The sequence below is a fragment of the Myroides albus genome (assembly GCF_009711045.1).
GTDB lineage: Bacteria > Bacteroidota > Bacteroidia > Flavobacteriales > Flavobacteriaceae > Flavobacterium > Flavobacterium album_A.
Genome location: NZ_WMJX01000013.1, coordinates 1 through 93970, shown reverse-complemented (window position 1 = coordinate 93970; position 93970 = coordinate 1). Strand labels below are relative to the sequence as shown.

The 93970-nt window shown below is 34.7% G+C and carries 79 protein-coding genes, 6 tRNA genes and 1 pseudogene; 23 read left to right on the top strand and 63 right to left on the bottom strand.

The features are described from left to right. Nucleotides 1-369 precede the first annotated feature (369 nt). Together GJV76_RS08200 and GJV76_RS08195 are read left to right on the top strand one after the other, a co-directional pair. Nucleotides 370-442: transfer RNA gene (locus GJV76_RS08200), tRNA-Met, on the top strand. 169 nt (nucleotides 443-611) lie between these two features. Beyond that, nucleotides 612-684: transfer RNA gene (locus tag GJV76_RS08195), tRNA-Met, on the top strand. Nucleotides 685-800: 116 nt separating this feature from the next. On the opposite strand, the gene abc-f is transcribed toward GJV76_RS08195, so the two are convergent. The 8 genes from abc-f to topA form a co-directional block, all read right to left on the bottom strand. Continuing rightward, the gene (gene abc-f, locus GJV76_RS08190) at nucleotides 801-2726 is read right to left on the bottom strand and encodes a ribosomal protection-like ABC-F family protein (protein ID WP_155092139.1); all 1926 of its coding nucleotides are present in this window, start codon (nucleotides 2724-2726) and stop codon (nucleotides 801-803) included. 6 nt (nucleotides 2727-2732) lie between these two features. Further along, nucleotides 2733-3788 (bottom strand): NAD(P)/FAD-dependent oxidoreductase, encoded by a 1056-nt coding sequence (locus tag GJV76_RS08185; RefSeq protein WP_155092138.1) that lies wholly within the window; start codon nucleotides 3786-3788, stop codon nucleotides 2733-2735. A 93-nt stretch (nucleotides 3789-3881) separates the two neighbouring features. Continuing rightward, on the bottom strand, nucleotides 3882-4769 hold the full coding sequence (gene porN, locus GJV76_RS08180; RefSeq protein ID WP_155092137.1) for a type IX secretion system ring subunit PorN/GldN: 888 nt from the start codon (nucleotides 4767-4769) through the stop codon (nucleotides 3882-3884). 38 nt (nucleotides 4770-4807) lie between these two features. Further along, a complete protein-coding gene (gene porM / locus GJV76_RS08175) occupies nucleotides 4808-6361 on the bottom strand; it encodes a type IX secretion system motor protein PorM/GldM (protein ID WP_155092136.1) in 1554 nt (517 codons plus the stop codon). A gap of 26 nt (nucleotides 6362-6387) precedes the next feature. Further along, nucleotides 6388-7047, bottom strand: a complete 660-nt coding sequence (gene porL / locus GJV76_RS08170) for a type IX secretion system motor protein PorL/GldL (protein WP_155092135.1) — start codon at nucleotides 7045-7047, stop codon at nucleotides 6388-6390. A 37-nt stretch (nucleotides 7048-7084) separates the two neighbouring features. Further along, on the bottom strand, nucleotides 7085-8488 hold the full coding sequence (gene porK / locus GJV76_RS08165; protein ID WP_155092134.1) for a T9SS ring complex lipoprotein PorK/GldK: 1404 nt from the start codon (nucleotides 8486-8488) through the stop codon (nucleotides 7085-7087). Between the two features lie 125 nt (nucleotides 8489-8613). Then, on the bottom strand, nucleotides 8614-9762 hold the full coding sequence (locus GJV76_RS08160) for a formimidoylglutamase (protein ID WP_155092133.1): 1149 nt from the start codon (nucleotides 9760-9762) through the stop codon (nucleotides 8614-8616). A gap of 3 nt (nucleotides 9763-9765) precedes the next feature. After that, on the bottom strand, nucleotides 9766-12291 hold the full coding sequence (gene topA / locus GJV76_RS08155; protein WP_155092132.1) for a type I DNA topoisomerase: 2526 nt from the start codon (nucleotides 12289-12291) through the stop codon (nucleotides 9766-9768). 1332 nt (nucleotides 12292-13623) lie between these two features. Here topA and miaB point away from each other — a divergent pair. The 7 genes from miaB to groL all read left to right on the top strand — a co-directional run bounded on the left by miaB (nucleotide 13624) and on the right by groL (nucleotide 20285). Then, complete coding sequence (miaB, locus tag GJV76_RS08150) at nucleotides 13624-15072, top strand: tRNA (N6-isopentenyl adenosine(37)-C2)-methylthiotransferase MiaB (protein WP_155092131.1); 1449 nt, start codon at nucleotides 13624-13626, stop codon at nucleotides 15070-15072. 35 nt (nucleotides 15073-15107) lie between these two features. Then, nucleotides 15108-16400 carry a sigma-54 interaction domain-containing protein gene (locus GJV76_RS08145; RefSeq protein ID WP_155092130.1) on the top strand — a complete coding sequence of 431 codons (1293 nt, stop codon included), beginning with the start codon at nucleotides 15108-15110 and terminating at the stop codon, nucleotides 16398-16400. A 3-nt stretch (nucleotides 16401-16403) separates the two neighbouring features. After that, a complete protein-coding gene (locus tag GJV76_RS08140; RefSeq protein ID WP_155092129.1) occupies nucleotides 16404-16907 on the top strand; it encodes an LptE family protein in 504 nt (167 codons plus the stop codon). A gap of 11 nt (nucleotides 16908-16918) precedes the next feature. Beyond that, nucleotides 16919-17836 carry a tetratricopeptide repeat protein gene (locus tag GJV76_RS08135; protein WP_155092128.1) on the top strand — a complete coding sequence of 306 codons (918 nt, stop codon included), beginning with the start codon at nucleotides 16919-16921 and terminating at the stop codon, nucleotides 17834-17836. Between the two features lies 1 nt (nucleotide 17837). Beyond that, nucleotides 17838-18197 (top strand): preprotein translocase subunit SecG, encoded by a 360-nt coding sequence (gene secG, locus GJV76_RS08130; protein WP_155092127.1) that lies wholly within the window; start codon nucleotides 17838-17840, stop codon nucleotides 18195-18197. A 146-nt stretch (nucleotides 18198-18343) separates the two neighbouring features. Continuing rightward, complete coding sequence (locus GJV76_RS08125; RefSeq protein ID WP_155092126.1) at nucleotides 18344-18619, top strand: co-chaperone GroES; 276 nt, start codon at nucleotides 18344-18346, stop codon at nucleotides 18617-18619. A gap of 37 nt (nucleotides 18620-18656) precedes the next feature. After that, on the top strand, nucleotides 18657-20285 hold the full coding sequence (gene groL, locus GJV76_RS08120; protein WP_155092125.1) for a chaperonin GroEL: 1629 nt from the start codon (nucleotides 18657-18659) through the stop codon (nucleotides 20283-20285). Between the two features lie 112 nt (nucleotides 20286-20397). Here the strand turns inward: groL and rpe are convergent, their stop codons facing one another. The 3 genes from rpe to GJV76_RS08105 form a co-directional block, all read right to left on the bottom strand. Next, on the bottom strand, nucleotides 20398-21060 hold the full coding sequence (gene rpe / locus GJV76_RS08115) for a ribulose-phosphate 3-epimerase (RefSeq protein ID WP_155092124.1): 663 nt from the start codon (nucleotides 21058-21060) through the stop codon (nucleotides 20398-20400). Between the two features lie 91 nt (nucleotides 21061-21151). Next, nucleotides 21152-21853: a lipoyl(octanoyl) transferase LipB gene (gene lipB / locus GJV76_RS08110; RefSeq protein WP_155092123.1), complete on the bottom strand. Its 702-nt coding sequence runs from the start codon at nucleotides 21851-21853 to the stop codon at nucleotides 21152-21154. 10 nt (nucleotides 21854-21863) lie between these two features. Further along, a complete protein-coding gene (locus tag GJV76_RS08105) occupies nucleotides 21864-22028 on the bottom strand; it encodes a YqaE/Pmp3 family membrane protein (protein WP_155092122.1) in 165 nt (54 codons plus the stop codon). A 187-nt stretch (nucleotides 22029-22215) separates the two neighbouring features. On the opposite strand from GJV76_RS08105, the gene lysS reads away from it, so the two are divergent. Then, nucleotides 22216-23916 (top strand): lysine--tRNA ligase, encoded by a 1701-nt coding sequence (gene lysS, locus GJV76_RS08100; protein WP_155092121.1) that lies wholly within the window; start codon nucleotides 22216-22218, stop codon nucleotides 23914-23916. Nucleotides 23917-23960: 44 nt separating this feature from the next. Here the strand turns inward: lysS and GJV76_RS08095 are convergent, their stop codons facing one another. From GJV76_RS08095 to mraZ, 27 genes are all read right to left on the bottom strand, one after another. After that, nucleotides 23961-25004: a cytochrome-c peroxidase gene (locus GJV76_RS08095; protein WP_155092120.1), complete on the bottom strand. Its 1044-nt coding sequence runs from the start codon at nucleotides 25002-25004 to the stop codon at nucleotides 23961-23963. Between the two features lie 61 nt (nucleotides 25005-25065). Next, complete coding sequence (locus tag GJV76_RS08090; protein WP_155092119.1) at nucleotides 25066-25869, bottom strand: MbnP family protein; 804 nt, start codon at nucleotides 25867-25869, stop codon at nucleotides 25066-25068. A gap of 83 nt (nucleotides 25870-25952) precedes the next feature. After that, a complete protein-coding gene (locus GJV76_RS08085) occupies nucleotides 25953-26312 on the bottom strand; it encodes a hypothetical protein (protein WP_155092118.1) in 360 nt (119 codons plus the stop codon). Between the two features lie 94 nt (nucleotides 26313-26406). Next, nucleotides 26407-27273 carry an AraC family transcriptional regulator gene (locus tag GJV76_RS08080; protein WP_155092117.1) on the bottom strand — a complete coding sequence of 289 codons (867 nt, stop codon included), beginning with the start codon at nucleotides 27271-27273 and terminating at the stop codon, nucleotides 26407-26409. Between the two features lie 54 nt (nucleotides 27274-27327). After that, on the bottom strand, nucleotides 27328-27696 hold the full coding sequence (locus tag GJV76_RS08075) for a hypothetical protein (RefSeq protein ID WP_155092116.1): 369 nt from the start codon (nucleotides 27694-27696) through the stop codon (nucleotides 27328-27330). A 94-nt stretch (nucleotides 27697-27790) separates the two neighbouring features. Next, entirely contained in the window at nucleotides 27791-28654 is an 864-nt protein-coding gene (locus GJV76_RS08070; protein ID WP_155092115.1) for a sigma-70 family RNA polymerase sigma factor, read from the bottom strand. 168 nt (nucleotides 28655-28822) lie between these two features. After that, complete coding sequence (locus tag GJV76_RS08065) at nucleotides 28823-30208, bottom strand: NAD(P)-binding domain-containing protein (RefSeq protein ID WP_155092114.1); 1386 nt, start codon at nucleotides 30206-30208, stop codon at nucleotides 28823-28825. A gap of 488 nt (nucleotides 30209-30696) precedes the next feature. Further along, nucleotides 30697-32859, bottom strand: a complete 2163-nt coding sequence (locus GJV76_RS08060) for a polyribonucleotide nucleotidyltransferase (protein WP_155092113.1) — start codon at nucleotides 32857-32859, stop codon at nucleotides 30697-30699. Between the two features lie 173 nt (nucleotides 32860-33032). After that, nucleotides 33033-33302: a 30S ribosomal protein S15 gene (rpsO, locus tag GJV76_RS08055; RefSeq protein WP_155092112.1), complete on the bottom strand. Its 270-nt coding sequence runs from the start codon at nucleotides 33300-33302 to the stop codon at nucleotides 33033-33035. A 145-nt stretch (nucleotides 33303-33447) separates the two neighbouring features. Next, nucleotides 33448-33909 (bottom strand): GAF domain-containing protein, encoded by a 462-nt coding sequence (locus tag GJV76_RS08050; RefSeq protein WP_155092111.1) that lies wholly within the window; start codon nucleotides 33907-33909, stop codon nucleotides 33448-33450. Between the two features lie 1114 nt (nucleotides 33910-35023). Beyond that, nucleotides 35024-35443: a CBS domain-containing protein gene (locus GJV76_RS08045; protein ID WP_155092110.1), complete on the bottom strand. Its 420-nt coding sequence runs from the start codon at nucleotides 35441-35443 to the stop codon at nucleotides 35024-35026. A gap of 473 nt (nucleotides 35444-35916) precedes the next feature. Next, a complete protein-coding gene (locus tag GJV76_RS08040) occupies nucleotides 35917-36627 on the bottom strand; it encodes a hypothetical protein (protein WP_155092109.1) in 711 nt (236 codons plus the stop codon). 257 nt (nucleotides 36628-36884) lie between these two features. After that, nucleotides 36885-36958: transfer RNA gene (locus tag GJV76_RS08035), tRNA-Arg, on the bottom strand. Nucleotides 36959-36973: 15 nt separating this feature from the next. Further along, nucleotides 36974-37426: a GatB/YqeY domain-containing protein gene (locus GJV76_RS08030; RefSeq protein ID WP_155092108.1), complete on the bottom strand. Its 453-nt coding sequence runs from the start codon at nucleotides 37424-37426 to the stop codon at nucleotides 36974-36976. Nucleotides 37427-37525: 99 nt separating this feature from the next. Continuing rightward, the gene (gene ftsZ / locus GJV76_RS08025) at nucleotides 37526-39640 is read right to left on the bottom strand and encodes a cell division protein FtsZ (protein ID WP_155092107.1); all 2115 of its coding nucleotides are present in this window, start codon (nucleotides 39638-39640) and stop codon (nucleotides 37526-37528) included. 13 nt (nucleotides 39641-39653) lie between these two features. Further along, a complete protein-coding gene (gene ftsA / locus GJV76_RS08020; RefSeq protein WP_155092106.1) occupies nucleotides 39654-41096 on the bottom strand; it encodes a cell division protein FtsA in 1443 nt (480 codons plus the stop codon). A gap of 9 nt (nucleotides 41097-41105) precedes the next feature. Continuing rightward, nucleotides 41106-41843, bottom strand: coding sequence for a cell division protein FtsQ/DivIB (locus tag GJV76_RS08015; protein WP_160339658.1), 738 nt, complete (start codon nucleotides 41841-41843; stop codon nucleotides 41106-41108). A 12-nt stretch (nucleotides 41844-41855) separates the two neighbouring features. Then, the gene (murC, locus tag GJV76_RS08010) at nucleotides 41856-43202 is read right to left on the bottom strand and encodes a UDP-N-acetylmuramate--L-alanine ligase (RefSeq protein WP_155092105.1); all 1347 of its coding nucleotides are present in this window, start codon (nucleotides 43200-43202) and stop codon (nucleotides 41856-41858) included. Then, complete coding sequence (gene murG / locus GJV76_RS08005; protein WP_155092104.1) at nucleotides 43202-44290, bottom strand: undecaprenyldiphospho-muramoylpentapeptide beta-N-acetylglucosaminyltransferase; 1089 nt, start codon at nucleotides 44288-44290, stop codon at nucleotides 43202-43204. Before murG ends, murC begins: the two co-directional genes overlap by 1 nt. An 8-nt stretch (nucleotides 44291-44298) precedes the next feature. Further along, entirely contained in the window at nucleotides 44299-45546 is a 1248-nt protein-coding gene (locus tag GJV76_RS08000) for an FtsW/RodA/SpoVE family cell cycle protein (protein WP_155092103.1), read from the bottom strand. 16 nt (nucleotides 45547-45562) lie between these two features. Beyond that, the gene (gene murD, locus GJV76_RS07995; RefSeq protein ID WP_155092102.1) at nucleotides 45563-46897 is read right to left on the bottom strand and encodes a UDP-N-acetylmuramoyl-L-alanine--D-glutamate ligase; all 1335 of its coding nucleotides are present in this window, start codon (nucleotides 46895-46897) and stop codon (nucleotides 45563-45565) included. A 1-nt stretch (nucleotide 46898) separates the two neighbouring features. Next, a complete protein-coding gene (gene mraY, locus GJV76_RS07990; RefSeq protein WP_155092101.1) occupies nucleotides 46899-48110 on the bottom strand; it encodes a phospho-N-acetylmuramoyl-pentapeptide-transferase in 1212 nt (403 codons plus the stop codon). 15 nt (nucleotides 48111-48125) lie between these two features. After that, complete coding sequence (locus GJV76_RS07985; protein WP_160339659.1) at nucleotides 48126-49580, bottom strand: UDP-N-acetylmuramoyl-L-alanyl-D-glutamate--2,6-diaminopimelate ligase; 1455 nt, start codon at nucleotides 49578-49580, stop codon at nucleotides 48126-48128. Then, nucleotides 49580-51580 carry a penicillin-binding protein gene (locus GJV76_RS07980; protein WP_155092100.1) on the bottom strand — a complete coding sequence of 667 codons (2001 nt, stop codon included), beginning with the start codon at nucleotides 51578-51580 and terminating at the stop codon, nucleotides 49580-49582. The genes GJV76_RS07985 and GJV76_RS07980 overlap by 1 nt, the downstream gene beginning before the upstream one ends. Beyond that, complete coding sequence (locus GJV76_RS07975) at nucleotides 51571-51930, bottom strand: FtsL-like putative cell division protein (protein WP_155092099.1); 360 nt, start codon at nucleotides 51928-51930, stop codon at nucleotides 51571-51573. The genes GJV76_RS07980 and GJV76_RS07975 overlap by 10 nt, the downstream gene beginning before the upstream one ends. Beyond that, complete coding sequence (rsmH, locus tag GJV76_RS07970) at nucleotides 51927-52838, bottom strand: 16S rRNA (cytosine(1402)-N(4))-methyltransferase RsmH (RefSeq protein WP_155092098.1); 912 nt, start codon at nucleotides 52836-52838, stop codon at nucleotides 51927-51929. Before rsmH ends, GJV76_RS07975 begins: the two co-directional genes overlap by 4 nt. Continuing rightward, nucleotides 52831-53292 (bottom strand): division/cell wall cluster transcriptional repressor MraZ, encoded by a 462-nt coding sequence (gene mraZ / locus GJV76_RS07965; protein WP_155092097.1) that lies wholly within the window; start codon nucleotides 53290-53292, stop codon nucleotides 52831-52833. The genes rsmH and mraZ overlap by 8 nt, the downstream gene beginning before the upstream one ends. Before the next feature lie 339 nt (nucleotides 53293-53631). Here mraZ and GJV76_RS07960 point away from each other — a divergent pair, with 339 nt between their 5' ends. Both GJV76_RS07960 and yihA read left to right on the top strand, forming a co-directional pair. After that, nucleotides 53632-54396, top strand: coding sequence for an alpha/beta fold hydrolase (locus GJV76_RS07960; protein ID WP_155092096.1), 765 nt, complete (start codon nucleotides 53632-53634; stop codon nucleotides 54394-54396). 3 nt (nucleotides 54397-54399) lie between these two features. Continuing rightward, nucleotides 54400-55020, top strand: coding sequence for a ribosome biogenesis GTP-binding protein YihA/YsxC (gene yihA, locus GJV76_RS07955; RefSeq protein ID WP_155092095.1), 621 nt, complete (start codon nucleotides 54400-54402; stop codon nucleotides 55018-55020). Between the two features lie 45 nt (nucleotides 55021-55065). Here yihA and GJV76_RS07950 read toward each other — a convergent pair whose 3' ends face one another. The 6 genes from GJV76_RS07950 to tyrS form a co-directional block, all read right to left on the bottom strand. Next, nucleotides 55066-55593 carry a hypothetical protein gene (locus GJV76_RS07950; protein ID WP_155092094.1) on the bottom strand — a complete coding sequence of 176 codons (528 nt, stop codon included), beginning with the start codon at nucleotides 55591-55593 and terminating at the stop codon, nucleotides 55066-55068. 448 nt (nucleotides 55594-56041) lie between these two features. Next, nucleotides 56042-56557 carry a ClbS/DfsB family four-helix bundle protein gene (locus tag GJV76_RS07945; RefSeq protein ID WP_155092093.1) on the bottom strand — a complete coding sequence of 172 codons (516 nt, stop codon included), beginning with the start codon at nucleotides 56555-56557 and terminating at the stop codon, nucleotides 56042-56044. Between the two features lie 60 nt (nucleotides 56558-56617). Further along, on the bottom strand, nucleotides 56618-57280 hold the full coding sequence (locus tag GJV76_RS07940) for a response regulator transcription factor (RefSeq protein WP_230381514.1): 663 nt from the start codon (nucleotides 57278-57280) through the stop codon (nucleotides 56618-56620). A gap of 304 nt (nucleotides 57281-57584) precedes the next feature. Next, nucleotides 57585-59123 (bottom strand): RagB/SusD family nutrient uptake outer membrane protein, encoded by a 1539-nt coding sequence (locus tag GJV76_RS07935; protein WP_155092091.1) that lies wholly within the window; start codon nucleotides 59121-59123, stop codon nucleotides 57585-57587. A gap of 11 nt (nucleotides 59124-59134) precedes the next feature. Beyond that, entirely contained in the window at nucleotides 59135-62233 is a 3099-nt protein-coding gene (locus GJV76_RS07930) for a SusC/RagA family TonB-linked outer membrane protein (protein WP_155092090.1), read from the bottom strand. 465 nt (nucleotides 62234-62698) lie between these two features. After that, nucleotides 62699-63991, bottom strand: a complete 1293-nt coding sequence (tyrS, locus tag GJV76_RS07925; RefSeq protein WP_155092089.1) for a tyrosine--tRNA ligase — start codon at nucleotides 63989-63991, stop codon at nucleotides 62699-62701. 184 nt (nucleotides 63992-64175) lie between these two features. Here tyrS and GJV76_RS07920 point away from each other — a divergent pair, with 184 nt between their 5' ends. Then, entirely contained in the window at nucleotides 64176-65180 is a 1005-nt protein-coding gene (locus GJV76_RS07920; protein WP_155092088.1) for an NAD-dependent epimerase/dehydratase family protein, read from the top strand. A gap of 32 nt (nucleotides 65181-65212) precedes the next feature. Here the strand turns inward: GJV76_RS07920 and GJV76_RS07915 are convergent, their stop codons facing one another. The 3 genes from GJV76_RS07915 to GJV76_RS07905 are packed head-to-tail and all read right to left on the bottom strand — an operon-like array spanning nucleotide 65213 to nucleotide 67879. Then, nucleotides 65213-65806, bottom strand: a complete 594-nt coding sequence (locus tag GJV76_RS07915) for a DUF4296 domain-containing protein (RefSeq protein WP_155092087.1) — start codon at nucleotides 65804-65806, stop codon at nucleotides 65213-65215. Nucleotides 65807-65819: 13 nt separating this feature from the next. Then, nucleotides 65820-67157 carry a dihydroorotase gene (locus GJV76_RS07910; RefSeq protein WP_155092086.1) on the bottom strand — a complete coding sequence of 446 codons (1338 nt, stop codon included), beginning with the start codon at nucleotides 67155-67157 and terminating at the stop codon, nucleotides 65820-65822. After that, a complete protein-coding gene (locus tag GJV76_RS07905) occupies nucleotides 67157-67879 on the bottom strand; it encodes a polyprenol monophosphomannose synthase (protein WP_155092085.1) in 723 nt (240 codons plus the stop codon). Before GJV76_RS07905 ends, GJV76_RS07910 begins: the two co-directional genes overlap by 1 nt. Before the next feature lie 105 nt (nucleotides 67880-67984). Here GJV76_RS07905 and GJV76_RS07900 point away from each other — a divergent pair, with 105 nt between their 5' ends. Further along, nucleotides 67985-68650, top strand: coding sequence for a DUF4271 domain-containing protein (locus GJV76_RS07900; protein ID WP_155092084.1), 666 nt, complete (start codon nucleotides 67985-67987; stop codon nucleotides 68648-68650). Nucleotides 68651-68671: 21 nt separating this feature from the next. Then, complete coding sequence (locus GJV76_RS07895) at nucleotides 68672-69415, top strand: uroporphyrinogen-III synthase (protein WP_155092083.1); 744 nt, start codon at nucleotides 68672-68674, stop codon at nucleotides 69413-69415. Between the two features lie 106 nt (nucleotides 69416-69521). Here the strand turns inward: GJV76_RS07895 and pckA are convergent, their stop codons facing one another. Both pckA and GJV76_RS07885 read right to left on the bottom strand, forming a co-directional pair. Then, entirely contained in the window at nucleotides 69522-71135 is a 1614-nt protein-coding gene (gene pckA / locus GJV76_RS07890) for a phosphoenolpyruvate carboxykinase (ATP) (protein ID WP_155092141.1), read from the bottom strand. Between the two features lie 72 nt (nucleotides 71136-71207). Continuing rightward, the gene (locus GJV76_RS07885; RefSeq protein ID WP_155092082.1) at nucleotides 71208-71603 is read right to left on the bottom strand and encodes a DUF423 domain-containing protein; all 396 of its coding nucleotides are present in this window, start codon (nucleotides 71601-71603) and stop codon (nucleotides 71208-71210) included. Nucleotides 71604-71722: 119 nt separating this feature from the next. Here GJV76_RS07885 and GJV76_RS07880 point away from each other — a divergent pair, with 119 nt between their 5' ends. Further along, entirely contained in the window at nucleotides 71723-73066 is a 1344-nt protein-coding gene (locus GJV76_RS07880; protein ID WP_155092081.1) for a saccharopine dehydrogenase family protein, read from the top strand. A gap of 30 nt (nucleotides 73067-73096) precedes the next feature. Here the strand turns inward: GJV76_RS07880 and GJV76_RS07875 are convergent, their stop codons facing one another. From GJV76_RS07875 to GJV76_RS07860, 4 genes are all read right to left on the bottom strand, one after another. Next, nucleotides 73097-74788 carry an ABC transporter ATP-binding protein gene (locus tag GJV76_RS07875; protein ID WP_155092080.1) on the bottom strand — a complete coding sequence of 564 codons (1692 nt, stop codon included), beginning with the start codon at nucleotides 74786-74788 and terminating at the stop codon, nucleotides 73097-73099. 116 nt (nucleotides 74789-74904) lie between these two features. Continuing rightward, on the bottom strand, nucleotides 74905-75360 hold the full coding sequence (locus GJV76_RS07870) for an OsmC family protein (protein WP_155092079.1): 456 nt from the start codon (nucleotides 75358-75360) through the stop codon (nucleotides 74905-74907). Nucleotides 75361-75830: 470 nt separating this feature from the next. Then, complete coding sequence (locus tag GJV76_RS07865; protein WP_230381513.1) at nucleotides 75831-76553, bottom strand: 3'-5' exonuclease; 723 nt, start codon at nucleotides 76551-76553, stop codon at nucleotides 75831-75833. Between the two features lie 4 nt (nucleotides 76554-76557). Further along, the gene (locus GJV76_RS07860; protein ID WP_155092078.1) at nucleotides 76558-77709 is read right to left on the bottom strand and encodes a serine hydrolase domain-containing protein; all 1152 of its coding nucleotides are present in this window, start codon (nucleotides 77707-77709) and stop codon (nucleotides 76558-76560) included. 279 nt (nucleotides 77710-77988) lie between these two features. Between GJV76_RS07860 and GJV76_RS07855 the strand changes: the two genes are divergently transcribed. Further along, nucleotides 77989-78630: an O-methyltransferase gene (locus GJV76_RS07855; protein ID WP_155092077.1), complete on the top strand. Its 642-nt coding sequence runs from the start codon at nucleotides 77989-77991 to the stop codon at nucleotides 78628-78630. A 41-nt stretch (nucleotides 78631-78671) separates the two neighbouring features. On the opposite strand, the gene GJV76_RS07850 is transcribed toward GJV76_RS07855, so the two are convergent. The 3 genes from GJV76_RS07850 to GJV76_RS07840 form a co-directional block, all read right to left on the bottom strand. Then, on the bottom strand, nucleotides 78672-79241 hold the full coding sequence (locus GJV76_RS07850; RefSeq protein ID WP_155092076.1) for a phosphatase PAP2 family protein: 570 nt from the start codon (nucleotides 79239-79241) through the stop codon (nucleotides 78672-78674). Further along, nucleotides 79241-79579 (bottom strand): Sec-independent protein translocase subunit TatA/TatB, encoded by a 339-nt coding sequence (locus GJV76_RS07845; protein ID WP_155092075.1) that lies wholly within the window; start codon nucleotides 79577-79579, stop codon nucleotides 79241-79243. Before GJV76_RS07845 ends, GJV76_RS07850 begins: the two co-directional genes overlap by 1 nt. Before the next feature lie 97 nt (nucleotides 79580-79676). Then, on the bottom strand, nucleotides 79677-80420 hold the full coding sequence (locus tag GJV76_RS07840; RefSeq protein WP_155092074.1) for a hypothetical protein: 744 nt from the start codon (nucleotides 80418-80420) through the stop codon (nucleotides 79677-79679). A 192-nt stretch (nucleotides 80421-80612) separates the two neighbouring features. On the opposite strand from GJV76_RS07840, the gene pepE reads away from it, so the two are divergent. Continuing rightward, nucleotides 80613-81320: a dipeptidase PepE gene (pepE, locus tag GJV76_RS07835; RefSeq protein WP_155092073.1), complete on the top strand. Its 708-nt coding sequence runs from the start codon at nucleotides 80613-80615 to the stop codon at nucleotides 81318-81320. A 366-nt stretch (nucleotides 81321-81686) separates the two neighbouring features. On the opposite strand, the gene GJV76_RS07830 is transcribed toward pepE, so the two are convergent. The 6 genes from GJV76_RS07830 to GJV76_RS07805 form a co-directional block, all read right to left on the bottom strand. Further along, nucleotides 81687-81763 (bottom strand) — tRNA-Asp (locus tag GJV76_RS07830). A 206-nt stretch (nucleotides 81764-81969) separates the two neighbouring features. Continuing rightward, nucleotides 81970-82046, bottom strand: a tRNA-Asp gene (locus GJV76_RS07825). 141 nt (nucleotides 82047-82187) lie between these two features. Next, nucleotides 82188-82261, bottom strand: a tRNA-Asp gene (locus GJV76_RS07820). A 1066-nt stretch (nucleotides 82262-83327) separates the two neighbouring features. Continuing rightward, entirely contained in the window at nucleotides 83328-83645 is a 318-nt protein-coding gene (trxA, locus tag GJV76_RS07815) for a thioredoxin (RefSeq protein ID WP_155092072.1), read from the bottom strand. A 96-nt stretch (nucleotides 83646-83741) separates the two neighbouring features. Continuing rightward, a complete protein-coding gene (gene dnaE / locus GJV76_RS07810) occupies nucleotides 83742-88271 on the bottom strand; it encodes a DNA polymerase III subunit alpha (RefSeq protein WP_155092071.1) in 4530 nt (1509 codons plus the stop codon). A gap of 113 nt (nucleotides 88272-88384) precedes the next feature. Further along, nucleotides 88385-89038 (bottom strand): hypothetical protein, encoded by a 654-nt coding sequence (locus tag GJV76_RS07805; protein WP_155092070.1) that lies wholly within the window; start codon nucleotides 89036-89038, stop codon nucleotides 88385-88387. A gap of 258 nt (nucleotides 89039-89296) precedes the next feature. Between GJV76_RS07805 and GJV76_RS07800 the strand changes: the two genes are divergently transcribed. From GJV76_RS07800 to GJV76_RS07785, 4 genes are all read left to right on the top strand, one after another. Beyond that, nucleotides 89297-89821 (top strand): 30S ribosomal protein S16, encoded by a 525-nt coding sequence (locus GJV76_RS07800; RefSeq protein ID WP_155092069.1) that lies wholly within the window; start codon nucleotides 89297-89299, stop codon nucleotides 89819-89821. A gap of 12 nt (nucleotides 89822-89833) precedes the next feature. After that, on the top strand, nucleotides 89834-90364 hold the full coding sequence (rimM, locus tag GJV76_RS07795) for a ribosome maturation factor RimM (protein WP_006257597.1): 531 nt from the start codon (nucleotides 89834-89836) through the stop codon (nucleotides 90362-90364). Between the two features lie 102 nt (nucleotides 90365-90466). Then, the gene (locus GJV76_RS07790; RefSeq protein WP_155092068.1) at nucleotides 90467-91606 is read left to right on the top strand and encodes a PDDEXK-like family protein; all 1140 of its coding nucleotides are present in this window, start codon (nucleotides 90467-90469) and stop codon (nucleotides 91604-91606) included. A gap of 53 nt (nucleotides 91607-91659) precedes the next feature. Continuing rightward, on the top strand, nucleotides 91660-92193 hold the full coding sequence (locus tag GJV76_RS07785) for a P-loop NTPase family protein (RefSeq protein ID WP_166520738.1): 534 nt from the start codon (nucleotides 91660-91662) through the stop codon (nucleotides 92191-92193). Between the two features lie 285 nt (nucleotides 92194-92478). Here GJV76_RS07785 and GJV76_RS07780 read toward each other — a convergent pair whose 3' ends face one another. Continuing rightward, nucleotides 92479-93696 carry a hypothetical protein gene (locus GJV76_RS07780; RefSeq protein ID WP_155092066.1) on the bottom strand — a complete coding sequence of 406 codons (1218 nt, stop codon included), beginning with the start codon at nucleotides 93694-93696 and terminating at the stop codon, nucleotides 92479-92481. 62 nt (nucleotides 93697-93758) lie between these two features. Between GJV76_RS07780 and GJV76_RS07775 the strand changes: the two are divergent. After that, nucleotides 93759-93970, top strand: a pseudogene (locus GJV76_RS07775) (IS982 family transposase); the annotation flags it as partial.

Sequence of the window (93970 nt, the reverse complement as noted above, 5' to 3'; positions counted from 1 at the left end):
CCGAAGGTCACAGGTTCGAGTCCTGTTCCCGCTACTAAGGCCCTTATTACCGCTTCCATTTGGTTTTAGGGGTTTTTCTTTTTTATAAACTTTCACTTTTCCATTTTACTGGATTAAAAACTTAACAGTTCATTTCCCTTATCTTACAAATAATATTAAGCTTATTACTTAAGCAGGGAAAGTTATTTGGCAAAGTTAGCCTACACTCATTTTTCCAGTGAATAATCCTATAGCGATCACATTTACAACAGTCGCCTATTTTAGTAGAATAACAGTAAAATCCCCCTCCCCCTTTTCACACTAATTAAGCTTTTTAATAAAAAACATTTGTAAAGTCCAAATAATCGTATTACATTTGCACCACAATATCGCGGGATAGAGCAGTAGGCAGCTCGTCGGGCTCATAACCCGAAGGTCACAGGTTCGAGTCCTGTTCCCGCTACTAATAAAAAGCCACTTCAAATGAAGTGGCTTTTCTTATTTTATCCAAATTAGCAACTTACCTACTCTCCTTTATAGCAGCTGTTCAAAGGATTACAAATTATAAACTACATTAAGATTGACTTTATTTGTCAATTGATAAAAAACGCATTACATTTGCACCACAATATCGCGGGATAGAGCAGTAGGCAGCTCGTCGGGCTCATAACCCGAAGGTCACAGGTTCGAGTCCTGTTCCCGCTACTAAGCTTTTAAACCACTTATTACATCAAGTGGTTTTTTGTTTATAACCATATAACTTTATTACGCCTACTTAATTAAAAAAGGGTTTACTTTAAAAAGTAAACCCTTTTTTAGCTTTATGACAATAATTCTTCTTGAATGCTTTCCCATTCTTCCATTAAGTCATCTATTTTCTTCTTTTTAGCTTCATAATCCTTAAAGAATGTAGCATCATTCATCATCTTTTCGTAATCAACTGCTAAACGCTCATCGTCTTTAGCTATTCTCTTTTCAAGATCACTTATTTCACTTTCTATTTTACTCAGCCTATTCTGAAGGCTCTTCTGTTTCTTTTGATCTTCGTAAGATAAAGATTGACTCTTTTGCTCCTCTTTCTTTACTGTCTTATCTACAACATTTGCAACCTCTGTCTTCTTTTCAATTTCACGCATACTCTGAGCATTGCGTTCTTCTAAGAAATAATTAATATCTCCTAAGTACTCTTTAATCTTTTGGTCTTTAAACTCATAAACAAGCTCTGTAAGACCTTGTAAGAAATCACGATCGTGGGAAACCAATACTAAAGTTCCTTTAAAGTTTCTCAAAGCCTCTTTCAATACATTTTTAGATTTAATATCTAAGTGATTGGTAGGCTCATCCATAAGCAATACATTGATTGGAGATAACAACATTTTACACAAGGCCAATCTATTTCGCTCACCTCCAGAAAGCACTTTTACTTTCTTCTCCACATCATCTCCTCTAAACAAGAATGCCCCAAGCATATCGCGCACTTTCACACGATTACCATCACTTGCAGCATCTAACATCGTATCGAGTATCGTTTTTTCACCATCCAAATAATCGGCTTGATTCTGAGCGAAATAACCAATCTGTACATTGTGACCTAACTTAATCGTACCTTCATACTCAAACTCCTTTAAAACAGCCTTAATTAAAGTCGATTTACCTTGACCGTTCTGTCCGACAAATGCAATTTTAGTTCCTCTTTCAACTAAGAGATTAATATCTTTAAAAATAACTTTATCGCCAAAGCGCTTAGTTACACCGTCAATCTCTAAAACAACTTTACCAGGATCTATACTCACAGGGAAAGAAATATTCATCACCGCGTTGTCATCTTCATCTACTTCGATACGCTCTACTTTATCCAATCGCTTAATTAGGGATTGTGCCATCGAAGCCTTGGTAGCCTTGTAGCGAAATTTCTCTATTAATTTCTCCGTCTCTTCAATTTTTTTAGCTTGGTTTTTTTGCGCAGCTAATTGTATTTCACGTAGCTCTTCACGCAATACAAGGTACTCTGAATAAGGCTTATTAAAATCGTAAATCTTCCCTAACGAAATCTCTATTGTGCGATTAGTCACATTATCTAAAAACATTTTATCGTGGGAAATGATAACAACAGCTCCCGGATAAGTTCTCAAAAATTGCTCTAACCAGATGATACTTTCAATATCTAAGTGGTTAGTAGGCTCATCCAGTAGCAAGACGTCGTTATTCTGAAGCAATAACTTTGCTAACTCAATTCGCATGCGCCATCCTCCTGAAAAGGTATCAGTCAGATTGTTAAATTCCTCACGTTTAAAACCTAAACCTTGTAATACACGTTCAGTGTTTCCTACATAATTATACCCCCCGATTATTTCAAATCGATGAGTTAAATCACTCAATTTCTCGATTAACTCACCATAACTCTCAGATTCATAATCTGTGCGTTCTGTTAATGCTGTATTAACTTTCTCTAATTCACTTTCGACAAACTTAATTTCCTCGAATGCTTGATAAGCCTCCTCCAAAACTGTGCGACCTGGAATAAAGTCAATATCTTGTCTAAGAAACCCAATCTTTAAATCTTTATCAGTTGCAATACTACCCGTATCCGGTTCAATATCTCCTGACAGGAGCTTCAACATTGTTGATTTACCAGCTCCATTTTTTCCAACTAAACCAACCCTATCACCTGCGCCAATCTTAAATGTAACGCTTTCAAATAAATACTCTCCTGAAAAAGAAACAGAAAGATTATGAATATTCAACATATATAATTAATTCTTTATTTTAAATTTTTTATACCTATGAATGGATAAATGCTCATCTAAAGGTTCACCATTCTCTATATTATTAAACAATTTACTAGCTACAAAAGGGCCTAACAATACTCCACGAGTACCCAATCCGTTTAAGACATGTATTCTATCTGACTCCAAACTTCTCCCCAACAAAGGTCTTCTGTCTTTCACTGTAGGACGAACACCAGCCGTGTGAAGAACAATCTCAAAATCAAGATCGATAATATCCTTCAAGCCTTGTATAAGTTCTTCTTTAGCCTCCTGTGTGGGATCATCCGACTTATCCTCCCAATTATAAGTTGCTCCTACTTTATAAATATCATTACCAATTGGAATGATAAATACATTAGCCTTCAACATAAAGTCAATCTTGAGGTCAGGAATCTTCACCAACATTAATTCTCCTTTTGTACCATCCAAAGGTAACTCTTTAAAGAAGGGATTATTCAACAATCCATAACCTTCAGCAAAAACAATATGACGTGCTTGAATACCTTTATAAGTCACGCATTCACTTGAATAAGTTAGCTGATCAAAGTCAAAACTCTCCTTGAGGTAACAATCCTTTTCATGTAGATAGTTGCGATAATTTGTAATCAAATCGTGTGTTTCCAAGTACCCCGTATATTTCACTTCTCCATAACCAAAGGGAGCTTCCACCCCATTGATATCCATCCTTGACAACTTAGGAGCCAAATACCTTTCAAGATTAGGCTTGTCCGCAGCGTGAAACCAATTATTTTGTTCTTCAACAGATAACAGACGTCTAAACAAAGGCATAGGATACAAAAACTGAATTCCTAATTTCTTCTCTAACCCCTGATAAAAGGGCAAAGCTATATCCAATTGTTCATCTATCTTCCACACTTCCGTAAAGCGTTTGAGTACAACAGGATTATACATTCCTCCAGCAATCCATGATGAGGAACGCCCTTCGTTATCAATCACTTTAAAGCTTTTTCCTTCACTAATTAATTTCTCAGTGAAACAGATACCGGCCAACCCTGTACCTACAACAATATAATCAACCATAATACACGCATACTATTAAAACAAAAGCTCTTATCTAATTTAATTAGATAAGAGCTTAGTAAATTAGTTACTACAAATTTAGTAATTCCTAGTTTAATATTTCCACATATCGTCTTCCAGGTTGCGAATTAACTCTTTAATTCTTTCACCTTCAAACAATTTTTGTAAATCATTACCTTGTATGTACTCATCTATACGACGACCACCATATTGGTTATCTGCTTTATAAATAGTAGCACTAAATCTTCTTGAATTCAATAAGTGATCAAAGTTAATCGGATTCATTGGATTCTTAGGATTGAACGCATAGCTTTGGTATAAGACATCTCTTGCATCTGCAAAGAAAATCCAAAACAACTCTACGAAGTTCTCATTTTCGCTACCTTTTGTATAAATATCTACAACAACAGGAGCGATTCCCAATAAACGATATCTCAATTGTCCTTCATTGCGATCAAAATACCACATACCTAAGATATGATAAGCACTCACGTCAGAAGATCTCAATTCTGTACGATCAATATACTCATCTGGCACAGCTTCTCCAGCATTAAGGTACTCAATACCTACGTCAGTTGTATCAACCTTAACAAATGAAGCTTCGATATCTTTTAAAGTACGTTGTACTTTAAAATCACTACTATCATATACTTCAGTAATAGCACCAGACTTAACACCATCTAACAACACTTGGAATAATGACTTATGCTCACTATCTTCTGTATCATCAATAGGGAAATAATATGACTCATTTGCTTTTTCAGACAAGGAGATTTTCTCCCATACCTTAATACCAAATAATACATCTTTATCATTAACCTGTCCATAAGGAATAGGCCCATCTGATTTAACTAAAATATCTAACAAAGACTTTTGCCCGATTTCACTAGCAGATTTAGCATTCAATAAGTTCGATTGCGCAAAAGATCCTATTGAAAACAGAGAAAACACTACAAATAGTGATAAATTTTTCCAATTCATATTTTTCTAAATTTTCTTTCTTTAAAATTAAGAAGTAATTATTTAATTTCAAAAGTACACGGTGCCGTTTTTTTCAACTGATAGTCACCACCACCTTGTAATTTTGCTTTAATATCAGAGATAACTACAACATCTCCTATACGAGCTCTGCGTATAGCTGCTTTAGCTCTATCGTTCATCTTGTTTCCAGGTACAACAATACTTGGTTGTCCAGGAATTTGAACCACAAAGCTACTAACTGTTAGATTCACGTCGAAATCAAAATCTTCTAATTTCGCACCGATACTCACCCTTTCCAGGTTTTCTTTTGATCCAATAGCAGCAAACTCACCACGAACAGTACCACGAGGAGAAGGAATATCTTTAATTCTAAATACCTTAGAATCTTTAGCTCCTTTTCCGTCGTCAAATGTACCCGTTACACTAATAGTAACCTCTCTACCTCCTTGAGGTCTTAAAACGTATTTACCATTTCCAACCTTACTTAAACCAGGAGCACTTGCATTTACCTTACTATCAGGAATACCTGCAAATGAAATAGAAATCGGGTTATCAACTCCTCTATAAACAACGTTCATCTTATCAGCTGATATCGTTGCACTATTTGGTCTACTAACTACTACGTATGATCCTTTAAAATCAACTGGTACTTCTTCTCCTTCTTCAATGAATACAAATTTACCAGAGAAATTGTGTTCTCCTACGCTATTAGCAGGTAAGTTCAATTTAACCTGACCATTTTGAAGCGATTTATTCAAGTCTATTTCTTTGCCATTGACAAATACTTTCTTTGGGATTGTATTGTCATAGCGCCCTAAGGCAACAGTACTTGAATAGTTATCACCTACGTAATAAACAGATTTATCAGGAATAATCAATGCTGAATAATTCTTCATAGAAGCAGCTTCGATCAATTTATTTCCTAACAACAAATTATACATATCCTGCTCCATAACGCGGGCGTCATTTTGCATAGCGGATAATTTAGTCAAAGATGCCACAGCAGGAAACCCAAGGAAGTTGTAGTTTAAGTATGGTTTTTTCACACCACTACGATCCTTCACATCGTTCAAGTCAAAGTTCTTGTTAAACTTTTCCTTTACATTTTTGTATGCTACATCTTCACCTAAAAGTGTATTAATCTTATTCTTATAATCTTCAATATCTGCAATAAATGCCTTTCCTTCATCAGACAATTTATCTCCTTTAAACCAAAGATTATCAATAACATCACTCTTATCCATCATTTCAAAAGGAAGACTTCCATCAGCCTCTCTATATTTCTCAACGATAAGCTCTTTTGTCGCGCCAATTTTTACAACAAAAGCATCAGTAATGTCTTTAATTTGTTTTGCCTTATTATAAGGCTCTCGGAACTTTGCAGCATCATCCTCTGCTTTTTGTTCCAATTGTTTAAGAGATACAAGCTCATTATTTGTTGCCAAAGCAGTAGTTGTCTCCTCAAACTTCTCGTTCACCATACCAAAAGCTGATAAAACCTCACGTGACATTTGAAGTGCCATCATAGCGATGAACACTAAATACATCAGGTTAATCATCTTTTGTCTCGGTGTCAATTTCTGTTTTGCCATTATCTATAATATTTTTTAATTATAAATTAATTAGCATTTCTTCCTGCTCCCATAGCTGAAAGCATTCCACCATAAACATTGTTTAAAGAAGCTAAATTCTGCGTTAAAGCCTGCATCTGTTCTTGTAATCTTACATTATTCTCAGCTACAGATTTATTAATTTCAGCATTAGAAGTTGCACTTTCTAATTGTACTTTATACATTTGATTCAACGACTCCAATTGAGCAGCAGCGATCGTCATTTCTTGAGCGTATTTTTGCGAAGAAGCAACAGTATCAACAGCTGGAGCAATATTTTTAGATGCAGCTTCAAAGTTGCGAATACTATTTCCTAAGCTATTCATTAACTCACCGTCAATCTTAGCATCTTTTAGCATTTCATCCAATTTCTTTGAAAGCGATACCTCAACATTCTCCACTACAGGAGTCTCCTTACCTTTTTTCAGTTGACGAGCTTCCCCGTCTTTTAACTCTGGATAAACTTTACTCCAATCTAATTCCTCATCAACAGGTTCGAATGCAGAAATAGCAAAAATAATTGCTTCTACAACCATACCGAAAATCAACATGTTATTACCATTAAGAGGACCTACCTCCATGTGAGTGATCTTAAATAAAGCTCCTAAGATAACGATTGAAGCTCCCATTCCATAACAGAAGTTCATTACTTTTTTTGACATTGCCATAGTCTAATAATTCTTTATAAATTTTCTTTCCAATTTTTTAACGAGCCATTTTTGCAGCATTAGTTCTTGACATAGAACCTGAAACTGACTGCACAGTTCTAAACCCAATGTAGCTTCTTGATGAATCTGCATACTCTGAATCACGAGTTGCTACTTGTAAGAAATAAGCAGGATCTCTCCATGAACCACCTCTTACAACTTTTAAAGGATTATCAGTTTGTCTATTTCTCGGTTTCATAGAAGACATAAAATCATAAGCAGAAACCTCATAAGGTGAACTAGTCCATTCGGCAACGTTACCAGCCATATTGTATAAGTTATATCCATTTGGAGGATATGATCTTACATCTGCTGTATATAAAGCGCCATCAGCCGCATAGTCAAAACGAGTTGGTTTAAAGTTTGCCATAAAGCAACCTCTTTCATCTGTTGCATAAGGTCCTCCCCAAGGATACATAGCTCCTTCAAGACCACCACGAGCAGCATATTCCCATTCACTTTCCATTGGTAAACGGAACTCGTGAACTTCTTGTGTTTGATTATTTGTACGTAAAAAAGTATTCTTATACATTGTTCTCCAAGCAGCAAAAGCTTTTGCTTGATACCAGCTTACACCAACTACAGGATACTCTCCAAAAGCCTCATGCCAAAAGTAATCGTTGTGCATTGGCTCATTATAAGAATACTGGAATTCTTTAATCCAACGTGTAGTATCAGGATAGATTAAAAGTGTCTCCGTTTTCAAGTGTCTTTTGCGTTTACTACGTGGATCTGTACCTTGATCTCTTGTTGCACCTTCCACGTCAACGTAAGTATACTTAAATTTCAACTTAGACACATCGAATGTAGTCATTCCATTATATGTTTCAGAAGCAGGGATATAAAGAGAATCCATTACCTCTACATAATACTCATCTGGAAATTTACTATTATTCGTAACCACTGGCACTTTTTTATTCAAACGACGACCAGAGTAAATATCATCACTCATTTCCATACTATAGTAATTATCATACATATAGCGTTGGTATGGTGTCATTTTATCTAAATTTTCTTCTGAATCTAAAAAAGCATAAGCCCCTATTCCACCAGCATCTTTATTCATCCCCATATCATCAGCCATGATAGCTAATTTAGTACGAGTAATTGAATCTTTTACCCATTCAACGAATTTTCGGTACTGGTTATTACTTACCTCTGTCTCGTCCATATAAAACGATCCAATCGTAACAGTTTTTGTAGGAGCATCTTGTGCACCTAAGAAGTCTTCATTAGCCTGTCCCATTGTAAAAGTTCCTCCTGGAACTAATGACATGCCATGCGGTTTTGTGTTACGCCATCTTTTACCTTCTACACCTCCCATTAACTCACCTCGATCTCCACCTGCTCCACAACTGAACATCAAAGCCGCCAAAACTCCTAACGTAATTATCTTCTTCATATAATTTTAGGTTTATATATACAATTTTTCTTTACTACTATTTAAAGTTAATTTTTTCTTATTTCTTTCAATAAACAAAGCTAAAGATTAATTTACATTAATTCTTCTCAAAAAAAACTTTTTTTTTACAACATACTCCTTTTTAGAGCTTTCCACCATCTTTCTGGTATTTCTTGCTTAGTTGCCATCAAATATTCTTCTTCGTTACACGGCATTAAAGAAATTCCTTTGCTATTCTCAAATTCTACAATGCCATTTTCTACCCACCAGCGACCAGAAATGTCACTTTTATAGAAAATCAAATCCTCGTAGCCTTCAATAGGAACTATAAATTTCAAATAATTTGCGCGTCTTTCAAAAGGATACTCTCCTGTGCGATAATTATATCCCTCTATAAAATACCAAATGATTTGTGCTATTAATAACGCTTCATTCTTTGTATTATTATAATTGAATATTCCAAAAGTTGAAACTCTATCACTCAACCCTGCGTATCGACCTAATGCACATATCTCTTTACCATCAAAGCCATTTGGGTTAAAAGTGATGTGATTACCCGAATCACCCGATTTGACAACCCCCATATCAATGCTTACTATATCGGCATCTCTCAGCACTGGCTCTGCTATTTTTAAATTTGCAGAAACCTCACCTACGCGATAAGCTTCAAAATATAAGCTATCTATTAAATCTAATTCTTCTTGTGAATTATAAAACGTTTGATAACCTAAGTTTGCATAGTTAAACAAATTCACAGGTTCCTCTAAAATAATACGAGAAAGAAAACTTTCAACTGATAAATTAGCTCCTTTTGCTACATCTAACTTAGAGTCGATTGTCACGATATTTACCAACTTATTCAAATCATCGTATGCGCGATACATTCCGTAAGTCAAGTCTTGAGACCCACCTATAACAATTGGCAATACATTATTCTTAATCAAATCACTTACGATAGATTTGACAACGAAATGAGTATCTTCTATTGTATCACCAGGTAATATATCTCCAAAATCAATAATTCGAAGACCCCAGTTACCAGGATATAATGCATAGAGTGCTTTTCTAATTTTAGAAACATCAACAACAGTTAAATCTTCTTGACCAGCTCCTCTATTATCGCCAATACCAATTATAGCAATTTGATACTTGTCATAATCAAAAAACTCTTTTTCGCGATAGTATGTGACTTTCTTACCTAATGTCTGACTAGGCAATCCATCGATGTAATCAACCACATCATCACTTAAAGGCACTAACAACTCGTACATCATAAATTACTTTTTTGTTTTCTTTGTAGTCGTAGTTTTCTTAGTTGCTGTCTTTTTTGTTGTCGCTTTCTTAGCTGCTGTTTTCTTTGCTGGAGCTTTTGCCTCAATCATAGCTTTCACTTGATCCAAAGTTAAAGCAGCTGCATCAACATCCTTCGACAATTCTATTTTCGTTTTCCCTTGCAAGATAACAGATCTCCCCCATCTTGCTTTTTCAACGCGAATCCCTTCAGCAGACCAATCGTGAATAACTTTATCCTTCTCTTTTTGAATTTTATCTTCAATTAATTCAATAATATCAGCTTGAGATAAATTGTCAAAATTATATTTTTTATTCACATTGATAAAAATGCCATTCCACTTTAAGTATGGGCCAAATCTACCAACGCCTTTTTGAACATCCATTCCTTGAAAAGTAGCAATAGGTGCATCTGCTTCCTCTTTCTCTTTTATTAGCTCAACCGCTCTTTCAAACGACACATCTAATGGTTCTTCTCCTTTTGGCAAAGAGATAAAAACTTTACCTACGCGAACATAAGGTCCAAAGCGGCCGTTATTTACCTCTACTTCTTCTCCTTTATATTCTCCTAACTGTTTAGGTAATAAAAACAATGTCAATGCTTCTTCCAAGCTAATAGTACCAATATTCTGGTCAGGTCCTAAACTTGCAAATTGTTTATTCTCGTCTTCAGCATCACCAATTTGAGCCATCGGTCCAAATTTACCCAGACGAACCAATACAGGCTTACCTGTTTTAGGATCCTCTCCTAAAATACGCTCTCCAGATTCTCTTTCAGCGTTTTCTTCAACATTCTTAACTGTAGGGTGAAAATGATCGTAAAACTCCTTCATCATTTTAGCCCAATCTGCATTTCCAGCAGCAATCTCATCGAAATTCTCCTCAACTCTCGCTGTGAAGTTATAGTCTAAGATTGTTTGAAAATTCTTAACTAAGAAATCATTTACAATAATTCCAATATCTGTAGGTACTAACTTACCTTTATCCGATCCTGTTTTCTCAACTAAATTCTTTGTGCGAACGCCATCATTCCCCAATTCCAACAATTTATACTCGCGTTCTTTTCCTTCAGCACTTCCTTTCTCAACATAATTACGAGCTATAATAGTTGATATCGTTGGTGCATAAGTTGACGGTCTACCAATCCCTAACTCCTCTAATTTCTTTACTAATGAAGCTTCTGTATATCTTGCTGCAGGTTTACTGAATCGCTGAGTTGCCACTAAAGTCTTTCTCATCAACTCCTCTCCTACTTTCAACGCTGGCAAAATTCCTTCTACTTCTTCATCTTCCTCATCGTGTCCTTCCAAATATACCTTTAAGAAACCGTCAAAAAGTAAAACCTCACCAGTAGCTGCAAATTGATCTTGAAATTTATTCGAAGCTATGCGAACATTTGTTCTTTCAAGTTTAGCATCACTCATTTGAGAAGCAAGCGTACGCTTCCATATCAAATCATATAAACGAGCTTGATCTCTATCTACAGGTGCATTGTGCAAGGCCATATTTGTAGGGCGAATAGCTTCGTGAGCTTCTTGTGCTCCTTTACTCTTTGTTGTATATGTTCGCGGTTTAGAATACTGAGCACCATACGATTTAGAAATTTCATCTGCCGCAGCTTTCATAGCTTCTTGCGAAAGATTCACACTATCCGTTCTCATATAAGTAATCAATCCACTTTCGTATAATCGCTGAGCTAAAGTCATCGTTTGACTTACCGAAAAATACAGCTTACGCGCTGCCTCTTGCTGTAAGGTAGAGGTAGTAAATGGTGCAGCAGGAGACTTCTTAGCTGGCTTAGTTTCTAAGTCGCTAATTTGATATCTACTGCCAATATTTAGTTCTAAAAACTGTTTAGCTTCTTGTTCTGTAGCAAAGTTCTTTGCCAACTTCGCTTTTACAGTCTTACCTTCAGCGGTAGCAAATTCAGCTACTACATGATAAGACGATGCAATATTAAACTCGTTGATTTCTTTTTCGCGTTCCACAATTAGTCGAACAGCTACAGATTGAACACGTCCAGCAGATAACCCTCCTTTTACTTTTTTCCATAGTACAGGAGAAAGTTCATATCCTACCAAACGGTCTAAAATACGGCGAGCTTGTTGAGCATTTACAAGGTTATAGTCAATTTGTCTAGGGTTCTCAATCGCTTTTACAATGGCAGATTTAGTAATCTCGTGAAAAACAATTCGCTTTGTTTTATCAGCATCCAATTTTAATTCTTCAGCTAAATGCCATGCTATAGCTTCTCCCTCACGGTCCTCATCGGAAGCTAACCAAACTGTCTCAGCTTTCTTTGACAAATCTTTTAACTTCTTAACAACTGCTTTTTTATCACTCGATACTTCATATGAAGGTTTAAACCCATTATTGACATCTACGCCAATTTCCTTAGAAGGTAAATCCGCAATATGTCCATAACTAGATTCTACTTGATAATCTTTCCCTAAAAATTTTTCTATAGTTTTTGCCTTAGCTGGTGACTCAACAATCACTAAATTTTTTGCCATACTTCATTATTTTGTGAAGCAAAAATATATGATTTTTTTGAATATATCCGTGCCACTACTTATTAATGCATCTTTTAACTAATATGCCAGCATACAATAATTGCATTAATCATCAAATTATTCGTAAAATAAACCAACATTACAGCAATAAACCGATATATTGATTTTTTTTACAAACAAAATCAGAAAATTACACAATTTAATAACAATTCTCTACCTTTTTCAATTCTCACCTCTATCTATACTTTTAAATCTCCTGATATCTCAAAACATTCTTAAAACTTGACGTACCATGAAAAATGGTCAATAGTATATATACGATACTCTAAAAATACTTAATAAGAGATAAGGTATAACAATAGTCAGAGAAGAATCCCAAACCTATCTAAATCAAATACAGCAAACAAACTCATTTCGTCAACTGGTCAATATGCTCCAAAACTTTCTTACCAAACATTTAGATAACTACAACACCCCTATACTAATGTGAATTTGATTTAATAAAAGAAAAACAGTATAACTTTTAAGCTATTTATTTACGGGTATCTATTTACTCTAAAAGAGTTACTCTATCCAATCTAATGACGAAATCACCAAAATTGACGAGCACGTTTACGAACCTTAAAAAACAGATTCGCTTGATTTAATAGAGGGGTTTTCTTGCACTTTCTTGGGGAATCCTTGCACTTTTCTTGGGGTTTTCTAGCCCAGAGAGGGGTTTTCTCGAAGAAAGGTGCAAGAAACCCCCAAGCAATGCCCTCTCATCTCCGTACAAAACGATAGGTAGATTATCAACAGATAAAAGGAAGTAACAAACAGATAGTTTAGATCAAATTCAAGTTATCTTATACAATTGATACTCGTTTATAAGTACATCGCTTGTTTCATATTTGAAAATAAAAACAAGAAAAGATCGCTGCCCAACTTACCAAAAACAACAAACTACACTCAACCAAAAGGTAGATAGAAATTTCGCCAATTACCTTCTAAAACTACCGTTAATACATACTCACGCAAATTCACTCAACACTTCTTCAACTATCTTCCAAGATTACTCAACCTAAGTAGCTGTTTCTTGAATAAATACTGAATCAGTATTGAAGACACCTTGAATATATAATCACCGGAACAACCACTTTACCAAAACAGCCTAAAACGCTTTATGGTCATCTCTCCAATCAAGCATTGCAGTATCACTTTCTCAATTACTACTAACCCTCCGCATCTAAAGGCATCCTAAAAAAGACAGAAACAAACTACTGCTGTCAACTTGTCAGTTGCACAAAAAAAAGTATCTTTGCCCAAAATGTAGAACACCCTTTGAACAATCTTATGGAAAAGGTAATTGACGAAAATAAACAAGGAACAAGCTTACAATTAGAGCAAAAACAAGACAACAGTAAAAAACTTTTTATTGAAAGTTACGGATGTCAAATGAACTTCTCTGACAGTGAAATTGTTGCTTCGATCCTATCAAATGAAGGATATAACACCACAAACAATTTAGAAGAAGCTGACTTAGTATTAGTAAACACCTGCTCTATCCGCGATAAAGCAGAACAAACAGTACGCAAGCGCTTAGACCAATACAATCAAATCAAAAGAAAGAATCCTGGTATGAAAGTAGGAGTATTAGGATGTATGGCGGAGCGTTTAAAAAGTAAATTCTTAGAAGAAGAGAAAATTGTAGACATGGTTGTAGGACCAGATGCTTACAAAGATTTACCTAATTTATTAAAAGACGTAGACGAAGGTAGAGATGCTATTAATGTGATTTTATCGAAAGATGAAACTTACGGAGATATTGCACCTGTACGTTTACAAAGTAATGGAGTAACTGCTTTTGTTTCAATCACAAGAGGATGCGACAATATGTGTACTTTCTGTGTAGTACCATTTACAAGAGGAAGAGAGCGAAGCCGTGACCCACAAAGTATTATAGAAGAAATACAAGACTTATACGAAAGAGGTTTTAAAGAGGTAACCCTATTAGGACAAAACGTAGACAGTTACCTTTGGTATGGAGGAGGACTTAAGAAAGACTATGAAAAAGCTACTGAAATGCAAAAAGCAACAGCAGTAGACTTTGCACAACTTTTAGACACATGTGCTACCACATTTCCAAAAATGCGCTTCCGTTTTTCTACTTCAAACCCACAGGACATGCACATTGAAGTGATAGAGACTATCGCTAAGCACGAAAATATATGTAAATACATTCACTTACCTGTTCAATCGGGAAGTACGCGTATTTTAGAAGCGATGAACCGTCAACATACAAGAGAGGAATACATGGCACTTGTAGATAAAATCTATGAGTTAATTCCCGACATTTCACTTTCTCAAGATATGATTACAGGTTTCCCTACAGAAACAGATGAAGACCACAAAGACACTTTATCACTTATGGAATATGTACGATATGACTTTGGATTTATGTTTGCCTATTCTGAAAGACCTGGAACATTAGCTGCTCGAAAATTAGAAGATGATGTACCAGAAGAAGTTAAAAAACAACGATTGACAGATATAATTACGCTACAAAACAAAATCAGCTTAGAACGCACTCAGCGCTTTGTTGGAACTACAGTAGAAGTATTAATTGAGAAAACATCTAAGCGTTCAGAAGATGAATGGTCTGGGCGTAATTCACAAAATACAACAACTGTATTCCCTAAAGAGAATTACAAAGTGGGAGACTTCGTATTAGTAGAGATTACAGATTGTACTTCTGCAACTTTAATTGGAAAAGCTGTAGGGTACTCTCCAATGCAAGCATAGTTATATCAACAAAAAGATAAAGAAGTAAAAAACCTATGGAAAATGTTCAAGCAATTAAACAACGCTTTGAGATTATTGGTAATGATCCTAAACTGAATAGAGCTATTCAAAAAGCAATTCAGGTGGCTCCTACTGATATTTCCGTACTTATTACAGGAGAAAGTGGTGTAGGTAAAGAGAGTATGCCTAAAATCATACACTCGCTATCTCACCGAAAACACGGAAAATACATTGCAGTCAACTGCGGAGCTATTCCAGAAGGAACAATAGACAGTGAACTATTTGGACACGAAAAAGGGGCTTTTACGGGTGCAGTAGGTACCCGTGAAGGATACTTTGAAGAAGCTGATGGAGGTACTATTTTCTTAGACGAGGTTGGAGAACTTCCCTTGACTACACAAGTACGTCTATTACGTGTTTTAGAAAACGGAGAATTCATTAAGGTAGGTTCATCTAAAGTACAAAAAACAGATATTCGAATCATTGCTGCTACAAACGTGAATATGATCGAAGCGATTGAAAAAGGAAAATTTAGAGAAGACTTATATTATCGTCTAAGTACCGTTGAAATAACTTTACCTCCCCTTCGCGAAAGAGGAGAGGATATTCATTTGCTTTTTAGAAAATTTGCTTCAGATTTTGCTCACAAATACAAAATGCCGCCTATCAAATTAGAAGCGGATGCAGCAAATTATTTAGTGCGTTACCGCTGGGATGGTAACATCCGACAGCTGCGCAACGTAGCAGAGCAGATTTCCGTGTTAGAGACAAATAGAAACATATCATTAGCTGTACTGCAATCTTATTTGCCTAATCACGATAGACAAGTCCCTTCAATTGTTAATGGCAAAAAGGCAGAATCAGATTTCAGCAATGAAAGAGAGATTCTGTACAAAGTATTATTTGACATGAAAAGCGATTTGACTGACCTTAAAAAGCTTACCTTAGAATTGTTGAAGCACGACAGCAGTCAAGTGCAAGAAACAAATCAGGGGTTAATTCAACGCATCTATGGCAGTAAACCAAGTGAACCCGCAGAAGCATCGTTCCAGAAAAACATTACAGAACTTAGTCTTCTTCCTGCAAGCGATCACAGTAATCACACACCTAATTTTCACCATGCTACAATAGCAGATGACGAAGATGACGACAATGATTATTTACTCGCAGAAACAATCGAAGAGGAACCGCTAAACTTAGAGGAACAAGAAGTTGAACTAATTCGAAAAGCCTTGGAAAAGAACAAAGGTAAACGTAAAGCTGCCGCTGATGAACTCGGTATTTCAGAAAGAACACTCTACAGAAAAATTAAACAATACAATCTATAATCTATGAAAATAAAGAATTTAATCCTTATTTTACTTCCAGTACTATTTTTTAGTAGTTGTAAATATTATAACTTTACAGGAACAGGTAAGATAGATGCTGACTCCTTTCAAGTAAATTTCTTTCAAAACAATGCAGACTTAGTAGAGCCTGGTATTGAACGTACATTTACTATGGCTTTGCAAGATTTAATACAAAATCAAACGAGTTTAAGCCTTACCAATGAAGGAGGAGATTTAATCTACGAAGGAGAGATCGTTGATTACCGCATTAGTCCGACAACGGCTACTGCTGACCAACGCGCAGCACAAAACAGATTGTACATTGCTATAAATGTTCGATTTATCAATAAAAACACACCTGAAGATGATTTTGAAAAGAGATTTTCTTTCTACTACGACTATGATGCTAATGTGCAACTGGCTGGTGCAAGTTTGACAGAAGCATTAGACGTAATATACGAGAGAATCACACAAGATGTATTCAATGAGTCTTTAGCTAAATGGTAAACACAAGGAATTTGAATAAAGAAAAAATAAATATTGCCTTAATAAATTCAACTCTTATTGAAGCAGATGATTTACAATCATTTGAAGAAGTATTAGAGGAATATCCCTATTTTCAATCTATTCGAACTTTGCACCTAAAGTGTTTATACCAAAACAAAAGTGAAAGATATAATACAAATCTGAAAAAGACGGCTGCTCATACGCTTGATCGAGATATCTTATTTGAATTCATAACTTCCGATAGTTTCATTAATTATCCCATCTCAATTGAGAATGATGCGATTGAAAAAGAAAGTGACATCACTCTACCTATACCAGAAGAAGAGAATATAGAGTCACAGAACACTTCAGTTGCTGTAGAAAAAGACGCTATTTTATCTACAGAAACCGAACAAAAAACAGGTGATGATAACGAAGATCTTTCACCTTCTGAAACGCAGACTACGGATCTTCCAATAGAAGTAGAGAAAGCAGGACAAACCAAAGTAGAACAACTCGAGGATAAATTAGAAATAGGGAAACCTTTAACAATTACCGAAAACGAAAAATATTCGTACGAAGAGTGGTTAAAAATATCTTCATTTCCTCCTATTGACAGAGAAAAAGAATCTATTTTAACGGAAAATGAAAAAAAATTAGAAGAAGAACGAAGAAAAAAATTAACGCTTATAGATCGATTTATTGAAACAAATCCTAAAATTGTTCCAACCAAAAAAGCGACGATAAGCCCCGCAAACATTGAGACCAGCGTACAAGAGAACACGAGTTTAATGACAGAAACTTTAGCAAAAATTTATCTTGAACAAAAAAAATATCAAAAAGCAATACAAGCTTATGAGATTTTAATTTTGAAATATCCAGAAAAAAGTAGTTTCTTTGCAGACCAAATATTAGATATAAAAGCGTTACAACAACATAATAGTTTATAACATGAACACATCATTTACAATATTCCTAGTACTGATAGCAATCGTATGTTTCCTACTTATTGTAGTAATTATGGTACAAAATCCAAAAGGAGGAGGATTAGACTCATCATTTGGAGGTTCGACTGTGGCAGGAGGTGTAAAAAATACAAACGATTTCCTTGATAGAAGTACATGGTTCTTAGGAGCTACATTAATTGTTTTAATTTTAATGTCAAGTTTAAGTACAGGAGGAGGAGTTTCTGGAGATTCTAAATTATTAGATCAAAACGCTACTATTCCAACAAGTACAAATGTTACTATTCCTACGGAAAACAATACACCTGCAGAACAAGCTCCTGCAAGTGACAATACACAAGAATAATTAGTATTACCTCATTATAATTCAAATGCCGGCTGTCAAGCTGGCATTTTTTTTTGTCCTTTACTGACAAAATATGATTTGGCACACTTTATGTCTAATCTATAAGCATTATAAATAAAATTCAATTTCATAAACTATATTAAATTATGGCATTAAATATTAAACCACTTGCAGACAGAGTTCTTATTGAACCACTACCAGCAGAAACTAAAACTGCTTCAGGTATTTTCATTCCAGACAATGCAAAAGAAAAACCACAAAGAGGTACAGTAGTAGCGGCAGGAAACGGCACTAAAGATCACGAAATGACTGTAAAAGTAGGTGACATTGTACTGTATGGTAAATATGCTGGAACAGAGCTAAAATTTGAAGGTAAAGATTACCTAATTATGCGTGAAGACGACATACTTGCAATTGTTTAAAACAAATTGAATCATTAACAACTAAATCAGATCAAAAATGGCAAAAGATATTAAATTCGACATCGAAGCGCGCGAAGGTTTAAAACGTGGAGTGGATGCATTAGCAAATGCTGTAAAAGTAACATTAGGTCCAAAAGGTAGAAACGTAATTATCGGTAAATCATTTGGAGCTCCAGTAGTAACTAAAGATGGTGTTTCTGTAGCTAAAGAAGTAGAGCTTGAGAACACACTTGAAAATATGGGAGCGCAAATGGTAAAAGAAGTTGCTTCTAAAACGAATGATTTAGCTGGTGACGGAACTACTACTGCAACAGTATTAGCACAAGCAATCGTTAAAGAAGGACTTAAAAACGTTGCAGCTGGTGCAAATCCAATGGACTTGAAACGCGGTATTGACAAAGCGGTTGAAATTATCGTAGAAGAGCTAAGAAAACAAGCACAAGAAGTTGGTGGGTCAATGGACAAAATCAAACAAGTAGCTTCTATCTCAGCAAATAACGACGATTTCATTGGTGAATTAATAGCTCAAGCTTTTGAAAAAGTTGGAAAAGAAGGTGTTATCACAGTTGAAGAAGCAAAAGGTACTGAGACTTATGTAGATGTAGTGGAAGGAATGCAATTTGACAGAGGTTATCTTTCTCCATACTTTGTAACTAATTCAGAAAAAATGGAAGTAGAGCTTGACTCTCCTTACATTCTATTATACGACAAAAAAGTTTCTTCTTTAAAAGAGCTTTTACCAATATTAGAACCAATAGCTCAATCAGGAAAACCACTTTTAATCATTGCTGAAGACGTTGACGGAGAAGCTCTATCAACATTAGTAGTGAACAAATTAAGAGGTGCCTTGAAAATTGCAGCTGTAAAAGCTCCAGGGTTTGGAGATAGAAGAAAAGCAATGTTAGAAGATATTGCAATCTTAACAGGTGGTGTTGTAATTTCAGAAGAGCAAGGATACACATTAGAGAATACTACTTTAGAAATGCTTGGTACTTGTAAACGCGTAAGCATTGATAAAGATAACACTACTATTGTTAGTGGAAGTGGTGATACTGAAATGATTAAAAACAGAGTAAACCAGATAAAAGCTCAAATGGAAGTTACTACTTCTGATTATGACAAAGAAAAATTACAAGAGCGCTTAGCTAAGTTAGCTGGTGGTGTTGCTGTTCTTTTTGTTGGAGCTGCTTCTGAAGTTGAAATGAAAGAGAAGAAAGATCGCGTAGATGATGCTTTACACGCAACAAGAGCTGCAGTGGAAGAAGGAATCGTTGCTGGTGGAGGTGTTGCTTTATTAAGAGCGAAAGATGCATTAGCAAACATTAAAGTAGAAAATGCTGATGAAGAAACTGGAATCGCTATCGTAGCTAAAGCAATCGAGTCTCCATTGAGAACAATTGTTGAAAATGCTGGATTAGAAGGTTCTGTTGTTGTTGCTAAAGTATTAGAGGCTAAAGAAAACTTCGGATACAACGCTAAGACAAATGAATATGTAGATATGTTACAAGCTGGTGTAATCGATCCTAAAAAAGTAACAAGAGTTGCATTGGAAAATGCTGCTTCTGTTTCAGGAATGATCTTAATCACTGAGTGTGCTTTAGTTGATATAAAAGACGAGAGCGGTGCAGGAATGCCTATGGGAGGCGGAATGCCAGGTATGATGTAATACATTCATTGTATATAAAACTAAAAAGCGGTTTAGAATTAATTCTAAACCGCTTTTTTTATCATTAACAGTCGCCATTGAGCAGTCAACATGCGACTATTCTTCAATACCTTTAGAAGGTTGTTATTTCTTTCAATTCAGCGATAGTTGATTTCGGATCTTGTGATTTAAAAACAAAACTACCTGCTACTAACGCAGCTGCTCCAGCCTCTACTAAGGCTTTAGCATTCTTACTCGTAACTCCTCCGTCAATTTCAATAATAGTATTAGCCCCTTTATCCTGAATCAACGCTTGTAATTTACGCACTTTAGCATAGGTATTCTCTATAAAGCTCTGACCTCCAAATCCAGGATTAACACTCATGATTAATACCAAGTCCAAATCTTGAATAATATCCTCTAACACACTTACAGGAGTATGTGGATTAAGTGCTACACCCGCTTTCATTCCCTCCGCTTTGATTGCTTGAACTGTACGGTGAAGATGTGTACATGCCTCGTAGTGCACTGTCAAAATATCAGCTCCTAAGTCTTTAAATGTCTTGATATATCGATCAGGATCGACAATCATTAAGTGAACATCTAATACCTTCTTGGCATGTTTACCAATAGCCTCTAAGACAGGCATACCAAAAGAAATATTAGGAACAAAAACTCCGTCCATAATATCGATGTGAAACCAATCTGCTTGGCTTTCATTAATCATTTCAACATCGCGTTGTAAATTTCCAAAGTCTGCAGCAAGTACAGATGGAGCAATAACTGTATTTTTCATATTCTTGTGTTGTTTCAACAAAGATAAAACTATTAACTCTAAACAAAAAAAGCCTTAGTGCATACTGCAAAAAGACTTCTATTATTGTCGATTATTTTATAAATTGAACTTCAAATAATTCTGTGAAATACTTGAGAATCTTACTGCGAACCTCATCCTCATCGACACGCTCTACCCCCAACTCTACATTGAGTGATGTTACACCTTTTCCGCGTATTCCACATGGGATAATATTGTCAAAATAACCCAAATCCGAATTGACATTCAGTGCAAAACCGTGCATAGTTACCCATCTAGAAGCTCTTACTCCCATTGCGCAAATCTTGCGGGCAAATGGCGTACCTGCATCTAACCATACTCCTGTTTCACCTTCACTTCTACCTGATTCAATACCGTAATCTTTCAAGACTAATATCATTGTTTCTTCCAGTAAACGCAAATATTTATGTATGTCTGTAAAAAAATTCTCTAAGTCTAATATTGGATATCCTACAATCTGTCCAGGTCCATGGTAAGTAATATCACCACCTCTATTGATTTTATAAAAAGTCGCACCTTTTTCTTTCAACTGTTGATCGTTCAAAAGCATATTGTGCACATCTCCACTTTTACCAAGTGTATAAACGTGGGGATGCTCTACGAAAACAAAATAATTCTCTGTTGCATCATTTTTGTTCTCACGTCTATTCGCAACTTTTACATCTAAAATAGACTGAAATAATTGTTCTTGATAATCCCATGTTTCTTTATAATCTTTTTCTCCAAGATCAATTAATTTTATTTGTTTATTCATTACGTTCTAATTATCGATTATATTTTGGGTTATTCAATATTACAAGAGCACCAATAATTCCGGGAATCCAAGCTGCTAAAGTCAATAAAAAAACAATTACAATAGACCCACAACCTTTATCTAAAACTGCTAAAGGTGGGAATATAATAGCTAAAATAACTCTCCAAATACTCATACTCAATATTTTTATCTTACAAATTTCGTCATTTTTAAACAAAGAAAATAATCTTTTATCTCTTACTAAGATATGAATTCGAAAAATACCAAACAATAATGACAATATTGCTTCATTTGAGAGAATAGTAATTGCCGCATTTTCAAAGAATAGCTATATTTGCCTTTTAAATTAATTCACAATTATTATGCAACTTTCAGAACAAGAAATCATCAGAAGAGAAAAGCTGAGCAAACTACATGAGCTTGGCGTGAATCCTTATCCTGCAAACCTATTCCCTGTTGATCATACATCGAAACAGGTGAAGAACGATTTTCAAGAAGGTAAGAAGGTAATTGTGGCAGGAAGATTAATGTCTTCAAGAATTCAAGGAAAAGCTTCATTCGCTACTATACAAGATAGCGAAGGTAAAATACAGTTATACATCAACAGAGACGAATTATGTCCTGGAGAAGATAAAACACTATATAACGAAATCTATAAAAAATTAATTGATTTAGGTGATATCGTTGGTATAGAAGGAGAGTTATTCACTACGCAAGTAGGCGAAAAAACAGTACGCGTAAAAGGTTTGCATTTACTAAGCAAATCACTACGACCATTACCTCTACCAAAAACCGATGCAGAAGGCCACACATTTGATGCCTTTACAGATCCTGAGTTGCGCTATAGAATGCGTTATGTAGATTTAGTAGTAAACCCTCAAATTAAAGAGACGTTCATCAAGCGTACAAAACTGTTTAACGCGATGCGTAATTTCTTTAATGAAGCTGGTTATATGGAAGTTGAAACTCCTGTTCTTCAGTCTATCCCTGGAGGTGCGGCTGCTCGTCCATTTATGACTCATCACAATGCTTTAGACATTCCACTATACTTGAGAATTGCCAATGAACTATACTTAAAGCGATTAATCGTTGGTGGATTTGACGGGGTATATGAGTTCGCTAAAAACTTCCGTAATGAAGGAATGGATAGAACACATAACCCTGAATTTACAGTTATGGAAATCTATGTAGCTTACAAAGACTACAATTGGATGATGGACTTTACAGAGCGTTTATTAGAACATTGTGCAACAGCAGTTAATGGGACACCAGTAGCTAAGTTTGGAGAACACGAAATTAACTTCAAAGCTCCTTACAAACGCATCACTATGGCAGATTCTATTAAAGAATTTACAGGTTTTGACATCACAGGAAAGACAGAGGATGAAATTCGCCAAGCTGCTTTAGGCATGGGAATCCCTGTAGATGAAACAATGGGTAAAGGAAAACTTATCGATGAGATTTTCGGTGAGAAATGTGAAGGTAATTATATTCAACCGACATTCATTACAGACTATCCAAAAGAAATGTCTCCATTGACAAAAGCACATAGAGATAATCCAGAACTTACAGAGCGCTTTGAATTAATGGTTTGTGGTAAAGAAATTGCAAATGCTTATTCAGAGTTAAATGACCCAATCGATCAAAGAGAGCGTTTTGAAGCACAAATGGCTTTAGCTGATCGCGGAGATGACGAGGCTATGTTCATTGATCAGGACTTCTTACGTGCTCTTGAATTTGGTATGCCTCCAACTTCTGGAATGGGAATTGGTATGGACCGTTTAATTATGTTCTTAACCAATAATCCTTCTATTCAAGAGGTATTATTCTTCCCACAAATGAGACCAGAAAAAACAGCTCCTGCAGTAGAGCTAACTGATGAAGAAAAAATCATTATTCAAATTTTAGAGAATAACGATAATAAAGTGGAGTTGGGTGCTTTAAAAGAGCAAGCTGCACTAAGTGGAAAGAAATGGGATAAAGCAATGAAAAGTCTTTCTTCACATGCCTTGACAAAAGTAGAAACAGAAAACGACATTAAATACGTTGTTTATACAAATTAATATAAATAGAAAAAGGAACTCAATGAGTTCCTTTTTTTTATTATTTACAATTGAGGATTAGCGATAAACTGATGATCTGTCAAAGTCTTTAAAAATCGAATAATGGCATGCTGTTCATCACTGGATAATTCAATACCTATACGACCATCTTTTCTCTTTAAAAGAGGATCCAAAGTTTCGCTATCCACTATTCCATTAGTATAAAACGCTAAAACCTCCTCTAATGTATTAAAACGCCCATCGTGCATATATGGCGCTGTCAACTCAACATTTCGCAAACTACTTACCTTAAAGGCAAATTTGTCTTCATCAAAACCAGTAACCTCATATCTTCCCAAATCATTTAATTTCTCATTAACCTGTAAACCGTTGTTTCTAAAACTTTGATCAGTAAACAAATCTGTACTGTGACAAGCTGCACACTTCTGCTGAAACAACTGCAGTCCTGTTTTCTCAATCTGACTCAATGTACCTCCCTTTTCTCCTCGAACATATCGGTCATATCTCGAATTACTTGAAATCATCACTGCCATATATTGTGCCAATGCTTTCAACATACTGGTAGAAGTGATTTCTCTATCATTAAAAGCTTTTTCAAACAAACTCCTATACATCGGCTCACTTCTCAATTTCTCCACAATTGAAGGAAGATTCTCACGCATTTCAACTTCATTGTGAATAGGAACAATAGGCACCATTTCCAAGTTATTTGACGCCCCATCATAGAAATACTCTGTCATAAAAGCCATATTCTGAATAGCTGGAGCATTGCGCTTGCCTACCAGACTATCTATACCAATACTAAAGGCTTTTCCATAATCAGAGAAAGCAAACTCTTTTATATGACAACTGGCACATGAAATAGTATTATCTGCTGATAACCTCACATCGTGAAACAAGACTTTACCCAGTTCTATTCGAGATTTCTTTAACCCGTTATTGACATACTGGTAACTAAGAGAAGGAAAGTTACTGGGAATAATGAGTTCATAGGCATCGTCAATATCATCAGAATAACGCTCAGATTGATCTTTAGAACAACTTAATAGCAATAAACATAAACTGATAAATACACACTCTTTAAACATGGTACAAACAATGTTTAGACAAAAAGGAAAGGTGCTGCCTTTCCTTTTTGAAACTATAATTCTATTCTTTATCAATCACAATACTTCGTATGTTAAACATCGTCTGAGCATTCTGCATAATCTTTGGCGCACGTACAGCATCAATCATAATATATGGCGATTCCTTCAACGCGATTTTGTGTGTACTGTCTAATAACTTAGATACTTCAAGATCTACATGAACAGTGGATTTATGCTTTGCACTTACAACAAAATGTTGAGGACTTTTTAATAGAACTTCTTTATAATTATCTAACTTGGAACCATGGCTACCAATGTGTAATTGAAATCCTTCCTCGTCTTGACCTCCAGTTTTAAATAAACCTTGGCAATTGATAAATTTATATCCTGTAATCCATCCCCAGATTAAATCATGTTCTTTACACAAATCCCAAAACTCTTGTTGGTCTTCCATTCCTCTCAAGTACTTCTCTTGATCCACACCTACACCAAACTTAACTTTACTATACCTTCCCGCTGGTACATTGTTAAGCGTAATTTTGAAATCCTTCGTTTTCGAATCTACAAAGAAATAACTGTCATCCTTCTTGTAAGTGAACTCTGCTCCTTTTTCATCTATTAAAACAAAGTTGCTAACTATATACTTCAGGAAAGTGATATTCAATGACTCTCCAATAGAGTTCTCTTTGTAATACTGATCATAAACTATATCCTCACCAAACATCTGATGATTAAACACAAAGGAAACTGAATTTGTTCCTTCAAGCACTTCTTCAGGAACTTCAACAACTGCGTTGTCATCACTCGAACATGACGTGAAAACAAAAGCTATAACAGCAAATAATAATATATATACTTTTTTCATTTCTAATTTTATATTAATTAATTATGGGCAATACAAGGGCCTTCCGATTAAATCGGACAACCAAAACACACGATTATAAAAGATTAGAAAATGGGTGGATCTAAAAGAGAGGATACTTGTAAATAGTTGTAATTATTGACATAACTATCCAAAGCCTCACTCCTCCATACTAAGGCTAATTCGAATGACAAATACCTGAAAGTGCCACTAACCAAGTAATCATATAAGGTATTGTATTTATCAAATACCAACTTGCCTGATTTGTCAAAAGACTTTGATAATTCATTTGACAAGTGACATTTACCATTACACTCTAATTCTGGTTTAGATACATTCTCACATAGAACTTTAGATACATACTCGTAATTAACCCAATATTCCACCAACGGTGCAACAGGGCGAAATAAAACAATAAATACTATTATGATATATATCTTTTTCACAAGACAAATTTAAAACAATGATTAAAGGCTAAACAAGAACATAGATTGAGTTTTATCTACTTTTCACTATTTACAAAATAGAACAACCGAAAAACTAAACAACAAGTCGACGGTATTCTTCAGGAGTCTTACCTTCCTGCTTCTTAAAAAATGTCACAAAGTAAGAAGTACTATCGAACTGTAATTCATTGCCAATCTCCTTTATTGTAAAAGACGTAAAGCGCAAAAGTCGCTTTGCTTCCACTATGATACGTTGACGAACAATCTGCCCCGCTGTTAATCCTCTTTCTTGTTTACACAGCTTATTCAGATAGTTCGGTGTAACACATAATTTATCAGCGTAAAAAGAAGGAGTTTTCGCCTCCTTATAAAATTGATCGACAAGGGCTACAAACTCACCTACTTTATCATTCAGTGGCTTAACTAAAGACTCACTCATAGGAACAGGGTGCTCTGTCAAATTTTGAAAGTCAAACAATAAAATATTTAAATAAGAACGCAAAACAACTTCCCTATTTTGATTGACTGATTGATACTCACCTACCATTAACTGAACCATCAAAAGCAGTTTACTCAATTGGTCATATGGCAATTTAGCATAAGGAAGCACCTCAGGTTGAAAAAAATTAAATAATCGCAGATTATTCTCGTGATAACGCTGACTAAAAAAAGACTCTTCAAAGGCAATAACATAGCCTGAACAATCTTCGAAATGTAGCTGAGCGTAATCACCAGGTTTGATAATAATAACAGTTTGATCTTGATCCGTCAAATTATACTCATTTACAGTAACTGCGTACTTTCCCTTGGTCACAATGATAATCATATAGAACTGCCCAACAAAACACTGGCTCAATAAAGGAAAATCATACACAATACTATCCGTATCACCCATAAATAGTGACGAATTACCATGTGTAAAATAAGAGATGGAACAAGATCTTATGCTTTGATTTAACATAAGATTTGAAGTATTAATTAATAATTTTATCAGCTCTAAATGAGCCTAAATTCACTAATTAATGAGAGGGGGTCTGAAAAAAAAGTCAACAAAAGTCTTTAAACTAAAAACAGTATAACTTTCTATTTTATCTTTCAATGTAGATGCAAAATTGTGAAACTCAATCTCTACCACATCAGAAAGATAATAGATAAATGAAAAAGATAAGTTACTGAGTTTTTTTGCCATATCGTTATTTTGATCCTCGGCAACCTTGGCCATTTCCTGCATCAAATAACACTTACCATTACATTCTAATTCAGGTTTTTCTTTATTAATACACAATACTGTCGAGATATACTCATAGTCGATTGCATAGTCCAAAAGAGGAACTACAGGTCGAAATAAGACAACTGTTATTATGATTAATAAAAAATTCTTCATACCACACAAATATACACAACAATCGCTGGATAACAAAAATAAAAAAAGCGCTACACTTAAAGTGTAGCGCTTTTTGAATATATAAGTATAAGTCTTATCCCAAATACGTTTTTAAAATCTTACTTCTTGAAGTATGTTTTAATCTGCGAATTGCTTTTTCTTTAATTTGTCTGACACGCTCTCTTGTCAAATCAAAAGTTTCTCCAATCTCCTCAAGAGTCATAGGGTGTTGATCTCCTAAACCAAAATACAGACGTACTACATCAGCTTCTCTTGGAGTTAAAGTTTCAAGCGCTCTCTCAATTTCAGTTCTTAGAGATTCGTGAATTAACTCTCTATCAGGGTTTGGTGATTCACCAGAACGCAATACATCATATAAGTTTGAATCTTCACCTTCAACTAATGGAGCATCCATTGAAAGATGACGTCCAGAGTTCTTCATACTCTCTTTCACGTCATTGACAGTCATATCAAGCTCAATAGCAATTTCCTCAGCAGATGGTGGTCTTTCATTTGATTGCTCAAGTAAAGCGTACATCTTGTTGATTTTATTGATTGACCCAATCTTGTTCAATGGTAGTCTTACAATTCTCGATTGTTCTGCTAAAGCAGAAAGAATTGATTGACGAATCCACCATACAGCATAAGAAATAAACTTAAACCCACGAGTCTCATCAAAACGTTGAGCAGCTTTTATCAATCCAAGGTTTCCTTCATTAATTAAATCGGGAAGTGTTAAACCTTGATTCTGATATTGCTTAGCAACAGATACAACGAAACGTAAATTTGCTTTAGTCAATTTCTCAAGTGCGCGTTGATCACCAGCTTTAATTCGCTGAGCCAATTCCACCTCTTCATCAGCCGTAATTAGGTCTACTTTACCAATTTCTTGCAAGTATTTATCCAACGATGCCGTCTCTCTGTTGGTTACCTGCTTGGTAATTTTAAGTTGTCTCATATTATTTCTATCCTTTATTTCTATTTAATGTAACATTCATTATACGTAAGTAATCATCAAAAAGTTACAACAACATACTTCTTCGACTCACTTTTAACAATACTTTACAAAAAAGCACCTAAAAGGTACAACAAACCCTTTAGGTGCTTTAAACACTTATTATGCCAATTAATAATAGTTTTCTCTACTTAATTCACACTCGTCGGCTTCAACTTCATCCAAATAGCGCTCAAGACTATCATCTAACTCTTTCATCCACGGTGTATGGTGCTCCTCTGCAGTGACACCCGTCATAACAGAAGTATATACCTTATCTCTGTAATTTAATATATTCGTTTCTTTATCACGTAGCCAACTCTTAAACATTTCAGCTACTTTATCTAAATCAAATGTAGGATAATCAGTCAGAGAAATTAATTCTTTAATATAATCCGTTTGAAAATCTACATGTTCTTCACCTGTAACTGTAGCTCTTTCTGCCTTTACCCATTTATCAATATCCATACTTCGTTCCTCTTTTGTAGGCAATGCAATTCGTCCGAGCATATAATCTCTCGCAAACCAAGCCTGGGTATCAAACATATTGAATGTATAGTACTGGTCTTGCATCCCCAAAAACAACAGTCTTTCATTATCATTGAATACAACACCTTTATAAAGGTTATCTGGGTAGAGATTATTCTTTGTCTTTAAACGCAAGTTGTCTGGTAAAAATGGAAACTTATGTTGATAACCAGTACACAAAATAACAGCATCAAACTCCTCAGAAGATCCGTCTTTAAAGTACGCTACATTATCTTCAAAATGGGTTACCAATGGTTTTTCATCTATACCCTTAGGCCATTTAGCGGCAATAGGATTGGTACGATAAGAGATAGTAACTGATTTACTGCCATGTTTAAAACATTGAACACCGATATCCTCAGCAGAATAACTACTTCCTATCAACAACAATTTTTGATCTTTAAACTGATCCGCTCCTCTAAAGTCGTGTGCATGCATCACTGTTCCAGGAAAACTATCAATACCTTTAAAATAAGGCATATTTGGAGTTGAGAAATGACCTGTTCCAACAACGAGGTAATCAAAGTATTCTTCAAAAGTTTCGTTCTTAACTAAATCGTCAAATACCACTCGAAACTGTTTCTTACTCTCTATGTAATCAACCCATCTTGCTACAGTATTAAACTTGATAAACTCTCTTGCGTTACTTTGTTTAATACGCCCTTGGATATAATCAAATAAGACTTCTCTTGGAGGATAGGAAGATATAGGTTGTTTAAAGTGATCCATAAAAGTATAATCGGCAAACTCTAAACATTCCTTTGGACCGTTTGACCATAGATACTTATACATACTACCGTGCAAAGGCTCTCCGTATTTACCTACACCTGTGCGCCAAGTATAATTCCACATTCCTCCCCAATTATCTTGTTTTTCATAGCATTTAATTTCAGGAATAGGATTCCCTTTACGTTGTTCAGACTCAAAAGCTCTTAACATTGCTAATCCACTCGGACCAGCACCAATAATACCTACTTTAAAATTTGACATATAAACATAAGTTTTTTACCCCCATCAAATAAATGATGAAGAAATTAATAAAATGATTGTTACTGAATACTCAGCCGAGATAGAACCATTAAATGTTCTAATAGACGCATCTGATATCGCGATGCTTTTTTATAAGGGTAGATTACAGAATCTACAAATTAGGATTGAATAAAATATTCAATTTGAGAAAGGCGATTTTAGCAGAACTTCTGTCTAAAATTTATCACCTTATTTTAGTAACCAAGCTAAGATACTACAAATTAGGCTTATACTAAAATACACTAACTTTAGAAAGAGTTTTACAAGTAAATTATTACCACTAATTATCATAAAAAACATGGCTTTACTACAAGAGGGTAACCCTTATATTACAAATACCCATCCAGAGTACACAGAAGTTCACAAAATATCATAAAAGTAAAAAACACACTTTTAAACATAAAAAAAGACACCTTAATAAGGTGCCTTTATAATATCAAATAACTCAATTATTTCTCTTGATTATTCTTTTTAGGAGCATCATCTTTCTTCTCCACTTTAGGAGGACGAGGCATTAAAGCTTTACGAGATACTTTAGCTTTTTTAGTTTTAGGGTCAATACCCATATACTTAACATCTAACTCATCTCCAAGCTGAAGTACATCTCCCACATTCTCTATGCGTTTCCAATCCAACTCAGATACGTGTAGTAAAGTCTCTTTACCAGGTACAAATTCAACAACTGCACCGAAGTCAAGCATCTTAACTACTTTTACGTGATAAGTTTCACCTTCAACAGGAGAGAAAGTAGTATTGCTAATCGAAGCTAATGCTTTGTCCATTCCAGCTTGATCAGTTCCCAACACTTCAATAATACCAAAGTCACCTTCTTCGTTGATAACAATTGTAGTTCCCGTTTCAGCTTGTAAAGCTTGAATGTTTTTACCTCCAGGTCCAATGATAGCACCAATAAAGTCTTTCGGAATACTAACTGTAATAATCTTCGGAGCTTTAGGTTTAACAGTAGCATTTGGAGTAGCAATAGTGTCAACTAATAATCCAAGAATGTGCATACGACCGTCGTGAGCTTGTTTTAAAGCTTGCTCCATAATCTCGTAAGCTAACCCTTCAATCTTAATATCCATCTGACATGCTGTAATACCGTCTTTAGTACCTGTAACTTTGAAGTCCATATCTCCTAAGTGATCTTCATCTCCTAAGATATCAGACAACACAGCCCAACGACCAGTTTTCGCATCAGAAATAAGTCCCATTGCAATACCTGATACAGGTTTTTCAATCTGAATACCAGCATCCATTAATGCTAATGTACCAGCACAAACTGTAGCCATAGAAGAAGATCCATTAGACTCTAATACGTCAGATACTAAACGAATAGTATACGGACAATCAGCAGGAATCATATTCTTAAGCGCACGTTGTGCAAGGTTTCCGTGTCCAACTTCTCTACGAGAAGTTCCTCTTAATGGCTTAGCTTCACCTGTTGAGAATGGAGGGAAATTATAATGTAAATAGAATTTCTCTTCACCTTGTTCACTTGGCAAATCAATAACATTAGCTTCGCGAGAAGTTCCCAGTGTTACTGTTGCTAAAGCTTGAGTTTCCCCACGTGTAAAAATAGATGAACCATGCGTAGATGGTAAATAATCAACTTCACACCAGATAGGACGAATCTCAGTAGTCTTACGACCATCTAAACGAATTCCTTGATCTAAAATTAAATTACGAACAGCTTCTTTTTGCGTTTTCTTGAAGTAAGTGCTAATAAGTTCACCTTTTTCTTCTAAGTCTTCCTCAGAAAACAAAGCTTTAACTTCTTCGTATACTTCAGCAAATTTCTCTCCACGCTCTGCTTTAGCACTTGCATGAGAAGCGATATCATAAAGTTTAGCATAAGATGCATCATAAACAATTTTCTCTACTTCAGCATCTGATGCTTCTGGTTCGTACTCACGGTAAGTAAGTCCTAATGCAGCACGCATCTTTTCTTGAGCCTCAATCTGAGCTTTAATTGCTTCGTGTGCAAACTTAATTGCTTCAATCATTTCTGCCTCAGAGATTTCTTTCATCTCCCCTTCCACCATACAAACAGAATCTTTAGATGCTCCAATCATCATATCGATGTCTGATGCTTCTAATTGCTCTTTAGAAGGATTAATGATTAATTGTCCGTCTACACGAGCAACTCTTACTTCAGAAATGTAATTGTAAAATGGAATATCCGATACAGCTAATGCTGCAGAAGCAGCCAAACCAGCTAATGCATCAGGCATAACATTCTCATCGAAAGACATAAGTGAAATCATCACCTGTGTCTCTGCGTGATAATCATCCGGGAATAAAGGACGTAAACAACGGTCTACAAGACGCATTGTCAAAATCTCTTGATCACTTGGACGAGCCTCACGTTTAAAAAAGCCTCCTGGAAAACGTCCAGCAGCAGAAAATTTTTCTCTGTAATCTACAGTTAATGGTAAGAAATCAACACCTGGATTTGCAGTACGAGCAGAAACTGCTGTTGCCAAAAGCATACAGTCTCCCATTCTTACTACAACAGATCCATCTGCTTGTTTTGCTAATTTCCCTGTTTCGATTGAGATGCTTCTACCATCACCTAAATCGATAATTTCTTTGGTTACCTTAGGAATCATATAATAATAAATACTTTAGGGTTTCTGTCTCTCCGAAGAGAGACATTAATAATTCTGTGTGTGTTGTGTTGTTGTGTTGTGTAGTTGTATGAAACCCAATGAAAAACCAGACTTTTTCTGCTAAAAGGCTAAAAAAGAAAAAGAGGCGCACAAGGGCACCTCTTCTCAATTGATTATTTTCTAATATTCAATTCCTTAATGATCTCACGGTATCTGTTGATCTCAGTATTCTTTAAATAGTCAAGAAGTCTTCTTCTTTTACCTACTAAAAGAACTAATGAACGCTCAGTGTTGTAATCTTTACGATTTCTTTTTAAGTGCTCAGTTAAGTGAGAGATTCTGTAAGTGAACAAAGCAATTTGTCCTTCAGCAGATCCAGTGTTTACAGCTTTTCCTCCGTGTTTAGCGAAGATCTCAGCTTTTTTCTCTTTTGTTAAATACATGCCAATATTTTTTAAATGATTTTTATGCGGCAATTATAGTCTATCTATAATTTGGTGCAAAGGTAATTTTATTTTCGAGAAAACACCATTAAAAATCATATTTTTTATTTCAAAGAACAAAACAACAACATTATAAAAAAGAGCTCTAATACAATTTGGCTACTTCTTTGTTTAAAGCTTCTAAAAAGCTTTTATCTTCATTCGTAAATGCGTTCAAGGTATGAGAATCAATATCTATCTGACCTATATTAATACCCTGCACAAATATAGGAACAACGATTTCAGACTTTACCGTCAAACTACATGCAATATAATTAGATTGAGCTGTAACATCATCAACGACAAAAGTTTCATTACTTAGGGCAACTTGACCACAAATCCCCTTTCCAAATGGAATTACAGTATGCTCTGTTGGCTCTCCAATAAACGGTCCTAAGTGTAATAAATCAGTTGAATGATCAGCAAAATAATAACCTACCCAATCGTAATAAGAAATAGAATCATATAACAATTCACATATTTCTTGAAGTATTTGATTTCTCGTAATATCTTTCCTTTCTAATATTACTTTTGACCTATTTAATAAGGCGACATAATCACTAGTCATATACGCAATTTTAATACAAAGACACTAAATTACGAAATATAACTCATTGTACACCATTGTATACCTGTCATTCTTTTCATTTTAAATTATAAGTACAATTAGCATTACATTCTTGTTAAAATCTCAAATATCTACCATAAGTTAAAACAAGTACTTCAAAAAACCACATCGGCTTCAAAACTTGAGAGAAGGCAAAAAGTATTAATGTCGTTTTAAAATAAAGCAAAATTAGATAAGGTAATATCCTATTTAATCATCTCTTAAAACAACAAAATCACATCCTTTAATAGAGCCTCTATGGATGCGACATGAAAAACTTAGAGATCAAAAATAACTACATTTATTTTGTGCATGAAGTTAAAATCAGTACAATCTTGATCGTACTTCCTTTGGGATTTCTGGCAGTTTGCTAAGGGTTTTCTTCGAGAAACACGCCTTTTTGCAGATAAAACCCCAAGGATACACGAAGAAAACAGCAAGAAAGTCCAACGAATCTAAGTGTTTTGCAAGCGCTTAACCATTTCTAAAGTCTTAAAATCGACAAGAAGGAGTAAGCACTTTTATTGAAATGATCTACAAATGCTAAGCAAGTGTATGTAAAGATTAATAATCTCAGACATTAAGATTATTTACAAAAAAACAGAGAAATAGTGATAGCATTACTTACTCACTCATATTAATTACATTCCTAAAGCACCATTTACACATTGTTATTTCGCTTTATACGATACTCATATATTCAAGTGCTATATATTTATTACCACACATATAGTTGCGATATAGCTCCAAATCGGACTCTTAATGTAAAAACAAAAACATTCTTATCCCTTTCAGTGATGCATGAGGTTTTAATCCTCGTCCTTACAAACTATTTGAATCTTTTGGATAAAAAACACTTCTGCTATAGATTTATAAAAATACTTCACTTATATAGACATCTATACAGCAAGACCACTATTCTACTCAACAAAGATGCTATTCCCAAAGCGCTATCTATATGCAAAATAAAAAAGCACTAATGCTGAACACTAGTGCTTTCCTCAAACAACAATATGTAATTTTGTAGCCAAACTCACAAACCACAAAATCAATTTTCTTTTTATAGCAATTCTTTCTAATCGTATTGATTCAAAAGATACTTTATCAAATCCGTTGTAGTTAACATTCCTACAAGTACCTGCCCATCTAAAACAGGTAATGCTCGAAAATCTTTTTTAACTAATATTTCAGCAGCATCCTTTATATTGTCATCTGCCTGTATCGTAGTAACATTCTTTACCATAACCTGTTCTAATGTAAACATATTATAAACGGTTGTATCCACGATATTATCATCTTCATCCGTATCAGCTAAACTGATTTTCAATAAATCTGTATAACTTAATATCCCTACCAACTTATGACCTGAAACTACAGGTAAGTGACGAATCTTGTGCATTTTAAATAACTTCTCAGCATCTGTTAATGAATCCGTCAAATTCAAGCTAACAATAGTTGAAGTCATAATTGACGAAACTGGAACTCTTTGTCTCATACCACTATCTAATTAACTTTCTACTACAAAGATAAGTTGACTAAAAAGCATAAAACATGATTTTTATCAGTAAATGGGATTTTTTACTTTATCCATTAAGGCAAAATCTTCACTTAAAACACTCTAAATCCACTATATTCAAGGTACATAAGAACTATACTTCGTATTCAAAATGTCCTAATTCTAAAGTAAAAAAAAACAATTTCACAAGTATAGAGTATAATTTAAGAGTTAAAACCACCGATAATAATCTTTCATTCGCATTTAGCATTAACTTTAAAATTTGAAAGATATGAATAGTTCTTCAACAAACCTGCTGAGAATTTAGCCATAAAATGACTACACCTAAACTGTAATAAAAGTAAATCCCAAAACAATAAACAACTCAGTACAGTGTCATAAAAAAGACCGAACTCAAGTAAAATACTTGAGTTCGGTCTTTTTTACAATAAACTTTTGAAATTAAATGAATACTAATTCCAATCTTCAATAACATGCGAGTGACCATCTTCTATTGTCACAGATATGCTCCTTGGAGCATTAGGATTTCCTCTTCCATGCTTACCTTCTTTAAACACTAAAGGAATTGGTTTCAACAAATCAAAGTGAAATGCACCTTCTTTATCTTTTACTACTTTAACTGCATCCACATAGAAGCCTTCGTCCACGTGTTCATACACAGCATCATTATAATCACTAGACTGTCTTTTTTCATTTTCTATACCCAAATTAACTGATATTATAGCTAATCTTCTTCCTCCGTCTTTTACATCCTTAGGAAAATGACCAAAGCGATTTGTAATAGTATAAAGCCCTTCTTCTACATTATTCAATGCAATTAAAAGACTTCCTCCTTTCAACTCACCGTATACTTTAGTGCGTTCTTCGTCAATTTTATCGTAATTTTCTTTAGTATCACCATAATTCACATCCCACATTTCCATATGAACACCTTTAATAGTACCATTCACTTTATCATAGCCAGTAACTGGAAGATAATTCCAATACACTAACTTTTTATCTACATCGTCAACTTTTGTATGAACCGTGAAAGTCCCATAAGATTTCACATTTACTCCTCCTTCTGTTCCACCATTAGTTTCACTATCACTTCCTTTATCATCGCTACTACAAGCAGTAAATAGAAAAGAAACTGACATAACAAGAATCATTACTTTTTTCATATTATTTTTTAATTAAATTAGTTAATAAAGCACTACTAACTTTATATTCCTCAAAGCTACGCTTTATTTTTATTTAACTATCTATTAACACATTAAACTTTAGTAACATCATATCGAAAGACCAAAAAAAAGGTAGCTACCAAAACTGGTAGCCACCTTAATTCAATCTATTTCATTCCTCGTGCATTTGAACAGAAGTTAAGTACACAATAGGTTGTGTTATTTAGTACTTGACAAATACTTTTGCCAATACATAGCGTCCGCGGAGGGGTTCGAACCCCCAACCCTCAGAGCCGAAATCTGATATTCTATCCAGTTGAACTACACGGACATACCTATTATAATTTTATTTAGATAAAATAGCTTTTACAATACTTGAGATCGTTTTACCGTCAGCTTTACCAGCTAAAGCTTTTGATGCTAACCCCATAACCTGTCCCATTGAACCCATTCCAGAAAAAGAACCTTCTGAAACTATTTTTTCAATAGCACTTCTCACTTCCTCCTCTGACAACTGTTCAGGTAAGAATGCCTCGATTACTTTTGCTTGATCTAACTCTGGTTGAACCAAATCTTCACGACCTTGCTCTTGGTAAATATTAGCACTGTCTTTTCTTTGTTTCACTAACTTTTGAAGTATTTTGATTTCTTCTTCCTCTGTTAGTTCTTCTTTACTACCTGATTGAGTTTGGGCTAATAATAACTCAGACTTAATCGCTCTAAGTGCCTCCAAGGCTAAAGTATCTTTAGACTTCATTGCACTCTTCATTGCGTCCATTACATTTGACTGTAAACTCATATCATATCTGTTTTTGATTGTTGCAAATATAAGAAAAAGCCAGAAAAAATATATCTTTTCTGGCTTTTATCTATAACCTATAAGTACGCTATACAATTGCTAATCTACATTGTCGTGTAAGAAAGAATTGTTAGAACGCAGTTTACTATCGTTATTACTATCTAAACTAATTGATGTTCTTGACTTTTGTGAAGAATCATCTACCTCATTTAGATTTACACCAGTTCTCTTGTAAGCTGGTTCTGATTCCAAGTCATTGATCTGACTATTAGTTGCTGTTCCACTATTAAATTTGTAGTTAAAGTCACGCATTTTCTTTCTGCGTTCAGCAGAACGACTTCTTAGCGTAAACTCTTCAATACTCATTTCCATTGGGTTAATCTCATCATTCTCAGCTGTTACAGGAGATTCAACATTAGCTACCCCCTCATCTTCATTTTCCTTCATAGAAACTTTGAACCCTTCTGCAATATCTTCAGCGTGCTTAGATGCATTTGGTTTCGCAGTTTTTAACTCCTCTTCTTTATCTGTGTAGTCTTCAAGTGAGAAATAAATAAACTCCTCTTTAGTGTCTTCAGTTGTCGAATGATCAATCTGATCTTGAATATCTAATGTAGTTTCGCTATTGAACTCATTAGTGTTATCATCAAGATTGTAAACAACTGTTTGAGCAACCTTAGCTGTAGGTACTTGAACAGTATCATCAATTTTTTTAGTTACGATAACAAATTCAGGATCCACAACTTTAATATCGCGTAAGTCTTTAGCTTTATTTAAAGTCTTAGTTTCTTGTGTGCTATTTACTACCTCTGGAGTTACCTCTTTTTGAGGAGTAACTATTTCAAAGAAAACATCTAAGTTTTTAGCAGCAGGAGAAGTCTCAGTTTGAATTGGCGCTTTAGGCTCAACGCTTTCAAAATTCACAGCAAACTGCCCTCCATCATCACTAATAGTTGGATCTACTATTGGTTCATCAGATATATCTGTTGAATTAGAAAGAAAGTCGTTTTCAAACTCATCCTCTGCTTCCAATGTAAATACTTTTCGTTCTTCTGGAGCATCTGCTGGAGACACAGCACTATCAGAAGTTTTAGTCAATGGTTGATCTGGAGTAGAAAAACCTAAATTACCTGTTACTGAATTACTTGAAAGATTACGAACTAAAGTTTGTTCATCTCCTAAAGTATGAACAATCACTTTTGGCTCACCAGAAGCAACAATCGTTTTTTGTTGTTCAACATTGAAACCAGTCGCGATAATAGTTACAGAAATAGCTTCACCAAGACTTTCATCCTCACCTACTCCCATAATGATATTAGCATTATGACCAGCCTCTGTTTGGATATGATCGTTAATTTCACCTATTTCATCTAAAGTAATTTCGTTTGATCCAGAAACTATTAAAAGCAAAACATTCTTAGCCCCTGTAATTTTATTGTCATTTAACAAAGGAGAATCTAATGCATCGACGATTGCGTTCTTAGCTCTACTATCACCAGAAGCTGTCGCAGAACCCATAATAGCAGTTCCACTATCTGATAAAACAGTCTTAGCATCTTTTAAATCGATATTCTGAGTATAGTGATGTGTAATTACCTCTGCAATACCACGTGCTGCAGTAGATAATACTTCATCTGCTTTGGAGAAGCCAGCTTTAAATCCTAAGTTACCATAAACTTCACGTAACTTATTATTGTTAATAACCACAAGAGAGTCCACTTGCTTACGCAGCCTTTCAACTCCTTTTAATGCCTGCTCTTGACGTACTTTCCCTTCAAATTGAAACGGAATAGTAACAATCCCAACAGTCAAAATATCTCTTTCTTTCGATAATTGAGCGATTACAGGAGCAGCACCAGTACCAGTACCTCCACCCATACCTGCCGTTATAAATACCATCTTTGTGTTGGTATCAAGCATTTTCTCAATATCTTCAATACTTTCTATAGCCGATTGTTGCCCTACTTCAGGATTTGCCCCCGCTCCAAGACCTTCAGTCAAATTAACTCCTAACTGAATTTTATTAGGTACGGGACTATTCTCTAATGCTTGCGAATCAGTATTACACACGATAAAATCAACACCTTTAATACCTTGCTTAAACATGTGGTTAATCGCGTTACTTCCACCTCCTCCGACACCAATCACCTTAATTACATTCGATTGATTTTTTGGTAAATCGAATTTTATTCCTCCGAAATCTGTATTCTCCATATACGTATCGTTTTTATTCTTGCTTTTCAATATAATCTCTAATCTTTCTTACAAAACTACCTAAAAAGCTTTTCTCAAATTTATCTACAGTTGTTGTAACTTCTTTTTCAGTTTCTACTTCCTCATCTTTTTCTAAATTGATGTGAACGCGTTCGCTTTTTTCACTTTTCACTTCTTCAGATACTGATGGTGAAATAGGGTTATTCTCTACAACTTTCTGTTCAATAATTTTCTTTTCTTCTTCTTGCAATTTTTCGTAAGCTATAATCTCTTCAAAAGGAACAGCTCCTTTTATTTGATTCTTATCACTTTCCATCACTAATCCCACTGCTGTTGCATATAATGGACTTGAGATTTCAGGACTTGAATCACCCGCTAAATGCTCATTTGGATAACCAATACGAGTATCTATTCCAGTAATATATTCTACTAACTGTTTTATATGTTTCAATTCAGAACCACCACCTGTTAATACAATTCCTGCAATTAACTTCTTCTGTGGGTTTTCGTATCCATAGGTCTTAATTTCAGAAAACACCAATTGAATAATCTCATCCACTCGAGCGTGAATAATCTTAGACAAATTCTTCAGTGAAATCTCTTTTGGCTCTTTACCTCTCAAACCAGGAATAGAAACAATCTCGTTGTCTTTATTTTCACCCGGCCAAGCAGATCCAAAACGAACCTTCAATGTCTCGGCTTGTCTTTCAATGATAGAACATCCTTCCTTGATATCTTCCGTAATCACGTTCCCTCCGAAAGGAACTACAGCTGTATGGCGAATTATTCCATCTTTAAAGATCGCCAAGTCTGTTGTACCACCACCTATATCAATAATAGCAACACCAGCCTCCTTCTCTTCTTGACTCAAAACAGCTTCAGCTGATGCCAAAGGTTCTAAAGTAATGCCTGACAATTCTAATCCTGCATCTTTAATACATCTTCCTGCGTTCTTTATGAGAGCAGCCTGCCCAACAACCACGTGAAAAGTAGCTTCCAATCTACTTCCATACATACCTATTGGTTCTTTAATTCCAGGTTCTCCGTCAATCTTAAATTCTTGAGGTAATACATGAATAATTTCTTCTCCAGGTAACATATTCAATTTCTGAACCTGTCCAATTAACTTTTCAATGTCTTTATCCCCTATTACTTCATCAGGATTTTCACGGCTTATGTAATCGCTGTGCTGGATACTGCGAATATGTTGTCCTGCAATACCAACTACAACTTTCTTAATTCTACATTCTGCTTCTGCCTCTGCTTCTTTAACTGCATGCTGAATAGATTGTATCGTCTGTGTAATATTATTAACTACACCCCTTTTCACACCTAAGCTTTTTGCCTTCCCTAATCCAAGAATTTCAAGCTTGCCATATTCGTTTTTCTTTCCAACCATTGCAACAATCTTAGTTGTTCCAATGTCTAATCCTACAGCTATATTTTCATTTTTCATAGTCATTTTCTATTTACTACATACTACTTGTTGAGTAAATCTAAGATTTATACTCTTATACTGTTTTGTGTCTAACTTGCCTTCTGTACAATACTTCACAAAGGCCGTATAATTATTCAATTTCTTTTCCATTTCATCAAATGTTCCAAAAGAAATACTATAATCATTAGTTCTACTCTTTAACATTAAGGTTTCATCTCCCCGTATAATAATTCCAGTTAAATCCTGCTTTAAAAACTCACTTTCATTAATCAACTTCAACATTTTTAATAAATCCCCGCGATTGTTTTCCGTAATACGACCATCAATCATAGGTACTCGTTGTGAAAAATTGTGAGAGATAGGCATACTCCTTCCAGTATTATCGATATAGTAACTCTTACCATTCTCAAAATAACGTCCAACTGCTTCCTTCTGCCACACATCTACATATAACTTTCCATCTATAGATAGATACACTTCTGCATTCTTAATTAGCTCATTACTTAAGACTTCATCTTCCACTTTCTTCAAATCTACTATAGATCTATTAACTCTGGAAGTGTTTGGTAAACTTTTTTCAACCATACTGCGAATATCTGCTCCTGTTACAAAATGATAATCCTCACCTTTGAAAAAAACTTCTATACCACTAATCTCTTTATCTTCGCTCTTTTTATTACTAAAAGAATAAACAACAAAGGCAATAGCGCACACTAACAATATGCGAACATCAACCCACTTTATTCTCTTAAATAACTTTTTCACACTTATTATATTTTATTCTAATTCCAATTTTATATCATTAATCATTTCACCTATATCTCCAGCACCAATAGTCAGTACCACCTCTGGGTTAAAATCTTTTATATAGCTGATCAATCTGCTTTTTTCAACCAAACATTTACTATTCGACTTAATTAGTTCTAATAGTTTATCAGATGTTACTCCCTCTATAGGCAATTCACGTGCTGGGTAAATATCCAACAAAACTACATTCTCAAAAGTTGACAATGCCTCGCCGAACTCTTCCATAAAATCTCTTGTTCGACTATACAAATGAGGTTGAAAGATTGCTAATATTTTCTTATCCCCATACATCTCATGAACTGCTTGACTAACTGCTTTAATCTCCGTTGGATGATGAGCGTAATCGTCAATAAATATCAACTTCTCATTGCGAATCTTATAAGAAAATCTTCTTCTCACTCCCTTAAATGTCTCCAAAGCATTCACTAAATCACTAACATTTACACCATACACATATGCCATAGCAAAAGCTGTTAATGCATTTGTCAAATTGTGATGTCCTGGTAATCCAAATCTAACATCTGACACAGTCTCTTTTGGCGTCACTATATCGAATATATACCAACCATTATCGATTCTAATATTCTTTACCTGAAAGCTACTATCTGCCCCAAAACCAACTTTCACTCCATCTAAATCAACATCTTCATGAACAAACAGCAAATTCTTATCCTCAACTTTTGCAGCAAATTCCTTAAAAGAAATCAACATCTCATCAGCTGTTCCAAAAATATCTAAGTGATCAGCTTCGGTAGAATTGATACAAGCGATATTGGGACTCAATCTTAAAAATGAACGATCAAACTCATCTGCTTCCACTACTGTAACCGTTTTACCCGAACCAATCAAATTAGTCTGGTAGTTTTCAACAACTCCTCCTACAAAAGCAGTAACATCTACTCCAGCTTGATAAAGTAAATGTCCAAGAATACTTGTTGTTGTTGTTTTACCATGCGTACCAGCAACAGCGAAACAGTAAGTATCTTTTGTGATGATACCAAGTACCTCAGATCTCTTTAAAATTTCAAATCCAGCTTGTTGAAAATACATCCATTCTGTATGAGATGTAGGTACCGCAGGGGTAATAACAACAACTGTACTATCAATATCTTTATACTCCTCTCCAATAAAAGCAATATTGTCTTCATAATGTATTTCAATACCAACTTCCTCTAACTCTCTAGTAAGTTGTGTTGGCGTTTTATCGTATCCAGCGACATTCTTACCTAAGAATTTAAAATAACGAGCAAGGGCACTCATTCCAATACCACCAATCCCTATAAAATATACACTCTTTATTTTATCAATTACTTTCATTACTTTTTAATTAAAGCTACTATTTGATCTACAATATCTTTTGTTGCATTTGGCAAGGCTAACTTTTTAAAGTTATCTCCCAATTCTTGCATACGACTATCGTCACTTAACACGGATTTAAACAAATCCGGAAAAGTATCCAACTCACTTTCTTTAACCATTAGCGCACCACCGCGTTCTACAATACTTAAAGCATTCTTAGTTTGGTGATCTTCTGCCACATTAGGAGAAGGCACAAATATGACTGGTTTTCCTACTATTGCTAATTCAGAAACTGAAGAAGCTCCAGCTCGCGAAACTACAATATCAGCTGATGCAAAAGCATAATCCATTCTATCTACAAACGCTAATACTTTTACCCTACTACTGTTGTATTTCTTGTATTCTTCGTAATATAACTTACCACATTGCCAAATAACCTCAAGCTCCATTTCTTCGAATAAGCCAAGATTACTTTCAACTAATTGATTTATCCTTCTCGCCCCTAAGCTTCCTCCTAACACTAAAAGTGTTTTCTTACTTACATCCAATTTGAAAGAGGCTTTAGCTTCAGCCTTATCGCTTAATACCAGTAAATCCTGTCTAACGGGATTACCTGTCTTGACCAGCTTATCTTTTGGAAAAAACGCTTCAAGGTTATCATATGCCACACAAATAGCCTTTGCTTTCTTTCCTAATAACTTGTTAGTAATACCAGGAAAAGAATTCTGCTCTTGTACAACAGTTGGGATTCCCATATCTGCAGCTACCTTTACAACAGCTCCACTTGCGTATCCCCCTGTCCCAATCACAACATCTGGCTTAAACCTTTTTATGATCTTTCTCGATTTAAGCAGACTGCTAATTACTTTAAAAGGAAATGATAAGTTATCTAACGATAACTCCCTTTTCAAGCCAGAGATCCACAATCCTTCGATAGCATACCCAGCCTGTGGTATTTTCTGCATCTCCATACGACCTTCTGCACCCACAAACAATATCTCAGCATTAGCAAATCGACTCTTCAATTCATTTGCAATTGCTAAGGCTGGGTATATATGTCCTCCCGTTCCTCCTCCACTCAATATAAACCGAGGTGCATGACTCATATTATAATCTAATTTTCTTTTAACTCTTGTTCTAAAATTTGTTCTTTTTCTAATTGAATTCTATTCAATTCTTCTTCTTCACGCTTCTCTGCATCACTCTTCTCCATTTCGCGTTCCTGAATTTCTCTTTCACTTTTTGTAACACTAAGGATAATACCTAAAGCTACACATGTCATCCATATAGATGTCCCTCCACTACTAATAAGAGGTAAGGGTTGACCCGTTGTCGGTAAAAACGAAACTGCAACTCCAATATTAATCAACGTCTGATAGATTAGAAAAAATCCTAATCCGACCACCAGGAGTTGACCAAATACTGTGGGAGCCCTGTGTATCGCAATCAAAAAACGAAAGAACAACGACATATATACAAAGAGCAAAAACACTCCAAAAACGACACCATATTCCTCAACTATAATAGCGTAAATGAAATCTGATGAAGATTGTGGCAAAAAGTTCTTCTGAACACTTTTACCTGGCCCTAAGCCAAACAATCCACCTGAGGCAATTGCTATTTTTGCATTTTGTACTTGGTACAAGTCTTTGGTAGAATCGTCTGAATTGGCGAATCTGTCAATTCTACTAATCCAAGTATCCACTCGATTGGGAAATAAACCTGGAAAAGCCTTTGCCGTAATCATAAAGATCCCAATAAACAATACTGCCGCAGAACAGATAATAGCTAAGTACTTTAACGGATACTTGCCTATAAGTGCAACTGTAAAAACTACAAGCGAAATAATTGCAGCCGTAGAAAAGTTTGCTGGTAAAATTAGCAATACGATTAATCCCACTGGCAACCACAACTCCCATAAAGAAGAAACAAAATCAACTGTCTTGTCCTTTATCTTTACTAAATATTGAGCGACATAAACGGTCAATACAATTGCTGCTATAGAAGAAGGTTGAAACTGAACACCCAGCACACTAACCCATCTACTGGCATTTGCTCCGCCTATCATTGTTCCCTTTGTCAACGTGTAGATTAACAATAGTACCACGACAGGTATTCCTACAAAACCTACAAGCTTAAAATAGCGATAATCTACACGGTGAACCAACCACATAAAAATTAGACCTACACTGATGTGTACAAAGTGCTTGATCAAATAATAAATCGTCTTTTCACCAGTTCCTACAGTATAAACTAAATTTGTACTCGCACTATATACAGGCATAATAGAGAAACAGGCCAATAGAATAACTAATGCCCAAATCGTTTTATCTCCGTATAAATGTGCGTACAACCACTTCATTGTTTATATACTTACTTTATAAATTATGTACTTCATCTTTAAACTGTCTTCCTCTATCCTCGTAGTTCTCAAACAAATCAAAACTTGCACAAGCAGGTGACAACAATACTGCATCGCCACTTTCTGCTAAACTTTGTGCCACTTTCACAGCGTCATTCATCGTTTGAACCTCTACAAATGATTCTACTACATTCTGATAAGCATCGCGTATTTTGGTATTATCAAGCCCTAAACAAACAATACTTTTCACCTTTTCGCGAACCAAAGGCATTAACTCGTGATAGTCATTCCCTTTATCAACACCACCTACTATCCACACTGTTGGTGTCTTCATACTTTCCAAAGCAAAGAAAGTAGCATTGATATTAGTCGCTTTTGAATCATTAATATATTGAACATTATCTACTTTCAAGACTTTTTCAAGTCTATGCTCTACCCCTTGGAAATCAGAAAGACTTTCTCTAATCTTATCCTTTCGAATTCTCTTTAATTGAGCAATAGTAGTTGCTGCCATTGCATTTTTCACATTATGCAATCCCTCAATTCCTAAATCTTCAATTGGCAATACAATTGTTTCTTTATTCATAGTCACAACAATATTTTTATCCTCAACATAAGCCCCCTCATCTAATTTTTTATACAATGAGAAAGGCAATGCCTTAGCTTTTATTGTATGAGTTTTCAACCACTGTTGAATTTCCTCATCGTCATAATCATAAATAAAATAATCTTCAGCCGTTTGATTCATAGTGATTCTAAACTTAGAATCAATGTAATTCGAGTACTTATAATCATATCGATCCAGGTGATCTGGACTTAGATTAGTTAGTACAGCAATATTTGGTCTAAATTCTACTATTCCGTCTAACTGAAAACTACTTAACTCAAGCACATAGCATTTCTCAGGATTACTTGCAACTTGACCAGCATAACTGTCACCAATGTTACCAGCTATACCGATATCTAACCCCCCATCCTTAAGCAATTTGTAAGTCAACATTGTCGTTGTTGTCTTTCCATTACTTCCTGTGATAGCTATTGATAATTCTGAATTGAAATGATATGCAAATTCAATTTCAGAAATGATCTTTACACCCTTATCAACTAATTTCTTAATGATTGGTGCTTTATCAGGAATACCTGGACTTTTTACAACTACATCAGCATCTAAAATCTCCGCTTCTGTATGCCCATTCTCTTCCCAACAAATACCAGCATTTGTCAATGCTTCTTTATAATTATCTTTTATTGTCCCAAAATCGGAAACAAAAACACTATATCCCTTTTGCAATGCTAAAATAGCCGTACCTACACCACTTTCTCCTGCTCCTAAAATTGCAATCTTCTTCATCTTATCTCAGTTTTAGTGATACTAAACAAAATACGCCCAATAATATGGCTATAATCCAGAAACGAGTAACAATCTTACTTTCGTGATATCCTTTCTTTTGAAAATGGTGGTGTAAAGGAGACATTAAGAAAATCCTTCTTCCTTCACCATATTTCTTTTTCGTATACTTAAAATAAGATACTTGCATCACTACAGATAAATTCTCAATCAAGAATATACCACACAATACTGGAATCAATAACTCTTTACGAACAGCGATAGCCATAACTGCAATAATCCCCCCTATTGTCAAACTTCCTGTATCACCCATAAACACTTGAGCTGGATAGGTATTATACCATAGGAATCCTATCAGAGCTCCCATAAAGGCGGATATAAAAACAGTCATTTCACCCGAATTTGGGATATACATAATATTCAAATAATTAGAAAATATTACGTTACCTGATACAAACGCAAAAATACCCAGCACAAAAGTGGATATTGCGGAGGTACCAGCGGCTAAGCCATCTATACCATCGGTGAGATTAGCACCATTCGATACTGCTGTAATAATAAAAATGACTATAGGAATGAATACAAGCCAAGCATACTTTTCTGCTCCTTCCCCCATCCAGCTAATCAGCATATTATAATCAAACTCATTATCTTTGAAAAAAGGAATCGTTGTTGCTGTCGATTTAACATCGTACTTACTTACAGTACTCTCAACGATAACCTGATTAGCAGGTGTATCTCTAACAGTGACACTTGGACTAAAGTATAAAACTGAACCTACAATTAGCCCCAACCCTACTTGTCCTACAACTTTGAATCTTCCCTTTAACCCATCTTTATCTTTCTTAAATACTTTAATATAGTCATCTAAGAAACCAATAGCTCCCATCCAAAGGGTAGTTAATATCAACAATAAGACATAGACATTATCTAATTTTGCAAAAAGCAATACAGGAATAAGAGTTGCTAAAATAATAATTACTCCTCCCATAGTAGGCGTACCAGCTTTCTCTTTTTGTCCTTCAAGACCAAGATCCCTAACGGTCTCTCCTACTTGCATTCTGTATAAAAATCTAATAATTCTCTTTCCGTAAATGATAGAAAACAACAATGAAAAAATCACTGCCATTCCTGAGCGAAAAGTAATGTACTGAAACACTCCCGCTCCTGGTATTTTCAAAATACTATCTAAATACTGAAATAAATAATACAACATAATTCTATTCTCCTCTTATTGTTTCAAAAACTCAGTTACAATCTCTAAGTCATTAAAATGACTTTTTACTCCTTTAACATCTTGGTAAGTTTCATGTCCCTTACCTGCTATTAAAATAATATCCCCAGCTACAGCTTGTTGACAAGCAAGCTTAATAGCCTGTTTGCGATCTTCTACTACAATTGTTTTCATCGCATTCTGAGGCTCAACACCAGCTTCTATCTGCTCCAAAATCTCAGATGGTTCTTCGAATCTTGGGTTATCGGAAGTGAAAATTACTTTACTACTCAATTCAGAAGCTATCTGTCCCATCTCTGGCCTTTTCGTTTTATCTCTATTTCCTCCGCAACCAACTACCGTTATCAACTTCTCATTAAAAGTTCGGATAGAGTTTATCGTCTCTATTACATTCTTAAGCGCGTCAGGCGTATGAGCATAATCGACAATTGCCGTTATATTATCTCTTCCTACAATATATTGAAAACGCCCTGCTACACTTGTCAGTTTACTCAATTGCAACAAAGCCTCTTGAAAATCAACACCCAATTCTACAGCAACAGAAAACACAGCTAACAAATTACTTGCATTAAATGCACCTATCAACTGTACCCATACATCTTGTTGATTTACTTTCATTAACATACCAGAAAACTGACTCTCAAGAATCTGTCCTTTGTAATCTGATACATTTTTCAGACCGTAAGTAATTAACTTTGCCTTTGTATTCTGAACCATAAACATTCCGTTTTTATCGTCCACATTGGTCACTGCAAAAGCCTTACTACTAAGTTGATCAAAAAAGATTTTCTTAGCATTTCTATATTCTGCAAATGTTTTGTGATAATCTAAATGGTCATGTGTTAAATTGGTAAAAATCCCACCTCTAAAGTTCAAAGCATCTGTGCGTTTCTGAACAATTCCATGAGAACTCACTTCCATAAAACAATACTCACAACCTTCAGCGACCATTTCATTCATATAATAATTTATAGTCAGTGAATCTGGCGTTGTGTGCGTCGTTTCGTAAACCTTCTTACCAACGATAATTTTTACAGTAGATAACAATCCTACCTTATACCCAATATTGGTAAACAAATTATACAACAATGTCGCTATAGTTGTTTTACCATTTGTTCCAGTAACACCAACTAAATGTAACTTAGATGAAGGCTCATTATAAAAATTATTGGCCATATGAGCTAAAGCCAAATCAGAGTCTTCTACACATACATAAGTTACATTATCAACTATATCAGAAGGCAACTCTTCACACACAATCACTGTGGCACCCTGTGCTATAGCTTGACTGATGTACTCATGTCCATCTACTACAGATCCTCTTTGAGCTACAAATAATGTATCTGCTTTCACTTTACGTGAATCAAAAGCAATGAAATCTATAGCAAGATCGGTTGAACCTACTACAGATTTTATTTCTACTCTATATAATATGTCTTTTAGCTTTCTCACTATAATTCTAATACTACTTTCTTATCTCTTTCTATTTTTGTTCCAGCTGGAATAGATTGATTTTTAATCTTTCCTATACCATGTACTGCTACATTCAATCCCAAATTCTCTAATAATGGTAAAGCATCCATCACATACATCCCTTTTACATTCGGCATTACCTGATTCTCATCATTCACTTTAGTAAAATAGTCTGCATAACTATTCTGAATTTCTGAAGAAACGTGATTCACTTCTTCGAGTTCAGTTGTAATAGGAACATCTGTATAAATCTTTTGAGCAATCTTCTTAAACACTGGCCCGGATACATCAGCTCCATAATAACTCTTACTGCGATCAGGTCTATGAATTACAACTATACAAGAGTACTTAGGATTATCAGCAGGAAAATATCCTGCAAATGAAGATGAATAATACATCTCTTTCCCTTTTCCTTTTCCGTAATTCACTTGAGCTGTTCCCGTTTTACCTGCCATCGAAAAGTTTTTGGAATCCAATTTTCTTCCTGTCCCTTTCTTAACAACATTTGCTAAAACAGCTTGTACTTGCTTAATCACCTCTGGAGAAGCTATTTGAGGATTTACGACTTCCTTTTCAAACTTCACTATCGTGCGATTAAACTCTTTAACCTCTGACACAAACTGCGGTTTAACCATTTCTCCATTATTTGCCACAGCATTGTACAACATCAAAGTATGCATCGGTGTCACAGATAGTCCATATCCGAACGCCATCCACGGCAGTGCAATCCCACTCCAACCTTTCGCACCAGGTTTTGGTATATATGGAGAGCCTTCTCCCAGAATAGGCACCCCTATGGGTTTATCCATTCCCAATGAACTCAGGTAATCTGTAAACTCTGATGGGTTATTCTGAAACCCCTCATTCACAGCTTGAGTAATCACCGTATTGGAAGAAACTTCTATTCCTCTTGCTAAGGATATCTTTCCATATCCACCCCATTTCGAATCGCGCACTCTTGCATTATAAAACTTTACAATACCGTCTTGTGTATCGTAAATACGAGCCGTATCACTTTTCCCTTTCTCCAATAAAGCCAAAAGAGAAGCTAACTTAAACGTTGACCCCGGTTCATGAACTTCCGCAAGAGCATAATTTATAGTCTCATAATAGTTTCCTGATTCCGCTCTCCCCAAATTAGAGATGGCGCGAATCGCACCTGTCTTCACTTCCATAACAATCACAGTACCGTGATCAGCATTAAAGTCTTGAAGTGCTTTCAACAAACCATGATGTGCAATATCTTGTATATAAACATCGATTGTAGAGACAATGTCTTTTCCATCAACAGGATCTAATTCAATCTCGTCGTTGATTGGCTTCCATTGATCTTTTCCAATACTCTGCATTTTTCTTCTTCCATCTACACCGCTAAGGTAATTGCTAAATGCTCCTTCTATTCCTACTCTACCAAAAGTCTTATCGTCATTTTGCCTTTCATATCCAATAGTACGTTGAGCAATCCTGCCGATAGGGTGTTGTCTAATCGTTTTTTGTAAAGAAATAAAACCTCCTTTATATGGACCACGATTAAAAAGTGGAAAATTTCGCACTCTTACAAATTGAGTATAACTCAACCCACGAGCAATTAAGATGTACCTACTATTATTTGCCCTACCCTTTCTCATTAGATTTTGATAATGAGATGAACTCTTACCAAACATCACAGCTAAAGAGTCAGATAGAGGTTTAAGATTTTTCTCAAAATCTTCCTTACTTGGTGCTACACCATCAAATCGAATTTCAAAGACCGGAACAGATGTTGCCAAAAGACTTCCATCTGCTGAATATATATTTCCCCTATTTGCGGGAATTACTTCTTCTTTTACACGAGTTTTATCTTGCGCTTTAGCTCTTAGCTCCTTTCCTTCAACCCCCTGAATCTTGACCAAGCGATAAATGATACACAATGCAACAATAATCACTGCAGCAGACATAAGATAAAGCCTTAAGTAAACCCCTCTCCTCTCTAATGCCATAACCTACTCCAAAAACTTTCTTTCTTACTTTCTAAATTCACTTTAATTTTAGTTGGCGGAGTTTCTGATGGGTATATCCCCTCATCCTCCAACTTTTTAGTGATTGTTGACTCCATCTTCAACTCCATCAATTCTGATCTCGTGTCAACAAACTCAGCTCTGAGCATTTTCACTTCATGCGTAAGAGCAGTAACCTTAAAAACCTTAGTCTCATAAGCTTGTGTATTCCAAATCAATATCAAGCAAAGGCAAATCACATAAATGATAATCGCCCAGTTCTTGGCTGAATCCTCATGAACGAGAATTTTCGCCTTGATGACATCCATTGGACTTACGAGATTCTTTCTCATTTCTTTTCTGCTACTCTTAGTTTTGCTGATCTTGCTCTATTATTTACACTTATTTCCTCGTCTGTCGGTATTATCAATTTCCCCAATTGTTTTAAAGGAACTTCAAATCTTCCGAACATATCGCGCTCTGGCTCACCCTCAAACATTCCATTTTTCATAAAGCGCTTTACTAATCTATCTTCTAAAGAATGATAAGAAATAACACTCAAGCGACCTCCAGGTTTTAAAACTTCTGCACTTTGCTCAAGCATCTCTCTCAGAACATCCATTTCTTGATTCACTTCAATTCGAATAGCTTGATAAATTTGAGCTAAAATCTTTGCGCTTTTATGTGCAGGCAAAAACCTCGCAAGCACACGCTTCAAATCATCAGTATTCTTAATCGGCTCTTCTGCTCTACTCTTGACAATCGTATTGGCAATCGCTCCAGCATTTTTTAACTCTCCATAGAGATAGAACATATTTCGCAAATCCTTCTCCTCATAATCATTCACCACATGATAAGCTGATATTTCACTCTTTTGGTTCATTCTCATATCCAGTTCTCCATCAAAACGCGTTGAAAAACCGCGCTCAGCAACATCGAACTGATGTGAAGAAACTCCTAAATCACCTAAAATCCCATCTACTTCCTTTTCTCCATAAAAACGCAAATAGCGTTTTAAGTATCTAAAATTTTGATTGATCAACACAAATCTCGGATCGTCAATAGCATTATCCAAGGCATCTGCATCTTGATCAAATCCATACAGTTTACCATTCTCACCTAAACGACTTAATATTTCACGAGAGTGTCCTCCTCCTCCAAACGTAACATCAACATACACTCCATCAGGCTTAATATTTAATCCATCTACACTTTCCTGTAACAAAACAGGCTTATGATAACCGTAATCTTCTTTATTCATCAAAACTAATATTACTCATTACATCTTGAGCCAAGTCTGCAAAATCAATATTTTCATCCTCACTCAAAATATTCTCATACAATCCTTTATCCCAAATTTCAATTATATTCACCTTAGAAGTAAACACAAGTTCCTTCGAGATTTTGGCATACTCGATCAAGTCTTTTGCCACTAACAAACGACCTGCATCGTCAATACTCACTTCTTTAACACCAGCCATAAAGCGACGAATGAACATATCATTTTTCTTATCAAAAGGGTTTAATTTTTTGATTTTCTCCATCATCTTGTTCCATTCAGCCATAGGCCATAACTCTAAACATGGTTCAAACACAGAGCGTTTCAACACGAAACCTTCAGCCATAGCAGGCAACTGCTTCTTCAAAGAAGCAGGTACTGACACACGACCTTTGGCATCAATTTTACACTCATATGTTCCGACTATAAAAGACAAACCACACCTATTAATGTTATTTTAGCAAATGTACTACTTTTTTTCCCACTTTTTCCCACTTTTTCCCACTTTGTTAATAAGTTTTCGCAATACTACACTATTTCAAGGTTTAGCATACTAAACACTTGATTTTAAACACTTATATTTTAGCAAAATCTACAATTTGAATGAGTCTAAAACGACAAAAAAGCGCTTTTTTCAGACCTAAAAAAGTATCGTTTTCTGCCACTATATTTCATCTAATTTGCAGTTAAATGTTTTTTTATAGTTTTATTAGAAACATTGTCCCTAATAAAACCTTATATTTGTGGGAATTTAAAAATCGCATTTAGAAACTACATGGAGCGAACTTTAAAAGTAGATGGTAAATTCCGTTATGTTGAGATTGGTGATGGAACTCCAATTATCATCTTACACGGTTTAATGGGCGGACTGAGCAATTTTGATGGTGTTACAGAATTCTTCCCGAAAGAAGGCTACAAAGTAGTTCTCCCTGAACTACCTTTATACACAAATAGCATTTTAAAGACAAACGTAAAGGCATTTGCTAAGTTTGTTAAAGACTTTATCGACCACCTTGGACACAAAAAAGTAATCCTATTAGGAAATTCCTTAGGAGGACATATTGCTTTGTATTTTTCTAAGATGTATCCTGAGTACTTACAAGCTATGGTACTTACAGGTAGCTCTGGCTTATATGAAAGTGCTATGGGAGATAGTTATCCAAAGCGTGGTGACTATGAGTATATCAAGAAAAAAGCAGAGGACGTGTTTTATCATCCTGAAATAGCTACGAAAGAAATAGTAGATGAAGTTTTTGCTACTGTAAATGACCGTATGAAGGTTATCAAGACTATTACTATTGCCAAAAGTGCAATACGCCACAATATGTCTAAAGATTTACCAAAAATAAATGTACCAACCTGTCTAATCTGGGGGAAAAACGACAAGGTAACTCCTCCCGAAGTTGCAGTAGAGTTTAACGAACTACTACCTGATTCAGATCTATATTGGATTGATGAATGTGGACACGCAGCGATGATGGAACATCCAGACGAATTTAATAAATTACTATACGCTTGGTTTAAAAAGCGCAATTACTAAAATATGAAAATTAATACTGCAGAATTTGTCGTAAGTAACTCTGACGCGAAGAAGTGCCCTAATGAACCTATCCCTGAATACGCTTTCATCGGAAGGTCTAATGTCGGCAAATCTTCTTTGATTAATATGCTTACAAACCAAAAGAATCTTGCAAAAACATCTTCAAGACCGGGAAAGACACAATTAATAAATCACTTTAAGATTAACTCAAATTGGTATTTAGTTGATTTACCTGGATATGGATATGCAAAAGTAAGTAAGAAGACAAAATCTACATTTCAAAAATTCATTACAGATTATTTCGAAAAAAGACAACAGCTTGTTAGCGCATTTGTTTTAGTAGACATCAGACACGAAGCTCAAAAAATTGACTTAGAGTTCATGCAATACTTGGGGCAATCTGAAGTACCTTTTTCTATTATATTTACTAAAGCAGATAAAGTAGGAAAACAAAAGGTAAATAGTTTAGTCGCTGATTATAGAAAGAAAATGTTAGCAGACAATTGGGAAGAAATGCCTCCTTATTTTGTAACTTCCTCTGAAGACAAAATAGGTAGAGATGAAGTTCTTGAGTACATTGACGAAATCAATAAAGAAATGTTTAAAAACCAAAGTCCTATATAAAAGAAAAAACTGCTGTACAGCAGTTTTTTCTTTTATATACATTTACTATTTAGCAACCAAAATGACCTGTTTCGCTGTAGCACCTTCAGGCAGATTAATTTGCTTACCATAAAAGAAATCATATTTATCATCAACTTTCAAAACTAATTGTTTCGTTGTCAAAGAAATAATTTCTAAAGGTTCTAAGTTATCATTCATCTCCTTGGCAAAAAGTAACAAGTTCTCTCCCTCGATTTTATAATCTGCAACGCTTTTGTAAAGTTCACTACAATCAAAACTGTGATTTTCCATAAAAACTTTATCCTCTTTGAAGCTATATAAATCCAAATCACAAACTCTATAAAAGCTTAAATCTTCTTCAAGAATCACTTTATTATTTCTATCTAAGTACACAAACTTAGAAGCTAACCAATCTTTTTTAATGGCTTTCGAATAATGAGCAACCGAAATCTCGGTACCTGAGTTATTCGATTCATTACCATCATCCTTCTTCTTCGAATTTTCATCCGAACTACACCCCCCTAAAAAAACACAACATAAAATAGTAGCGAAAAACAACAAATACTTTTTCATAATATATTCCGTTAAGATTACCACAACAAAATTATGAAAAACAGACAAACTAACATATTAAAAATCAAATATTTGTCTCAATTAAAATAAATATTTACATAATTTAAAGTAAATATAATAATAGATCAGCGCGAAGAATAACCACACTTTCATGCGACTTTCTTGGAGCATTCTTCGAGTATCCTTCGGGTTTTCTTCGCAAAAAGACGCCTTTTCCCAATAAAACCCGAAGCATCCCCCTAGAAAACCCGAAGAAAGTGCAAGCAATCTCTCAACAATAAAAATGTGATACTACTAAAAAAAAATATTGACATAAAGCTACTGGTAGCCAAATATCAATTAACTTAATTAAATCAATGTAGAAATATAGGGCTGATTTTCACCTATTTACCTTTTCAGAAAACACTCTAAATCACGCCTTATCCTATAATGAGGTTAGAGCCATCAATCATTCGCTTTCACTACCTGATTTCACGTGTGACTTTACTATTTTAATAGCCCATTCATAATGACTTGACATAGACGATACACAGTAGCTCCCAAGACTTGTAGAACCTGTCCAATTGAAATACTTTTTAACGAATAATTCATCTTCTGTAAAAGCTTTCACTATTTGAATTGTATCTCGATGACTCTGTTGTAGTAATATCTTAGCATCGTCCAAAGACGTAGCTTGGTGCTTTTTCCAAAACTCTACATTCATAGCCGTATACGTTTTCCAATTATAAGGCTTAGGTAAAAAAGACGTCTGATTCCCTTGTTGATTATTTGAAATCCAAGTTAACAATAGCTGATGCCATTCATAAAGGTGGACAAATACATCTCTGATGTTTCTATCTCTACCTTCAAAATTAAAAGTCTTTTGCTGCAGTTCTGTAGATAACTGTTCTACAAGTACAAATAAAGTGTTGAAACTACTTTCACTCTGCTCTAATAAACTAACCTTATCCTTAGCTCTACCCATAAAAAAAAATTGCTTATAATAAGAAACTAACGTAAAATACTATCCAGTAATCAATCCAGACTATATATAATAGTCATTGACTTTTATGATACCAGCGCGAATAGCATAACGCGTAGCATCGTGAACATTATTCACCTCCAATTTTTTAAAGATATTCTTGCGATGTGTAATCACGGTGTGCACACTAATATTTCGCTCAGCAGCAATTTCCTTTGTCATTTTGCCAAAGGCTATCTCTTTTAGAATTTCGCGTTCTACAACTGTCAGTACCTGTTCTACCTTGTGAATAGACTTTTGGTGTTCCTCCAAAATCTTTTGAACAGCATCATTCAAATACACTTTTCCAGATAGTACTTCATCTATACCTTTGGTTATGCTATCAAGTGTGTCTGTCTTAAAAATAACACTAAAATCGACCTTCTTGATTTGCAACATACGCTTCAACCAAGATTCATTTAACTCATCAAAAAGCATGACCCAATGACAATTGACATACTGCTCTTGAAACATAAAAATTTGATTGATCTGTTGCTCAAAATTGTAAGACTGTGGGTTAAAAAAAACATATGTTTTGCCACACTTATTCAGAAACTCTCTCAAATCATGTGCATTAACAACCTCTTGATAACAAAGAGTATCCTTACTCCTTTCCTCTAAAATAGTCTTGATGGCAAATTTGGTTAACTCTTGTTGATCTATAATAGCAACGCACAACATAATCATTTCTTTTAATTAATAACAAAGATAAAACAAAAAGGCACTTCACCCTCTAGTGCCATACAAACTTCTAAATCGAAATTGAGGAAAACTACTCTACACTTTAACTCGGTAGACCGTATTGAAGCCGAACTTTACAATATTCAATACAACGATATATACAACTTCATTCAATGGAAATTTTGCTCAGAAAGAACAACAGATTCAACAGGCACATAAAACCACAAAATAAAAAGTGAGATAACTATCTTTCAAGTTATCTCACTTCTCACTAACTAATCAACTATAAATGATAATCCGTACTATAATTTTATCGATTCAAATATAGATTTGGATTCTCTCTTTCTTCTACTTCTGGTATTCGGTAGAGATAATACTTGCTATTTTCTATAAAATCTGAACCGTCAGGGAACTTAACAGCATCATGCCCCATTGGTAAAAGTTTTACAACTACTTGAGAGATTTTTCCAGTACTATCCATTTCTTCGTATGTAAAATCAACTAACTTATCTTGAGGATACGCTTTTCGAACCACTTTTTGTTGATTGCGAATAATATCGATTAAAGCAAACCCTTCGCCAAAAAGTTCTTTTCTTCTCTCAATCCAGATTTCGTCTAACAAATCTTGTCCCATTAGACCGCTCACTTCTTTAGCTCCTCTTGCTGTCTTTAAAGTATTCAGAACATCAATTGCATCTGCCTCTCCTAATCGCGCTTTTGCTTCTGCATTAATCAAGTAAATCTCTGAAGTACGCATCAATACAATATCTGCTATCTGAGAACCTCTAAACTTAAATTTAGCATAGCGCATATAAGCAGTATTACCATCTTTTGGCTCTGTATTAGAAGGGTCTGGTGCCCAATAAATCATGCTCTTTCTATAATCACTTTCGTCAAACAAATCTCTAAAATAAGGATCCGCATTAAAGCTATAGTAGTAACTCTGACTTGAAGTAACATCTAAATAATTAAATTGATAAGATGCATTCTTTTGAGATTCATTTTGAGCATGTCCCCAAATCCACTCTCCATTACTCGAATCACTGAATCCACTTTTGTATTCACTTTCATTCATTAAGTAACTATTCAAAGCCAATAATTGATCAGAGTACTCTTTAGCTTCTTTCCAGTTTCTTGCGTATAAATGTGCACGAGAAAGCAGTCCCAAAACTACTTCACGATCAAATTTATGCTTCATTGTGTTTCCTCTCTTATATGTCTCAGGAATCAATGTAAGTGCTTCTTCTAAATCTTTAATAGATTGCAAATAAACCTCTGTAACTGTAGCAGCAGGTCTTGGTTTAGTTGCACTGCTCGTTGGCTCCAAGTAAATCGGAGCTGTAATAGCATTCGGATCTAAATCAATTGCATAAGCATAACTCGATGCTAAATGTAGATACATAAAACCTCTCAATGCTAAAGCTTGACCGCGAACTCGTTGTTTGTCAACAACTGAACCTTCCGATTCAAAAACTTTTGCAATCACATTATTAGCATTGTCAATAGTTTTATAGGCTAAATTCCAACTGTGCGTATTCGTTCTCGCCTTTGAATACAATGCATTAAATAAGTAGTGCGCGCGAAAACCATACCTTCCATTCAATACTACATCACTACCCATAGCATCATTTGTACGCAAAAATGATCCAAAACCAGGATTAGCATAAGTAGAAAAACTTTCCATTAAATAACTCCATGCACCATTCAATACCTTTTCATTCCCCTCTACAGTACTAAACACTTTCTCACTTTCAATAGCATCTGTTGGATCAGTATCCAAAGAACAAGAAATCAAACTTGTTGAAAGTATAAAAGCTCCTATTATATATTTAATTACGCTATTTTTCATAATTCGATTTTTTATAATTTAACATTAATCCCAAGAGAAATCGTTTTCATGGCAGGGTAACGGAAATACGTACTACCATCAAAAGTTTGCTCAGGGTCTAGACCTTGTTCTTTCGTCCAAGTAAAAAGATTCTCAGCTTGGAAGTATACACTTGCAGAAGACAATCTTACTTTCTTCAGCCATTCTTGTGGCACATTATAAGATACCGTTAGGTTTTTAAGTTTTAAGTAAGAACGATCAACTAAAAATCTATCCGAAGACTGATTCCATGCACTCTTTGGATGCGTAGAAACTTTAGCTACATCTGTATTAGGATTATCTGGCGTCCATCTATTCAACATATCCGTACTCCAGTTAGTTCCTCCTCCTGAAGATCTGTATAAACTCATCTTGTCACCATTGTAAATCTTTCCACCAATGTTATAGGCAAAGTTTGCAGATAATGACCAATTCTGATAAGTTAATTCTGTTGAGAAACCTCCTGATACATCAGGCAGAGAATTTCCTTGTTTTACTTTATGTTCAACTTTGTCAACTTGTGAATAATCATCTGTTATAGTTTTTGATCCATCTCCATTCTGAAGATACCATTGTGCATTTCCATTTGTTGGGTTAACACCTGCCCACTCTGGTAAATAAAAATCGTACAAAGAACCACCTTTTACCCATTTCTTATTTCCACTCCAAATCGCCTCAGATGGCAGAGAAGTAATCTTATTCTTATACGTAGTCAAGTTCAATCCTACACTCCATCTCCAATCTTCGGTCATGATTGGCGTACCATTTAACGTAAACTCCCAACCGTAATTTTTCATTGCTCCAATATTCTCTTGAATAGAAGTAAAACCTGTAGAAGAAGCTAAATCTCTATCAAATAATAAATCCTTTGAACGTCTTTCGAAATACTCTATTGTACCAGACAATCGCTCATTGAAAAATCCAAAGTCAAGTCCAATATTCATATTTAAGTTAGTTTCCCAAGACAAATCCTCTGTTCCCAATCTCGATGTTACTAATCCTGGATCTCCTAAATTATTTTGTATTGCGTACAAAGCTTGATAAGCATAATATCCAACATTGTCATTTCCTTGTGCTCCATAACTTGCTCTAAAAAGCAAATTACTCAACCAAGTATCTCTATATTGATTCATAAACTCCTCATCAATAATTCTCCACGATGCACCAAATGACCAGAAGTTACCCCATCTACTATCAGGTGAAAAGCGAGAAGAACCATCTCTTCTAAAAGAAGCTGACAAATAATATTTCTTGTCATATGAATACTGAGCATTTCCGAAGAAACTCAACATTTTATACTCATCTGCTTTTCCAAAAAAGTCAATTACCTTAGACGCCGCATCTGGTTCAAAATAACCATTCATGATTAACTGCTCACGTTGACCTCCAAAATAATTTGAATCATACGAATAGAACTCCTGCCCCACCATTGCAGATATTGCATTTTTATCGTCTATATCTAAGTTGTAATTCAATACGTTATTAAAAGTCATGCTAACAGTACGTGTGTTCTTGCGGTCCACACTTCCTCCATACTCAACTGATGGACCGTAAAGAGGGTTTGTTACATTGTGATTATTAGTACTATTATAGTCAACACTTAATGAAGATTTAAATTTTAAGTTATCTAAAAACTTAATTTGTCCATAAGTACGAACACTTGCAATATCTTTCTTGATCTCGCTCAAGTCGTGTGGCATACTTGCAATCAAGTTGTACTTAGCATATGAAGAAGCTCTGTAGTTTCCATAATCAAACATACGTCCTCCTGTATTTGGATCTACCAAATAAGCTCCTGTTGCCAAATCTCTTTGGTAAATCGGATAAAAAGAAGGCATTACTCTGGCAAATAAGATAACGTTTGACTGTTCACTATCATCTTGTTTTGGGAAATTTTGTATCGAACTCGAAGCAGCAACATTCAGACCTACTTCTAACCAATCTTTAGCATCTACTACGATATTAGATCTAAGGTTATAACGCTTGAATCCTGATTCGATAACATAACCTTGGTCATTTAAAAAACCTCCCGAAACAAAATATCTCGTGTTCTTTCCACCACCACTTACTCTAACATTCACGTCTGTAAATCGAGCATTTTGTTGTAAAGCATCATCCCAGTTGTCACTCCACAACGGTTTTAATCCTGGTAAAAGCTTACCATCAGTACCTACGGGCATTGGGTTATTCGTTCCGTAAGGATTAATACCTATCTGACTAATCAAGTTTTGACTTGCATATTCAGCTGCTGCTTCAGGTGATTTTCCTCCAGCATCCATTTGTCCGTTGCGAATAGCTTCCCATTGCAACTCCATATAATCATTGGTCCCCAATACGCGATAGTCATTACGTGCACGGCTTGAAATACCGTGTTTTGCACTAATCTCAATTTGAGGAGCTGTTTCTCTTGTCCCTTGTTTTGTTGTAATCATAATTACACCATTTGCTGCACGCGAACCATACAATGTTGCAGCAGTAGCATCTTTTAGCACAGTCATAGATTCAATATCTGTAGCTGCGATAGCATTCAACTCTCCTTCGTATGGCACCCCATCAACAACATAAAGAGGCTTGCTATTGGCATTAATAGAACCAATACCACGGATACGTATAGTTGCTTCAGATCCAGGCTGTCCACTTGACGAAAACGATTGCACTCCGGCAATAGTACCTTCTAATACTTTAGAAACATTACTAACCTGCGCTTTCTCAATATTCTTAGCTTGCACTAATCCTACAGATCCTGTGTAAGTTTTCTTATTTGCTGTACCATAAGGCACTGTAATAATAACTTCGTCTAAGTTTGCAGATTCCTCGCTTAGCAAAATATTGACATTTGCTTGTCCTTTATAAGCAATTTTCTGCGTTTGATATCCTACAAATGAAAATACCAATACTTGTCCATCCTTTATATTTATAGAATAATTACCATCTAAATCAGTCATAGTTCCCTGTGAACTATTCTCTATTAATACACTAACTCCTGGCAGTGTACCACTAGAATCAGACACCGTTCCTGATACTAAAGTGTCTTGAGCTTGGGATGTTAGAATACCAACAAACACAAACAGAATTACGTAAATTTTTTGCATAAAACTACTTTTAGTAATAGACCTATAATCTATCCTTTGATTAAAATTTAATTGAAATACTTTGTGAAAAATGAATTTTTATAGAGCATCACAGAAATGCTCTTAAGCGGTATGCTTCTATAGAAAACAGCATGGACACATACACATGGATGTGTGCATAGAAAAGATTGTATTGATGTGATTTAAGTCACGAGTTTCAAGTGCTCGTCTTTTGTCAACTAATTGCATCTTATTTGGGTTTTAATATAAATTCACTTTGGTGTAGATATCAATGTTAGAAAATCTCACCACCTTCAAAACAATAAAGGCAATGTTCTTTCTTTTATTATCTGATACAAATTTACCTCAATGCAGTAAGTTGCGAAATACCATGTATATGGTAGATTTATAAAATAATTAAAATTCTCGATAAGTGTCAAAAAAAAAGCCCCTACAATGTAGAGGCTTTAAGCATATAGTATTCAATTACTTTACATGTAAAATAAAGTAGTTCTTTTTCCCTTTTTGCAATAAAACAAATTGATCGTTAATTAAATCATTTGCTGTTATCACATAATCTTCTGTAACCTTTTCTTTATTAACAGAAATAGAGTTTGCTTGTAGCGAACGACGAGCATCACCATTAGAAGACGCTAAGTCAGAATTAGCAGCTAATGCATCTACAATATTTAATCCTGCCTCGATATCAGCCTTTGCCACTTCTGATTGTCCAACTCCATCAAAAACTTCTAAGAACGTTTTTTCATCTAATTGTTTTAAATCTTCTGTAGAAGAGTTACCGAATAAGATATTAGATGCTTTGATAGCATTGTCTAACTGTTCTTGACCATGTACCATAATAGTTACTTCTTCTGCTAAACGGCGTTGTAACACACGTAAATGTGGAGCTTCTGTATGCTCTTTCACTAATGCTTCAATATCTTCTCTTGATATAAAAGTAAAGATCTTGATATAACGCTCTGCGTCAGCATCAGCCACGTTTAACCAATATTGGTAGAATTTATATGGAGAAGTGTACTCTGCAGATAACCAAATATTACCTCCTTCTGACTTACCGAATTTAGTACCATCAGCTTTAGTAATCAATGGACAAGTAAGCGCATAGGCTTTCTCGCTAATTGTTCTGCGGATTAACTCTGTACCAGTAGTGATATTTCCCCATTGGTCAGATCCTCCCATTTGTAATGTAATATTATTCTCTTTGTATAAATGCAAAAAGTCATATCCTTGCATTAGTTGATAACAAAACTCTGTAAAAGACATTCCATCTGCAAACTCTCCGTTCAGGCGTTTCTTTACAGAATCTTTCGCCATCATATAGTTCACTGTGATATGCTTACCTACTGTACGAATAAACTCTAAGAAAGAGAAGTCCTTCATCCAGTCATAGTTATTTACTAACACAGCAGCATTCTCAGCACCTGAATTAAAATCTAAAAAACGGCTTAATTGGTTTTTAATTGCGTTCTGATTATGGCGTAAAGCTTCTTCGTCTAATAAATTTCTCTCATTAGACTTACCAGAAGGGTCTCCAACCATCCCAGTAGCTCCCCCTACAAGAGCGTAAGGCTTATGTCCTGCTAATTGAAAGTGCTTCAATAACATCACGCTTACTAAATGTCCAATATGCAATGAATCGGCTGTTGGGTCAATCCCCACATACGCAGCACGCATTTGCTCCAACAAATGTTCTTCAGTGCCTGGCATTACGTCGTGGAGCATTCCTCTCCAAGTCACTTCTTCAATAAAATTCTTCATTTAAATAAATTTTACACAAAGATAGCTCAAAACCTTAGCTTATGGAATAAAATTCCAATATTCACTGCACTTTTAGTCGTTTTATACATTTATCAATTAGAAACTGACAATAGGGGCGTTAGTTTTCAACTTTATTTCATAATTTTTCAGTATGTAAAACATAAAACTTATTTTTGTATAAAGTATGAAATTAGTAACAGGAGCAACCGGTATGGTCGGAGCGCATCTAATCCTACAACTACTCAGAAATGAGCCTGTAGTCCGCGCTATATACAGACACGAAAATAGCATCAAGAAAACTCAATCTTTTTTTAAATTGAAAAAGAGTGAAGACCTATTCTTAAAAATTGAATGGGTAAAAGCTGACCTATTAGATGTACCTGCCTTAGAAATAGCCTTCCAAAACATTACGGAGGTATATCACTGCGCTGCTTTAGTGTCTTTCGATCCTCGTGATGAGAAGGTATTAAGACAAACGAATATTGAGGGAACTGCCAATCTTGTCAACTTAGCGATAGCCTTTGAAGTTGAAAAGTTTTGCCATGTAAGTTCTATTGCTGCATTGGGAGAAACTTTAGCAAAGAACAAGATCATCAATGAAAAAACAAACTGGAATCCAGAGCTTTATCACAGCGATTACGCCATAACTAAATATGGTGCTGAAATGGAAGTTTGGCGAGGGACTCAAGAAGGATTAAAAGTTATCATCGTCAATCCTGGTATTATTTTCGGCCAAGGATTTAATTACGAAGGAAGTAATGAGTTCTTTCAAAAGATAAAAAAAGACTTCCCTTTTTACACAAACGGAACAGCAGCTATCGTCTCTGCAGAAGATGTTGTCAATGCAATGATTCACCTTATGGACAGTGATCTATTTAACGAAAAATACATCGTTGTAGCTAATAATATCACGTATCAAGAACTACTGAATTACATTGCCGAATTAATGAATAAGAAACCTCCTTTTATATTTGCTACTAAATGGTTATGCAGAATTGCTTGGAGATTAGATGCTTTTATTTCCTTGATATCAGGCAAAAAAAGAAGTTTTACAAAAGCTATTGCACTGTCGTCACATTCAAAATACACCTATGACAATCAAAAGCTATTGCAAGTCTTACCATTTACTTTAAAGTCTTATCAAGAGTTTATTCCTGAAATTATTCAATATCACTATACAAAAAAATAAAGCCTATCCAATGGATAGGCTTTAGACATATCTTATTTTACGCGTTTTATCGTGTCAATACTTAGCGTATCGTTTTTGACTATTCGCGCTATTCTGCGCTTACTCTTTTGTTTAAGTGAATCAACTTGAGTCTTATCCTGATTACTTAACTGTTTTATACTATCTCCGTCAACTTTTAGTTCTCCTGCTGAATCGCTTTTTTCAGATAGCTCATCAAGGTGATTCTTGACGGCATTTCTCATCATTTTAACATCAATTCTTTTCGTATCCAAAACCTTATTGACAAAATCGTCTACCTCAAATTTTGTTTGATTTATCACAATACGAGCGTAAATTCGATCTTGCATTTCATAATATACACCTTTATTCAAATTGATATAATACGCATTGTTTTCTGTAAAAGAAAGACTGTCTACCTGATGTTTATTGAAAATAGAATTAATAGTGATTCTTGGTATCGTATCATTATCAACCGTATAAACATAAGAGTTATTAATTGCGTATAGCATTGCTATATCATATAAAATCTCTTCCATTTTACTTTTTTCAATGAAAGGAGTAGGCTTCTTATCATTACAAGAAACAACTAAGAAGGCGATAAAGAATAAAACAATCAGTTTTTTCATTCAACTAAAAATATTAACGCTCGAATAATAACCTTTGTCCTTTGTGTTCCGTATTAACAACTCCATCGGCATAGGCTAAAAATCCATTTACAAAAGTATGAGTTATTTTTGAACTAAATGCAGTTCCTTCGAAAGGAGACCAACCACATTTATACAAAATATTAGATTTATCTACAGTCCACTCACTTTCACTATCAACAATAACAACATCTGCATGATAGCCTTCTTTTAAAAAACCTCTTTTCTCTACTTGAAATAGTATTGCAGGATTATGAGCGAATTTCTCTACAAGTTTCTCAATTGTAATTCTTCCTTGCTTAACACTTTCCAATAATGCTACTAAAGCATGTTGAACAAGGGGACCACCAGAAGGTGCATTCAAATAAGACTTACTTTTTTCTTCTAATGTATGTGGAGCATGATCAGTTGCGATAACATCAATTCTATCATCTAATAAAGCTTTCCAAAGTCCTTCTCGGTCTACTTCAGACTTTACTGCAGGATTCCACTTGATGAAATTCCCCTTAACAGCATAGTCTTTATCTGTAAACCACAAATGATGTACACAAACTTCTGCAGTGATTTTTTTGTCTTTCAAGGGAATATCATTTCTAAACAATTCCGTTTCCTTGGCTGTAGATAGGTGAAAGACATGTAATCTTGCGCCTGTTTTCTTTGCTAATTCAATCGCCTTTGACGAAGATAGATAACATGCTTCTTCACTGCGAATAACAGGATGACATTGTACAGGGATATCCTCTCCATACTTTTCCTTGTGTTCAGCTAAGTTCTTGCGAATTGTTCCTTCATCCTCCGCATGTACAGCGATCAACAAAGAGGTACTTGAGAAAATCTTTTCCAGAACTTCTTGATTATCCACTAACATATTTCCAGTAGAAGACCCCAAAAATAACTTAATACCAGCTACATTTCTTGGATTTGTTTTAAGCACTTCTTCTAAGTTATCATTTGTTCCTCCCATCATAAAAGAATAATTGGCAAATGATACTTCTGCAGCTCTCTTATACTTCTCTTCCAAAATATCCTGAGTCACAGCATTAGGCACAGTATTCGGTTGCTCAATAAAAGAAGTAATTCCCCCAGCTACAGCAGCACGAGATTCAGATTGAATATCGCCTTTATGGGTTAAACCAGGTTCGCGAAAGTGCACTTGATCATCAATCATTCCAGGTAGCACTAACTTTCCACTTGCATCAATAGTTTGAATGGTACTATCAACTTGAAGATTATGACCTATCTTCTTTATATAACCATTCTCGATTAAAAGATCTCCAACAAAGGACTTTCCTTCAGTGACAATAGTTCCATTTTTAATTAAATAATTTGTCATTATAGTGTGTTTAGTAGTTTTCTAATTCGCAAAGCAATGACTCCAAATATTGCTTCTTTAATAATACCTCCTGACATCTTGGATTCCCCTCTTGTTCTATCTGTGAATATGATTGGAACCTCCTCAATAGGTAATCCCTTAACATAGGTACGATACTTCATCTCAATTTGGAAAGCATATCCTACAAAGCGTATTTTATCTAGATCAATCTGTTGAAGAGCTTCTCTTGAAAAACAAACAAAACCAGCAGTTGTGTCCTTAATTTTCATTCCTGTAATCAATCGAACATAAATAGAAGCTCCATAAGATAATAACACGCGGTTAAGAGGCCAATTTACCACATTTACACCAGTAACATAGCGCGAACCAATAGCTAACCCTTTAGAGCGCTGAGAAGCGGCTAACAACTTCGATAAATCTTTTGGATTATGAGAGAAATCGGCGTCCATTTCGAAAATATAGTCATATTCTCGTTCTAAAGCCCACTTGAAACCATGTACATAAGCTGTCCCCAGTCCATCTTTGTTTAATCTTGTTTCAAGAAACAGTCGACCTTGAAATTGTGACTGAAGTTCTATCACGGCATTACTAGTACCGTCAGGGGAGTTATCATCAACAATCAAAACGTGAAACTGTTCTTCTAATTCAAGAACAGCAGTTATAATTAAACTAATATTTTCAATTTCATTATAGGTTGGTATAATGACAAGTCCTAAGCTCATTATAGATTGTTTGAATACAAAAGTAACCTTTTTATAGAAAGTTAAAACTTAAATAATCTACAAACCATGAAAACAGGCAAAAAAATTCTTAATTTTGCACCTTGTATGGAGAATATAGTTTTAATAGATAGAATCGTATTGAATAAAGATTGGGCTACAGCTCTATTCTTTATCGCATTCTCTGTACTGGCTATTAATCGAACAATATTTAGTGTGAGGTTTGCAGAGTTTACAAAACTTGCTGCATCCAATAAATATTTGAAAATTTATAAAGACAACACAAACCTACGTAATAGTTTCACACTATCCTTTTTAGCTATTCAATTGATATCGATTACTTTCTTTATCCAGATTAGCTTAAAAACATTTGGATACATCGAGCAAATCACCTTAAATTCTTTTATCCAAATCATCAATTTTATTGCGTTTTTTGTAATTGCAAAGTACTTAATTGACAAGATTATTGCAGTCGCTTTTAATATAGAAGAATTTGCGGATGCCCTAAACTTACAAAAAGCGACTTATAGAAACTACATGGGGATGATGCTATTATTCGTAGATGTACTGCTTTATTACAATGAAATAAACAGCAGAAGCCTAACACTTATCCTTATTTTTACATTAATCGCAATAAATGTATTATTATATATCATTTTTATAAAAAACAATCAAAAATCAATATTAAATAAGTTGTTCTATTTTATTTTGTATCTTTGCACCCTTGAAATAGCTCCTTATTTTCTACTCTATTTTTGGTTTAAAAATATCTGAGCATAATTAAGAAACATAACTATGAAAGTGAAAACAATTTTGGTTTCTCAACCAGCGCCTAAAGTGGAGAATTCACCTTACTTTGAGTTAGAACAAAAGTACAAAGTAAAAATTGACTTTAGACCCTTTATTCATGTAGAGGGCGTAGAAGCCAAAGAGGTAAGACACCAAAAAATTGATTTACATAACTTTACTGCTATCATTCTAACCAGTAAAAACTCTGTGGATCACTTCTTTCGGGTTGCTGAAGAAATGCGTTTCAAAGTACCTGAAACACTTAAATATTTTTGCCAATCGGAAGCTGTAGCTTACTACTTGCAGAAATATGTAGTTTACAGAAAAAGAAAGATCTATGTTGGCCAAAAAGATTTTGCTGACTTAGCTCCGCTTATTAAAAAATACAAAGACGAAAAGTTCTTATTACCTTCATCTGATCAGTTAAATAACGATATCCCAACAACTTTAGATCAACTAAAAGTCAATTGGGTACCTGGAACATTTTATAAAACTGTGATGAGTGATTTATCGGATTTAGCAGACGTAAAATACGATGTTCTTGCATTCTTTAGCCCTACTGGTATAAAGTCTCTGTTTAAGAATTTCCCGGATTTTTCACAAGACAATACAAGAATAGCTGTATTTGGAACATCTACTCAAAAAGAAGCATTAGACAACAACTTAAGAGTTGATATTATGGCTCCTGCTCCCGAAACGCCTTCAATGACTATGGCACTTGAGAAATATATTCAAAAGGTAAATAAATAATATCCAAAAGCTTCTTAATAAGAAGCTTTTTTTATGGCTTTATATAACACAAAAAAGGGTAAGTGAATGATCACTTACCCTTTTTTCTATGTGAAAAATTATAACCTTACAGTTGTGGTCCAGCACTTATTAATGCTTTTCCTTCTTCATTTGTAGAGTATAATTTAAAATTCTCAATAAATAAAGCAGCTAATTCTCTTGCTTTATCATCCCATATTTGAGCGTCCTCATAAGTGTTTCTTGGATCTAAGATTCCTGTATCTACTCCTTCTAAAGCAGTAGGAACCTCAAAGTTATATACAGGAACTACAATAGTATCAGCTTTCTCAATAGATCCATCTAAAATACGATCAATGATAGCACGTGTATCCTTTATAGAAATACGCTTTCCTGTACCATTCCATCCTGTATTTACCATATATGCAGTTGCGTTATTTGCTTCCATTTTCTTTACTAACTCCTCAGCATATTGCGTTGGGTGTAAAGATAAGAATGCTTTTCCAAAACATGCAGAGAAAGTAGGTTCAGGTTTTGTAACTCCACGTTCAGTTCCAGCTAATTTTGCAGTAAATCCAGACAAGAAATAGTATTTCGTTTGTTCTGGTGTTAACTTAGACACTGGAGGCATAACTCCAAAAGCATCAGCAGTTAAAAAGATTACTTTAGTAGCAGGTCCTGCTTTTGAAACTGGTTTTACAATATTATCAATATGGTTAATTGGATAAGATACACGCGTGTTCTGAGTAACAGATCCATCGTTAAAATCGATCTTACCATTAGCATCAACTGTAACGTTCTCTAACAAAGCATCACGGCGAATAGCACCATAAATATCTGGTTCATTCTCTTGACACAAGTTGATAGTTTTAGCATAACAACCTCCTTCGAAGTTAAATACTCCTTCATCATCCCACCCGTGCTCATCATCACCAATAAGCTCGCGTTTTGGATCAGTTGACAATGTCGTTTTACCAGTACCTGACAATCCGAAGAATACAGCTACATCACCATCTTTACCTTTATTCGCTGAACAGTGCATTGCAGCCATACCTTGTAATGGCAAATAGTAGTTCATCATTGCGAACATACCTTTTTTCATCTCACCACCGTACCAAGTACCACCGATAACTTGAATCTTCTCTGTTAAGTTAAATGCAATATAAACCTCAGAGTTAAGACCATATGATTTATAATCTTTGAAGGTAGTCTTAGAACCATTCATCACAACGAAATCTGGTTCTCCGAAATTAGCTAACTCCTCTGCTGTAGGACGAATAAACATATTCGTTACAAAATGAGCTTGCCAAGCCACTTCCATAATAAATCTAACTTTTAAACGAGTATTCTCGTTAGCGCCACAAAATGCATCAACGACATAAAGTTTTTTTCCTGATAATTGCTCAACTGTATTTGCTTTTAAAGCATTCCAAGTTTTACCATCAATAGGTTTATTATCATTTGGAGATTCTGGAGTGTTCCACCAAACAGTGTTTTCAGTAACAGCATCTTTAACGATATACTTGTCTTTTGGAGAACGTCCAGTGAATTCACCAGTCATCACGTTTACAGCTCCAAGCTCTGTTACTACACCTTTGTCAAATCCCGTAAGTGCAGGATTAGTTTCTTCCTTATATAAAACGTCGTAAGAAGGATTATAGATAATCTCTACAACATCTTTAATACCATATTTATCAAGTGAAATTGATTCTGAAATATCCATTTTCATTATTATGTTGTGTATTAATTTGTTTGCAAACTTAGAAATAAATTTAAAATATAAATAGTCAATTGCCTATTTAACACTCTTTTTCGAATTAAAAACCTGTATACCAGCATAAAGCCACGCTATTATAAATAGCAGCCCTCCTACTGGAGTAACAGGTCCGATAACACTTAAATTCATAGAAATCAAATCTTTAAATGTCAAAAGATATATCGATCCTGAAAAAAACAATATTCCGAACAAAGTCAAAAAAAGTAATATTTTTTTAGTCTTGTCTGAAAAAAATGTACAGATTCCTACAAATAATAGAAAAAACGCATGATACATTTGATAACGTACACCTACCTCAAATGTTATCACTTGAGCTTCAGTAACAATCTTCTTTAATCCATGAGCACCAAATGCACCCAAGATTACACCTAATGCTCCAATAAGAGCAGCAATACCTAAAACTTTACGTGTCATCTCGTTTTTAAGTCAAATATACAATTAATTCACATATTATACTTGTAATATTTAAGTAGTTAGTTTTATAAGCTACTCTATTTGTTTATTTTCGTATAACTATAATCAACAACTATAACATGAAAAAACAAATTTTAATCGTCGGAGCAGGAAGATCTTCTTCTTCTATGATCAGATATCTACTTCAAAAATCAAATGAAGAAAACATCCACCTGACAATTGGTGACTTATCTATAGAACTTGCAAGACAAAAAGCAATGAACCATCCGAATGCAACTCCAATTGCTTTTGATCTTTTTAATACAGATCAAAGGATAGAATACGTGTCAAAAGCCGATATCGTAATCTCGATGCTACCTGCAGCTCTCCATATAGAATTAGCCAAAGACTGTATTCGACTAAAAAAACACTTAGTTACTGCCTCTTATATAAGCCCTCAAATGGCAGAGTTGAATGAACAAGCTGTAGAAAACAACTTGATATTTATGAATGAAGTTGGACTTGATCCGGGTATAGATCATATGAGCGCAATGAGAATTATTCATGAAATACAAAATAAGGGCGGAGAAATAACCTCATTTGAATCGTACTGCGGTGGTTTAATTGCACCTGAATCTGATAACAACCTCTGGAATTATAAATTCACCTGGAATCCTCGAAATGTTGTATTAGCTGCACAAGGAGGTGCAGCCAAATTTCTACATGAAGGAAAGTATAAATACATCCCATATAATCAAGTTTTTCGTCGAACCGAAATATTAAAAGTTGAGGGATATGGCAATTTCGAAGTTTATGCTAATAGAGACTCTTTAAAATATCAAAACATATACAACTTAAACAACCTAAGGACAATACTTAGAGGAACAATCAGAAGATTGGGGTATTCTAAAGCATGGAGTCTATTTGTTGATCTGGGAATAACAGACGATTCTTATACAATTGAAAATTCTGAAACTCTAACATATAGAGATTTCATCGATTTATACTTACCATATCATCCAACTGACTCTATAGAGACAAAACTAAAACTTGCTTTAAACATCGCTCCAGACGATCAAGTTTGGCTTAAACTTATGGAGCTGGACCTCTTTAATGATGTTAAGCAAATTGGCTTAAAAAACGCTACTCCTGCACAAATTCTTGAAAAAATACTATCAGACAAATGGACATTATACCCACAAGACAAGGATATGATAGTCATGTACCACAGAATTGGATATAAAATAGGCAATCAAGACAAGCAAATAGACTCTACTATGGTATGTATAGGCGAAGATCAAACTTATACTGCGATGGCCAAAACGGTAGGTTTACCTGTTGCAATTACAACTTTAAAAATACTCAATGGAACTATTACATCACCAGGAGTACAATTGCCGATAAAACAAGAAATCTATACTCCAATTTTGGAAGAATTGGAAAAGAATGGAATAACTTTCACTGAACAAGAAATAACAATATAGCAACTTATAAAGCCTCTTATAATAGAGGCTTTATTTTGGTATAGCACTAATCAATTTACGCGTGTAATCCTTTTGAGGGTTATCGTATAATTCATCCGCTTCATTTATCTCTTCTACCTTACCTTTATTCATAACGACAATCTGATCAGATACATATTTTACAACAGCTAAATCATGAGATATAAAGATATATGTAAATCCAAATTTATCTTTTAATTCATTTAAAAGGTTTAAAACTTGTGCTTGTACAGATATATCCAATGCTGATACAGATTCATCACAAATAATCAACTTCGGATTCAATGCGATTGTTCTCGCTATACCTATTCTCTGTCGTTGACCACCAGAGAACTCATGAGGATACCTATCAAAAGCCTCTTTATCAAGACCGACACGAGAAAGAATATCTATAACCATACTCTTTCGCTCTCGATAATCACTGCCAACCTTATGTACCTTCATTGGTTCCAATATAGCTTCACCAACTGTTATCCTTGGATTCAAGGATGAATAAGGATCTTGAAAAATGATTTGTATTTCTTTACGCAATTTGCGTATCTCAGCTTTATTTAATCTTGTGATATCTATTCCGCGATAGAAGATCTGTCCTTCCGTTGCTTTATCCAACTGCAGTATAGCATTTCCTAAAGTAGACTTTCCACAACCACTTTCACCAACCAATCCCAAAGTTTCTCCTTCATAGACATTAAAGCTTACATGATCAAGTGCTCTAAAGCTTCCTGATCGAAATAATCCTGTTTTAACTATATAATCCTTTACCACATTTCGTATTTCTAATAATGGTTGGCGATTATAGAGATTTTGATGTGCTTTCGCTCTATCCTCTGCAGTTACAATCTCATCAACAACAACTTGATTTAAAAAATCTGAAATAGTAGGCAACCTCTTTAATCGGACATCTATACTTGGTCTTGATGCGATTAAAGCTTGAGTATATAATTCTTTAGGATTATTAAAAATAGCTAAGCAATTCCCCTGTTCAACAATTTTACCCTTGTACATCACGATAACGCGGTCAGCGATAGATGAAATCAAACCTAAATCATGCGTAATAAATACAATGCTCATTCCCGTTTCTTTCTGTAATGACTTCAGTAGCTCCACAATATCCTTTTGCACTGTAACATCAAGTGCTGTAGTAGGCTCATCAGCAATCAACACAGCAGGTTTACAACTTATCGCCATCGCTATCATTATGCGCTGCTTCTGTCCTCCTGACAACTGATGTGGATACTTATGATACACCTCTTGAGGGTTGGGTAACTTAACTTTCTTGAATAGAGAAATCACTTCTTGTTTCATTGCTGAATCACTATTATGCACCCTATGCTGTTGTAAGATTTCTAAAACTTGTCTACCACAAGTCATAGTAGGGTTCAAAGCTGTCATTGGCTCTTGGAATATCATCGCAAATTCCTTTCCTCTATAGGAACGTATTTCTTCTTCTTTTAATTGAGTAAGCTCTACTTTATTAAAAACAATACTTCCATTTGCAATAGTTAAAGCTCCCTTTGGCAATAGTCCCATTATCGCAAGAGAGGTAATTGATTTACCCGACCCTGACTCTCCAACTATTCCAAGAATTTCATTTTGATATAACTCAAAAGAACAATTTTGCACTAAAGATTTACTGTCTTGAGTGTTCTTAATTGTAGTTATCTCTAAATCTAATACTTGCAATAATGGTGTTTTACTTTGCATAACTGTGATTTTATCTAAACAAAAATAACATTAAAAAAACCATATAATATAATTTGAATGAAATTGCCTCGTTATATTATATGGCTTTCTTAAAACAGGATGCGAGAATAATCATATTAAGCAACATTAATTTGGTCATATTCTTTCACCAAAGTTACCACAGTTGGCGTAAGAGTTTTAAAATCAGTAAAGACAGGGCAAGCAGATTTTACTGCATCCATCCATTCTTTTAAAAGCACAATTGACGCAGGTGTAGTTGGCTTAACGATGACATCAATCTTTTTAAAATTAGTAATATCTATGCTTTTCTCATCATCTTCATTATTCTTAACCTCTCCTCTTACCTCCACTTGAATAGATTTTAAATCTAAATTTAGGGTTGACCCAATCAAGTTTCCGATATAGTGTATACTTCCTGCTAAACGAGCAAGTAACAATTCGGCAGAATCTATTTGATTCACCCTTACTAAATCTCTTCCGTCATTTACGGTAAAAGAGAAATTTGCTGTTTTAACTGCGAACTGTGTAGAACGAACAGAAAAACCCAAAACTTTTACTACATTGTTTTTCATCACTTTTAAAATTTATAATTAATATTTAGGCTAAAAAAAAGGTCCTTTTGATATTTACTACCAAAAGGACCTTTGAAATTTATTCTATACTTCTTTAAGAATATATGAACTATTTTACAAAACCAATTTTGGCAGTACGACGAAGCACGACTTACGCATTAGATACGTCGCCTTAGTAATAATCGATACTGAACAAATATTGTAGAACTGGTTCATATTTCTTTTTTTAATTTCTTTTACTTCTAATTTTATACAAAAAAAGCCCCTATAACAATAGAGGCTTTTATAATATCATTTTCAAACAATATACAATTATTTACCTCCTAATGTGCCTTCACACATTGAATACTTCTTAAAGGAAATTTTATTTGTATAATTTGTTTGCATATTTTTCTCAATCGTTCTCACAAAAATAGAAAAAATATTTTTAACATTTTTAAAAAATCAAATATTATTAACTTTTAATTAACTCATACAGATAATATTTCATTTGATTCTAATAAATCCTCTCTCCTAAAGCGCAACAATACTTGTGCCACAGCTAATACATCTTTCTCACAATAGGTAATTATCTTATCAATATTCTTTTCTTTATAATACACCTCTGCAACCTCAGATCCACTTATGTCGTCCTTTGGCGATGAAATACCTAAGATTTTGGTGAGTAACTGCAGTGAAGTATAATGTTTAAAATCACCGAACTTCCACAACTCCATTGTATCTAAATGTGGAACTTCCCATGGTTTCTTTCCAAACAAATTCAACTTTATGGGGATTTTTACCCCATTAATCAACATACGCCTGGCGATATATGGAAAATCAAATTCCTTGGCATTGTGCCCACATAAGATATTAAAAGGGCGACTAAAGTGTTGGTTAACCAATTCACTAAACTTAACCAACAATTCCTTTTCTTCTCCCCAAAAAGAAGTTGTTCGAAATTGACGCACGCCATGCTTAAAATGAAAATACCCCACAGAGATACACACTATCTTTCCAAATTCGGCCCAGATACCCGCCCGCTCATAAAAATCTTCGACCGAGATTTCCTCCTTTCGTTGGTAACTCGTTTTGGCTTCAAACAGAACCTGTAATTCTGCATCTAAAGCATCATAGCTCTCTTCCACAGGAACAGTTTCAATATCTAAAAAAAGAATATGCTCTAATTGAATATTTTCTAAAGGTAGCATCATGACATTATTTTCTTTGATCTAACATTTTATAAGCTTCATCTATGTATAGATACAAATCGTTACTATGGGGATCTTCTTCTGTTTGCACCCCTTTCTTATGTCCTAAACGAACAATTATAACATTATCTTTAGGAGAAACTATAACGAATTGACCTAAATGTCCTCTCATATAAAAGAACTCCTGATCTCGATATTTGACTAACCACCAACCGTATCCATATTCAGGCCCATTTGCATACTGCTGCTTTATCGATTTTGCCACGTAAACACTATCTAATATTTGCTGCCCATTCCATTTCCCAAAATCCTTATATAATTTCCCAAAGCGAGCAAAATCCCTTGCATTACTGGTAAAACAACAAAATGACTTCTCTACTCCTGTTCCTTCATGATCCAACTGCCACAAAGCGGGATTCTCTGCCCCCATAGGTTTCCAAAAATGCTTAGATACATAATCACTTAAATACATACCTGTAGCCTTTTCTAAAACCATTGTCAACATCTCCGTATCTCCACTTTTATAGATAAATTCTTTACCTGGCTCATCATCGATAGAAATCTTTTGCATAACTTTTCTCAAGTCCTTAACAAAATACACCTCTGTCATAACAGAAAAAGGACTATAATAACCCTCATCCCACTTTAGTCCAGAAGACATTTTAGATAAATCTGCCACAGTTAAGTCATCCTTATACTTACCTGTCAACTCGGGAATATAATTGATCACCTTGTCATTTTCCTCTTTGATTTCCCCTAATTGCAGAGCCTTACCAAAAGCAGCAGACACAATACTTTTAGCCATAGAAAACGAATTTGAGTACGCCCCTTTATCATAACCATCATAATAGCTTTCATACCACAAACTGTCATTTTTGATAATGAGATACGCTATCGATTGTAGTTCGACGTGAGCCTTTTCCAACTCCTCAGTTGCTTTGATTTGATTGTAATCAACAGCTACAGGCCAAGGCTGTATATTATTGCTATCATTAGCAATAGTTCGGGTTGGGAAATACTTATAATCATCTAAAAAAGCAGTTGTATATCCATTAAAATAAATTGTACGGACTGCTGTGAACAAGTAATCTACTTTGAATAAATAGGCCAAAGCAACGAGTACTAAAATACTTCCCAAGAACCATTTTAATATTTTCATAAGTCTATGTATAGGTTAATTACCTAAAAATAAGAATTTTATTGTACACCAACGACGCGAACCAAAATAATAACATAAAAGAATAAGCCGACACAAAACTCTGTGAATTATCATCACGTAGATTTTCTTTATTCTACAATCAACTAATGTGAAGTACTAAACTCACCCATACTAATTACAAGTCTAATAAGTATAAATAAGACATTAAAATCAAAGCATATTTGGCAAACGGAATTTCTAAGATTATCTTTGCGCTTTTATTATCAAATAATTTAGTATATGCATTTTATTTCTCATCAGTTAGAAGATTACGCAGCCCAACATACAGAAAACGAACCTGAATTACTGGCGAAACTTGACAAAGAAACACACCAAAAAGTATTACAACCAAGAATGCTAAGCGGTCATTTTCAAGGGCGTTTCTTAAGTATGATTTCTAAATTAGTAAACCCTACGAATATATTAGAGATTGGAACATTTACAGGATATGCTACCCTATCCTTAGCAGAGGGATTAAAAGAAAATGGGACAATCGACACCATAGATGTCAATGAGGAGTTATATGATTTTCAGAGAAAGTACTTTGATATGTCTCCATATGGCGACCAAATCAAACAACATATTGGTAGCGCTTTAGACATCATACCAACAATTGATAAGAAATTTGACCTCGTCTTCATTGACGCAGATAAAAAGAATTATACTAAGTACTTCCATTTAATCATAGACAAAATGAACCAAGGCGGCATTATCCTTTCTGATAACGTATTGTGGTCAGGCAAAGTTCTTGAAGAAATAAAGTCTAACGATAAACAGACTATCGAAATAGACAAATACAATAAACTCTTAAAAGAAGATCCAAGAGTTGAAACAATCTTATTACCCATCCGCGACGGACTAACGGTATCAAGAGTAAAATAAACAATAAGGGCTACTAAATTTAGTAGCCCTTATTGTTTATTTTATATTAGTTTATCCGAATACTTATTCTCTACCCATACATATAAGCTATAAAATGCAGTTCCAAAAAATACCCCTACACACATTCCTACCAAAATATCTCCTGGAAAATGTAAAGACAGATATATTCGACTATAGGCAAAAATCAACGGAAAGATAAATACCAAATAAGCATGTTTATAATATCTTCTCAAGATCAAGAACAAGAACACCATATTAGCTGTGGAATTAGATGCATGCCCTGAAAAGAAACTTAGCGTAGAGCTACACTTTACAACACGTAACATCGCAACTATATCTTCCGTATTACAAGGTCTTGGACGAGCAACTACCCTTTTTACCAAATTAGTCATTTGATCTGTAAACGCAATTAATACAGCTAAAAAAAGCAATATCAAGACTAATTTCTTTACCGAAACTTTCTTATATGTCAAATAAAGAAGTAGTAAAAAAAACGGCAGCCAATTAAGCTGTTTTGTAATAAAAAGCCAAAAAGAATCAAATGTTTCAGAACCAAAATTGTTCAAAAAAATCATTAATTCCTTATCCCATTGTACTAAATTTTCTAACATTAAAGCTGTCTTTTTATTGGTCCTGTTAAATTCTCGATATCTTCTTTTTGCTTCTCTATTTCTTGCTGTACGTCTTGTAATGGATTCTCTATTGTCTCCTCCAATTTTTGTTGCACATCTTTTAATGGATTCATATCCATTACTTCTTCTATCTCCTTCTTAATTCCGCTATCTTCTGCACTTCTATTAATCTCGTGTTTTATATCATTCGTTGCATTCTTTACTTGTGTCATAAATTTTGCAAACGTCCTTGCCATTTCAGGAACTTTATCAGATCCAAATAGCATTAATATAACAAGAATAATAAAGAAAAATTCACCTCCACCAATACCAAACATATTGTTACAGTTTATTAATTAAACAAGGTTACAAATCTACAAACTTAATTGCTTGCATTGTATACAAAAATACAAACCATTTGTTAAATCACTTTACTCACTGCAATTTATCTTCATCTTTTTTTCCTATTAACTCCAAAAAGTCTAAGGCAAGCTCGCCTAATCTGGCTTGTACCTTCTCTTTTTCGAATCCTCCTCCTGTTAACAAACTCTCAACTTGATCATCATTTGCAGCGTACAAAGCAAAACCTTCAACATAGTCCTTAGGAATACTATAATCTCTCATCAAAGCTTCCTCTGAAAAATAATTAATCAATCTATTCTTTCGACTATCCAACTTTTCATACTCATACGCTTTCTTCAGCATCTTTGTTCGACCTGAAATCCAGTTAACTATAGCAGAAACAGGTATCAACCCACCACCACTAGTCGCTGTATACAACTTACTTTGAGCTGGAGTTAAAATCTTTGTTCCCTTAGGAACTAACCCTAAGGATTCTGCTGATATTTTATAAATCACAATCTCATCAAGCTGCGTGTAAAAATCATTCTTATCTAAGGGAATTAGCATAATATCCCGTTCTAAATCAATCTTGTCAACAATATGTTGATAACCCATAAAAATAGGACTTGAGAACATAATAGTGTCATTCTCCTTAGCTGCTAAATTAAAATAGCCTCCTTTTTCACTAAATACTTCTACGCCTGAGTTCAAATTAGAGATATACACACCTTCTAAGTTCTTTGAACGCGAAACTATCTTTCCATTTAAAAATTTTCTTTCTTGTCCAAAGCTGTATAAACAACCTAAACACAATAGAAATGCTAAAAAAAATCTCATTAATCAATAATATCGTTAGTAATTAAAAACACCTGTTTTTTGAATAGAAACAGTTAACTACAAACATCAAATCTAATATAAAAAATGAATTACCTATTATAATCGAGTACTAAATGATTCCTAAAGGCTCCTAAAAACGAATGTAACTTCTTATATAAAAAAACGACTTACCTTTGTAAAAATTATATTCTTATGAAAAAAATTATAATTGCGAGTACTTCTACAATTCACAATAGTCAATACTTAGAATATTTATTGCCTGTTCTAAAGAATCACTTTAACAACGTAAAAACACTTTTGTTCATTCCCTATGCACGACCAAGTGGCATCACACATGATGAATATACACAAAAAGTAGCTACTGCCTTCTCTAAGTTGGATATCACAGTAAAAGGTATTCATGAATATGAAAACCCTACACAAGCCATAGCACAAGCAGAAGGAATATTTACTGGTGGAGGAAATACATTCCTTTTGGTAAAACAACTTTACAATAACAATGTCATTACAGCTATCCAAAAAGCAATCAATAATGGTACACCATACTTGGGTTGCAGTGCAGGCAGCAACATCTGTGGTTTAACAATGGAAACGACCAATGACATGCCTATCACCTATCCTCCTTCTTTCAAAACTTTAGGTTTTGTTCCTTTCAATATCAATCCACATTATTTAGATCCTATCGAAGGCTCTACACATATGGGAGAGACAAGAGAGACCAGAATTAACGAGTTTCATTCACTTAACTCGCAACCTGTAGTTGGGCTTAGAGAAGGTAGCTGGTTAGAAGTACAAGGAGATACTATCACACTTAGAGGAAACTTGACAGCTCGCATTTTTGAACAAGGAAAAGCTGCTGTAGAAGTTGTACCAGACACAGACTTAAGTCATCTAAAATAAATAGAAAAAAATAAACCTTAAAAGGCAAGAGTGTCTTTTAAGGTTTGCTTTTTTATTCTATACCTTATGTCAATAATGACATATTTATCGTTGAACTTCAACTGCCTTTACTATCTCAGCAAAAGGAAGTTTAATATGAAAACGAAGTATTGAGATCTGCTCAATCTAAATTTATTACTAAAAACAAGATATCCTGATTCATATAAAACAAAAAAGCTCTCCCGCACAAGGAAAGCTTCTCATTGGTCTAACTACTAAACCATAGTGCTTGCGCACTTAACAACACAACTAAATTTTAAGGCCTTCATAATTTGGGGAATTATTAGAGCCCAAAAGAATCGTTCTTTCAAACAAATCCTTTTTTACTGGCGGTCTGGACGGGACTCGAACCCGCGACCCCATGCGTGACAGGCATGTATTCTAACCAACTGAACTACCAAACCAGTATTACTCCAAATATCTATTAAAGATATATTTCTCAATCAAAGAACAAAAAAGCTCTCCCGCACTAGGAAAGCTTTTCATTGGTCTAACTACTAAACCGTAGTGCTTTCGCACTTAACAACACAACTAAATTTTAACCCTTAATAATGAAAAATTATTACAGGGCAAAAAAAGCCTCTCAACCACGTGAGAGGCTCTTTTTTACTGGCGGTCTGGACGGGACTCGAACCCGCGACCCCATGCGTGACAGGCATGTATTCTAACCAACTGAACTACCAAACCAGTATTAACCAAATTCATTACTCGCGACAAAGATAACTCTTTTTTTCAAAAATCAAAGATTTATGTATAAACCTTTATTTTCTCCGCTTTGAGCAGATCGAATAACATCTCTTTTATTCAGAGATGTTAATCTCTCTCTTGCGGTCTGGACGGGACTCGAACCCGCGACCCCATGCGTGACAGGCATGTATTCTAACCAACTGAACTACCAAACCTTCGTCGTTATTGCTGTAATGCGGTGCAAATATACGACCATTTTCAAGACTACCAAATCCTCGTATAAAAAAAATAAAAGTTTTTTAGCGCGACTTACAGAGTAAACTGATTTCCAATTAGATAATAAATAAATAAAATTAAACTTTTTTTATGTACTTTATCTCAACAAGCGCTACTACTCACTTTTAATTCAACTTTTGACGATTCAAATTTTTGTTTTACTATAGAAATACACCTGCTTTTTCACCTTTAAGGAAAAAAACACCTACTAAAAATACTTGCTGAACGACAGCTACTGTAATTTTAGAATCAAAAAACTTTCAATCCATTCAATTCAACTTCCTAAAAAATCGACAACACTACCTTCTTTTATCTTATTGTGTCATATTTCAATTGAAATCTCCCCCAAAAAGATTGTATTAATAAACAGCTATATCCCATAATAAGACTAACTCGAGTTAAGGCAGCAGTATACAACTTCATCATATCTGTTGACAATCTACATATCGATTTATACCAATTTGCTGGCACATAGCTTAAGGTTTTCTTGCACCTTTCTTCGACAAAAGTGCTCTCTAGGCAAGAAAACCCCTACAAAACCCCAAGAAATCCCGGAGAAAGTGCAAGCGAAGCCCTCTTATAATACATACTATTCTGCTTCTAAAAATTTACCCACTTAATCATCATTTCCGATGATTTCCTTATTAGACAAGGTTGAGTTGATCTTTTAAAGCAGATAAATACATATAAATAAACACCCTGAAGACTATAAGCTGTCTTCGTACCTTCTATCGAACTCACTTTAAAATAGATTTTTCCGTAATGGAATACTCTTTTAGTAGAAAATACTGACCAGCCTTACTATACCCTTATTTTATTAAAAACTCAAGATACACAGCTATAATACCTATAGCTGACAAGCCAATACAGACAAACTATATAGTACAAAAACTAATATCTTTATCATGAAAAAAATAATCTCATTAGATTATACAATAAAACAATCCCCTTTCGATTAAAAATCAAAAGGGGATTGTTTATATTTTAGACAAGTAATACTATCTATTACAAGTTGCTCTCGATAAAGTCTTGGTAAGTTTTCTTTGGAGCTACACCAACTTGTTTCGCTACAACTTCACCATTTTTAAATACCAATACTGTAGGAATGTTTCGGATACCGTATTTTGCAGCAAACTCTTGGTTTGTATCTACATCAACTTTACCTACTACAGCTTTTCCGTCGTATTCTACACTTAATTCTTCAACGATTGGGCCTAACATTTTACAAGGACCACACCATACTGCCCAGAAGTCAACAACTACTGGCTTATCTGATTTTAATACTACTTCTTCGAAAGTAGCATCTGTAATTTCTAATGCCATTATTCTACCTTTTATGTTATATCAACAAATCTAATAAATTAATTATATAATACTATTTATAAAGTATTAATTTTAACTATAGAGCAATTACAAAAACTAATTTAATTTAAAATTAACCTGCATTCTCTCCAATTCCTCTAAGAGTTCAGCTGTAATATTGACACGCATATTTCGACTGGATAGCTCTACTCTATTGACAATTCTTATTTCTTCTCTCTTTTCATCTACTACAACTTCTTCCATGGCCATTTCTTCATCTCCAAATTCCATATCTTCATCAAATGTAATGGGCATAATTGGTTTTACTTGATCAACAGGATCTAAGAAAACCTTTTCTAACTCCACTAAGTCAAAGTAAACAGGTTTGTCCCCTTCATTAAAACTAAACACCTCTTTCATATTATTGATTAGCTTCTCGTCAATCTCTTTTACGTTCAATAATATTATCAACTTCTTTGCTGATGTCGGAATAACCTCATAAAGCAATTTCATTTCCAAAAACTGCAATCTCGGCTCTCCTCTTTCACCTGTATCCTTTCTTATCCAACCTTCTTTAACTTGAGCTTTTACATGAACAAAGGTATTCTGTAATAAGAAATGTCTAAACTTTAAAAAGTCTTCATTAAAAAGTCTAAACTCACATCCCTCATCGTATCCTTCAATCGTAAACATCGCCCAATCCTTTCCTTTAGCAGATGTTCGAAATTCAACATTACTAATCATTCCACCAAAGGTTATTGTCCGACCAGCTAATTCTGTAAGATCGCGCATTTCTTCCACTCTGCTAGAGCAAAAATACTTCATCTCAAACTTAAAATCATCAAGTGGATGTCCAGATATATAAATACCTACTACTTCCTTCTCCTTTGCAAGTTTCTCCATTGTTGTCCACTCCTCACATACAGGTAAGACAGGTTCTGGTATTTCTACTTCAGCACTTTCACCAAATAAACTGAATTGTGAAGAATTATCATTCTCTTGAGATTTAGCCCCATAGCGAATTGCCTTCTCTAAGAATGGAATATTATCCATCGCATCCATATAGAAGTATTGCGCGCGATGTGTATTTTCGAAGCAATCAAAACCACCAGCTAAGGCAAGATTTTCAAAAGCTTTCTTATTAGCTGCACGCAAATCAATGCGCTTCGCTAAATCAAATATTGACTTGTAATTCCCTTTTTCGCGATTCTCAACAATGGTATTCACAGCTCCTTGTCCTACTCCTTTTATCGCTCCCATCCCAAAGCGAACTGCATACTCATCATTTACTGTAAACTTGTAATAAGATTCATTCACATCAGGTCCTAATACATGAAGTCCCATACGCTTACACTCTTCCATAAAGAAAGTAACCGATTTAATATCATTCATATTATTAGACAGTACAGCAGCCATGTACTCAGCAGGATAATGAGCCTTTAAATAAGCAGTCTGATAGGCAATCCAAGCATAACAAGTAGAGTGAGATTTGTTAAACGCGTACGAAGCAAATGCCTCCCAGTCTTTCCAAATCTTTTCTAATATTGTTGCATCATGCCCTTTCGCTGAAGCTTGTTCCACAAACTTCGGTTTCATCTTATCCAAGACATCCTTTTGCTTCTTACCCATTGCTTTACGAAGTACGTCCGCCTCACCTTTCGTAAATCCAGCAAGCTTTTGTGACAGAAGCATTACCTGCTCTTGATATACGGTAATACCATAAGTTTCTTTTAGGTATTCTTCACAAGCATCTAAATCGTAGACAATTGGTTCCTCACCATTCTTACGACTAATAAACGAAGGGATATACTCTAATGGTCCTGGTCGATATAAAGCATTCATCGCAATTAAATCGGCAAATACAGTAGGCTTCAGTTCACGCATATACTTTTGCATTCCAGGAGATTCGTACTGGAATACACCTACCGTTTCCCCACGCTGGAATAACTCATAAGTTTTTACATCGTCAATAGGGATTTCGTCAGGATTAATATCTATACCTGTTCTATGTTTTACCAACTTAACGGTGTCCTTGATAAGAGTCAATGTTTTCAACCCTAAAAAGTCCATTTTTAATAACCCTGCACTCTCTGCAACTGAGTTATCAAACTGAGTAACGTATAAATCTGAATCTTTAGCTAAAGTAACAGGAACAAACTTTGTAATATCATCTGGTGTAATAATTACACCACAAGCGTGGATTCCTGTATTTCGCATAGAACCCTCTAATATTTTAGCTTGTTGTATAGTTTCTGCAGCTAATGAGTCTTCTTGTGCTAATGTTATGAGCTCTTTTACTTTATCAAATTCTTCTGATCGAAGTACTCCCTTTATTGCACTCTCATCCTCTGTTAAAAATCGATTTAGGTTCCACTTAGAAGGCATCATACCGGGAATCAACTTCGCAATTCTATCTGCCTCAAACAATGGCAGGTCTAATACACGTGCTGTATCTCTAATTGCAGACTTAGTCGCCATCTTACCATAAGTGATAATCTGCGCCACTTGATTAGCTCCATACTTATTGATTACATATTCCATTACTCGACCACGACCTTCATCGTCAAAATCAATATCGATATCGGGCATGGATACACGATCTGGGTTAAGGAAACGCTCAAAAAGCAAATCATACTCGATAGGATCAAGATTCGTAATTCCCAAACAATAAGCTACAGCAGAACCTGCAGCAGAACCACGACCTGGCCCAACCGAAACTCCCATATCTCTTGCCGCAGCAATAAAGTCTTGTACAATTAAGAAGTAACCAGGATAGCCCGTTCTTTCAATAGTAGCTAACTCAAAGTCTAAACGCTCGCGAATTTCATCTGTAATTTCTTTATATCTTCGTTTTGCACCTTCATAAGTAAGATAACGCAAATAGTTGTTTTCACCTCTTTTCCCACTCCCATCACCCTCCAAGTCTCTTTCATCTTGAAATTCTTCCGGAATATCAAATTTTGGAAGAAGTACATCTCTATGTAAAACAAATGGCTCAACTTTATCTACAACTTCTTGAATATTATAAATAGCATCCGGAACATCTTTAAATAGTTCCTTCATCTCGTCACTTGACTTGAAATAGTATTCTTGATTTGGCAACCCATAGCGATAGCCTCTTCCTCTACCTATAGGTGTAGATTGTTTCTCACCATCTTTAACACACAATAAAATATCGTGGGCATTCGCATCCTTCTTATCTAAGTAATAAGAATTATTCGTTGCTATTAATTTGATATCGTGTTTTCTTGAAAAGTCAATAAGCACTTGATTAACTCTATTTTCATCTTCTTGCCCATGGCGCATTAACTCAATATAGAGGTCTTCACCAAATTCTTCCTTCCACCAAAGTAAAGCCTCTTCAGCCTGCTTTTCACCAATATTTAGAATCTTACCTGGCACTTCTCCATAGAGGTTACCTGTTAGGACAATCACATCTTCCTTATATTTCCTAACAACCTCTTTATCTATACGCGGCACATAATAGAAACCATCTGTATAGGCAATAGAAGCCATCTTAGCCAAATTGTGATATCCTCTTTTATTCTTTGCTAACAGTACTACTTGAAAACCATTGTCTTTTTTAGACTTATCCGTATGATCTTCACAAATAAAAAACTCACATCCTACAATCGGAGTTAAAAGAGGTACTAATGTTTCTCCTTTCTCCGCACGCTCTTTATTCTGTGCCTCTATTTTCTTATTGTGATTGTTAACCTCCATTACAAAATGAAAGGCTCCCATCATATTTCCGTGATCCGTCATAGCCACCGCAGTCAGTTCCATTTCACCTGCTTTTTTTACAAGAGAGGGAATTGAAATCGTAGATTGCAAGACGGAAAATTGTGTATGTACATGGAGATGAGCAAACTTCGCTACTTTAAACTTCTCCTTTGCTTCATCGCTAATAACCTCAGTAGGTTCACCTTGCAACTTTGACAACCTCTGACGAACTTCATCAGAAGCCTTTTTAAGATTGATGTGCTTTAAACCAGCTGGTTGAAATGGCTCTGGGTTTGCTTGTATATAGCGCTGAATATATGTATCATCACATTGCAGTTCCTCCTTAGAGAATACTCCTTTTTTTAATAACTCAAGAAAACAACGAGTAGTTGCTTCAACATCAGCAGTTGCATTATGTGCTTCTCCAAATGGAACACCAAACAAATAAGTATGTAGCTCAGTTAAAGTAGGCAATTTATAACGACCCCCTCTACCTCCGGGTATCTTAAGTAACTCAGCTGTAACTTCGGTACAAGTATCAAGCACAGGCAACTCACTCATAATAGATGTCACCCCCATACGATAGAACTCACACCCCATTATATTAAGGTCAAAGGCTAAGTTCTGTCCTACAATAAATTTTGTTTTTGATAATGCAATATTAAATTTAGCTAACACTTCGGCAAGAGAAATACCCTGCTCCTCTGCTAATTCGGTAGAAATACCATGGATGCGCTCTGAATCGTAAGGAATATTAAATCCTTCAGGTCTAACAAGGTAATCCTGATGTTCAATTAAATTTCCCATTTCATCGTGTAATTGCCAAGCAATCTGTACACAACGTGGCCAGTTGTCTGTATCTGTAATAGGGGCAGACCAACTCTTTGGGAGTCCTGTTGTTTCAGTATCAAAAATTAAATACATAGCTGATTATAAGAAGTTTACCTTATTTTACTTAGATTTCTCAAGAAAAACAAAGGTATAAAAAAAGACTGCGTTTCGGAAAAACACAGTCTCAAAAGAATTGTAATCATTACCTATCGAGGTAATTCTAAAGGTATTCTAAAGAATACTCCTTCTTGAAATATTTTAGTATTTTGCAGAGCAGCATGCTCCTCTTTCTGTTTTTCTGTGAAGTTCTTTTGTTGTGTTTCGTCAAGATCTTCTTTGATAAGATTAGCGAAGAAAGTTCCACTAATTGTCCCTGGTATTTGATCAGCTTCAGGAGCAAAATACACTTCCCCCATCTCTACTTCATTCTTATTCTTATCAATACCTCTTGTAACATATAAAGCGAACGTTTCATCTAATGAACTTTTACTTTTAACTCGATAATAAGCATATGCATCATCTTTCGTACTTTCTCTATTGTCAAATTGAATATTAGCTTGTTTACCGCCATTTTCAACTTTGCGATATTCCTCAAGTTTGATTGTTTTACCAAACAAACTTGGACTATAAGGTACTTTCATTACATAAGAGGTACTATCAGTTTCGCCCATAATATACAGTACATTCTCATTAGCTATATAAGCAGTCATGCGCTCTGGCTTCCACTTCTCATATTTTACTGCCTCTTTATACTCCTCATTATTTGTATAAGCTTGTAACCCAGGATCACTGTTCTTAGTGTCATTTTCACAAGCAATACAAGCAGCAATAACCAATAGTAGACCTAATATCTTTTTCATAGTAAATAATTATCTTCTATAATAACTTCAAATACAAAAATATAGTATTTAATAGCAGAAAAAAACTTTCTCAAAGATAAAAGTTGCTAAAAAAGTGCGAATCTATCCTTTATCTAAGGTTAATAAGACATCTCGTTATCAATCAATAGCTTATAATAAATATTTTTTTCAATAAAATAAATGTATTAAAGTCAAAAAAGCATATCTTTGCACTCAATTTTTAACCGAGGTCGGGTACCTCAAACAAATAAATTAATTATGTCTGTAAAAATTAGATTACAAAGACACGGTAAAAAAGGAAAACCTTTTTACTGGGTAGTAGCTGCTGATGCACGCTCAAAAAGAGATGGTAAATACTTAGAAAAAATCGGTACTTACAATCCAACAACTAACCCTGCAACTGTAGAGATTAATGTTGATCTTGCTGTTAAATGGTTATTCAATGGTGCTCAACCAACAGATACTGCTAGAACTTTACTTTCTTACAAAGGAGTAATGTTAAAACACCACTTACAAGGTGGAGTTAACAAAGGAGCTTTAACTCAAGAGCAAGCTGACGCGAAATTCGCTGCTTGGTTAGAAGAAAAAGCTGCTAAAATCAACGCTAAGAAAGATGGTTTATCATCAAACAAAGCTGCTGATAAAGCTGCAAGATTAGCTGCTGAGAAAGAAGTAAGTACTAAACGTGCTGCTGCTGCTCAAGAAGCTAAAGCTGCTGCTGAGGCTGCTCCTGCTGAAGCTGCTGAAGCAACTGAAGAAAGCAACGAAGAAACTCAAGCATAATTCTCAAGCGATATGCGTAAAAAGGATTGTTTCTATTTAGGCAAAATCGCAAAGAAATTTAGCTTTAAAGGGGAGGTGCTTATTTATTTAGACACCGATGAACCTGAGTTATACGAAAACTTGGAATCAGTGTTCGTCGACTTCGACGGACAACTGGTTCCTTTTTTTATGGAACAAGCTTCATTACACAAAAGCGATTTTTTAAGAGTTAAATTCGAGGAGTCTAACTCTGAAGAAGATGCTGACCGATTAGTCGGATCAGAGATATACCTACCACTAACGATGCTTCCTAAACTTGAAGGAAACAAGTTCTACTACCACGAGATCACTGGTTTTGACGTAATAGATACTAACGAAGGTGAAATAGGTCAACTAAAAAGAGTAAACGATAGTAATTATCAACCTCTATTCGAGATAGACTTTAACGGAACCGAAATATTAGTTCCGATGATAGACGAACTTATCCATAAAGTAGATCGTGAGAATAAGAAGTTATATCTTAATGTACCTGTTGGGTTATTAGATATTTACTTAGGTAGATAATACATCACATCATACAGCCTCGAGACACTTGTTTCGAGGTTTTTTGTTTTTTATAATACTTCCAGAATTTCGTAGCTTTACTATCCATTTAAACTAAATACAATGGTACAAATAAAGAATCTACTTAGTCAAATAAGTATTATTGATAGGAAAAATACAGAGACTTTAGCCACTACAGGTGGGCTGTTTAATATGTTTGCCATTTGCGGTGTCAATCACTACGAAAATACGCACTCTGCAATTATAGCAGAACTTTTGAATCCAAAAGGAAGTCATGGACTAAAACACAAACTATTAGATACCTTCATTAAATCATTAGATCCTTACTTTAGTATTCCTAATTTCAATTCTGAGACAGCTAAAGTACATAGAGAATACTCTACACCCCAAGGACGTATTGATATATTTATTGAAGATAACAATAATAATGCAATAATAATAGAGAATAAGATACATGCAGAAGATCAAGATAGACAATTAATCAGGTATGACACTTATGCAAAAGACACTAAACAAAATTACCAAATACTTTACCTTAGTCTCTATGGTGAAGATGCTTCTGAACAAAGTAGTGCAGGAGTAACCTATCTTCCTATCGCTCATGGTAAAGAAATCATAGATTGGTTAGAACAGTGTGTAACTATTGCATCTCGTTTCCCAATAGTAAGAGAGACTATTATTCAATACATAAATCACTTAAAACAACTAACAGGACAAGATATGGATTCCAAAAATAAAGAAGAAATAGTAGCAGTATTATCAAAAATAGAGAATCTTAAAGCTGCGCAAGCTATAGCTCAAAACTATGCCGCAACTTTTGATTATTTGGCTGAAAAATACGTAAACCCATTAATGGAAGAATTTGCTAAAGAAAATGGATTGGAGTATGTTTATGAAGAAAGCAAAGAAGAGTATATACGATTCTATTTTACAAATACAGAATGGAAAGGCAAATTTTGGATTGGTTTTACATTTGAAAGTAAAAAATATTATTATGGAATTGCTAATAACCCAAAAACACATTTAATGTCAATAGAAAACAGAGCTATAATACATAAAAAATTAGAAGAGTCTAATGTAACAAACCGTAAAACTAGTGAATGGTGGCCTTTTTATGCTTATAACGAAAATCTTACTCTAGAAAATTGGCAAACAAACATTATAGAATCTACTACTTTTGTAGAAGACTGTAAGACTAAAATATTAACACTTCTTAGAGCAATAGGGGATATAGAAATATAATGTATACCCCACAGCACTTGTTTCGAGGTTTTTTGTTTTTATATTTGTCGATTATGGTAGCACTACATCACTTGGGTAATCGCATCTGCATCATTGGGCTTAGCTCCTCTGGCAAGTCTACTCTAGCACAAGCCTTAGGCAATAAACTGAATCTAAATATCCTGCATTTAGATCAGATAGCACATATCCCTAATACAGACTGGATACCTCGTGACAAAGCACTTATGACAGCTGATCATCAGACATTCTTAAGCGATCATACAGACTGGGTGATAGAAGGCAACTATAGCTTCTTAATGCCTGAGCGGTTTAAAGAGGCTACGTGCATTATCTGGCTAGACTTCTCTCCTATCGGAGCATTGTATAGATACATAAAACGCAGTATCACGCATAGAGATACTCGCCCTGGCAACTTAGACGGTGCCGAGAGCCAATTCAGTATGAAGATGGTTAAGTATATCTTATTCGAAGCTCCTAAAAAAAGCCCTAAGTATGTAGAACTAATTAATAATAGCACTGCTACCTTCATTCATATCAGAAGTTTTAAAGAACTAATGAAGTGGTATAAAGTGTGGGGATTATCCTAATCCCCTCGCCCTTTGCATTTACTCCAAATTATATCTTTTTCAGAGGCCTTATCATCAATTCAACTAAAGAAAAACATTATATGTTCTCTAAATCTAACTCTAATATTCAGTATTCATCTATTAAACTACAATCAATGTTTAGTCGTTTTAAGTTGATTACTGTCTACAAAAATAAAGAGCTATAATTAACATACCTAACAAACTAATGGATGCGTACATAAAGTCATAACCCATAAAAAAACCTCAAATCAGTTGATTTGAGGTTTTTTATAAAGAAATTCTAACTTAATCAAAATCTATTTGTAGTGACTTAAGTATAGTTTTCTCAGCATCTGCATAATACAATAATACAATATAATCTTTTTCATCTGTCGTAAGTAATGGATGTTTCACATTAGAAGAGTATGCATTTACAATAGCATTACCATTTCCTCCACCTGACCAATGAATATCCTTTATTAAATCACCTTTAGAATCATAAAACTGATATCCATTTACAAAATATATATCAGGAGAGTTATTCTCCATTACTAATTTGAGCTCCACCTGTCCATTGTTATTATTAACTTTACTTGTACTTGATTGTGTTACTCTAAATAATTCTGCAAAAGGTGCCGATTGTACATTTATTTTTTGTTCAAAATTAGTATAATAAGGGTGTCTAATTGTAAGTACTGCTGTACCTTTTTCAGTAGGCCTTGTTATAACACCATTTGAAGTAATTCTAATATTTGGATTATCTGAAGTCCAAATAAAATCACCTTTAGGTCCTAATGGTGCCACAATAGTTTTATTAGAAAACTCATATGTATTAGCTACTTCATCTGTAGGCAAGCCTAATACAGCATACTGTGATACAACTTTGAAAGAAATATCACTTGGAGAATCAACCTTTATCTCACCCACTTTTTTTCGACTACCATTACTAATTTTTGTATATACATCAATTATATCACTCTCATAACTAATATGTTCTATACTAATCTCTGTTTTTTTGTAATTAGCAAACTGAGCAAATGATAATTTTTTCTGTGAAACAAACTCTAAAGATGAAGGATCCGCATCCTTAGGTTCTATATCATAAGTAAATCTTTCTATAGCACTTTTATATAATTGTACAGGATTCTGCTTTAAAGAGAATTTCGATATTTCTCTCATTTTTACATTCACTTGTATTGAAGCAGTTAATTTAGCATCTTCACTTGTTGTTACTGTTACTATAAAGGATGTATCTACTTTAATATTATCTAATTTTGATACAATACCTTTTACAACAGATAAACCAGTTGGTGAACTTTTCCAAACTAATTTATTTACATCGAGATTCTCTGTTATCAACACTTCATTTAAATCATAAGTTTCATCCCCTGTTATATCTATTACTTCTTTTGTAAATTCAAGTTTATTTTTTACAACATTAACCTTTAAATTACCCTCTATCTTCCCATCAGCTGTTTGAGCAATTACAATAAGTGAACCTACTTTTAAAGCAGTCATCTTCATTTTGCTAATACTTACATAANACAATAAGCAGTAAATTTAAGATCCTACCCAAAAATTCACCTATGGACAACTTGCTTGCAAATTACAAAAGAATCTTAGAAGTTTTACAGTCAATTAGTGAAAACACTTTACTTTCTTATCAAAGACGTAAACCTAAGCTAAGTGATATTGAACTGATAAGTATTTGTTTAACATCTGAATATCTCGGTATAGATAGTGAGAATTATTTGTTTACACTCTTACCTAAAGAATTAAAACAAAAAATAGAACGCAG

Excerpts from the sequence above, each read along its gene's own strand:
- abc-f (WP_155092139.1), bottom strand. The coding sequence starts at position 2,726 with ATGTTGAATATTCATAATCTTTCTGTTTCTTTTTCAGGAGAGTATTTA.
- GJV76_RS08185 (WP_155092138.1), bottom strand. The coding sequence starts at position 3,788 with ATGGTTGATTATATTGTTGTAGGTACAGGGTTGGCCGGTATCTGTTTC.
- porN (WP_155092137.1), bottom strand. The coding sequence starts at position 4,769 with ATGAATTGGAAAAATTTATCACTATTTGTAGTGTTTTCTCTGTTTTCA.
- porM (WP_155092136.1), bottom strand. The coding sequence starts at position 6,361 with ATGGCAAAACAGAAATTGACACCGAGACAAAAGATGATTAACCTGATG.
- porL (WP_155092135.1), bottom strand. The coding sequence starts at position 7,047 with ATGGCAATGTCAAAAAAAGTAATGAACTTCTGTTATGGAATGGGAGCT.
- porK (WP_155092134.1), bottom strand. The coding sequence starts at position 8,488 with ATGAAGAAGATAATTACGTTAGGAGTTTTGGCGGCTTTGATGTTCAGT.
- GJV76_RS08160 (WP_155092133.1), bottom strand. The coding sequence starts at position 9,762 with ATGATGTACGAGTTGTTAGTGCCTTTAAGTGATGATGTGGTTGATTAC.
- topA (WP_155092132.1), bottom strand. The coding sequence starts at position 12,291 with ATGGCAAAAAATTTAGTGATTGTTGAGTCACCAGCTAAGGCAAAAACT.
- miaB (WP_155092131.1), top strand. The coding sequence starts at position 13,624 with ATGGAAAAGGTAATTGACGAAAATAAACAAGGAACAAGCTTACAATTA.
- GJV76_RS08145 (WP_155092130.1), top strand. The coding sequence starts at position 15,108 with ATGGAAAATGTTCAAGCAATTAAACAACGCTTTGAGATTATTGGTAAT.
- GJV76_RS08140 (WP_155092129.1), top strand. The coding sequence starts at position 16,404 with ATGAAAATAAAGAATTTAATCCTTATTTTACTTCCAGTACTATTTTTT.
- secG (WP_155092127.1), top strand. The coding sequence starts at position 17,838 with ATGAACACATCATTTACAATATTCCTAGTACTGATAGCAATCGTATGT.
- GJV76_RS08125 (WP_155092126.1), top strand. The coding sequence starts at position 18,344 with ATGGCATTAAATATTAAACCACTTGCAGACAGAGTTCTTATTGAACCA.
- groL (WP_155092125.1), top strand. The coding sequence starts at position 18,657 with ATGGCAAAAGATATTAAATTCGACATCGAAGCGCGCGAAGGTTTAAAA.
- rpe (WP_155092124.1), bottom strand. The coding sequence starts at position 21,060 with ATGAAAAATACAGTTATTGCTCCATCTGTACTTGCTGCAGACTTTGGA.
- lipB (WP_155092123.1), bottom strand. The coding sequence starts at position 21,853 with ATGAATAAACAAATAAAATTAATTGATCTTGGAGAAAAAGATTATAAA.
- GJV76_RS08105 (WP_155092122.1), bottom strand. The coding sequence starts at position 22,028 with ATGAGTATTTGGAGAGTTATTTTAGCTATTATATTCCCACCTTTAGCA.
- lysS (WP_155092121.1), top strand. The coding sequence starts at position 22,216 with ATGCAACTTTCAGAACAAGAAATCATCAGAAGAGAAAAGCTGAGCAAA.
- GJV76_RS08095 (WP_155092120.1), bottom strand. The coding sequence starts at position 25,004 with ATGTTTAAAGAGTGTGTATTTATCAGTTTATGTTTATTGCTATTAAGT.
- GJV76_RS08090 (WP_155092119.1), bottom strand. The coding sequence starts at position 25,869 with ATGAAAAAAGTATATATATTATTATTTGCTGTTATAGCTTTTGTTTTC.
- GJV76_RS08080 (WP_155092117.1), bottom strand. The coding sequence starts at position 27,273 with ATGTTAAATCAAAGCATAAGATCTTGTTCCATCTCTTATTTTACACAT.
- GJV76_RS08075 (WP_155092116.1), bottom strand. The coding sequence starts at position 27,696 with ATGAAGAATTTTTTATTAATCATAATAACAGTTGTCTTATTTCGACCT.
- GJV76_RS08070 (WP_155092115.1), bottom strand. The coding sequence starts at position 28,654 with ATGAGACAACTTAAAATTACCAAGCAGGTAACCAACAGAGAGACGGCA.
- GJV76_RS08065 (WP_155092114.1), bottom strand. The coding sequence starts at position 30,208 with ATGTCAAATTTTAAAGTAGGTATTATTGGTGCTGGTCCGAGTGGATTA.
- GJV76_RS08060 (WP_155092113.1), bottom strand. The coding sequence starts at position 32,859 with ATGATTCCTAAGGTAACCAAAGAAATTATCGATTTAGGTGATGGTAGA.
- rpsO (WP_155092112.1), bottom strand. The coding sequence starts at position 33,302 with ATGTATTTAACAAAAGAGAAAAAAGCTGAGATCTTCGCTAAACACGGA.
- GJV76_RS08050 (WP_155092111.1), bottom strand. The coding sequence starts at position 33,909 with ATGACTAGTGATTATGTCGCCTTATTAAATAGGTCAAAAGTAATATTA.
- GJV76_RS08045 (WP_155092110.1), bottom strand. The coding sequence starts at position 35,443 with ATGAGACAAAGAGTTCCAGTTTCGTCAATTATGACTTCAACTATTGTT.
- GJV76_RS08040 (WP_155092109.1), bottom strand. The coding sequence starts at position 36,627 with ATGAAAAAAGTAATGATTCTTGTTATGTCAGTTTCTTTTCTATTTACT.
- GJV76_RS08030 (WP_155092108.1), bottom strand. The coding sequence starts at position 37,426 with ATGAGTTTACAGTCAAATGTAATGGACGCAATGAAGAGTGCAATGAAG.
- ftsZ (WP_155092107.1), bottom strand. The coding sequence starts at position 39,640 with ATGGAGAATACAGATTTCGGAGGAATAAAATTCGATTTACCAAAAAAT.
- ftsA (WP_155092106.1), bottom strand. The coding sequence starts at position 41,096 with ATGAAAAATGAAAATATAGCTGTAGGATTAGACATTGGAACAACTAAG.
- murC (WP_155092105.1), bottom strand. The coding sequence starts at position 43,202 with ATGAAAGTAATTGATAAAATAAAGAGTGTATATTTTATAGGGATTGGT.
- murG (WP_155092104.1), bottom strand. The coding sequence starts at position 44,290 with ATGAGTCATGCACCTCGGTTTATATTGAGTGGAGGAGGAACGGGAGGA.
- GJV76_RS08000 (WP_155092103.1), bottom strand. The coding sequence starts at position 45,546 with ATGAAGTGGTTGTACGCACATTTATACGGAGATAAAACGATTTGGGCA.
- murD (WP_155092102.1), bottom strand. The coding sequence starts at position 46,897 with ATGAAGAAGATTGCAATTTTAGGAGCAGGAGAAAGTGGTGTAGGTACG.
- mraY (WP_155092101.1), bottom strand. The coding sequence starts at position 48,110 with ATGTTGTATTATTTATTTCAGTATTTAGATAGTATTTTGAAAATACCA.
- GJV76_RS07980 (WP_155092100.1), bottom strand. The coding sequence starts at position 51,580 with ATGGCATTAGAGAGGAGAGGGGTTTACTTAAGGCTTTATCTTATGTCT.
- GJV76_RS07975 (WP_155092099.1), bottom strand. The coding sequence starts at position 51,930 with ATGAGAAAGAATCTCGTAAGTCCAATGGATGTCATCAAGGCGAAAATT.
- rsmH (WP_155092098.1), bottom strand. The coding sequence starts at position 52,838 with ATGAATAAAGAAGATTACGGTTATCATAAGCCTGTTTTGTTACAGGAA.
- GJV76_RS07960 (WP_155092096.1), top strand. The coding sequence starts at position 53,632 with ATGGAGCGAACTTTAAAAGTAGATGGTAAATTCCGTTATGTTGAGATT.
- yihA (WP_155092095.1), top strand. The coding sequence starts at position 54,400 with ATGAAAATTAATACTGCAGAATTTGTCGTAAGTAACTCTGACGCGAAG.
- GJV76_RS07950 (WP_155092094.1), bottom strand. The coding sequence starts at position 55,593 with ATGAAAAAGTATTTGTTGTTTTTCGCTACTATTTTATGTTGTGTTTTT.
- GJV76_RS07945 (WP_155092093.1), bottom strand. The coding sequence starts at position 56,557 with ATGGGTAGAGCTAAGGATAAGGTTAGTTTATTAGAGCAGAGTGAAAGT.
- GJV76_RS07940 (WP_230381514.1), bottom strand. The coding sequence starts at position 57,280 with ATGATTATGTTGTGCGTTGCTATTATAGATCAACAAGAGTTAACCAAA.
- GJV76_RS07935 (WP_155092091.1), bottom strand. The coding sequence starts at position 59,123 with ATGAAAAATAGCGTAATTAAATATATAATAGGAGCTTTTATACTTTCA.
- GJV76_RS07930 (WP_155092090.1), bottom strand. The coding sequence starts at position 62,233 with ATGCAAAAAATTTACGTAATTCTGTTTGTGTTTGTTGGTATTCTAACA.
- tyrS (WP_155092089.1), bottom strand. The coding sequence starts at position 63,991 with ATGAAGAATTTTATTGAAGAAGTGACTTGGAGAGGAATGCTCCACGAC.
- GJV76_RS07920 (WP_155092088.1), top strand. The coding sequence starts at position 64,176 with ATGAAATTAGTAACAGGAGCAACCGGTATGGTCGGAGCGCATCTAATC.
- GJV76_RS07915 (WP_155092087.1), bottom strand. The coding sequence starts at position 65,806 with ATGAAAAAACTGATTGTTTTATTCTTTATCGCCTTCTTAGTTGTTTCT.
- GJV76_RS07910 (WP_155092086.1), bottom strand. The coding sequence starts at position 67,157 with ATGACAAATTATTTAATTAAAAATGGAACTATTGTCACTGAAGGAAAG.
- GJV76_RS07905 (WP_155092085.1), bottom strand. The coding sequence starts at position 67,879 with ATGAGCTTAGGACTTGTCATTATACCAACCTATAATGAAATTGAAAAT.
- GJV76_RS07900 (WP_155092084.1), top strand. The coding sequence starts at position 67,985 with ATGGAGAATATAGTTTTAATAGATAGAATCGTATTGAATAAAGATTGG.
- GJV76_RS07895 (WP_155092083.1), top strand. The coding sequence starts at position 68,672 with ATGAAAGTGAAAACAATTTTGGTTTCTCAACCAGCGCCTAAAGTGGAG.
- pckA (WP_155092141.1), bottom strand. The coding sequence starts at position 71,135 with ATGGATATTTCAGAATCAATTTCACTTGATAAATATGGTATTAAAGAT.
- GJV76_RS07885 (WP_155092082.1), bottom strand. The coding sequence starts at position 71,603 with ATGACACGTAAAGTTTTAGGTATTGCTGCTCTTATTGGAGCATTAGGT.
- GJV76_RS07880 (WP_155092081.1), top strand. The coding sequence starts at position 71,723 with ATGAAAAAACAAATTTTAATCGTCGGAGCAGGAAGATCTTCTTCTTCT.
- GJV76_RS07875 (WP_155092080.1), bottom strand. The coding sequence starts at position 74,788 with ATGCAAAGTAAAACACCATTATTGCAAGTATTAGATTTAGAGATAACT.
- GJV76_RS07870 (WP_155092079.1), bottom strand. The coding sequence starts at position 75,360 with ATGAAAAACAATGTAGTAAAAGTTTTGGGTTTTTCTGTTCGTTCTACA.
- GJV76_RS07865 (WP_230381513.1), bottom strand. The coding sequence starts at position 76,553 with ATGATGCTACCTTTAGAAAATATTCAATTAGAGCATATTCTTTTTTTA.
- GJV76_RS07860 (WP_155092078.1), bottom strand. The coding sequence starts at position 77,709 with ATGAAAATATTAAAATGGTTCTTGGGAAGTATTTTAGTACTCGTTGCT.
- GJV76_RS07855 (WP_155092077.1), top strand. The coding sequence starts at position 77,989 with ATGCATTTTATTTCTCATCAGTTAGAAGATTACGCAGCCCAACATACA.
- GJV76_RS07850 (WP_155092076.1), bottom strand. The coding sequence starts at position 79,241 with ATGTTAGAAAATTTAGTACAATGGGATAAGGAATTAATGATTTTTTTG.
- GJV76_RS07845 (WP_155092075.1), bottom strand. The coding sequence starts at position 79,579 with ATGTTTGGTATTGGTGGAGGTGAATTTTTCTTTATTATTCTTGTTATA.
- GJV76_RS07840 (WP_155092074.1), bottom strand. The coding sequence starts at position 80,420 with ATGAGATTTTTTTTAGCATTTCTATTGTGTTTAGGTTGTTTATACAGC.
- pepE (WP_155092073.1), top strand. The coding sequence starts at position 80,613 with ATGAAAAAAATTATAATTGCGAGTACTTCTACAATTCACAATAGTCAA.
- trxA (WP_155092072.1), bottom strand. The coding sequence starts at position 83,645 with ATGGCATTAGAAATTACAGATGCTACTTTCGAAGAAGTAGTATTAAAA.
- dnaE (WP_155092071.1), bottom strand. The coding sequence starts at position 88,271 with ATGTATTTAATTTTTGATACTGAAACAACAGGACTCCCAAAGAGTTGG.
- GJV76_RS07805 (WP_155092070.1), bottom strand. The coding sequence starts at position 89,038 with ATGAAAAAGATATTAGGTCTACTATTGGTTATTGCTGCTTGTATTGCT.
- GJV76_RS07800 (WP_155092069.1), top strand. The coding sequence starts at position 89,297 with ATGTCTGTAAAAATTAGATTACAAAGACACGGTAAAAAAGGAAAACCT.
- rimM (WP_006257597.1), top strand. The coding sequence starts at position 89,834 with ATGCGTAAAAAGGATTGTTTCTATTTAGGCAAAATCGCAAAGAAATTT.
- GJV76_RS07790 (WP_155092068.1), top strand. The coding sequence starts at position 90,467 with ATGGTACAAATAAAGAATCTACTTAGTCAAATAAGTATTATTGATAGG.
- GJV76_RS07785 (WP_166520738.1), top strand. The coding sequence starts at position 91,660 with ATGGTAGCACTACATCACTTGGGTAATCGCATCTGCATCATTGGGCTT.
- GJV76_RS07780 (WP_155092066.1), bottom strand. The coding sequence starts at position 93,696 with ATGAAGATGACTGCTTTAAAAGTAGGTTCACTTATTGTAATTGCTCAA.